The 115,343-nt window shown below is 48.7% G+C and carries 84 protein-coding genes and 2 pseudogenes (2 of these 86 running past the window's edge); 30 read left to right on the top strand and 56 right to left on the bottom strand.

What is annotated here, in order from left to right; translation table 11 throughout:
* The 10 genes from ACWHX8_RS08560 to ACWHX8_RS08515 all read right to left on the bottom strand — a co-directional run.
* Window positions 1-254, bottom strand: the 5' end (the start) of a protein-coding gene (locus tag ACWHX8_RS08560; RefSeq protein WP_447971533.1) for a toxin-activating lysine-acyltransferase. The gene continues 349 nt to the left of window position 1, outside the view; 254 of the gene's 603 nt are visible here — the first part of the coding sequence; it begins with the start codon at window positions 252-254; the stop codon falls past the left edge of the window.
* 383 nt (window positions 255-637) lie between these two features.
* A complete protein-coding gene (locus ACWHX8_RS08555) occupies window positions 638-1,117 on the bottom strand; it encodes a hypothetical protein (protein ID WP_447971532.1) in 480 nt (159 codons plus the stop codon).
* A gap of 113 nt (window positions 1,118-1,230) precedes the next feature.
* Complete coding sequence (locus ACWHX8_RS08550) at window positions 1,231-1,578, bottom strand: hypothetical protein (protein ID WP_447971531.1); 348 nt, start codon at window positions 1,576-1,578, stop codon at window positions 1,231-1,233.
* A complete protein-coding gene (locus ACWHX8_RS08545; protein ID WP_447971530.1) occupies window positions 1,517-1,801 on the bottom strand; it encodes a hypothetical protein in 285 nt (94 codons plus the stop codon). Before ACWHX8_RS08545 ends, ACWHX8_RS08550 begins: the two co-directional genes overlap by 62 nt.
* Before the next feature lie 334 nt (window positions 1,802-2,135).
* Window positions 2,136-3,119 (bottom strand): right-handed parallel beta-helix repeat-containing protein, encoded by a 984-nt coding sequence (locus ACWHX8_RS08540; protein WP_447971529.1) that lies wholly within the window; start codon window positions 3,117-3,119, stop codon window positions 2,136-2,138.
* 271 nt (window positions 3,120-3,390) lie between these two features.
* Window positions 3,391-3,756 (bottom strand): hypothetical protein, encoded by a 366-nt coding sequence (locus ACWHX8_RS08535; protein WP_447971528.1) that lies wholly within the window; start codon window positions 3,754-3,756, stop codon window positions 3,391-3,393.
* Between the two features lie 631 nt (window positions 3,757-4,387).
* Window positions 4,388-5,044, bottom strand: coding sequence for a class I SAM-dependent methyltransferase (locus ACWHX8_RS08530; RefSeq protein ID WP_447971527.1), 657 nt, complete (start codon window positions 5,042-5,044; stop codon window positions 4,388-4,390).
* A gap of 17 nt (window positions 5,045-5,061) precedes the next feature.
* A complete protein-coding gene (gene ligA, locus ACWHX8_RS08525; RefSeq protein WP_447971526.1) occupies window positions 5,062-7,101 on the bottom strand; it encodes an NAD-dependent DNA ligase LigA in 2,040 nt (679 codons plus the stop codon).
* 174 nt (window positions 7,102-7,275) lie between these two features.
* Entirely contained in the window at window positions 7,276-9,162 is a 1,887-nt protein-coding gene (locus tag ACWHX8_RS08520; protein ID WP_447971525.1) for a hypothetical protein, read from the bottom strand.
* Window positions 9,163-9,320: 158 nt separating this feature from the next.
* Window positions 9,321-10,265 carry an AAA family ATPase gene (locus tag ACWHX8_RS08515; RefSeq protein ID WP_447971891.1) on the bottom strand — a complete coding sequence of 315 codons (945 nt, stop codon included), beginning with the start codon at window positions 10,263-10,265 and terminating at the stop codon, window positions 9,321-9,323.
* A gap of 269 nt (window positions 10,266-10,534) precedes the next feature.
* Here ACWHX8_RS08515 and ACWHX8_RS08510 point away from each other — a divergent pair, with 269 nt between their 5' ends.
* From ACWHX8_RS08510 to ACWHX8_RS08460, 11 genes are all read left to right on the top strand, one after another.
* On the top strand, window positions 10,535-11,179 hold the full coding sequence (locus ACWHX8_RS08510; RefSeq protein ID WP_447971524.1) for a LysM peptidoglycan-binding domain-containing protein: 645 nt from the start codon (window positions 10,535-10,537) through the stop codon (window positions 11,177-11,179).
* Between the two features lie 378 nt (window positions 11,180-11,557).
* Window positions 11,558-13,054, top strand: a complete 1,497-nt coding sequence (gene trpE, locus ACWHX8_RS08505) for an anthranilate synthase component I (protein WP_447971523.1) — start codon at window positions 11,558-11,560, stop codon at window positions 13,052-13,054.
* A gap of 93 nt (window positions 13,055-13,147) precedes the next feature.
* The gene (locus tag ACWHX8_RS08500) at window positions 13,148-13,729 is read left to right on the top strand and encodes an anthranilate synthase component II (protein ID WP_447971522.1); all 582 of its coding nucleotides are present in this window, start codon (window positions 13,148-13,150) and stop codon (window positions 13,727-13,729) included.
* 39 nt (window positions 13,730-13,768) lie between these two features.
* The gene (trpD, locus tag ACWHX8_RS08495; RefSeq protein ID WP_447971521.1) at window positions 13,769-14,788 is read left to right on the top strand and encodes an anthranilate phosphoribosyltransferase; all 1,020 of its coding nucleotides are present in this window, start codon (window positions 13,769-13,771) and stop codon (window positions 14,786-14,788) included.
* Window positions 14,785-15,633 carry an indole-3-glycerol phosphate synthase TrpC gene (gene trpC, locus ACWHX8_RS08490; protein ID WP_447971520.1) on the top strand — a complete coding sequence of 283 codons (849 nt, stop codon included), beginning with the start codon at window positions 14,785-14,787 and terminating at the stop codon, window positions 15,631-15,633. The genes trpD and trpC overlap by 4 nt, the downstream gene beginning before the upstream one ends.
* 260 nt (window positions 15,634-15,893) lie before the next feature.
* Window positions 15,894-16,118 (top strand): type II toxin-antitoxin system HicB family antitoxin, encoded by a 225-nt coding sequence (locus ACWHX8_RS08485; protein WP_447971519.1) that lies wholly within the window; start codon window positions 15,894-15,896, stop codon window positions 16,116-16,118.
* Entirely contained in the window at window positions 16,118-16,357 is a 240-nt protein-coding gene (locus tag ACWHX8_RS08480; RefSeq protein ID WP_447971518.1) for a type II toxin-antitoxin system HicA family toxin, read from the top strand. Before ACWHX8_RS08485 ends, ACWHX8_RS08480 begins: the two co-directional genes overlap by 1 nt.
* A gap of 127 nt (window positions 16,358-16,484) precedes the next feature.
* Entirely contained in the window at window positions 16,485-17,135 is a 651-nt protein-coding gene (locus tag ACWHX8_RS08475) for a phosphoribosylanthranilate isomerase (RefSeq protein WP_447971517.1), read from the top strand.
* Window positions 17,136-17,223: 88 nt separating this feature from the next.
* Window positions 17,224-18,417 carry a tryptophan synthase subunit beta gene (trpB, locus tag ACWHX8_RS08470; protein ID WP_447971516.1) on the top strand — a complete coding sequence of 398 codons (1,194 nt, stop codon included), beginning with the start codon at window positions 17,224-17,226 and terminating at the stop codon, window positions 18,415-18,417.
* A gap of 36 nt (window positions 18,418-18,453) precedes the next feature.
* A complete protein-coding gene (gene trpA / locus ACWHX8_RS08465) occupies window positions 18,454-19,254 on the top strand; it encodes a tryptophan synthase subunit alpha (RefSeq protein WP_447971515.1) in 801 nt (266 codons plus the stop codon).
* A gap of 364 nt (window positions 19,255-19,618) precedes the next feature.
* Window positions 19,619-19,828, top strand: a complete 210-nt coding sequence (locus ACWHX8_RS08460) for a hypothetical protein (protein WP_447971514.1) — start codon at window positions 19,619-19,621, stop codon at window positions 19,826-19,828.
* 216 nt (window positions 19,829-20,044) lie between these two features.
* Here ACWHX8_RS08460 and ACWHX8_RS08455 read toward each other — a convergent pair whose 3' ends face one another.
* Window positions 20,045-20,221, bottom strand: coding sequence for a hypothetical protein (locus tag ACWHX8_RS08455; RefSeq protein ID WP_447971513.1), 177 nt, complete (start codon window positions 20,219-20,221; stop codon window positions 20,045-20,047).
* 421 nt (window positions 20,222-20,642) lie between these two features.
* Here ACWHX8_RS08455 and ACWHX8_RS08450 point away from each other — a divergent pair, with 421 nt between their 5' ends.
* The gene (locus tag ACWHX8_RS08450) at window positions 20,643-21,032 is read left to right on the top strand and encodes a hypothetical protein (protein ID WP_447971512.1); all 390 of its coding nucleotides are present in this window, start codon (window positions 20,643-20,645) and stop codon (window positions 21,030-21,032) included.
* A 52-nt stretch (window positions 21,033-21,084) separates the two neighbouring features.
* Here the strand turns inward: ACWHX8_RS08450 and ACWHX8_RS08445 are convergent, their stop codons facing one another.
* Both ACWHX8_RS08445 and ACWHX8_RS08440 read right to left on the bottom strand, forming a co-directional pair.
* Window positions 21,085-21,573: a YchJ family protein gene (locus tag ACWHX8_RS08445; protein WP_447971511.1), complete on the bottom strand. Its 489-nt coding sequence runs from the start codon at window positions 21,571-21,573 to the stop codon at window positions 21,085-21,087.
* A 107-nt stretch (window positions 21,574-21,680) separates the two neighbouring features.
* Entirely contained in the window at window positions 21,681-22,040 is a 360-nt protein-coding gene (locus ACWHX8_RS08440; protein WP_447971510.1) for a sulfite exporter TauE/SafE family protein, read from the bottom strand.
* Between the two features lie 250 nt (window positions 22,041-22,290).
* Here ACWHX8_RS08440 and ACWHX8_RS08435 point away from each other — a divergent pair, with 250 nt between their 5' ends.
* Window positions 22,291-23,916, top strand: a complete 1,626-nt coding sequence (locus tag ACWHX8_RS08435) for an Rqc2 family fibronectin-binding protein (protein WP_447971509.1) — start codon at window positions 22,291-22,293, stop codon at window positions 23,914-23,916.
* A gap of 495 nt (window positions 23,917-24,411) precedes the next feature.
* On the opposite strand, the gene ACWHX8_RS08430 is transcribed toward ACWHX8_RS08435, so the two are convergent.
* The 10 genes from ACWHX8_RS08430 to ACWHX8_RS08385 form a co-directional block, all read right to left on the bottom strand.
* Window positions 24,412-28,254, bottom strand: a complete 3,843-nt coding sequence (locus ACWHX8_RS08430; protein WP_447971508.1) for an IPT/TIG domain-containing protein — start codon at window positions 28,252-28,254, stop codon at window positions 24,412-24,414.
* Window positions 28,255-28,456: 202 nt separating this feature from the next.
* The gene (locus ACWHX8_RS08425; protein ID WP_447971507.1) at window positions 28,457-28,831 is read right to left on the bottom strand and encodes a hypothetical protein; all 375 of its coding nucleotides are present in this window, start codon (window positions 28,829-28,831) and stop codon (window positions 28,457-28,459) included.
* A 342-nt stretch (window positions 28,832-29,173) separates the two neighbouring features.
* Window positions 29,174-30,193, bottom strand: coding sequence for a TolB family protein (locus ACWHX8_RS08420; protein ID WP_447971506.1), 1,020 nt, complete (start codon window positions 30,191-30,193; stop codon window positions 29,174-29,176).
* A gap of 48 nt (window positions 30,194-30,241) precedes the next feature.
* Window positions 30,242-30,475, bottom strand: a complete 234-nt coding sequence (locus ACWHX8_RS08415; protein WP_447971890.1) for an imm11 family protein — start codon at window positions 30,473-30,475, stop codon at window positions 30,242-30,244.
* Window positions 30,475-30,762, bottom strand: coding sequence for a hypothetical protein (locus tag ACWHX8_RS08410; protein ID WP_447971505.1), 288 nt, complete (start codon window positions 30,760-30,762; stop codon window positions 30,475-30,477). Before ACWHX8_RS08410 ends, ACWHX8_RS08415 begins: the two co-directional genes overlap by 1 nt.
* A 4-nt stretch (window positions 30,763-30,766) precedes the next feature.
* Window positions 30,767-31,090 carry an AHH domain-containing protein gene (locus ACWHX8_RS08405; protein WP_447971504.1) on the bottom strand — a complete coding sequence of 108 codons (324 nt, stop codon included), beginning with the start codon at window positions 31,088-31,090 and terminating at the stop codon, window positions 30,767-30,769.
* Complete coding sequence (locus ACWHX8_RS08400; protein ID WP_447971503.1) at window positions 30,988-31,779, bottom strand: polymorphic toxin-type HINT domain-containing protein; 792 nt, start codon at window positions 31,777-31,779, stop codon at window positions 30,988-30,990. The genes ACWHX8_RS08405 and ACWHX8_RS08400 overlap by 103 nt, the downstream gene beginning before the upstream one ends.
* 139 nt (window positions 31,780-31,918) lie before the next feature.
* Window positions 31,919-32,143 carry a hypothetical protein gene (locus ACWHX8_RS08395; RefSeq protein ID WP_447971502.1) on the bottom strand — a complete coding sequence of 75 codons (225 nt, stop codon included), beginning with the start codon at window positions 32,141-32,143 and terminating at the stop codon, window positions 31,919-31,921.
* Window positions 32,144-32,911: 768 nt separating this feature from the next.
* Entirely contained in the window at window positions 32,912-35,935 is a 3,024-nt protein-coding gene (locus tag ACWHX8_RS08390; protein ID WP_447971501.1) for a hypothetical protein, read from the bottom strand.
* Between the two features lie 1,114 nt (window positions 35,936-37,049).
* The gene (locus ACWHX8_RS08385) at window positions 37,050-37,727 is read right to left on the bottom strand and encodes a hypothetical protein (RefSeq protein ID WP_447971500.1); all 678 of its coding nucleotides are present in this window, start codon (window positions 37,725-37,727) and stop codon (window positions 37,050-37,052) included.
* 1,050 nt (window positions 37,728-38,777) lie between these two features.
* Between ACWHX8_RS08385 and ACWHX8_RS08380 the strand changes: the two genes are divergently transcribed.
* Together ACWHX8_RS08380 and ACWHX8_RS08375 are read left to right on the top strand one after the other, a co-directional pair.
* Window positions 38,778-38,978, top strand: a complete 201-nt coding sequence (locus ACWHX8_RS08380; protein WP_447971499.1) for a hypothetical protein — start codon at window positions 38,778-38,780, stop codon at window positions 38,976-38,978.
* Entirely contained in the window at window positions 38,979-39,230 is a 252-nt protein-coding gene (locus ACWHX8_RS08375; protein ID WP_447971498.1) for a hypothetical protein, read from the top strand.
* 757 nt (window positions 39,231-39,987) lie between these two features.
* Here ACWHX8_RS08375 and ACWHX8_RS08370 read toward each other — a convergent pair.
* From ACWHX8_RS08370 to ACWHX8_RS08325, 10 genes are all read right to left on the bottom strand, one after another.
* Entirely contained in the window at window positions 39,988-40,779 is a 792-nt protein-coding gene (locus tag ACWHX8_RS08370; RefSeq protein ID WP_447971497.1) for an ABC transporter permease, read from the bottom strand.
* Complete coding sequence (locus ACWHX8_RS08365) at window positions 40,776-41,516, bottom strand: ABC transporter ATP-binding protein (protein ID WP_447971496.1); 741 nt, start codon at window positions 41,514-41,516, stop codon at window positions 40,776-40,778. The genes ACWHX8_RS08370 and ACWHX8_RS08365 overlap by 4 nt, the downstream gene beginning before the upstream one ends.
* Window positions 41,517-41,533: 17 nt before the next feature.
* On the bottom strand, window positions 41,534-42,241 hold the full coding sequence (locus ACWHX8_RS08360) for a cytochrome c3 family protein (RefSeq protein WP_447971495.1): 708 nt from the start codon (window positions 42,239-42,241) through the stop codon (window positions 41,534-41,536).
* Window positions 42,238-42,747: a molybdopterin-guanine dinucleotide biosynthesis protein B gene (gene mobB, locus ACWHX8_RS08355; RefSeq protein ID WP_447971494.1), complete on the bottom strand. Its 510-nt coding sequence runs from the start codon at window positions 42,745-42,747 to the stop codon at window positions 42,238-42,240. Before mobB ends, ACWHX8_RS08360 begins: the two co-directional genes overlap by 4 nt.
* 49 nt (window positions 42,748-42,796) lie before the next feature.
* On the bottom strand, window positions 42,797-44,029 hold the full coding sequence (locus ACWHX8_RS08350; protein WP_447971493.1) for a molybdopterin molybdotransferase MoeA: 1,233 nt from the start codon (window positions 44,027-44,029) through the stop codon (window positions 42,797-42,799).
* A 54-nt stretch (window positions 44,030-44,083) separates the two neighbouring features.
* Window positions 44,084-45,052 (bottom strand): Mrp/NBP35 family ATP-binding protein, encoded by a 969-nt coding sequence (locus ACWHX8_RS08345; RefSeq protein ID WP_447971492.1) that lies wholly within the window; start codon window positions 45,050-45,052, stop codon window positions 44,084-44,086.
* A 36-nt stretch (window positions 45,053-45,088) separates the two neighbouring features.
* On the bottom strand, window positions 45,089-45,574 hold the full coding sequence (locus tag ACWHX8_RS08340; protein WP_447971491.1) for a MogA/MoaB family molybdenum cofactor biosynthesis protein: 486 nt from the start codon (window positions 45,572-45,574) through the stop codon (window positions 45,089-45,091).
* 21 nt (window positions 45,575-45,595) lie between these two features.
* Window positions 45,596-46,549: a twin-arginine translocase subunit TatC gene (gene tatC, locus ACWHX8_RS08335; RefSeq protein WP_447971490.1), complete on the bottom strand. Its 954-nt coding sequence runs from the start codon at window positions 46,547-46,549 to the stop codon at window positions 45,596-45,598.
* 10 nt (window positions 46,550-46,559) lie between these two features.
* Window positions 46,560-47,966, bottom strand: a complete 1,407-nt coding sequence (locus tag ACWHX8_RS08330; RefSeq protein WP_447971489.1) for a Do family serine endopeptidase — start codon at window positions 47,964-47,966, stop codon at window positions 46,560-46,562.
* A 720-nt stretch (window positions 47,967-48,686) separates the two neighbouring features.
* A complete protein-coding gene (locus ACWHX8_RS08325; protein WP_447971488.1) occupies window positions 48,687-49,040 on the bottom strand; it encodes a flagellar basal body rod C-terminal domain-containing protein in 354 nt (117 codons plus the stop codon).
* Between the two features lie 260 nt (window positions 49,041-49,300).
* Between ACWHX8_RS08325 and ACWHX8_RS08320 the strand changes: the two genes are divergently transcribed.
* Window positions 49,301-50,257, top strand: coding sequence for an MDR/zinc-dependent alcohol dehydrogenase-like family protein (locus ACWHX8_RS08320; protein ID WP_447971487.1), 957 nt, complete (start codon window positions 49,301-49,303; stop codon window positions 50,255-50,257).
* Between the two features lie 19 nt (window positions 50,258-50,276).
* On the opposite strand, the gene ACWHX8_RS08315 is transcribed toward ACWHX8_RS08320, so the two are convergent.
* The 12 genes from ACWHX8_RS08315 to ACWHX8_RS08260 form a co-directional block, all read right to left on the bottom strand.
* The gene (locus ACWHX8_RS08315; RefSeq protein ID WP_447971486.1) at window positions 50,277-51,095 is read right to left on the bottom strand and encodes a hypothetical protein; all 819 of its coding nucleotides are present in this window, start codon (window positions 51,093-51,095) and stop codon (window positions 50,277-50,279) included.
* A 1,185-nt stretch (window positions 51,096-52,280) separates the two neighbouring features.
* Window positions 52,281-52,892, bottom strand: a complete 612-nt coding sequence (locus ACWHX8_RS08310; protein WP_447971485.1) for a Tll0287-like domain-containing protein — start codon at window positions 52,890-52,892, stop codon at window positions 52,281-52,283.
* A gap of 127 nt (window positions 52,893-53,019) precedes the next feature.
* Window positions 53,020-53,931 (bottom strand): carboxypeptidase regulatory-like domain-containing protein, encoded by a 912-nt coding sequence (locus ACWHX8_RS08305; RefSeq protein WP_447971484.1) that lies wholly within the window; start codon window positions 53,929-53,931, stop codon window positions 53,020-53,022.
* Window positions 53,932-54,066: 135 nt separating this feature from the next.
* Window positions 54,067-58,974, bottom strand: a complete 4,908-nt coding sequence (locus ACWHX8_RS08300; protein ID WP_447971483.1) for a hypothetical protein — start codon at window positions 58,972-58,974, stop codon at window positions 54,067-54,069.
* A 490-nt stretch (window positions 58,975-59,464) separates the two neighbouring features.
* Window positions 59,465-60,874 (bottom strand): sigma-54 interaction domain-containing protein, encoded by a 1,410-nt coding sequence (locus ACWHX8_RS08295; RefSeq protein WP_447971482.1) that lies wholly within the window; start codon window positions 60,872-60,874, stop codon window positions 59,465-59,467.
* Window positions 60,875-60,894: 20 nt separating this feature from the next.
* Window positions 60,895-61,065: a hypothetical protein gene (locus tag ACWHX8_RS08290; protein ID WP_447971481.1), complete on the bottom strand. Its 171-nt coding sequence runs from the start codon at window positions 61,063-61,065 to the stop codon at window positions 60,895-60,897.
* A gap of 963 nt (window positions 61,066-62,028) precedes the next feature.
* A complete protein-coding gene (locus ACWHX8_RS08285; RefSeq protein WP_447971480.1) occupies window positions 62,029-63,537 on the bottom strand; it encodes an alpha-amylase family glycosyl hydrolase in 1,509 nt (502 codons plus the stop codon).
* A gap of 261 nt (window positions 63,538-63,798) precedes the next feature.
* Window positions 63,799-64,776: a DUF1207 domain-containing protein gene (locus ACWHX8_RS08280; RefSeq protein WP_447971479.1), complete on the bottom strand. Its 978-nt coding sequence runs from the start codon at window positions 64,774-64,776 to the stop codon at window positions 63,799-63,801.
* A gap of 782 nt (window positions 64,777-65,558) precedes the next feature.
* Entirely contained in the window at window positions 65,559-66,494 is a 936-nt protein-coding gene (locus tag ACWHX8_RS08275) for a universal stress protein (protein WP_447971478.1), read from the bottom strand.
* A 550-nt stretch (window positions 66,495-67,044) separates the two neighbouring features.
* Entirely contained in the window at window positions 67,045-67,509 is a 465-nt protein-coding gene (locus ACWHX8_RS08270; protein ID WP_447971477.1) for a PH domain-containing protein, read from the bottom strand.
* Window positions 67,510-67,612: 103 nt separating this feature from the next.
* The gene (locus ACWHX8_RS08265) at window positions 67,613-67,978 is read right to left on the bottom strand and encodes an STAS/SEC14 domain-containing protein (protein WP_447971476.1); all 366 of its coding nucleotides are present in this window, start codon (window positions 67,976-67,978) and stop codon (window positions 67,613-67,615) included.
* A gap of 5 nt (window positions 67,979-67,983) precedes the next feature.
* A complete protein-coding gene (locus tag ACWHX8_RS08260) occupies window positions 67,984-68,229 on the bottom strand; it encodes a hypothetical protein (RefSeq protein ID WP_447971475.1) in 246 nt (81 codons plus the stop codon).
* Between the two features lie 1,510 nt (window positions 68,230-69,739).
* On the opposite strand from ACWHX8_RS08260, the gene ACWHX8_RS08255 reads away from it, so the two are divergent.
* Window positions 69,740-70,603: a universal stress protein gene (locus ACWHX8_RS08255; protein ID WP_447971474.1), complete on the top strand. Its 864-nt coding sequence runs from the start codon at window positions 69,740-69,742 to the stop codon at window positions 70,601-70,603.
* Window positions 70,604-71,183: 580 nt separating this feature from the next.
* Window positions 71,184-71,948 (top strand): endonuclease/exonuclease/phosphatase family protein, encoded by a 765-nt coding sequence (locus ACWHX8_RS08250; protein WP_447971473.1) that lies wholly within the window; start codon window positions 71,184-71,186, stop codon window positions 71,946-71,948.
* A 15-nt stretch (window positions 71,949-71,963) separates the two neighbouring features.
* On the opposite strand, the gene ACWHX8_RS08245 is transcribed toward ACWHX8_RS08250, so the two are convergent.
* The gene (locus ACWHX8_RS08245; RefSeq protein WP_447971472.1) at window positions 71,964-72,641 is read right to left on the bottom strand and encodes a protein-L-isoaspartate(D-aspartate) O-methyltransferase; all 678 of its coding nucleotides are present in this window, start codon (window positions 72,639-72,641) and stop codon (window positions 71,964-71,966) included.
* A gap of 288 nt (window positions 72,642-72,929) precedes the next feature.
* On the opposite strand from ACWHX8_RS08245, the gene ACWHX8_RS08240 reads away from it, so the two are divergent.
* A complete protein-coding gene (locus ACWHX8_RS08240) occupies window positions 72,930-73,895 on the top strand; it encodes a DnaJ C-terminal domain-containing protein (RefSeq protein ID WP_447971471.1) in 966 nt (321 codons plus the stop codon).
* Complete coding sequence (locus ACWHX8_RS08235) at window positions 73,888-74,214, top strand: chaperone modulator CbpM (protein WP_447971470.1); 327 nt, start codon at window positions 73,888-73,890, stop codon at window positions 74,212-74,214. The genes ACWHX8_RS08240 and ACWHX8_RS08235 overlap by 8 nt, the downstream gene beginning before the upstream one ends.
* Before the next feature lie 155 nt (window positions 74,215-74,369).
* On the opposite strand, the gene ACWHX8_RS08230 is transcribed toward ACWHX8_RS08235, so the two are convergent.
* From ACWHX8_RS08230 to ACWHX8_RS08220, 3 genes and pseudogenes are all read right to left on the bottom strand, one after another.
* Window positions 74,370-74,720, bottom strand: a complete 351-nt coding sequence (locus ACWHX8_RS08230) for a transposase (RefSeq protein WP_447971889.1) — start codon at window positions 74,718-74,720, stop codon at window positions 74,370-74,372.
* Window positions 74,680-74,913, bottom strand: a pseudogene (locus ACWHX8_RS08225) (transposase); the annotation flags it as partial. The gene ACWHX8_RS08230 and the pseudogene ACWHX8_RS08225, both read right to left, overlap by 41 nt.
* 156 nt (window positions 74,914-75,069) lie before the next feature.
* Window positions 75,070-75,708: a CBS domain-containing protein gene (locus tag ACWHX8_RS08220; RefSeq protein ID WP_447971469.1), complete on the bottom strand. Its 639-nt coding sequence runs from the start codon at window positions 75,706-75,708 to the stop codon at window positions 75,070-75,072.
* A gap of 217 nt (window positions 75,709-75,925) precedes the next feature.
* On the opposite strand from ACWHX8_RS08220, the gene ACWHX8_RS08215 reads away from it, so the two are divergent.
* Complete coding sequence (locus ACWHX8_RS08215; protein ID WP_447971468.1) at window positions 75,926-76,810, top strand: cation diffusion facilitator family transporter; 885 nt, start codon at window positions 75,926-75,928, stop codon at window positions 76,808-76,810.
* Between the two features lie 85 nt (window positions 76,811-76,895).
* Here the strand turns inward: ACWHX8_RS08215 and ACWHX8_RS08210 are convergent, their stop codons facing one another.
* Together ACWHX8_RS08210 and ACWHX8_RS08205 are read right to left on the bottom strand one after the other, a co-directional pair.
* Window positions 76,896-78,032: a two-component system sensor histidine kinase NtrB gene (locus ACWHX8_RS08210; protein ID WP_447971467.1), complete on the bottom strand. Its 1,137-nt coding sequence runs from the start codon at window positions 78,030-78,032 to the stop codon at window positions 76,896-76,898.
* Entirely contained in the window at window positions 78,010-79,428 is a 1,419-nt protein-coding gene (locus ACWHX8_RS08205) for a sigma-54-dependent transcriptional regulator (protein WP_447971466.1), read from the bottom strand. The genes ACWHX8_RS08210 and ACWHX8_RS08205 overlap by 23 nt, the downstream gene beginning before the upstream one ends.
* A 394-nt stretch (window positions 79,429-79,822) precedes the next feature.
* Here ACWHX8_RS08205 and ACWHX8_RS08200 point away from each other — a divergent pair, with 394 nt between their 5' ends.
* From ACWHX8_RS08200 to ACWHX8_RS08160, 9 genes and pseudogenes are all read left to right on the top strand, one after another.
* Window positions 79,823-79,996, top strand: coding sequence for a hypothetical protein (locus ACWHX8_RS08200; protein ID WP_447971465.1), 174 nt, complete (start codon window positions 79,823-79,825; stop codon window positions 79,994-79,996).
* Window positions 79,997-80,403: 407 nt separating this feature from the next.
* A complete protein-coding gene (locus ACWHX8_RS08195; RefSeq protein WP_447971464.1) occupies window positions 80,404-80,688 on the top strand; it encodes a universal stress protein in 285 nt (94 codons plus the stop codon).
* Window positions 80,689-80,854: 166 nt separating this feature from the next.
* A pseudogene (locus ACWHX8_RS08190) lies at window positions 80,855-81,294 on the top strand (phosphoketolase family protein); the annotation flags it as partial.
* Between the two features lie 56 nt (window positions 81,295-81,350).
* Complete coding sequence (locus ACWHX8_RS08185; protein WP_447971463.1) at window positions 81,351-81,797, top strand: hypothetical protein; 447 nt, start codon at window positions 81,351-81,353, stop codon at window positions 81,795-81,797.
* Between the two features lie 121 nt (window positions 81,798-81,918).
* Complete coding sequence (locus ACWHX8_RS08180) at window positions 81,919-83,094, top strand: efflux RND transporter periplasmic adaptor subunit (protein ID WP_447971462.1); 1,176 nt, start codon at window positions 81,919-81,921, stop codon at window positions 83,092-83,094.
* Window positions 83,095-83,121: 27 nt separating this feature from the next.
* Window positions 83,122-86,238 carry an efflux RND transporter permease subunit gene (locus tag ACWHX8_RS08175; RefSeq protein WP_447971461.1) on the top strand — a complete coding sequence of 1,039 codons (3,117 nt, stop codon included), beginning with the start codon at window positions 83,122-83,124 and terminating at the stop codon, window positions 86,236-86,238.
* 34 nt (window positions 86,239-86,272) lie between these two features.
* Window positions 86,273-87,535, top strand: a complete 1,263-nt coding sequence (locus ACWHX8_RS08170) for a TolC family protein (protein WP_447971460.1) — start codon at window positions 86,273-86,275, stop codon at window positions 87,533-87,535.
* A 419-nt stretch (window positions 87,536-87,954) separates the two neighbouring features.
* The gene (locus tag ACWHX8_RS08165; RefSeq protein ID WP_447971459.1) at window positions 87,955-88,188 is read left to right on the top strand and encodes a DUF3955 domain-containing protein; all 234 of its coding nucleotides are present in this window, start codon (window positions 87,955-87,957) and stop codon (window positions 88,186-88,188) included.
* Window positions 88,189-88,643: 455 nt separating this feature from the next.
* A complete protein-coding gene (locus tag ACWHX8_RS08160) occupies window positions 88,644-90,689 on the top strand; it encodes a S1 family peptidase (protein WP_447971458.1) in 2,046 nt (681 codons plus the stop codon).
* Window positions 90,690-90,695: 6 nt separating this feature from the next.
* Here the strand turns inward: ACWHX8_RS08160 and ACWHX8_RS08155 are convergent, their stop codons facing one another.
* The 5 genes from ACWHX8_RS08155 to ACWHX8_RS08135 all read right to left on the bottom strand — a co-directional run.
* On the bottom strand, window positions 90,696-90,866 hold the full coding sequence (locus tag ACWHX8_RS08155; protein ID WP_447971457.1) for a 4'-phosphopantetheinyl transferase superfamily protein: 171 nt from the start codon (window positions 90,864-90,866) through the stop codon (window positions 90,696-90,698).
* 12 nt (window positions 90,867-90,878) lie between these two features.
* The gene (locus tag ACWHX8_RS08150; protein ID WP_447971456.1) at window positions 90,879-91,346 is read right to left on the bottom strand and encodes a 4'-phosphopantetheinyl transferase family protein; all 468 of its coding nucleotides are present in this window, start codon (window positions 91,344-91,346) and stop codon (window positions 90,879-90,881) included.
* 279 nt (window positions 91,347-91,625) lie between these two features.
* On the bottom strand, window positions 91,626-99,137 hold the full coding sequence (locus ACWHX8_RS08145) for an amino acid adenylation domain-containing protein (protein ID WP_447971455.1): 7,512 nt from the start codon (window positions 99,135-99,137) through the stop codon (window positions 91,626-91,628).
* Window positions 99,138-99,198: 61 nt separating this feature from the next.
* Entirely contained in the window at window positions 99,199-108,999 is a 9,801-nt protein-coding gene (locus tag ACWHX8_RS08140) for an amino acid adenylation domain-containing protein (protein ID WP_447971454.1), read from the bottom strand.
* An 8-nt stretch (window positions 109,000-109,007) separates the two neighbouring features.
* A protein-coding gene (locus ACWHX8_RS08135; protein WP_447971453.1) for an amino acid adenylation domain-containing protein crosses the window boundary here: on the bottom strand, window positions 109,008-115,343 show its 3' portion. 4,551 nt of this gene lie beyond the right edge of the window; only the last 6,336 of its 10,887 coding nucleotides appear in the window; its start codon lies off the right edge, out of view; the stop codon is at window positions 109,008-109,010.

Below are 115,343 nucleotides of genomic sequence, written 5' to 3'. Positions count from 1 at the left end.
GCGGGAATGACCAACCATTCCAGATCCGCCAAGCTCATATGCTTATAAAGAGGTGACCGACTCAACAGCGCCACGATCTCGCCGAAGGCCAGAGCCGTCTTATTCACGCGGGCCTGCACATCACTGGATGTCGGCTGAGCCTTCGTCGAGGTATTGGACTTCATCATCTTATCTGTGGAGTCGTTCATGTTTGTCGGGCTCTCTGTCATCTGGGGTTCGACCTGCGGTTCATGTTGTTGGGTTGCAATGCTCATGGGGTTCTCCTCGTAAAAGAAAGTGAAAGGTTCAATGATCAATGAACGAGCGTGACGGACCATCCGTCGCGCCTCCGAGCATCATCCAGGATCTTGAAGCCCTTACACCATTCCTCATTTGAAGGGGAGGCCCAGAAAAAGAAACGCCCCCAACGGCACGAAACCATCAGCAGTCGTATAAACTGCAAGGAATCAGTACAAACCGACATCCTTCGCAATTACCATTCCACGGCAAGTCCATCGACTTCACTTGCTTTCTAAGAGCCTAACATGCCTCCCTCATTGTGAAAATCCACCACACCCAATCAGCAACACCTCGCCGCCTCACGTCTCGTTATCACTTCGCACAATATGCACAAATATCAATTATCATGTCTGACCCCTTAATCGTAACAATCGTAACCGCGCCCACCACCTAGCGAATGACCGGTTAAGGTGGCGGATCCAGTCAGTGGATCACTGTCCTGGGTTTCCGTCACGGCCTGATAGAACTCGGCTGCAAGTTTCGCCTGTTCCGTACTTGAATCCCCTACTCCCGTGCTATATCCATTCCAAAGATCCGATCCTCCATCATCAGAATCGCTATACCAATCTTGGACCCACTCTGGAAGTAACAAGTTATCCGTGCCGCGATAGGAAATAATGGTCTCCGACAGGCCAGTCTCCGGATTAGTCCACTCATACGCCACGGCGTAGAAGCCGGCGTTCACTTCAGAGCTATTTACATTCGAGTTCGATCGCCCTGAAATTGTCGCTGTGCCAATTTGTGTTCCAATTTCGTCGCTCAGGCCTTCTATGCCAGCATTGTAACCACGGTTATAAGAATCCATTGATAAAATAGCGAGAAATAAATCTTTGGTCATGTGCAGTCTCCTATCCTAAAAGAACCTGTACCTAAATTATTTGAAAGCTCATTATCCATAATTGCAACACTAGTGCTCCCATTCAGCCGTGCTCTTTTTTTCCGTAAAGTGCACTACCACCCCAACACCTGTTCAATCTCCCCCTCCGTCACCGGCTCATCGGTAATTTCCAGCGTAATGCGTTTGAGTGTGACACCCGGGCCAAACATTGCGGTCAAATCATCCGACTCCACTTTCTTCACTGTCGTTGGATCATGAATATCCGTGAAGGTAACGAGTAGGGGGTAATATTCCGGAAGCACCTCTCGCTTCAGTCGTAAGCTGGATAAGGCGGCAAAAAGTTCTGGACTTCCCTTTGGCAACAGGTCACGAAACACATTAATCCCAATATTGCCGAGATCACTCCCATGTTTCCCACCATTCAATAAGGCAAACAGATAGCGCGCCCGGTAAGGCCACATACGCCGCCTCCCCGCGGCTGCCTTTTTGAAGAGGCGACCCCAATTGGCTAGTAATGGGATCACTTCGCATCACCCCGACCGACCCCACACTTGACCCCGTGTACAGCTGGCCATCGACCTCCACTTCGATGGTCATCTTCTGATGCCAGGTGTACGACGTAAGAGAGCAATAGGCCAGAATACCGGCAAGCAATAGGCCCATGACAATCAAAGCCCGCTTCATCGAGCCCACCTCGCAAGACTGGATATCTTCATTCCATCAACTCGTACATGCATCGATTTGTATGACCAACTAGCTCCGACAAACTCTTGCCTCAGTCCTTCCCTGACCACCATGAGTCTATCCCTCCTGGTTCTTCATTTTCTCCTCATGGCAGGGCTCACGGTCGACTTCAGCACAGAAAAACGACCTTCTTCATGACTTTAAATTCACTCACTCTTAGTTTTTTATTCTATGGTACAGAGCACCCCCTTACTTTGAAGTAAGGGCCTGATTCCTAATCTTCAATGAATTAACCGGTTGACCAAAAACTAACATTCACTTTTCAATGTTCCGGTCAGAGACATGTTGGCTGACTAAACCGTTTAGGTAGAGTTTTATGGGAATTCTTGTCATGTTGCATTTGCTGCATCCATTCCTTGAGGGTCAAATGAATAAAATTGCCCTCCCTTCCTAGCCCAAATATTTTATTCGTCGTTCGCGCATGCCAAACATTATCATTAGAATAGAGAGTGTCGAAAAAATGGGACCAATTGGGAAGAGTGAAGAGTGATTTGTTGTGACTGAACATAACATTTCCGATCATCGTCCAATCTTGAGTACGTACATCAAGTTTTTGCCTTGATTCCCAGTTGATCATGCTTCGGACTTTTGATCCAGTAATCTGTATCGGATACTCTTTATTATTCGCAAACACATTATTTCGTAACATAATGCGTCGCCCAGTATTGACCTGAAACCCATGTCGTTTATTGTTACACATCCTACTATTTTCAATTCTTATGGGGCCTGGACTTGCTTCAATTTTGAGTCCATCCGTTAAATTCGCACATAGACAAGCCCTATTAATGATAATGTCACTATTGTCTGTATCGAGCCACAACCCACGCGTCATATTGTTTGATGCGATAATGTTATTGTAGGTGGCCTCGTGTATATGCAAGTGTTTAATTCCTCCTGCATCCCATCGAAGAAAATTGCCTTTCACTCCTCGCCAATTATTAAACCTAATCGAGTCATGTTCGGACAATAAGGATTTTATCCATATGCCCTTCCACCCAATACCACCATTATGGTGCATGATATTTCGACGCGTGGTGACATTCCGAACTCGAGAGAATCCTAATCCTGCCCAATTATTCAACACGAAGCGATTATCTTCAATGAGAATATTTTGGGAACCAGAAATGTGCACGGCTCCATGTTGAGCAATTGCGGAAGCACTATGTTGAAATTGCAACCCTTGTATTACAAAATTCTTAAGTCGAGACACTCTGACTAGTTGCGCCCGCGTGGCGACTTCGATAATCGATTTACCCATGATCGTTCCCTGCGGGGTGATATATATACAGTTTTCGTCTTCTCTGAGACATAAAACCTATTGGGGCGCAAATCTGACAACGTGAGAACTTGTTCTAAACGTTTCCCATTAATAAGAATCATTTCTTTTCGTTGAATGATCGGGTTAATAGGAAGTCGCTCATGCCATATGCTTGGCAACGGTTGCAGCCCCCACGTATATGGCCACGAATGTGTATAAATATTGTTGGACGTCTTCTTCCAGTTGCGCCAAATATCAGACCCTGAGATGATCACCTTATGCGTTGCGTTTTCAGTGCACGCATAATAATTGGTGGTCCACTTTTCTGTTGAGGGAGCCCAATTTCAACTGTTTCACGATAGATACCTGGGTAAATGAGAACTACCGTACTGACTCCTTTATGACGATTGAGCATCGCTAATCGCACGGCTCTGGAAATCGTCAGTAACGGCGAAGTATTCTTTAACCCCGAATTCTTATTGTTCGCGTTGGGATGACGGTTATTCACGTGAATTGTTTGATCAGCGCTCACATGACTTAACCAATTGGGTGCTCCTGGAGCCGCGAACGAGGCTTGAGATTGAAGCAAGACCAACATGATGCCAAGGACACCAACGATCAAATTTTTCGCGAACATGATATTTGTCAAATGGTCGTGAGGGTCCTGTGCAGGGCAAGTGCCTGCTTGGACACGTGACGGCATATGACGACTTGAAGTCTCCGTCATCAAAATTGGCGCCCCCAAAGTTCATCAATGAAGTTCTCGCCAATACATGTGGGAAATCGCGTCTTGAAATCATGTGTTAGTCTCCTTGGTTGAGGTGGCGCTGCCTCACTCCGCTGTGACAGCTACGTGATACCAATGATGCTTCAGTGAAAAACTTCAAGATAGGAGAAAGAGAAAGTACCGTCTCCGATGGATAACATGGGGGATGACAAGAAGGTTCTACTGTTGGTTAGACATTAACCAAAAGAGCAGAATGAAATTTCACGAGTCGCAATCAGGGATTTTTTAAAAAAATTGAATACGCGAAGAGAATGTTTTCGCAGGGTTGTGAACACAGATATTTGCTACTCACATTACTTAACTTATTAATTCTCCCACTATTTCTACTTAAGTCACGAAGTATTTTCCTATGGTGATTGGTCAAATATCCTACCCATGGGCTCAACCGATTTTGAGAAATAGCAATGAATGTTATAAAAATGGAAAATATTGGAACCCAAACTACGAAAAAGACAAAACCTTACAAGAGAGGCTTAGATTGCTACTTCTTAACCAGGTAGATATCAAAGCGGTGTTTCCTGGTTTTAATTGACGTATGCGGTGTCATCTTTGCTAGAAAACCGGCGTAGGCGGGACGTTTAACGACTACTCGTTGTAGGGCAACTGATAAGGCCATGCTCAATAACTCATCGGCATCTTCATCCGGTCCCGCGATTTCTTGGAGCATTCTCATGTCTTTTTTTACGAGTGCTGATTTTTCTCTCTGCGGAAACATCGGGTCGAGATAAATGACTTCGGGGTCAAACGGGACATGCAACAGGGCTGTCCGACTATCCCCGCACGTGAGTGAAAGTTTCTCTGTGATCAATGTGCCAATCTTTTCATCATGCATCGCACGACGCAACGCATCGTCAAGCCATCCGGCAACGACCTTGGACCGTTCGATCATATGCACCTGACAACCCAGCGTTGCCAACACAAAGGCGTCACGGCCTAATCCCGCTGTGGCATCCACAATATTTGGTCGATGCCCCTTCTTCAGCCCTACAGCTCGACTAATCGCTTCCCCGCCGGCATGTCCATACTTTCGACGATAGGCCGTCTTCCCGGACACAAAATCGATGACAATCGGTGTAATCGCTGGATCAGCTTGATCAATCAAAGCCAATTGCTCTCCTTGCATATGCAGGCAATACATAGACAAAAAACGTGTGGTTACGACTGACTGCCAAGGAGTTTCACAAAATCAGACTCCTCCAACACCGTCACGCGTAGGGCTTGAGCCTTGTCGAGTTTCGAGCCTGGCTCCGTTCCTGCCACAAGATAATCAGTAAGCTTACTCACACTCCCCGTGACGCGTCCACCAAGCGATTCGATTTCCTGCTTGGCTTGTTGTCGAGAGAAACCCTGAAGCGTTCCAGTCAGCACAAAGACTTTTCCTGCAAGGGGTTGATTGCTTGCGAGAGGAGAGGTCTCCAGAACTTCAACGGTAACGCCTAAGTCTTTCATCCGCTCCAATACGATGAGATTTCGGGATTCCTGAAAGAAACTTTCCACACTCGACGCAATCTCTGGACCAATTTCATGTATCTGTTCAAGGTCTTCTTTTTTTGCCTCTCGTAGCTTTTCCAACGCTCCAAAATGCTTGGCTAACACTTGGGCAATGTGAGCGCCAACATTCCGAATACCCAGACCAAAGATGAATCGTGGCAAAGGCGCCTGTTTGCTCTGTTCGATGCCTTCCAATAATTGTGAGGCGGACTTCTCGGCAAACCCTTCTAACGATAAGAGTTGGTCTTTGGTCAATGTGTAAAAATCCGATAGGTCTTGAACAACACCTTCATCGACTAACTGCGCCACCGTCTTTTTTCCGAGTCCGTCGATGTTGAGAGCTCCCTTAGACACATACAGTTCGAGTGAGCCTTTTAATTGCGCCGGGCAAACGGTTTGCCCAGTGCAATAGAGAATGGGGCCTTCTTGAATCGTGTGGGAACCGCACACAGGACAGGTTGCTGGAGGATTAAAGGGGGCTGAACGAATTTCCCCAGGAACGTCGACTCGTGCGACCACATCGGGAATCACATCCCCTGCCCGTTCAACCTTGACGGTGTCGCCGGGGCGAATGTCTTTACGCGCGACTTCATCAATATTATGAAGTGACGCTCGACTGACTGTGACACCGCCAATGTCAATAGGGTTCAACATGGCAATCGGCGTGAGGGCTCCCGTTCGTCCAACCGAAACCATGATTTGATGGACTTTTGTGATTTCCTTCCGTGGAGGAAATTTAAAGGCCACCGCCCAACGCGGACTTCGTGATTTTTCTCCAAGCGCCTGTTGCCAGTCATAGCGATCGACTTTCACGACAATCCCATCGATTTCAAACGGTAACTGATCCCGTTGGGATTCCATGTCCGTATGAAAGGCAATGACATCATCAATGGAACGACACCGCTGTCGATGGGCGGGAATAGGCAAACCCCACTCCCCGATCATTGAGACAGCGTCCCAATGCGTGGACGGACGTTCACCACCTCCCAGTTTCAGGTCGTAACACGTGAGAGTGAGTGGCCGACTGGCCGTAAGCCGAGAATCTAACTGTCGCAGTGAACCTGCGGCAGCATTTCGCGGATTGGCAAACGGTTCTTCACCCGCTTCTGTCAGACGTTGGTTGAGTAGATGAAAGTCCGTGAGCGGGATATACACTTCACTGCGAATCACCAGTCGTTGCGGAACAGTTGTCGCATTGAGTAATTGCAGGGGAAGTGAACGAATCGTTCGCAAATTTACCGTAATATTTTCTCCGATCCGTCCATCACCACGTGTCGAACCGCGAATAAAGGTTCCAGAGTCATACACCAGCTCGACCGAAAGACCATCATATTTAGGCTCGACAGTATAGTCGATGGTATCGACATCCAGTTCACGACGAACCCGTTGATCAAACGTTCGAACATCCTCAACCTTCACATGGGAGTCAAGGCTGAGCATGGGATATTCATGTTGAACTTTCTGGAACTTATCAAGAGGTGCGCCTCCGACTCGTTGAGTCGGGGAATCAGGGGTGACCAGGTCAGGAAACTGCGATTCAAGATCGTGCAGTTCTCTGAAGAGCTGATCGTAAACTGAATCAGAAACCTCCGGTTGGTCTTTCAGATAATACAAACGATCGTGATGTTGAATCTCTTCACGAAGTTCATGCAGTCGAGAAAGGACGTGTGGGGGAACCTCTTTGGGACTGTTTGAGAGCGTCACAGTGTTCTCATTGATGTAGTGAAGTTCGAACAGATACGTTCTAACAAAGAATGTTCATGTATCTCCCCTACCCCTCTCCTTATAAATGGGAGGATCGTGAAAGATCGAAGGTCAGAAGATTTCAGAATAGTATATTACGTCAAGAAAGCCCAGCAACTCCTCTGCTTGGGATAATTACTCGCGGATAAATTGAGAGGCGTAACTACGAATATCATGGCCGTTCAGGACATGAAATCGACGTAACCGATTGACCGTCTGACCTGAAAAGCGGCTTAAAGGAATGGGTATCAATTTTCGTCCAAATTTCCTTGCGATGTGACGCCATCTAGCTTTCGGCGGAACTGGCGAAACAACTGCGACATAGGGCTCTTGCGAATGACGACAGGCTCCGGCAAGCAGTCGTTCTTCCAACGTTCGCGTAAAGTCGAGTTGCCGGTCCGTCCAAATATCTGGGATCGGCCTGGGAGGAAATAAAAACATGGTCCCACCATATTGGGACTGCCCGATTCCTGGGCCAACCATATTGTCTAAGAATGGTGTTGCAAAAAAGCACAGCGTCGATTCTTCTGCATGTTCCGCGTACCACGTCGCCTGCCAGGTAAACTTTTCAGTATCAGCCGGAATTTCAAAGAGAAACACGATCACTTCAAGTGTCCCACGGGAGGGCGGAATATCTTTCACATAAATTTCGAGATTCCGTGATGTCGAGGTCATGGAATGTCGTAGTGTTTCACGCACATCAATGCCGTCGCGCAGCGACGTCGTGAACTTTTCCGCTTTCGCCAACTCGGCCCCCAAAAGAGATTTGGCTTGCTGACGCACATGCGCGGAAAACGATTCAATTTTATCGTCTTCCGGTGGCCAGGAACATTGACCAAACGGATTCCATTGAAAGGCCCAATTGCGTTTCTTCTGTTTGGGCGGTGCCGGTCGCAACGACAGGGATTTCCATTCGAGTAGTTCCCCGGCTAAACGGTTTTTCACCTTCGCCACCGTTCCATCTGGAAACTGCACTTCTCCGAGTCCTGCAGAAACCAACGACTGGCTCCACGAAGGCGCGACACCTTCTTGAAATCGATACTGCTTAGCAGTATCCAAAAGCGTGAGAGCAAACTCATCACCAGCCAATTGCTTGGCTGCCAGGACTAAGGTGTACAGGTCAGGAGTCAAGCGACGATGCAAGAGAGAGAGATTTCTGACGTATTGTAGATACATCTGCAATAACTGCGGCGTGACCCAATTCGACTCTTGCGTACTGTTGGCATGCCAGGTACTGAGCCAATGGGACCGTGTTTCCAACAGCAGCTCTTTGATGCCATCGATTGACAGATGCATGTCAGACCTGGCTTCCTGCCGACGCGTTTCATACAACTCCGTGACAAACGGTAGTTCGCCCAATACAAAATAGAGCGACTCAGCCTGCACCGAACAGGACTCCGGTCTTCCGTGCAGTGTGTCAGGCGTTTCATAGGCTGCACGATTTTGGTAGGCGGTTCGGATCCAGGGCCAATCATCCAACGAACAGAGGCACAGAACCGATTCATAATACAATTCTAACTCATGGAGGCGAAATGCCATCCACGCAATACGTTGCCAAGGTTGACTCCCCACCACAGGCACGGGAAGGGAGGGCAGCATAGCCGCTCCATACGAAGCCAAGGAAACGTGTTTGAGCGCATAGGGATCAGCGGTGAGATACGCGGAGGGCTCATAGATTGACACCTCACGGTCAATATAGGCCCGGGGAATACCTTCGTTGAGCGCCACACGGATCCCCATGATCACGGCTTGACACGGATCGATGGGGATAGAGGAATACGTCACGTGATCTTGGATCTCTGGAAGAAGGACAAGTTGGATGTGTGGCAGATGTGTAATGGCTGTTTCCACCGACTCCTCTACGGATGGTGGGAGAGGAATGGCGAGACAATCCACCTGTTTGCTCAGGAGGTATTCCCGAACTTCTTGAGCCACATCACCGCTACCATGACGAATCGGCAACAGCCTAATGCGCGGCGATAAGTGAAAGACAGCTTCGACCTTGTCTGTATCTAGACGCATAATCAATGTGTCATGAAGGCAGATACGAGCTAGTAAGCTGAAACGTGGCTCGTTGCTCGTCCTTCGTTGCTCGTTTAAGAAAAAACGTGAAGCGTGAAGCAAAAAACTAGAAACGAGTTGCGAACGACGAGAGACGCTTTACGAAAGACGGATTCTTCTTACGAATCAGGATGGAGAGGATGACCCTCATCAAAGAAAAAATCGCCTAACCCCCTGGGCGTCGGCTCATTGCCAATGGCGCGGCTTCGGTGACGGGCCAGCGAATCCAAGTCTAAGGCTTCCTGCCCCAGTACTTTAGTGAGCGCTTCGGTCCACGCCTCGTCTTGCCCGAGTGGGTGCGAGGAATCTTGCGCTAATCGCTTCAACGCAAATTGCACCATATGAATCCCATCACGAACCGAAAACTCTAAATCAAGTTCATGGGCTTTTTGCAAAAAGTCAACGGTGAGACTCAGGATTTCAGCAGGAGCAAACGGGAGATGGTATTGCAAAATAGCGAGTTCATGATCGCGTGCCGGAAATTCCACCTTTAAGGTCGGTTGCAACCGCGAGAGGATATAATCTGGAATCTCATAGGTGGAGGCATCTTCATTCATCGTGATGCAACATCGAAAATTGTCATGCGCCTTAATTTGAATACCCGCAATCATGGATTCCACACTCCGGCGATAATCAAGCAACGGAGCGAGAGACGCCCAACTTTTTTCATTCATGCGGTTGCCTTCATCTAAGAGACAGACACTTCCGGTCAGCATGGCCGTAACCAGGGGAGAGGCTTGATAAGCGATAGCGCCCCCTTCTGAAATCACGGGAGAGACCAGAAGATCTTCCGGCCTCGTATCGGCCGTACATTGAAAAATATACAGCTCCTGTTTCTTTTCTTTAGCCGCGGACATGGCCAGGGTAGTTTTCCCCACGCCAGGCTGCCCGGTAATGCGTGGAGATAACGGCAGGTCGCGTGGATCAACGACCAACCAACAGGCCAAGAGTTGTTGCAACAATTCACGATCCCCGATCCATTCCTGATTAAGTGGAATCGGTTGAGCTAATCGAAGCGAAACATGGTCAACGACCTGTGTCCGAGATGTAGGAGAGGGATTCATCATGAGCTGTGGCGCAACAGGAAAGTACGAGATGAAGATCGGTAGTGACAAGCAAAATTAGCATAGGAAATTTCTATGGGTCAAACGTCTTCGTTCAGGCCCTGTTGCTCGAACATTTTTAGGTCGTGTATGTTTGACATTACTTACAACCCACACTATTCTTTTATGTGAGTGCCTTCGTTCAGGCTTCGACTATCACTACGACAGGACATGACTAAGGTCTTTGAATCAGGACTCAAGACCATGGCTTCAACATTGGAGGAATGTGCATGATGATATCACCTGTGATCTGTGAAACACTACGCTCTCGCATGTCTGGCACCGTGAAACAGACACTGCACATCATAGGTAGCGTGATGGTCTTTGGCGGGCTGTTGAGTGGATGCGTCAGCAGCGAAAAATATGAAGCGGAAAAAGCCCGAGCCCTCAATTTTCAACGGCTCCTGGCTCAGGAAGAAAAACGAACCGGTGAAGTCAACGAAAAATATCAAGAAGTCCAACGAGAACTGACGTCCTTAGAATCACAAAACCGCGACCTGACAGCTGAACTTGATGCCGCGCGTGATCAGTTTACCAGTACGCAAGATGAGTTAACCCGACTACGGGATGGAAAAATTGACGACGTCAAATCTGACGATCTCACACTCTCCGAGCCTTCCATTTCAGAATTCGGCCTTGAAGATATTGAATTTAAAGATTCCGACTTTGCCGATATTGGAGGCGATTTAAGCGAAGACTCCATGGCCACCTCCATGATGGATGGGACAACGCAATCACATACCGTTGCGAAGGGTGAAACCTTATTTAGTATTTCACGCCAACATGGGGTCAGCGTGAACGACCTCAAAGACTGGAATAACCTCCCAGGAAACTTGATCACCCCAGGACAAAAACTTATCGTCAGCCGACCCTAAGGCCAACCCTCTAAGGATAGTCCTGCCCCTTACGTCGTCCTGGATGCCTACGAACATCTTCTAGCCCCTGTTGAAGGTCATCTTGACCTCACTGGGGCTTTCTCTTTTCTTCTGTCCAACCATTGCAGCCGACACGTCTATTCATGGGTCTGTTGAAAAAAGCCGCCAGCGGCGTTCTCGCCATTTTGCCGTGCTCACGTATAACCAGTACGCTCCGCGCGTCAAAATGGCTGTGGCCTTGCTGGACGGACTTTTTTGAACCGACCCGAGGCTTCTGGCATCCAACACATGCTCGAGGAATATTGCAGCTCGATATCAGCATTACTCAACACTCTCATTCATTGATTTTAAATCAAATCGTGTGCTACCGTCTGATCGATGAAAAAACCTTATTATTCAGTAGGTTTTGAAGAGTTTTGCGAACTCGCCAATCAAGGAAACTTGATTCCGCTGTATCGTGAAATTTTCGCTGATTACGAAACTCCTGTCTCAGCATTTTCTAAAATCAATACTGGCTCCACAGCCTATTTATTTGAAAGTATCGAAGGTGGTGAAAACTGGGCACGTTATTCATTCCTTGGCAATCAGGCGAAGCTTGTCATGTGGGAACACAACGACGAAATGATCATCAAGGAGGGAAAGCGCATCACTCGCCTGCCAATCGGAAGCAACCCGCTTGAGCACATTGAACGGTTATTAGCCCCCTATCAACCGGTTGCCGTCCCAGGCCTCCCTCGATTTCTTGGAGGCGCGGTTGGATACCTTGGCTATGATGTGGTGCGTTCCTTTGAACCAATTCCTGAAGTCCCCAAGGACGACACGCGCCTGCCAAAGCTGGCGTTTTTACTCACCGACACCCTCGTTATTTTTGATAATATTGCTCACACGATCAAAGTCGTTGCAAACGCCCACATTACCAATCACACGAAAACGGCACTCAAACAATCCTATATCGAGGCCAAACATCGGATCGATCACATGATCGACCGGCTCAAGAAACGTGCGCCACGTTCCAAGCCGCAGGGTCGACGCACTCCCTTGCGATTTCAGTCCAATATGAGTCGCGAGCATTTTGAAAAAATGGTGATTCGGACCAAAGAATACATTCAAGCTGGAGATATTGTGCAAGGAGTTATTTCTCAACGATGGCAGACCACCATCAAATCCAATCCCTTGGAAATTTACCGTGCCCTACGCGTGATTAATCCGTCACCCTATATGTTTTATTTACGCATTGCGGGGGTTGAACTCGTTGGGTCGTCACCTGAGGTCCTAGTCCGATGTGAAGATGAGCAAGTCGTGGTGCGTCCCATTGCGGGAACTCGACGTCGCGGGACAACCAAGGAACACGATCAGGCACTTGCAGCCGAACTGCTTGCCGATGCCAAAGAGCTTGCCGAACATATTATGCTCGTCGACCTCGGGCGGAACGATGTGGGGCGGATTGCTCAGACCGGCTCCATAGTCGTTGACCCATTTAAAACGGTAGAACGCTATTCCCATGTGATGCATATTGTTTCGCAGGTCACCGGAAAACTGGCGCCATCCAATTCCGCATACGATGTCATGAAGGCCTGCTTCCCGGCAGGAACCGTTTCGGGCGCACCAAAAATCAGAGCCATGCAAATCATTGAAGAATTAGAACCTACGCGACGTGGCCCCTACGCCGGCGCCGTCGGGTATTTTGGATTCTCTGGGAATATGGACACCTGCATTAACATTCGAACGGTAGTCATTAAAGATCAACAGGCATATATCCAAGCTGGCGCCGGCATTGTGGCTGACTCTGACCCAGCCAGCGAGTATGAAGAAACATGCAATAAAGCCGGAGCAATGATGCGCGGGATCGAAATGGCGGAGCAAGGACTCGATTAAGAACGTAAAGAGGACGGCGTAAGGAAATATGAAAATACAGAGACATCTTTCACGACGCTTCACGTTTCACGTCTGACGATTCACGGAATTCATATGTTACTTGTCATCGACAATTATGATTCTTTTACCTATAACGTCGTCCAATATCTTGGAGAGTTGGGCGCGGACGTTCACGTCTATCGAAACGACAAGATTTCAATTCCAGAAATTGAACGATTCGCCCCTGAACGGCTGTTGATTTCTCCCGGGCCATGTACACCCAACGAAGCCGGCATTTCGGTTGAAGTCGTTCGACATTTCGCAGGACGACTTCCCCTGCTTGGTGTCTGCCTTGGACACCAGTCACTGGCCTATGCATTTGGTGGTGAAATTATCCGTGCCGAACGATTAATGCATGGTAAGACTTCGAAGATTCATCATGATGGGAAAACGCTGTTTCACGGACTCCCCAATCCGTTTGAAGCCACACGCTATCATTCATTAATTGTGAATCGTCACACATTGCCCGACGGCTTCGAAGTCTCTGCAGAGACCGTCGAAGGCGAAATCATGGGGATTCGCCATAAAGATACGGAGGCCGAAGGGGTACAGTTTCACCCCGAATCCATTCTGACGACATCTGGCAAAGATCTTTTTCAGAATTTTCTTCGTATGACGGTACCCATAAAAAAATAGGAACACGAAACCCTCTGAAGTGAACACGAAAGTACGCCCATGATTAAAGATGCCATAGCCAAGCTGGCGGAAGGGACAGACCTTTCCGAAAAGGAATCCACAGAGGTGATGCTGCAGATTATGCAGGGAGAGGCGTCGGACGCACAGATTGCGGCCTACCTGATGGGCATGCGAACCAAAGGGGAATCCGTCGAGGAAATTAGTGGGTCCGTGCAAGCCATGCGGAGTCTGGCGTCGCGAGTGCCTACCGCAGACCCGATGACTGTTGATACCTGTGGAACCGGTGGCGATGGTGCGCACACGTTTAATATTTCGACGGCTGCAGCATTTGTGGTTGCCGGTGGTGAGATGACCGTCGCCAAACATGGGAATCGCTCGGTCTCATCACGATCAGGAAGCGCCGACGTGCTCCAGGCTTTGGGAGTGGCCATTGACCTTCCAAGCGAACGCGTGAGTGAATGCATCAACGATGTCGGAATCGGCTTCCTCTTTGCCCCGCTGTATCACGGAGCGATGAAGCACTGTGCGAAGCCGCGAGCAGAACTGGGTATTCGCACACTCATGAATATCTTGGGCCCCTTATCCAATCCTGCAAATGCCTCTATTCAAATATTGGGTGTCTACGACAAGACCTTGACGGAAAAGCTTGCCCAAGTCCTGATACGGCTAGGCACACAGCACTGCTTCGTCTTACATGGACTCGATGGCCTGGATGAGATTACCTTAACCGACCAAACCTATATCTCGGAAGGGAAAGCCGGCCGAGTCTCAAGTTACACCATTAGTCCAATAGATTTTGACCTCTCCGTCGTGAAAAGCCAGGAACTCGCTGGAGGCACACCAGAAGACAATGCGACCATTATTCAACAAATCCTACGCGGACGAAAAGGGCCGAAACGGGACATTGTCTTGCTCAATGCCGCCCCCGCATTTGTCGCCTGCGGGAAAGCCAAAACGTTGAACGAAGGCTTCCAACAAGCGACAACCGTACTTGAAAGCGGAGCGGCCTATGAAAAGTTAGAAAAACTCATTCAGTACACACAACAACATGCGCCATGATCCTTGATCGAATTCTTGACCATAAAAAAGCCGAGTTGCGCCACAAACAGAGTCGTGGCTATATCACTGAACTCAAGGGACGGATCGCCGATCGTTCCACGCCCATGGGGTTCATCGATGCCCTTGAAGCTGGCATGACAGATGACGCTCCGGCGTTGATTGCCGAAATCAAAAAGGCCTCACCCAGCCAAGGTCTGATGCGTCCTGAGTTTCAACACAGGTTTGATCCCGTTGACATTGCCAAAACGTACCAAAGAGCTGGAGCGTCAGCCTTGTCGGTCCTCACCGATCAAGAATATTTTCAGGGATCCTTAGAGTATCTCGCGTCCGTCAACGATGCGGTGACTCTCCCAACCTTAAACAAAGAGTTCATGCTTGAGGACATTCAATTCTATGAGGCTCGAGCCTATGGTGCCGATTGCGTGCTGCTTATCGTTGCGGCCCTGGATCGCATTCAGTTGCAAGACCTCTACAGTATTGCTCAAGGAATGGACTTAGACGTCCTCATCGAAACACATGATGAACGCGAACTGGATACGGTCCTTGAACGCATACCCGAGGCAAGACTGATTGGGATCAACAACCGTAATCTGAAGACGTTTTCGACAGACCTTGGCGTGACGGAACGCCTAGCCAAGCGTATTCCCGTGGACAAACTGATTGTCAGTGAAAGTGGCATTCACACACGTGACCATGTCATCAAAATCAAAGATGCCGGCGCCAAGGCTATGTTAATCGGAGAGTCACTCATTCGAGCCAATGACATAGAAGGGAAAATCTCCACGCTTCTTAATCGAACTGCAACTACGTCAGAATCCCTTGATTCACCTGTACGCTGGGTCTAATCGACAAGGATAGAAAAATGATCAATGAACGAAAACACGATGACGTAGGGATTGAAGCCGAATGACAAATACATTCAGCGCCGAGCATAAAAACCTCCTGTTTTATTATCATATTTATCAAAACCGGAATGCAGTGTACACTGAGTCTTACTTGAAGGTCTGTCGTTGACTACGGTATGGGGAATAGAAAAAGCAGAAAGACATCCTCTGTCTTATTCATGTTTTCATGAGTAAAGTACAGAGACAAGGAGAACATCCTCATGAAACAATTCAAAATTTTAGTGGAAAAACACCCTGATGGGTATGTGGCGTATCCGCTTGGCCTTAAAGGAGTGGTAGTTGGTCAGGGAGACAGTTATGAAGAAGCCTTAGCAGACGTAAAATCTGCCATTCGCTTCCATATCGACACCTTTGGAATGGACGTCCTAGAGATAGACCCTCCTGTGCTTGACGTATTTGTTGCGGAGACAGGTGTGGCCATCTAATGGCTAAATTTCCTGTAGACGCTCAAAAAAGAAGAGTGATAAAAGCTTTAGAACGATTAGGATTTCGTCTTGTGCGGGAACAAGAGCATATTGCCCTGGTACGAACCAATAATGATGGCTCCCAAACGCCTCTCACGTTGCCAAATCATTCTCACATAAAAAGCTCGACATTGAGGACTATTTGTACGCAAGCAGGGATTCCAAGAGACGATTTCTTAAAGGCCTTCGAGAATTCTTGAAAACCGTTGATGAATCCTGTTGAAATGAGTCAATTTGGAAACATGTGTTGCACGTTTACGTTACATAGATCACGTGCTTGCTCAACTCGTTTCACTCCAAACAAACCAAAAGACTCGCCTGCTAGACATGACTTTCACCAATAGTAATTCCTCCATCAAAATAAAAATTTGCGGCATTACCAATGCCGAAGACGCGCAGGTTGCGGTCGACGCCGGCGCCGATGCGTTGGGATTTATTTTCTATGCACAAAGCCCGCGTTTCGTAGAGATTCAAACAGTCAAATCCATCGTCGATCAACTACCACCATTCGTCTTGCCCATTGGGGTATTTGTGAACGAAGAGCAGACAATGGTTCAAAATATTATGGATGCATGCGGACTGGCACTGGCTCAACTCCATGGCGATGAAACCCCGGTATATTGTGAAACCCTGGGGCATCCAGTACTAAAGGGTATTCGATTACGTGATCGCAGTAGCTTCTTAGCACTTGCTGAATATAAAGGTCGTGCAGGGGTGAGAGGCTTTCTGCTGGATGCCTTCTCAGAAACCGCATATGGAGGAACGGGCTCAGTGGCTGACTGGGACTTGGCGGCTGAAGCGGCCAAGGCAGCTCCCATACTCTTGGCGGGGGGATTGTCTCCTGAAAATGTCCAGGACGCGATTCAAAAAGTTCACCCGTATGGAATCGATGTCAGTAGCGGCGTCGAAGCCAGTCCAGGGAAAAAAGACCATGCCAAGGTTCACGCCTTCATGAAAGCCGCTCACCTTGTCTCCTAACCAGGTCCCTCGTTATACTCTTGACCGGAACAAATTAAGTATTTACGAGATACGCTTCACGAACGACGAGATACGTTTGTAATTTATTATGACTATGATCCCTGACGCGCACGGACGCTTTGGCAAATATGGGGGACGGTATGTCCCTGAGACACTCATGCCGGCCATCCTGGAGCTAGAGCAGGCCTACAACAAAGTTCGAAAGGATCGTGAGTTTCAAAAAGAATTTCAAGACTATCTGAAGCAATATGTTGGACGCCCGACTCCACTCTACTTTGCTAAACGGCTCACCAAAACTCTCGGTGGAGCCAAAATCTATTTAAAGCGAGAAGATCTCTGTCATACCGGTGCTCATAAAATCAATAACACCGTCGGACAAGTGTTATTGACACGCCGAATGAAGAAGCAACGCGTGATTGCGGAAACCGGTGCCGGGCAACACGGCGTAGCCGTCGCCACCGTCTCCGCCATGTTTGGATTGGATGCTGAAATTTACATGGGAACCGAGGACATGGAACGGCAAGCCTTGAATGTCTTCCGTATGCGCTTGCTGGGGGCAAAGGTCACCGGAGTCGATTCGGGAAGCCGCACGTTAAAAGATGCGATTAATGAAGCCATGCGCGATTGGACAACCAATATTAAAACCACACATTATCTTCTCGGCTCGGTATTGGGTGCTCACCCTTACCCGATGATGATTCGAGATTTTCAATCTGTGATCGGTCGTGAAGCGCGCAAACAAATCCTCGCAGCAGAAGGCAAATTACCGAATTCGTTAGTTGCATGTGTGGGTGGTGGCAGTAATAGCATTGGATTGTTTTATCCATTCCTCAAAGATACCAAAGTTCAGATGGTGGGGGTGGAAGCCGGGGGAACAGGATTGGCGAGCGGAAAACATGCAGCTCGGTTCTCTGGTGGAAAACCTGGAGTCTTACATGGCACGATGACCTATCTACTTCAAGATCGGCATGGGCAAGTCAATCTCACGCATTCAGTGTCTGCAGGGTTAGACTATCCAGCTGTAGGCCCGGAACACAGCATGTATCATGATACTGGTCGGATTCACTACACCTCGGCATCGGATAAGGAAGCCCTGGCCGCCTTTGACCTGCTGTCACAAGAAGAAGGCATTATCCCGGCACTCGAAAGCGCTCATGCCGTGGCTGAAGTCATAAAATTGGCTCCAACGATGAAAAAGAGTCAAATTCTTGTCATGAATTTATCAGGAAGAGGCGACAAAGACGTGCAGCAAATTGCCCACATGCGTGGCATTCCTCTGTAAATCATTTCTTTGCGGTTTTAAACGAGATACGCACTTATGAGTAATCGCATACAAGAGATATTTGACCGTCTTGGCAATCAAGGGCAAACGGCCCTCATCCCATATATTATGGCGGGAGACCCTTCCTTGCCTATCACGGCATCACTGGTTCTGGAACTTGAAAATGCTGGAGCGGACCTCATTGAACTGGGCGTTCCGTTTTCCGATCCTATTGCGGATGGTCCCGTGATACAGAAAGCCGCAGAACGGGCATTACAGTCTGGCACCACACTCACTGGCATCCTCTCAATGGTCAGAACTCTTCGAACCAAAAGCCAGATGCCATTAATTTTAATGATGTACTACAACACCATTATGGCTATGGGCGAAGAAGAGTTTTGCAAACAGGCCGCTCAGGCTGGAATTGATGGGGTTATTGTTCCAGATATGCCGCCAGAAGAATCTGACGCGTTATGTATGGCATCGATAAAAGCCGGAGGACCAGTGGTCATTTTCCTCTTAGCGCCAACCAGTACCACGTCTCGACAAACCGAAGTGATCAAGCGTACCAAAGGTTTCATTTATTATGTGTCGATTACGGGGATTACCGGATCGAAACTCAGTGACATGAAGAGTGTGAAAGCGAATGTGCGAAACATTCAGAAAACATCTCGTACACCGGTGGCCGTGGGGTTCGGCATTTCAACACCAAAGCAAGCCAGGGAAGTCTCGGAATTTGCTAATGGCGTGATTATTGGGAGTGCGCTGGTGCAACATGTCAGTGAATACCAGAAAAATCCAGATCCGCTGAAAGTTATTCGTAATTTTGTTCGAAGCCTAAAGCGCGGCATTCAATGAAGTATCAAGAACATATGCCCACGCACATACTATAGCGAAACCAAATAACTTCCAACCGAATGTACATCATGTACACAGCGCAACAACACACGTCGTACAGACGGAAGTAAATTGGAACGGCTATAGCACAACCATAGATTCTGCCCCCTCCTCCAATCAAGAAATCATACCCTGCCTAAATTTGCCTAGAGAAATACGAATTTTCCTAGTTCTGCTCATTTTCAAGACCTACTGGCTTCCTAAACAGTTGTTTTCCAATAAATCGGAGCTTGAGATATTCCTCACCATACCTGGCATTGCTTTTGTATATATTTGTACCTATCGCAAACATCATCTGGATATGACCGTAACCGAAGGAGCGACCTTGTCTATATATGACTCAGAATATTTAGACCCTGAAGATGAAGACAAAGCCGTCGAGATCAGACTGGATGACGTGGTGTATCGAAACGATGATGATAGTCCGGCGGTGGTACTTTCAATTAAACGAACCTGCTCACTCAGCGGGGAAACAAAAGTTGGCCATGTAACGCTTGGCCACGAAAACACCCTTCGCCTCTACCTAGAAAACTAGACCCGCTATAAGAGAATCTGCTACCCGCACACTCGACGAAAAATTAGCATTTTACTTTAAGTTTAATATTACCTCCATAAGTTCCTTGACTTTGAGAGTGGAACTCATCTCATCTCAACTTCCATTCTTACAGTAAAATCTAATGCAATACATTAACTTCAGGTGGAAGCAAATTCATCTGCGACTACGCTTCGAACGAACCATTGAGTATGAGGATTACTTGGGTGAGACTGAGGTCGGAGAAGCATGCGTCCGAAGACATGCTTCACACTGTGAAATGCCAAGCGTCTCGGAGATATAAAACACCGAAAAATGCTCAACTCCACACACATCGCAGACAACCGGAGTAGCGCGTGTGGCAGGTGGAATCCAACGAGCAGGACGATAGTTCATAATACGAAAGGTACCTCCTTTTAGATTACAGTACCTTTCGGTTCGTAACAGGAAATTATTAAGCCTGAAGTTACGTTTCTCAAACAGAAATATTGCACTCTATAGCGAAACCAAATAACTTCCAACCGAATGGACATCATGTACACAGCGCAAAAACACACGTCGTACAGACGGAAGTAAATTGGAACGGCTATAGAACACGAGAAACTCGGAATCCTTGATATGACATACGTATAATAGAGAAAAGATTTTCTATCCCATAATGGAAGCAAACATTTTATAGCCGATTCAGTGAACTTCCGTACGCTTTAAGCGTATGATACGCGTTGAAAGTCTACACTGTTCAACTGGAACGTATTTGGATTCGCTATAATACTTAAGATTTGAGCTTCGAGCGCTGGCTGAAGCTAAGGAGGACACCATGTTCGGGCCAATCACCATCCCATTCGGGTCAAAAATGCTCATGAATACCGTCAAGCTGAAACCTGGGGTGACCTTTGAGCAAGTAGAACTCGCCGTCGGAGAAATGTGTATGGTCGTCAAAGAAACCTATGGTGGCGAGAAAGGGGGATTTCTTGCGGGACAAGTCTTTAAATTTTCCGGGTTCGTGTCAGAAAAAGGTTCTCTGGATGCCAAACATGATGCAGACGATCATTATGCCATTGTGACGTACTGGCGATCATTCGAAGAGCATGAACAATCCCATGCCGATGAAGTCTTCAATAAAACATTTTCAGCACTTGCCTCGATGTGCTCCGAGACAAAAGAACTTGGCTACGAAATGCTCTGGCAAGGTGAGGCAAAGGCCTAACGGCTGGCGTCGCTCATGAATTGTCTCTGGCAAACAACCAGATGAACCGACGCTAGTTACTTCCACAGCATTTCTTATATTTCTTTTGGCTCCCGCACGGACAAGGGTCATTGCGTCCGATTTTCGGCTCACTACGCACAAATGTCTGGTTGGTTGGATCAACGGCATCAGTAAAAAACCACGCACCGTTTCGCTTGGTGAACTGACTCAGTTCATGATGATGTTGAGGCCCCTCATCCGTTTCAAATGTCGCTTGAAATAGAACCGTCCCACGTTCATCATTTACCCCACCCTGTTGGGTTTCAATAATCTCCAACCCAACCCACTTCGTCGACTCTGCCCATTCGCGACTGGCTTGGATATCGATATCACTTTTCGTTTCTGGATCATGCGTCTTTTCAATAAAGTCCATCCTAACCTGCGTGTACGCCGTATAACGGGCTCGCATGAGTTGTTCCGCCGTTTCGGCTTGGCGTTGCCCATCGATAATTGGCTCACAGCATTGGGGAAATGTCTTTTCACTTTGACACGGACACTGCATACTTCTCTCCTTTTTGTCATCACTACACCAGTCAAAAAATCGTTCGTCCAGTCAACAACCGACCAAATCGGTTAGAACGTTCTTCCGCGCGCTCCGTTTTTTGATAATTATGTCTTCACAAATAGATAGACACTCAGCATCATGAGCATCATAGCAAATATGTTCTTGAATTGGTCAGTGGACACGTGCTCAAGGAGCTGTGTCCCAATCTGTGCACCGACAAGGCCTCCCACACCCAAGAGCAACCCGACTTTATAATCCACATGTGCCAGTTTGTTTTGCGCCACGAGCGCAGAGAGCGAAATCATCAAAATACCAAGAAATGACGTACCCACGGCTTTTTGTGCGGTAAACCCTAGAAACAACAAAAGGGGAACCATTAAAAACCCTCCGCCTAACCCTGTCAATGAGGCCCCCAAACCGACAACGACCCCACCTATCACAATCACCACTGACGGTATCTCCACAGTGAAGTTCCTTTCTTACACATAAACATGATGGGCAACGCGAACCACTCCCTCTACACACACGCTCATCATAGTATGCATTTCTCATTTGAATGGATAGACACACGATAACCCTGAGGCTTACATTACCCGACGCAACCACCAACCTAAAACATAATATGTCTCACAGCTGGCTCTCAGCACTGCCAGAGACCATGGAAATAGACGTGACTCCCATTGATCTCTGATAGTGGCCTTGTTATGACAATGTATGGCGCTTTCTCTATCAGACTGTAAAGCCGTTACAGAAGAATGCAAGCAGGCCCTTGAGGGTGGGCTGATTCAGAAGATTCATCAGCCGCAGCCATTTATCCTGACATTCGACATTCGAAGACCTGGTGAGTCATGGACGTTACTCATATCGGTTGAGCCAGGGCTCGCTCGCCTACATATCACCGCCAACAAATCGAAGAACCCTCCCACTCCTCTCCAATTTTGTCAATATATTCGTTCGCATCTCGACGGTGGTCGAATTGAATCTATAGAGCAAGAACCTGGTGATCGAATTGTGTATATCAACATCGTAAAAACATCGGCCAAGTATGTCCTGGTCGTTGCACTCACGGGGAATCAGTCGAATGTCTTTGTCTTAAATGAAGAGCGAATCATTATACGATCATTGAAGCCATCGAGAATGGAAACTGGGCAGCCGTATGTTCCACCGCCTGTCCCTACACACAACACGTTGCCGACGCCTGACCGTTCACCCTCTTTGAGAACAAACCCCGTACAGGGAGAGGAAATAGAAGTCGAAAAACTTTCACGGCAGAATCTTCCATCACAAGCCCTTCCATATAAAGGAGAGGATGTTAAGGATAGGTTCCCGATGTCAGCTGAATTGGAGAAGCGATATCACGAACAGCAGGAATCTCAAAAACGATTAGAGTGGTTCAAGTCTCGAACAACACATATTCGAAAGTCCTTAAAGCAAGCAACACGTCGATGTCAGACGCTGGAGGCCGATTTAGCCAAGGCTGAGAAGTATCGTGAATATCAACGGTATGGGGAATTACTGAAAAGTCAATTGCATACGCTGAAACCACGGCAATCAGTCATCGAGGTGGTGGATTATTATGACCCAGCATTGCCAACGCTTTCACTTCCCCTTAATGAACTCAAAGATCCAGTGTGGAACATGGAAGACTACTTTCGGAAATATCGAAAGTATTTATCCGCTCAGGAACACCTTCGGCCACGATTAGAACAAACACGAGAAAAGATTGAATCATTAAAAGAGGAAATGGGAAAATTGGAAAAAGAAGAATTGGATGAGTTAATTGAGGTGCCGGCAAGCGGAAGCTCTCAGACCACGACGGAAACTCACCCCCACACCCGGCCCTCTCCCCCAAGGAGCAAAGACAAGGCGCTACATCAGAGAGCAAGCCTAAGCATTCCTGAGAGGCTTGATGGATTGCCTAACAAGGCGCAAAAGGGAAAGGCTAGTCCACAAACAAAACACTATCGAACGTTTGAATCCGTTGATGGGCTAGCGATTTTGGTTGGAAAAAGTGCACTCGACAACGACTACTTGACGCTTAAAGTCGCCCGACCCGATGACTTGTGGCTACATGCGAGAGGCTGCCCAGGCTCACACGTCGTTGTACGATTAGAGAAAGCCACTGACGTACCGCATGAGACCTTACGTGACGCAGCCACACTGGCTTTGTTCTATAGTGACCTGAAGAAAAGCGGAAAGGGTGAAGTCATTTATACTCTGAAAAAGTTTGTAAAAAAGTCCAAAGGACTCAAAGCCGGTGCAGTCCATGTGACCAGAGAGAAAAGTGTATGGATTGAGTTAAAAAAAGATCGCCTGGATCGCTTGAAGGGAGGCATTTAAAAAGACAACGGGATTTCTGTCTCCATGGAAATACGGTTGTATCCTATTGTGTGATTGTCAAAATACTATCTGACAGTTGGCAGCAGATTTAATTGAGATATCATTCCAAAGTGGGCACTCCATAGATTTTGAAAATCATATCGACAACAGTTTGGATCGACCAGAATTCATCATTCACCACAAGCACTAAACCCAAAATTGTTAACAGCGACCTTCATAACTTCTTAGTTTATTCGTCAAGGAAAAACACAAGGGTACACCAATACAAAATAAGTCTCGTTGAAAAGTAAGACGTCTCAGCAAAGTTTTGAGTTTCCGATGTTTGTAAGGAAGTGCAGTGATGAGAAAACTCCCCTTTTCTCATAACTGAAGAGGTATCATGAAGCTGAATGAAAAATGTGTTATTGCAAGACGCAACCCCCAACACCAACATTAGAGAAAACAAATTGTTTAATCAAAGACTTGGCCCCATCACCATAAATTTAAATGTATTTTTCAAATAATCGTTATGTTTAATTTTGCTACTGAATTTCCGCCAAATGATTTGGCTTTAAACGTTAATGTAAATTCCCCCTTCCCTGGATTATCTACCCAGATGTCCCTCCCCTTTCCAACTTCCTTGTTATTAATCAACCAGACACAATTTTCCTCCTCATCAGGTTGATTATTAGATAACCATTTCACAGATCCCCATAGATGCAACGGTGTGTTTCTTGATATAGGTTCATCTGGCTTTGGATATAAAATACCCACAATAGGTGGCTTTTCCTTAATCAGTAGGGCATTGGTTGTCTTGTTTATACTAAAATAACCATCATGCGCCACCAATTGAAACCGCACTTTTCCCGGAGGTAAGTGAGAGGTATCGATTTCCGTTTTATGGCCCTTAATTCCAATGGCCAAGGCATTCCAGGTTTTCCCATGATCGTATGAATATCGGACCCAATGATCCATAGCGACTCTTCTATCGATGTTGGATTGCCATTGCAACGAAAGAATGTCGTTCTTATTGAGTTTAGCAGCAAGTTTAGATATCGCCGGTTTTCTTTTGGGCCTTTCTAATTGCCAAATCAATTCTTGATTAATCACAATTTGCAATCTTCTGTCATTCTGGGCATCTCTCAAAAAGGAAGTAAAATAGAATGGTGGATCGATCTTCTTTACCTGTTGGCAATCACAATCGTAGCTCGAAACACTAAACAATGTGAATAAGTGATTTCGGTCAATGATATTGCCCTCCTTGTCTATTGACTCCCATACATATCCGGTCTTTACACCTTCGATATATGGTGCTCTTGATGCCACTCGTGTCAAACTCAAGATGGAGACGGTTTGATCTTCTCGCAGCAGGCCGGTGCTGAAAATCAACGGTAGTAGCCTATCTTCCTCTTCTATTGTATTGCCCATTCTTAAAGTTGCCCCAGTGCTAAACCCGCTAGGAATAGTTACGGGATTTAGGCCTGCTGCATTGGTCAAAAACTGGTGGGTGAAAACAGATATCCATGCCGGGTTACAATAACTCATAAAATCTTTTGCTGTAGCAGGATTAAGTATGTTTTGACTATTTATATTAAACCCAAATGCACCGATACTGGCATCCGTAAAAGTTTGTACACCTCCCGCATTGTTCACTACACCATTGTCGTATGGATTATATCTGGGGTAGTTGTTGTTCGGTATACCTACTGCCCCGCATGGTGCATGAGGCAGCCCTACCTGATGTCCAACTTCATGGGCTAAGGTTAACCCACCTCCTGTTAATCCGGCAGGATTGCCACCAGCGCAACCGACATTGCTGTGACTTCTTGGGATTTGAGGAGTTACAAAGCCGTAATAGACCCATCCGGCTTGGTTGCCATCTGCATTTCTACTGTTTTGTACCAGAGCGAGTATGGGACCCCAATTGGGATCACATCCTCCCGGAGGCACGCGGCCATTAAGGGGTGCAGAAGCATTACGGGTATTAATCAATCGGATGTTAGGATTTCCGGAAACGGGATAGGTAGTCATAGTGAACGTGGTATCTGCTGTAATGGCTCCAATATTCGGAGCAGCAAAATTAACATTGGAACCCACAATAATGGTCCCGGTGCCGTCGAGATTCGGGCCGTTATATCCAATGGCTATGGCCGCTAATTGCAGCGTCTGTTGCAAATTTACATTGACTGTAACTGAATCAGACGCTTGATTGTTTCCACAAAAAGCAAATGGAGAACGAGCATTGACAGTCAATCGCAAAAGACCGGTCATCCATGCGGCTGGTACATTGAAATTCAGGCTTGCATTAAGATTTCCCCTTTCATTAGCGTAGGAAACAAAGGAGTCTTGAGCTGTAATGGTATTGGTGGAGGGTATGGAACCAACAGAAATCCAGATGCCCTCAACCCTTCTTTCAATCCTAAGAATGCCACTCACTTGCGGAAGATTGCCCGATTCAAACAACGGGCTTTGCCCGCTACGTACATACACGCGTACCCACGCCGCTTTATTCGCGACAAACTGCAGACTATTATTAGCACCTATCGGGATATTAGTGGGGGGAGCTGCAGATGTATTCTGAATAGAAGTGAGATGTGCTACTCCATTATAAAATTGAATGCCTTGGGTTACCTCTATCCCATCAACCGTAAGATCGTATGCCCGTTGTACCTTGAAATTGACCGACCTGGTGTCGTTGCCGCAAGATCCTAAAACTTCCAATGTGGCAGTCATGCTCGTTGTTCGACTGTAGTTGGGTGTTGTGAATGTTTCCACTCCGGATTCGGATGAAAGAACTTCATTGGTAATTGCTAGGCCTCTTTCATCCATTATCTTCAGTCGAACCGAGGTTGCATTGCATGCATACCATGCCACACCAAATTCCCGGTTAGGTTCTAAACAGTCCTGTCCATTTAACCCTGTAATTCTCAAATATTTGACAGTCGTCTTCCCACCCTTGAAATGAACCGGGGTGAAGAGGGCAGGTCGGAATAAGTCAAATACCATATCGCAAGCGATGATGGTTGCTCCAGGCACAGAAAGATAGATAGGACCACAAATAGCTTGTGCAGGTACCCTAACTCTGATTTCCGTACTGTTCCACAATTCAGGAATAACAAAAATTGTGCCTTCTTCGGTTTCAAAAACTACCCGACCCGTTCTTCCTTCAAAAACAAAATCAGTCCCCTGAATCGTAATGATATCTCCTGGACAAGCTCTTTCGGGGCTAATACTAGTGATCGAATAATATTGAACCCCTCTCAAGGCTCGAACCAGTTCTGCTGTACAAGCCCATCTTTCTAAATCTTCTGGATTATCAGGTAGCGGAAACGGTCTAGGTTGAGGATTCGGTGGCCAAGGAAAAGGATCTGGTTCTGGATTAGGCCACGGACCTATCGGCCCACGTGGAGGACCGTCATCAGGGCCCCATGTATCGCCGAAGTACTTCATGGTTCTCAAGAAATACCGGCGGTCCTCTTCCTTCCCTAAGAATACATTTTGAGCACTTTGATAAAGTCTGTTTACTCTCTTAAGTCCGCTAATTTGTCTATTAATGATTCCAAGATTTCTATGCAGAGTAACCGGATTGTCATCCGAAACTAGGATGGCAGCAGCTAATAGCATTACCGTATTTTCTCTTGGAATGATACTTTTAAAATTACTAGTCAGACTCTTGGCGTGAATTTCTCGAATCAACTCTTCTAAAAATTTACCTGACATTAGAAGTTTGGCTTGTTCTTCGGATACAAGTGGAAGTTCATTTTGGTCGTTGGGTTGTTTCCAAATATAAAAATTTTCCAACAACTGTTTAAATCGAATGACGTCTTTCGGATTCCCTTTGATGACTTCTTGTGCTGAGTTGATAATGTCAGCGAATTCGTGGATGGGAGGCAAAGGACAAAAGAAGCTAGCTCTAAGCGCTTGGAGGCTTGCTCTATCGTGCGGATCTGTGACGTATTCAAAAGCTCTCTCAAGAGTTCCAAATACTGTCTCAGGAATGACGCCTCTATTCTTACCCTCAATACTCCGGGGAAGACGTGCTATCTTTAACCTATTGCTTTTGATCGGCACATTCATATGTAGTTTTTTACCTGGATCACATGTAAAATCTTCGCTTCGATAAAGTATTTGTTCATCTAGGTCTTTGATTAGAATGAATGCTTGTAATGAGCCTTTACATAAATGGTCATGGCTTGAGTCTGCTATCAACTGAAAGGAATAATCTCCATTGGCATTGGTGATAGTTGTCCCCAAACAATAATTCTTTGAAAGATTTCTATCGATAATTTCAACTGTTAAGCCGTGAATTCCAGAATTTTTAATAGCAGTGGTGATTCTTCCGTAAATTACGAATGCCATAGTGGCGCTCCTTGCTCGTTGTCTAATGGCGTTGGTGCGGGACTGGTGCAAATAGCAGATAACAGGTAATTCTCAATTTCCAATTCATTGACCTTCAATACGTACCTTTGAGAATTCACTTCACAATGAATATTTACATCTCTGCCTTTTTACTTACACTCAACACCGGTATAACCTCTTATCCACCATAGCGGTCATTGTGTTACAGGTGTGGAATACTCGTAATCGGTGTATTGCCACCCACTTGACCCCTTTCGGTAGGAAAGTCGGACAAAGAGGGTACTGCCAAAGTTAGCAGCAACGTGGCCCTTGCATTAAGATCAGTTATTTCTCCGCTGTCAAAGAGGTCATGTCCTCCTCTATACGACCCAACCTTGAGTCGATATGTATTCCACCCTCCAATTCCTGAAGTCCACTTAAAGTTAATGACCTGGTTGCGAACGGTTGATCCAGGAACGGGATGCGTAAGATTGGGTTTGAGTGATGTAAAAAGAGGAAACCGATCGCGGACAAAGACATCGATGTCTCCATTCGTGTCCTGCGGCACGAGGTTCGAGGCCGCCGAGCTAAAAGCCACGAAGCGCCCATCCGCACTGAGGGCAGGATGACCAAAAATAGGGCATTACCCTCCTGATTGACGCTATTAACACTGACTCGGGTCGTGCTCCCTGTCTGACGGTCATGAAGGAAAATATCGTCAGCTCCATTGGTGTCCTGCGGGACAAGGTTGGAGGCCGCCGAGCTAAAGGCCACGAGGCGCCCATCCGCGCTGAGGGCAGATACAATGCTACTACGAGCATTGCCTTCTTGGCCCGCGCTATTGACACTGACTCGGGTGGTGGTCGCCATGCGGCGGTCATGGACGAAGACATCAGTGGTCTCATTGGTGTCCTGTGGCACGAGATTCGAAGCTGCCGAGCTAAAGGCCACGAAGCGCCCATCCGCACTGATCGCAAGTGCACCATGATCCGAGGCACTGCCCTCCTGGCCGGCGCTGTTGACGCTGACGCGTGGTGGTCCCCGCCTGGCGGTCGTGAACGAAGACATCAGTGGTCTCATTGGTATCATAGGGTACGAGGTTGGAGGCCCGAGAGGCAAAGGCCACGAGGCGCCCATCCGCGCTAATGTCAGGGCTACTAATACTACGGGCGTTGCCCTCCTGGCCGGCGCTATTGACGCTGACCCGCGTGGTGGTCCCCGTCTGACGGTCGTGGACGAAGATATCGTTGACCGCGTTGGTGTCCTGCGGGACGAGGTTAGAGGCTTGAGAGGCAAAGGCCACGAAGCGTCCATCCGCGCTGAGGGCCGGTGCAGTACTACCGGCGTTGCCTTCTTGGCCGGCGCTATTGACGCTGACCCGCGTGGTGGTCCCCGCCTGACGGTCGTGGGCGAAGATATCGTTGACCGCGTTGGTGTCCTGCGGGACGAGGTTAGAGGCTTGAGAGGCAAAGGCCACGAAGCGTCCATCCGCACTGAGGGCCGGTGTAGAATCACCACCAGCATTGCCTTCTTGGCCGGCGCTATTGACGCTGACCCGCGTGGTGGTCTTCGCCTGACGGTCGTGGGCAAAGATATCGTTGACCGCGTTGGTGTCCTGCGGGACGAGGTTAGAGGCCCGAGAGGCAAAGGCTACGAAGCGCCCATCCGCGCTGAGGGCAGGTCCAATACCACTACTGGCGTTACCTTCCTGGCCCGCGCCATTGACACTGACTCGGGTGGTTTCTCCCACGTCAACAGATATGGGAGGAGGGGAGAGAGGAGGCCCAATATTTGGTACTTTCTCATCGACTCGCAAATCCTGCCCCATAGTCAGCTGAGCCGAATGGCTTAGAACTCCAAGCAATACACTTCCAGACAAGAGGACGAGCCATAATCTGTGACACATCTCCGAAAAACAATGGCGATTACTGTTAGGAATGATATGGTACTTAGAGTTCATAAGTTCCCCAAACTCAATTACACTAAACGACTGAATGTAAATCTAGGCCTATTGCACCAATAGCTTCAAGTTGCTTTTTATATGCTCGTTTATAATTATAGCCGTTTCAAATTTGGCCAATCTAAAAATAGCCACATCTACGATTTTATTAGCATCTAGTCGAAGTTTCATGAAGGCACGATATTCACCAGCCTTGTCTGGTCTGACTGGGTCATTTTGTTCAAACTTCTGGAACTCAGATTTATTTTCATCCACACAATCAACACTCTTCTTAATCACCATCACATAGTAATGAGTAGCACACTTTTTTTCAGTATATTTACCGGAAGAAAGGCTAACTCTTGATAGATACTCAATTTATCTTTTACCTTTTGACTCACAATCGGTACTCCATAAACCTCGGAAAGGGTGATATCCATTTCCTCTCCATCTTGATATACCTCCATATCTAAGATGATATTTATTTCTGGTGCAGAGTTTTTAAGCTGCCAATTATCCACTTCTAAAATATCGCCCAGATACCATCTATTAGGATAATGGACATCGTCTTTTAATCGGTAAAATTTCATAACATTATTGTTTTGTTAACCAACGATTTACTTTGCTGCCGAGAGTTGTAGCTTCTGTTGCTATACGGTCTAGAGTTCTTTCGACCGCAGCTCTATATGCCGAAGAATTTGGCTTTAATCCTGAAGTTGCAGACGATAGCTCATCGTAGACATAACTATGATATTCTTCCGGGTGAGGGCCCTTATGACCCGGAACCGCTACTTTATTAATGGCATCATCTAAGTCTATACCAGCCTTTTTAAATATTGGTTCAAACTTGGGAGTCCAAGGCCCCCTAGCTTCTGAAATACAATTTTGTTTGTACAGATATGGTGAACTGGAACGCAATTATGCGTTACCAGACGATTTATGCCAACCCCAAAGGTCTCGAATCCGGAAACCGTGAAGTTAAAGGATTCCTGGACGTCTGGACCTCGACGAATTTTCCTTATTTTCACTCCCTGTCCGTCGAGCGTGGCAAGGTTGAGCCCAGCGTGGAGGTGACGTGTTTCAATCCATCCTTGTCCTTCTACAAAAAAGGGATGCTCGGGAGTGACGGTGAGTATCTCTTCCCCTTTCGCTCCTTGAACGCTGAGCTCAAACGTCGGCTGCGGCCCATTATGATGCACCTGTAAAACCGGTTTCAGTTCTACGTGATCATTTTGTGCGTCAAATGAGACGATCAAGTCCCCTTCGTTAACCGTCTCGATGGCTGCAGGTCCTGTCTCGGTATGGATCACGGTGCCCGCAGCGAAGCAGCGCTTACAGCTCTTCATTTTCTTGAGCCGCTTGAAAGCCCGCTTCCCGTACTTGCTGCCAACCTTGACGAGTTTCCCACCGGCCTTTCCGAGCACGACACCTGCCAACGCGCCAGCCCCAGCCACCACTAAATCATCCGTTGAAGTATTGGGATCCATCACCATATTAACGGTGGAAATGACGTCATTGGCGGTGTCGTATGCGCTCCACACCCGGTAGGCGATGATCGCGGCCGGAATCAAAAAGGCCAGCTCGCCTTCCTGGTCGCGGTAATTCAACGGATTATTTAAGTTGTTGACATAGAGATTGGCTCCTTGCGGCAGATAGGGATGTCGAGCCCTGGCGGATCAGGCCGGTTAAATCGACCAGTGGCGGTATTGACGAGGCGCCAACTGTTGTTGAGATAGGGAGCGGCATCTACATCCTGTAGATAGGAGGCAGGAAGTCGGGTGTCGGCAGTTGCGTGGTGGCCGGATCTGGGCCGAATTTCCCTTCCGAACGGCGAAAACTCCCGATAGACCGGGTGAACGCCTCATCGGCGTCCAGACTAACAGCCTCGAAGTCTCGCCAGTCACGAATATGATACGAAAGAGAGCTGACCCCTGCCGTATGCTCAACCGTGGCGAGGTGAGATTCATCCATATAAACGTATTCGTATCGCCTAGTGCTGGGTACAACTCGGCCTTTGATATCCCGGAAATGCGAATCATAAAACCAGCGGTCGTGCACTTCCTCATACAACAAACGCCCGTGTTCGTCGTGCAAATAATAATGGGTCTCGTGACCCGACACCATGCGCGCAAGATTGCCTTCCCCGTCATATAAATATTGTCGACTGATAAAACCGTTGTGGTCTAACACCGTTTCGACGTGATCTTCATAGGAATACACGAAGTGGGTGTCGTGGTCTTTGATGATCCGTCCTTGGTTATCGTAGGTAACATTGGGGTTCGTCAGACGGTTGGCATCATCGTAATTTCCAAAGGTCTCAGCCGAGAAATTAATACTTCCCTAGGGGGATTCGTCTTTACCTCCATGTTATTTGCATAAATATATTCGGGCACGCCTGTGATGTTGATTGCGCCCTCCCGCTTGGTTAAATTCCCTTTCTCGTCGAAGACATATGTCACTTCCCCGGACCCAGGCCCGTTGCGAGTGTATAAGTATCCAACTGGCTCCGACCATCGTATGAAGCAAAATATGCCGCTATCATGCCCGCATCTTGCCGGATGAAAGCGTTCACAAGTGAATCAGCGGTATAGGCGACTGGTGATCTAATGGCATATAGGATGTCATCGATCTGGTCACAATTGGAGGAGATACAGCGGCGAGCTCGATGGCTCGCAAGTCGGCCCCGATCGTCGTAACCCCAATTCAGATCGATGGATCCATGAGGAGTTGACGCGTGACCTACCTCTCCCCAGCTCCCCCAGCCACGGAGACACGTGTGAACTGACCTGGCTGATTGTCCACATACCCGTAAAGGTGCAGAGTTCCATTCATTGGTGACCCGGCAGAATTAAATGGAGAATAATCTACTAGTGGGAGCGAATCTGTCGCACCAGGAAGTTGGAGAGTGATCTTCTTGGCATCGCCCAAGGCGTTGTGAGTGGTGCGTATTATACTTCCATCCCGGATCCAGCCTTCCAAACTGGTATCGGCATTGGGAAACTGGAGCACGGCCGGCTCGCCGGCCAAGTTAAAGAGACGGCGGACCGTCAACACCACTGCATCATCAGTGCGAACGGCCACATTGGGGCATGCTTTGCCAATGCAGGGAGCGTAAGTTTCTTCGACGTTCAGGTTTTTATTGGAAGGGATTTGATCCCATCCGTCTCGAATCACTGGCCAGGCCACCGGATTGTTGAAGGCAATGAGACCCCAGACACCAAAAGGTGAAATTTCAGGCCGTAGGCAATTAGCATCGTGGCACTTGACCGCGCGAACCCTCCAACAATACAGCGTATCGGGTTGCGTGTCCCACACGAAGTTGGCATTCTTCTGGCCAATGTGGTTTTGTAAGTTCATCCCCATAAAACGATGGTCTGGAGGAGCTTGGGTCCACTGGTCATGTGTTACGATCACTCCAAGCTTACATTCTTCCTGCGCTTGACCCCATGCATAGGTAGGAGAAAGCGAAGTGGCATTTTTGACCTCCCGCACCTCCAACTCATACCGGTTGGCTTCTTCTACATTCGTGAAGGCCATCGGAGTTTTGTGGAATTTGTCTACCGGATTGGGGGCCTGAGGAAACACTTCTCCCCCCTGCCACGGGGAAGGCGCATCTAGGCCGCGTGGTATCTCGAGTGTGAGATCTTTGGCTCTGCCAGCAGCATCAAATTCCGCGTAGTGTCGCCGAACCGGCAAATCGTTGCTGAAGCCCCCACTTGAATCAATAGCGGTGGCAAACTGATTGCCCCAGCTTTCGACTAAGGTCGGTTGAGTTGTAGCGGGGTCATATTGAATCGTCCGCAAAATTTTTCCGTTCTGGCTACAGGGCGTGTCGCTAACCTGAAAGGTTGCGGGTGAATTGTTTCCGAAGAAAACTTTGCGGGTTTCAGTGATTTGACCAAGGCCATTGATCCTGTGACAATGCGAGTAACCGAGCCCCTCAAAACGAGTCCAGTCTTTAAATCCCCGACCATCGTAGTGGTGCACTACTTTTCCAATTTCCGGTCGGTCCTCACTGACCAAACGGCCTAATAAGTCGAATGTCTCGTGGATGATATAGGGGAATCCGTTGGATTCAATCTTGGAATGCCAGAGACCACCATCGTAATTCCATTTATAGTCTTGATTGATGGGATCAGACCCATCCCGTTGATACCCACGCAGGAGAGGCCGTCCGGACCAAGAGTCTTCATTGACAAGAGTGACCCCTTCTTTCTTAATAGTCTCGCTCTGCTTGGCAGCGGAAAAGCTTCGAATGATTTCAGTGATCAGAGAGTTGTTAGGCCCGACTTCCTTCACCAAACGACCTGCGACGTCATACGATAACGTCAGAGGACCGCGGATTGGGTCTGTATACTTCTTGGGGCGTCCGGCATAGTCGAATTGGTTCCACTGCTTGATGCTTGTGACGTCCCTTTCTACCAAATCTTTTTGTTCGACTTTCCGACCTAATCGATCAAAAGTGATTTTTCTCCAACCGTTAGCAAAGGGAGCCGGAATCGGTCGCCGTTGGGCTATCCTCTGGTTCTGGCGAAGAGAATTGGTTGCCAAAGGTCCCTCCCCCTCCCCCGGCGAAGAATCAGCGTTGTCGACTGTGAAATCACCGGAGCCTCTCGATGGGGAGCCTGTACCGCCAGTGCCAAGTGTTGCGGTGCCACCACTTTCATCAGTACATCTCCCGCCGCGACCTATGCAAATGAAATTTGCCGTACATTCGGATTTAGATATCGAACAATAGTTGATGTGTATCGGTTCTTTGTTAAGCGTTGCCAGCTTGGTAAGTCGCCAGTCGCTGTCCCACTCGTGGAGTGTTGTCACGCCATGCCGTGTTTCCCAGCCATAAGTTCCATTTGGCTGAATATCGAGACGCTGCATAGTTGAGCCACCAGGATATTGCACCGCTGAAACAATGCCATATTGATAGTCGTAGGTAAGGATAGCGCCGGCGCGTGTGGCTGTTGCAATCGCACCTCTTTTTCCAACGCCGTTATGGTGGGTAAATGTGAACGCATCATAGGCTGAAGTTGTGTAATAAAGGTTCTGCTTATCAACGAGATGACTGGCATTACCCGACTTGTACAGAAGTTCCATTTTGGAGATGAGACTATCTCCTTCCTCCACCTGGCGCAGGATGGGCAATCCTAATACCAGTCGATCATTAGAGATAACATTCCGAAACGATTGGGTGATGGTAAGCCCATTACTTTGTTCGATACTTTCAGGTTGAAGAAAATTATACTGCCGCAGATCTAAAGTTAAAATATAAGGCGGGGACGATGATGAGTCGATTTTCGTCCTCGTTGTGACGCGGTAAAGGGTCGGCTTAGTACCCTTTGGGCAATAAAAATTCAACGCTTGATTCGAAATAGTAAGCGGGAGGCCGTGAGCGTTAGTATCTACAATATATCGGGATTGACTTTCTTCAAGACGGTTCCACATTTCAAGACCGACCATATTGATATCAGGGCAATACGACTCGCCATAAGTGTGAAAGCGTAACCCCCGGAAGGCCTGGTTTTGGTTCCCCACCCAGTGGTTGATAATGACCTCAAACTCTTTGGGGTTATCCTTATAGCTATAAGTTTTGGCAACCTCGAAGGAGTAATTGTCCACTCCGCCGGTGTTATAAAATAGGCCTGTGACGGTCTGTACATACGCCCGACGGGGATACCCGGTTCCAACTCGAAAGTCTTTTTTGGTAATTAATGCCGACCCCGCCGCCCAGTGGTGTCTTGACCCCCGTAACCAGTCCGAATCGTTCAACAACAGGCATCGAGGGTGTTCCTTGGGTCATTATTTTGTCGTAAGAAAATTCTGTCTTCCGACCTGCGGGGGTAGTCACCGCATCCAAGAAATGATAGGTGTTGGCGATGGTGCTGACGGTGTAATCCATGACGTCAACATTGCCAAAGCGGAGTTTGTGCAGATAGCGGTAGACTGATCCATCTGGCTTTGCGTAGACAAACTCTATCCTTCGCTGCTCATCATCCTCAATCCATTGAATGATCGGATGTTCCAAATACTCTTGCTCATAGAGATCATAGGTAATCTTCCAGGTATTTCCACTGAGATCCTCAATGGTTGTCGCAACGAAGCGGTCACAGGCATTGACTCCAATGCCACCGACATCAACAGATCCCAGACACTTCATGGAGGCACCAGGGAGTCTGTTGAGCTGTTGAAACGTGAGCTTCAGCCCATTGGGGCGATGCACGATAATGCTGTCTGGATTAGACTCATAAAGAACACTAAGTGACTTGGAGACATAAGAATCTCCGCCGGTCGCCACCACATTCTTTAGCTGGCTTATCTCTTTGGAATCTTGGGAGCTTGCATCGTTGAGGTAGAAGAATTCACGGGTTCCATCGCCGTTGACCAGTTCATAATTGAGGCTTTGGGTTTGAGAATTAAGATCGGGCCAGATGACCCCATAATGAAATGTCCACCCCAGACCAAGTGGGCTACGCCGGCGTTGAAATTTTAGGAGAGGTATAGGGATTTGGGGGTCGTGGTACAGGAGTCGGTCGCTATGGTATGTCCGGGTGACATAAAGCCCAAACCCACCAATGGAGGGCACCGAAATATCGGTAGCTTGGATCACCAAATTGCCGCCATAAGGAGTAACACTAATCCGGTCGTTTCCAGCAAGCAGACTGACATCAGTCGGGGGTTTGGCTTCCTCATGCATGGGGAGGATGCAGCCGACGCCATAGGTATTGGGATCGATGTAGGTATTGCAGGATGCCCTGGCGTTCAAGGGTGCAGAGACCTCCACCATGAAAAGGATCGGAACCAACAGAAACAAGAAGCGAGAAATGGGCGCCTTTAAGAAGGTCAATCCAATTCGCATGTATTTCCCCTCAAGTATGGCCAACAGTTAGGGACAGACATTGGCGGTGAGAAGCGAACTACCTCGTCGCTGCGCGCGGTTTGGGAGTAAATTCAAAAGGTCGAGCTCTCCACGGCTTTTGGGACCACAATCGACATTTATCTTATACGCCATCGACGAACGGCAGTTACCCAGAACCTGGATAACGCGTAGTTCTTCTGTGGTGACGAGTGGGCGAGCCAAAGGCACTCGCGGTGCAGTACCATGGCCGATGACTTTGTTCGAAGCATCAAAAATCACAATCGCTGCTCCAGGGGTATTCTTTACGACCACAACTTCTTCATCCCCGGGCACCGGACGCCGAATCTCGGGTGCCCCAAGCTCACTGCATGGCAGCACCTCCACCAGTGCCCCATCTTTTGGGGAAGAGAGGTTGCAGGCTTCATAGGTTTGCTGGACCCGAAGATTTTCGCCAGCCACTAGCGCCCGGTTGGCTCTAAGACCACGGGATTCAGAAACCGTACCTCCGCTCGCGATGAGCTGATCTTGAGTGTCGTACACCAAAACTTTGGCGCCGTTCATAAGACCATTGACTTCGATGATGTTCTGGTCTTCGAAGACTTTGCCTATCTCGGGTTCCGGTGGACCGTCAGGCATTTGAGGAAGGTCGATGACTTCGTAATTGTGGCCTGCTTGCCGGGAGTAAGCGGTTTCGCCACAGAACATGTAATAGCCAACAATCGTGCTCTCAGTTCGAAATGCGGGCCCATCCCTTCGCTAGCGTGCCCAGCCACTTGTAAGTTCTTAAACAGAGTGTACTCAGGGTCGGATGGCGGATGGACGGTAGCCCATACCTCCGACGACCCAGGAATGATGTTCGATACGCCTACCCGAATGCCGCAGTTGAAAAACGGTTCCCAGTACACTCGGGGTACGGGAAGACCGTCAGGAAACGTCGTGGAAACATCAAGCGCATGGTTGTCGGGTGAACTCGATTCGCGGTCCCATGCACTCTTGTCTGCCCCGAGGATTTGTCGAGCCCGAGCGGTATCCTGGATGGTTTCGAAAGGGCCAGGCAGCTGGAAGTGTCATTGAGCACCCGAACGTAACCAGCTCCATTTACAGCGAGGAATGTAATGTATACCCCTGATTGCATTGGCACCAACTGGAGGTTGTTGCGAGTACGCCAGTAGTATTTATCACCCTCTCGCTCGATAACAACTTTGTACTCGGACGCTTGGGACTTTGTTATTTCATAAGTCGCTACCGCTTGCTCTGTGACTTCGATCTTCTTGTGCGGATACCCTTCGAAGACCACTTCACCTGCTGAAGCGGAGAAGCTAAATATGAAAGAAACACAGACGACGATTACTTTGAGCATAGTTTTTCCTTTGGGTCTCATCTTACATTAGTACAATTAAATTCCTACTTTTCATGAGATTTTAGCTCTTTTCTCATAATTGCTTGCTGTTAGTTCTGCACCCATTTGGGGAATCCATCTTTGGCAAAAGCTATCGTAAAGATTCGGGAATATTTGTCAAGAATGTATTCTAGTAGCACACATCAGGAACCAAAAGAGGATCTTCCCCTCCAGATTCTGCCAGCAAAAGAGAACTCACCACTTGAGCCTCACAGTTCCGAAAATTTTCTAATATTGGATGTTTTTCCGAGTCTAGTCTTGTCCTTCACGTGGTCGCACGGTAAAATTCCACTGTATCCTAGAAGTCACACCATGCCCTTTCTTAAGGACAACATATTGCTCATGAGGTCATCACCATGGCACGAGTAGAAGAAATCCAATCAGCCATTGACTCTCTACCCCCCAAGGAATACACACGCCTCCGAGAGTGGTTCGCAAATAAGGACTGGGAACAATGGGATCAAGAACTTGAAGCTGATACTACAGGTGGAAGATTAGACTTTCTCAAAAATGAAGCGAAAATAGAAAATGCTCAAGGGCGACTTCAAGACCTCTAAATGCACAAAGCCACCACTCGGTTCTGGAAGTGTTTCGCCACACTTTCAAACGAAATGCAACAGTTAGCGCGGAAGAATTTTGCTTTACTTAAAGACAATCCCCTCCATCCTTCCCTCCACTTTAAGAAAGTTGGAACGTTTTGGTCGGCTCGAGTTGGACTCACACATCGAGCCTTGGCCGTGGAGGATGGTGCAGATTTCATTTGGGTTTGGATTGGCACTCATGACGAGTACGAACGCTTGATTCAGTAGATCTACATCTTCTTATCCTTACCAATACTCTTCCATTTCGCCAAGGGCAATATAGCGAAGCACTTTTTTCGTTGTCCCTCATGCTGCACGTATCCCACTTTCCCCGGCACCCGAGGGTGTCGCATACAACGTTCCTTCTCTTCTAGTGAAAGCTTGGATACGCTGTGTAAGAGCTGAATCACGTTCTGCGGCACGTAAAGCAATGATGCTTATCCAGCGCACGGAAATGCAAATTAAGGAGCAATGCGGCACGTTATCCAAGCCTGCATTCAACTTCGACAGCAACTCAAGAAGATTCATACGAGGTGATTTTGTGGGAAGCCGTCAGGAGCATTCTCTTTTTTGAACTGCATATTGGCGTCGTTATGAGACCGTCTGAGGTCGTCCACGAGCTCAGGCTCGCCTCACCCCCAATCCTTAGCAGTCCATTGGAAATGGGGTTACCTCTTGACTTAACACTTCATTTCACTCTGAGCTTTTGGCTCTTTTCTCATCACTGCCAATTGAACCACCAGCTTGTTCCATCTTTGACAGCACTCATCGTAAAGTTTTCGTCTTATTTGTCAAGGAGAGTGTTGAGGAAAAGAGAAACAACGAGGTGACTAGAAAATTGCTGAGGATTTCAAAGCTTGTGATGGAAGTGACGTGATGAAATTTCCCTCAAATACTACAATGTCTGCTTAGGAGATGAAGGCCAGATCTGACCCTGTCCATACGATCAGATCTGAGTTAGACGCCTACGATCCAAAGATTCTGCCTATTCCCCGACCCGCACCAGCATGCCGCGCTCTTTACAAATATTAAAGGTGTGATAAAACCAGGAAACCATGACGAGGAGGAAAAAGGCATTGAGGCCTGTGGCCCACATGAGATGCGTGGCTGGAAATTCTCCATCTAACAACACCTGACGCATGCCTTCGAACACATGAGATGGTGGAACCATCCAGGCAACATGCTGAAGAATCTTCGGCAACACCTCCATCGGATAAAACACACAGGAGATAGGTTGAAAGAGGAACACCATACCCCAGGCCAGGACTTCGGCTTGTTGGCCGAACCGCATGATAATTGACGTCGTGAGCACGCCAATGATCCACCCTGAAAGGAGTAGATTAAAGATAAACGGAATCAATGCCATACCAATGGCAAAAATATCGTACGAGTATACGAACAAGGCAAAGAGCATCATCAGAGACCCAACGGCTGCCACTTTGAGAATACTCATGACCATCGTCGCAACCAGATACTCACCAACCGTGAGTGGACTGGCAAACAAATTCATGAGATTCCTGGCCCACATTTCTTCAAGGAATGACAGGGCAATGCCTTGCTGCGCACGAAACAGGACATCCCACAAAATCAATGCGCCAAGAAAGAACGTCACAGCGCCATGCAGTTCATTGCCTTGCTTCGCTAAATAGATGGTAATAAATCCCCAGACGACTAAGTCTAAAAATGGCCAATAGAAAATTTCCAACAAACGCGCGACACTTCGTTGATATAAATACAAATGGCGGGACAGCAGTCCGCCAATACGACCCACGTTCATTGCGATGCTCTACCTTCCCTGGCCAGCTTTAAAAACACATCCTCAAGATCTTTTTGTCCAAAGCGCGACACAATATCTTGCGCGGTTCCTTCTGCCACAATTTTTCCCCGTTGCAAAAAGATAATACGGTCGGACATTTCTTCCATTTCCCTCATATTGTGCGAGGTATAGAGAATGCTTAAGTTTTCCGAACGACGGTATTCCTTGAGAAAGGCTTTGATCTTGTGCGTGATGTCAGGATCAAGGCTTGCGGTGGGTTCATCTAACAAGAGTAGTTTGGGTTCCGTCAAGATCGCCTTCGCCAATGTCAGTCTGGACATTTGCCCTGATGACAACTTTCGCGTGAGCTTGTCTTGAATCTCTTGCATATCAAGTTGCTTGATGATGGCGTCGATTTTTTGAGGAATGTCCTTCACCCCATAGAGCCTGGCAATCACCTTGAGATTTTCTTTCACCGTGAGCGAAAACGGCATTGAGATATAGGTTGATGAAAAATTGACGTCCCGCAAAATGGCTTCCCGATGCGAGGCGAGATCCATTCCAAATATACGAATGGAACCGGAAGTTGGCGTAATCAAGCCTAGGAGCATATGAATAGTCGTCGTTTTCCCAGCTCCATTTGGGCCAAGGACTCCTAAAATTTCCCCTGGTTGAATTTCAAATGAAATATTGTCCACCGCGCAAAAATCACCGAACCGCTTCGTCAGATTGCGCACGTCAACAATAGGCTGAGACATGGTCGTTGGATATGAAGTTAAAAAAGAAAATCGCCGATTTTATCTGGCAGATGACAGGTTTCACACTTTTTACTGAGGATTCGTCCCTCATGGGTTGTTTGATTGTCGTGACATCGAACGCAATCGGCCATGGTGGTCTTCCAAAGGTGGGAATCTTTGGGATAATCGGGTTCATGCCGCTGATCATCGAGTTTAACATGACCTCGAGGGATCACCATATCATACCCTTTAATGGGTGTTCCGTGAACTACCCGTGAATGACAGGTCGTACAGCCTTCCCCTTCACCACGTTCTTCGAAGGCTTCCATGTGCTTACGATGACTCATGATCAGACCAACGGCTTTCACCCGTTTGGGTAAATCGCGGGTTGACACTTCCGAGACCCGGAGAATCGCACGATGGCAACTAAGGCAAACGTCAGAGAACACATGTGATTGTAAATTATGTGGCTCGGTCGGCGTTCCAAAGAATGTAATGGCCACATCTTCTAATCCTGCCCACACTTTATCTTCTAAAAATCCTTGAAGACCTGGCCGTACATGACAGGCCACGCAAGTGACATCTTTATGCGTCGACATCATCCATGTATCATACGCCGGCTTGATGGTATGACAGCTCGCACAAAACGTTGGAGCGTTGGTAAGGGGAATGGCCACGGCACTCCCTAGAATAATCACACCCACAAGGGCCGCGATGATGCTAAGGGCTTTGCCGGTAGAAGTCATGTATATGATGAACGATGAGGAAAGTGCTTAATGACGATTTCAGCAAGTTGTTTAATATTATCACGATCAATACACGGCACAGGCGGATTGGCAATGGGTTTCATCGAGACAATCGCGAGTAATCCATCCGGTGACACTGACACTTCATCCAGGGCTTCGCGAACGACGACGACTTTGGGATAGCCCTCGCTTTTCCACCCTTCGGCAATAATGAGATCGATCTCGGAGTTCACGAATCGGTCACGCACCTCTTCAATTTTCATTTCTTCTGGAACATCCGCAAACATGGCCATGCTGCCTTTTGACAGTACAATGACCGTGCTGGCCCCTGCACGTTTATGGCGCCAACTATCTTTCCCTTCGGTATCAAGTTCGAATCCATGACCAGCATGCTTGATCGTTGACACACGATAACCCGCTTGGGTCAATTCAGGAATTAATCGTTCAACTAAGGTCGTCTTCCCGCTATTGGAGCGTCCGACGAAACTCAGGATAGGAGGAGCCATATATCACGACGCTTTCATAAAAAAGTTATCGATCTACAGTGCGTGCCGATTAAAAATTTCGACTCAATAATTGCACGGAAACCGTATCACCTGGATGTAGCTGCTCCACATCTTCCGGGACATCGATCAGACCATTGGCCTTGACCATGGAAGTCAAAAGACCGGAACCTTGTCCTCCGGTAGTCCGCACCGTCAAGACACCATCTTCCTGCTTGAGCACTCCACGTAAAAAATGACGGCGGTCCGTATGTTTTGAAAATGATTCCTGAAAAACGGCTTTGACGACGGGGCGCGTGAATGATCGATGTCCGCTCATCTTCAAAATCGCAAGCCGAACCAGCTGATCAAACGTCACCATCGACGACACGGGATTCCCAGGTAATCCAAAGGCAAGACTGCGTTGAATTTTCCCAAACGCCACCGGTTGCCCTGGACGAATGGCGAGTTTCCAGAAATTCATTTCCCCGCCTAATTCAGCAAACACCGGTTTCGTAAAATCATAGTCACCCATCGACACACCACCGGACAAGACAATGATGTCACACGTAAGACCCTGATAAATTTTCTCTTTCAGTGAGTCAGGATGATCATTGGCGATGCCCAAAAGCACGGGAATACCTCCAGCTTCCTGGACGGCTGCAGCAATCCCATAACTGTTGGAATTCACAATTTTACTTTCATCGAATCGTTCGTCAAGGTCAGCGAGTTCATCACCAGTCGATAAAATGGCTACGCGCGGTCGTTGGTAGACGGAAACGAACGATTTGGCCAGAATCGCGAGCATGCCGATTTCGCCAGGTCGCAATGGCGTCCCCTTAGCAATAATGCATTCCCCTTGCTTCACATCTTCGCCTTGAGGCCGGATATGAACACCTTGCCCGCTTTCCGATTTCATGATACGGACAACATCATCTCCTAACGGTTCCGTAAACTCGACACGGACCACCGTATCGGCACCTGCTGGCATTGGCGCACCAGTCATAATACGGATCGCTTCTCCCCGTCCAACCGTCTTTTGCGGCATATTTCCAGCCGGCACATCTTCGATGATTTTCAGCTCAGGAATTTTGGTGATTGCAAAGTCCTGCTTGATGTCTTCCCAACGAACCGCAAAACCATCCATGGCGGAATTGTTCCATGGTGGGTTGTCACGGGGGGCAATGATGTCTTCCCCTAAGACACGTCCAAGGGACTCCAACAACCCGACCTTTTCACACCCGAGAGGCGCCGCGGAATCCAAGACGGTTTGTTGAGCTTTTTCAAGAAGCGTTAGTCCATTCATACTGTAGTTCTCACGACCGTTCTCCCATGTTCGGTTCATTCATCATCGATACGCTCACTTTTTCTTCACGAACGGGGCTGGGCGCGCCGTTGGCTGAACCAGCGTCCCCTTGCGTTTACAAAAATCATCGACCTGATTCGCAATACCATGAATGGCATCAGCCGTCGGAAGATCGGAATGAAAAAGGGCGTAGGGTTCACCAAGATCACTTTGCGTGACTAAATCAGGATCCAACGGTACACGCCCTAAAAATGGCACGTTCATATCATGGGCTGATGCTTCTCCCCCACCCTTTCGAAAGACTTCAATCTCTTTATGACAATGCGGGCAATCCAGACCGCTCATATTTTCGACGATTCCAATAATCGGAATTTCACTGTCTCTGGCAAACGTGACTGACTTGCGAGCATCCAGCAGTGCCACTTCTTGAGGAGTCGACACGATGACGCATCCGCTCACATCACCAATCAAATCAATGGTCGTCACCGACTCATTGCCGGTTCCCGGCGGCAAATCAATCAACAAGAAGTTGAGATCCTGCCATTCCACCCCACCTAATAATTGATTGATAAATTCATATTTATACGCATCGCGCCAGATAATAGGATCGTCAGAGTTTTGCAGCAAAAAGGACATCGAAGCAATTTTCAAATTGTAGACTTGATGCGGAATGATCCCGCCACCGGAACTGATCTTCAGCTTCTCGCCTTCGGCCCCTACCATTTTGGGAATGTTGGGACCATGGATGTCCATATCACAGACTCCAACTTCATAGCCCTTCAGGGCTAAACTGATTGCCAGATTGGTAGTCATGGTGCTTTTTCCCACACCACCCTTGTTACTCATAACGAGAATCTTATAATCAATGCGTTCCATCCGCTTGGCGACTAACCAACGACTATGTCCTTCTTTATCTTTTTGGCACGTCTCGGTTTCATCGCAGATGGCACAGGCCCACATGTAGGTACACACGTCTCCACTATCCGGCGTTGAAGGTTGAACCATCTTTAACTCTGTTGACATGAAAGGCCTCCACTCTATGAGGAAATGAACAATAATTTATCGCGACATCAAACTCTCCCCCGAGAGTTTCCCTATGGTGTGATCAAGAATCGGCAGAAGCACTGCTAAATTTTCTCGAGCACCGCGCGCGCTTCCTGGAAGATTGACAATGAGCGTCCGACCACGAATCCCGGCTATCCCCCGTGATAACATGGCCGTTCGAATTTTCTTTAAACTTTCAGCCCGCATAGCTTCACCGATACCAGGGATTTCTTTTTCAATCACCTCTTTGGTGGCCTCCGGCGTCCAATCCGTAGGACGAATGCCTGTGCCTCCGACCGTCAACACCATGTCCACCTGTTCGGTATCACACAATGCTTGCAGCGAATCATGTATCACCTCCCGCTGGTCAGGAATGATTCGATAGTGACTCACCTCAAAGTCTTGTTCTTTGAGAAGTCCTTCTAATTCATGACGACCGGCGTCGGCTTGCCGACCTTCAACAATTTTACTACTCACCACTAAAACTGCGACGCGTGCCAAGTAGAGACTCCTTCAAGAAGGTTATCGCGGTCCTGACTCCGGCACATTGACATACTCGTCATCAGCCCCTCCAACACCTCCAGCAGCTTGCGCAGCAGGCTTCATTCGAACAGGTGACATCCCAGTCGATGGCGCTCCCGACGATTCGGGTTCCTCTTGAGGTTTCTTTTTCCCAAATATCCGCGCACTGATAATACCCACTTCGTAAAAGAAGTACATCGGCAAAGCCATGATGCACTGGTTAAATGGATCTGGCGTCGGCGTCAAGATCGCAGCGAATAAGAATGATCCTAAAAACGCCCACTTACGATATTTCTTCAAGAGTGGGGCATCAACCCACCCAAGTTTCGCCATCAAGGTCAAGACTAACGGCACTTCGAAAATCAAGCCGAAGACCATCATAAACCACAGGGTAAATCCGACGTAATTTGCAATAGAAATTTGTGCGATAAAGCCTGCGTTTAATCCATAGGAAATAAGGAAATGCAACGCAAAGGGCAAGACAATAAAAAACGCGAAGGCGAGGCCTAAATAAAATGCCACCCAACTAATGGCAATAAATGGCCCCGTGAACCGGCGTTCCTGCACATGAAGCCCTGGGACAACAAACTGCCACGTTTCCCAGAGAATTTGTGGGGTGGCCAACACCAGCGCAAATAAGGCCGCCACCTTGATGTTTTGAAAAAGTGCTTCCGCAGGCGAAAGAAACACAAAGGGAACCTTGGGAAGATCCGAGGGAATCCACTCCAATGATCCAGGAATAAAATAGTTTTGCAGCGGTACGCGAATCCAATTGACCAAGGTGTCGGCATAGAAAAATGTCACAATAAAAATGCCGGCCATAACAATCACGGTACGAGTCAAACGCCACTGCAGTTCATGGAGGTGCTCCATGATCGGCATTTTCTTATCTTCGAGTGGCTTGAAGACCTTTTCTTCAAGCCACTCAAACATTTGCGATCGCTTCTTTTCCATATTCCGGAAACTACTTTGGGTTTACGGCGACGAATAAATTATTGCCACGCCGGTTTAACAATAGAACCACCAGCTCTTCTTTAGCAATTTTTGAAACAATCTGCTGATAATCATCGATGGTCGTGATCGTTTCACGACTCACCTCTTGGATAAGATCACCTTCCTGAATGCCAGCGGCTTCGGCTTCACTCCCCGGTGCCACTTTACTCACCAGGATACCTGTCACTTCTTCAGGGATTTTTAACTCATTTCGTTTCGCTGCCGTTAAGGCTTGAACCGAAATTCCTGCCAGCACATTATCTGGCGGGGCAACAGACGATGGCATGTCCGCCGGTCCGCCTGAAGCCAGCATTTGATCGGAAGGCCGTTCACCCAACTCAATACTCAATGTTGTTTCTTTTCCGTCACGTAAGACGATAATCTCTTTTTTCTTACCAACTTTCGTCCGTGCAACCACATTGCGCAAATGATTCACGTCACGAATGACTTTTCCACCATATTTCAAAATCACGTCTCCACGCTTCAGACCAGCTTTGGCAGAGGGGCCATTTTCATGGACTTCGCTAATTAAGACGCCACCCTGTTGATCTTCTGGTAATTGAAACGATTGGGCTAAGGAAGGCGTCATTTCTTGAATGGCTACCCCCATCCATCCTCGGACCACTTTCCCTGACTCAATGAGGCTCTGCGCAATATCCTGAGCAATACTGACGGCGATGGCAAACCCAACGCCTTCAGAGCCGCCAGTTCGAGAAAAAATGGCGGTATTTATGCCAATAAGCTCGCCTTTCATGTTGACCAATGCTCCACCAGAGTTTCCTGGATTAATCGCCGCATCGGTTTGAATGAAATCTTCGTATTCCGTAATTCCTACACTCCCACGGCCTAAGGCACTGATGATTCCAAAAGAAACCGAAGACTTCAGCCCAAAGGGACTCCCTAACGCTAATACCACATCACCCACCCTGAGGTTATCGTAGGTACCCCACGGCATCGCGGTTAAGTCGGCCACGTCCGCTTTAATTTTGATCACAGCTAAATCCGTTTTCGGATCGGTTCCAACCGTCGTGGCAGGAAACTCACGTCCATCATGCAACGTCACGGTAATCTTTGTGGCATCTTCCACCACATGATTATTCGTAATAATAAATCCTGTCGTATCAATTATGACCCCAGATCCCGCACTCATACCTGGAGGGCCCTGTGGGCCAGGAGGTCCAGGTTGCGGTCGTCCCCCACCTGGAGGTCCACCAGGAGGCCCACCAAACGGCCCAGGAGGTAACGATCGCTCAGGCCCTCCACCACCGTTTGTGACCGATACATTGACGACTGAAGGACCGATTTTCTCCACAATTTCGGCGAACCCTTCAATAAATGCGCCGGGAACCACAGCGTAAGCCATAGAGGGAAGAGACACACAAAGAATACACCACAAGGTAATCATTCCCATATGTTTTGCCGCCCGAGCACGGGAACTAGCCAATAAGGGCGCAAAAACGTTCGAAAGGCGGCACCTCGTGAGTCTTTTCATAGTGAAATTCTCCCCTGTCGCTAAATGGTGACTGGTAATTAATTTTCTGAAGATCGTGCCGACACACTCAGACGTCCGGCGATTATCACATCGGTCCACACTCAAGACTATCCATGTGAAAACACTAGATTCTACACTAATTGTTTCATGACGTTCAAAGTTTTCCCTCGATTATTCAAAGAGATATTTACTTACCTAAAAATACTTAAGAACCACGCCAAAAACCAGACAAGAGAAATTCTTCTATGCAAGCTGGTAAACCCCTGTCTAGGAGAGGTGATTCTGTGAGAAAAACGGTTAAGAATGCGTCTGCCTGCGCCCGATCACATAGCGAGACTAGAGTTGATGACTGCACGAGCAAGGCCACATGTCCAGTGCATCATGATGTTTTAGCGAAAAGCGGAGAATTGCATGAACGAAGAATATCGCATGGGCAATGAAGGAATTGGGGATATCGACAAAGACGAGACGGGAATAAAGGTAAAGACGGACCGAGATATGACTAGAGGGATTTTGTCAAATTGGAACAGACACTTTTCATGAGTCGGTAGACAAGAAAAATAATCACAATGACACGCAGGGCTTCCGTTCTGTCACATCTTGGTTCTATTCAAGAATGTCTAAAAGACTTCCCAAGGTTTGCTCTTGCGTGGCAATGGCGCTGAGATTGGCTTCAAACGACTGCCGGCTTATCAGCACATTAACCAATTCTTCTGCAAGATCCACATTGGAAAGTTCTTGCTCAATCAGCCCCTCCTCAGATTCTCGGAGCGCAAGCGGTCCAGGGGTATCCACCTGATCAAGTGTCACAATAACGCCGCCTGAGGAAGCCTCTTCAGCAATCACCCGCGATTTTTTAAATTCTGCGGTATTCGCATTGGCGATATTATTCGCCGCAGCATTCAGTTTGGCTTGCGAGGCCGCAAGGCCTGAAAGCGAATAGGTGAGGCCGACTGACATCAGTGTGGAGTCCCTCTCGTGACTAGAGAACTATTCATGTCATGCGGGTGCAACCGTTCCGCACCGCGCCCAATCACATACCCATCGCCGCTTTCTTGAAATACTTGAGACCTGACCTACGTGGAACAACAAAGATCCATACTGTATTGTCAGGCAGCAGAAGCCTCATTCGATACGGTTCAATTGTAGACATTGCCGTTTCCAATCGTTACTGTCAGTTGTACCTGAAGTGTCGTTGGGTTTTTCGAGTGTACAATCCCATGCAAGCCTTAGTTTTTGAAGATCGTTTACGTCTAGACACAGAAGTCGCCATACCTGAACCCTGTTCTGGTGAAGCGCTCATTCGTGTCCACCAAGCCGGCATTTGTAGTACGGACCTTGAACTCTGCAAAGGCTATATGGGCTATGCCGGAATCATTGGCCATGAGTTTGTGGGGTTTGTGGAACACGCCGCGGACCGAGCCGATCTACAAGGCCAACGCGTCGCAGGAGAAATCAATGCCGCCTGTCATGCCTGCGAAACCTGTCATGCCGGACACCCAACCCATTGCCCGCATCGCACCGTCTTAGGCATTAGCGCACGTGATGGAAGCTTCGCAGAATTTCTCCGCTTACCCTATGAAAACCTTTTCCCCCTACCCGACCAATTAACCGACGATCAAGCCGTCTTTATTGAGCCTCTAGCCGCAGCCTGTGAAATTACCCAACAGGTTGAAATTCGCCCGAATGATCGAGTGATCGTCATTGGTGACGGCAAGCTCGGATTGCTGTGCGTGCAGGTATTGCGTTTAACGGGTTGTTCGGTGACTCTGCTGGGACATCATGCAGAAAGAAATGAGTGGCTCAGTCATACCGGAATTCACGTCGAGTCTCAGCCACACGAAGTGACGGCTGGAGCTGACATCGTAGTCGAGGCAACGGGTACTCCCGAGGGATTTGCCCTCGCGAGTGCCCTGATTCGCCCCAGAGGAACCATTGTTCTAAAGTCGACCTATCATGGAAATCTCACGTGTGACATGGCGAAAATTGTTATCGATGAAATCTCCGTGATCGGCTCTCGGTGTGGGCCATTTGCGCCCGCTATTCGCCTGCTCACACAGGGACTTATTCAAATTGCTCCCATGATTCATGATCACTACTCCCTACAGGATGGACTCGCCGCTATGGAACGCGCAGGTTCCAAAGGCACACTCAAAGTCATGCTCTGTATGGAGTAAATGGAACGTGCCGTGACGATTAGAAGGCAATGCCGACATAGCCGCCAACTGTTCCAAAATTATTCGTCGTATTGGTTTCGCCCGCTGCCAGATGAAACCGCCCATCAACTCCAATGTGGAACGCTCGCCACACACGATACTGCGCTCCAACAGCAAACTGTGCCCCAATATCTAATACCGTGACATCGCCTGACGGTGGACTAATCACATGAAAGTCTAACCCGATTGGGATAATCCAGGGTCGAAACCGGCTGTCTTCCATAAACATGACTTTGGGAGAGACGGACACCGTCAGTTGCGAGAGCTCGATTTTCGTCGGTGATATTCCTGTTCCCGCCAAAACGTTTGTTGCACTCCTGACGCGCTTGGAATGCCATCGTTTATATTCGACGCCAATTTCTCCTAAGACCCATGTTTTAGACATCATCCCAAAAACATTTTTTGACAAAACGAGGTCGAGTCCCGCACCAAGATAATAGCCCTTGTTACCATCGTTACGTCCCGTTGAGCCTGCAACATCGGTAAACACTTCGCTACCGCGGTCGCTCGTGGCCCAGGACCTACCACCTCGAAAGAACACCATGTTCCCGGAATCGTCATTTCCCCCAGGTGACTGACGGCTCTCCAGCTTCTCCAAACGCTGATCTACGGTTGAGACATCCAACGTTCTGCTCTGGTCCGTTTGCTTCCGTAATTCCTCCAACTGCCGCTCGAGACGCTGCAAACGATCATCGACAGTTTGACCTTCAGCAAAACTGATCATTGGATATGCCAAAAATCCGCAAACCAATATAAGGCCAAGACATTTTGACAACCGACACTTCTCCATCTTTCTCATGCAACCTCCTTTTGTGTCCCCCGATGCCTGGCTCTAGGCAACTCGCGTTCATTCCATGAATAAAAAAAGGGGGACTCATGGGATAACAACGATATCGAGACAATTATGGTGTTATTACCAATTTTCCTTCCTTGCTTCAGCATGAACCTGAACGTTTCATATTCCGGGTACTTCTCGGTCCTTTTTTTACATTCCTTTACATTTCCTGTAGTGAGACCAGGAATGTAGCAACAAAATAAGTAGTTATTTGTATAGAATATGTCTATTTTGACAAGGAGACTTATCTGGAGATAACGAGGAAGCCTGTACTCGGCTCTCTGGATGTGAGGATGAGTGGATTAAGAAATATTCAGAAACTGAGAGGAGAACGATTTGAAGAAGACCACGCCTGGGTGACAAGGAACTCACGACGACATTGAGGGAAGACGCACGCATTCCTGTGCAAATACAAAAACACGAAGAGGAGAAGGAAAGGGGTTAACACGAACTGTGAGTGAGATGATTTAGAGGAAGAACGCTCGATAACCTCGCCTGAACATCTAACAGAAATCCAGAGATCTGCCTTGTACGAAAGGTATGAATGGAGCCATGACGCTGAACACATCTCAACGTGTTAGGTGTCAGCGAAGAGACCTGAGAATCCACATCCTCAGACCTCCTCACATCTCTCTATAACCGTTTCAGTTATGCCGAATCCGTTACACGTCAACCAACTGAATGCTGATTGCCCCTTCGTTCGTGAACCGTCAATCACCTGTAGGTCATCCAGTCGGACAGAACCTTCCTCATGTTTACCTTGTACCGCGCTGAGCTATAGCCGATTCCATGAACTTCGATGCTTTGAAGTCCTTATAGCCGTTCCAATTTACTTCCGTCTGTACGACGTGTGTTTTTGCGCTGTGTACATGATGTACATTCGGCTGGAAGTTATGTGGTTTCGCTATAATTCCGCAGGGAAAGTCAGCGCGGCTCAACTAGACTTGGACACCTATAATCCAGAGGGCAGTTGGATTATTGAGTGATGATGGCACATGTATGTGAGGACCACGAGGTCTTGCATGTATCGTGGTCAAGCATACTGATATGAGGATTCGCTATAGTCCCCGCTTTCCCTCGATCCACAAAGACTCAACGACACAACCGACGAAACCGTCATGTTCACTCAAAACCTTTATGACCGCACCTTTAGGGTACGTCTAGCTTCTCCGACTCAAGAGGAAACGAAATAATAATACCGCCCATCACCTCACCAAACTTGTGATCGCGTTTTGGACTGAGGATGTGTGCGTTATGACAATTCGCACAGGCTTTCGAAACGGCTTTATCAGCATAAATGGCTTTAAAATACTTCTTCTCGCCTCGTGTAATCACCCCCGTGTATGGTTGACTCGGATCCTTCACCACAGCTTCGAGCCCCGTTGTTTCAAATTTTGTTGTCGGGCCGTTTTTCTCGTAAATCGGCCATAGGCTTGCAAGCCGAAACTGCAAGCCAAACCCTTGTTCCTTGACCTCAATCCCTGACAACAAAAGCATTTGCGCCGGCAGTGGGAGCGTATTCCGCTTCTTCCAACCTTCCGAGGCCATCACCGTTCCCGTATCTTGCATACGGGAAACCACATGTGTGGCATACAAGGTTCTATCGGCTTGGATCACCGCATGAAGATAATCAGCAACCAACCTGGGGGGAACACCTGCAGATACCCCGCTATCTTGTGCATGCGACTGTGGAACAGCACTCACGAAGACTAACGGGAGAAGAAAAACAATCATACGACGTATGAATTGATAGTGGGTCATGGCCTACACTCCTTTCATCGAGACAGTACGTTCACAGTGAAAGATGTTGCCAACAATACTTGCCACACTCATCAGCCGAATATGTCACCCTGCTCCACGCAGGTCAGTGTCGTTCCTTTCTGATTGTTCACTGTTGCAATTCAACGGAAGGCACAATTTTAGAGTCACCTAATAATTCCATCCCGAACCGTGTATTCTCATGTGCCTCATTGGCATATAAACGCCCTGTCGGAGCCTTGAAATCTACGGAGATCTCTGTGGTGTCATCGGACTTGATGGTCACGGACATTTCTTTCTGGACCACCGGATGCCAGAGGACAACGTTATATGTGCCGGGTGGAATATTGTCGATACGAAACTTTCCAGCTTGATCGCTGACGGCAAAATACGGAGAATCCATGGACACGCCCCAACTTTCCATATACGGATGGAAACCGCATTGCATGGCAAAAATATTTCGGCCTCGCTTCATTTTAATCTTCGGACTGACCGTACGCCCAGCACGATTCTTCACTTTTTTCCCAGCCATCAAATCTTGTTTCTTTAATTTTGGACTTACCGGCAGCGGAAGATTGAACAGCACACGAGCTCCCATTTTTGACGTTTCGTATGCTTGAATATCATGCATCACAGGATCCATATTCACAACCTTCACTTTCTGCCGATCACGAACGACGGTAATGTATGGAGCAAACTTGCAATCAATGGCTTCAATGTGAGGAGGCGTGTAATCAAACTTTTTCCCTTTTTTGATTCCTTCTAGGTAAATCACCACATTTTCAAATTTCCCTTCCTCCCCTATCTGAAATGGCTGAAGCAATCGCCACCCCTTTCCATTCGATATCCGACCGCAATAGGCAGGATCTGGAAAACTCACAAGATTATACCCTTTAGGATTTGGGAGTTCTCCCTGCAATGTAATAACGCCAGACAGCGCTCCCCCATCTTCAATTTGAATTTCCTCATACTTTGCCGACGCGAACTGGGTCCATAATCCTAGACTTACAATGAATACGAAACTCAACACCACCGATCTCATTACGCCCTCCTTCCTGACAGGATCCCTAAATCATTCCTCAATATCCATGGAAGCATACTACCAGAATTGTCGTCAAAAAAACGGGGAGCCGTCATGGCTCCCCGCCTCTAAGATCGGAATTATAGTAAATTCAGATCATTTGAACGATGCTGGAGTTGGGATACGCGACTCAGGATTATTAACCTCAGCCACTTTTTTCGCAGAAACCTCCGCATTCAGTGGAAGAACACCTTGATCATTAGCAGGAAGTACTCGCAAGTATCCCCATTGACCTGATTGCGAGTACGGTAACCGCCCATTACTCCATACATAATCGCCTGGCATCTCCCAATTGCCCCCAGCCGATGGTAAGTACACATCCAAGCCTTCTGAACCAGAAAACTCAACAGTACTAATCATGTCAGCCCCTGGGAGAAAGGGTTCAATCGGCCATTCATGTTTTTCAACGGTAAACATGCCGTTCTGTTCACTACTCGCAGCAAATACGTGGATACGAACTTTATCTCCTGCGTGAGCGAGAATCAGGGGCGTTGCAGGATCTTGTGGATCATCGACTTCGCATGGTTGAAACATTTTGCCTAATGTACAGCCAGCCTCTTCCCGGTACAAATAGGGTTCGGCTCGGTAGTTAACGCCGGTTAATCCAGCCACGTTCTGAACATACGGCATGAAACTCGTGCCGATAATATTATCTTCGTCTTGAAAATAGAGCGCCACATCACGATAATTCTCTCGGCGTTCATTCCCTTGGATGGTTCGATCCACAATGACATCCGCATTCCAACTATTCTTGAGAGAAATATCTTCGCCGGTTTTTGGGTCACGGTACGTGGAGCCCTGCGGTCCAATAATGATACCGCCAAATAACCCATTGCGAGGATTCATCGACACATTTCCCCAGTCCCATACCAACGTCTGTCCTTCTCCATTAAACGGATCGGCATAGTAGGTATAGACTCGAGACTGTCCAGGAGCCACGGTTTGATCCCCTGGATTATTTCCAAGATTCACCCCTTGTGAATCTTTGGGGTCAAAGGCTAAGCCGAACGCCGAGAATGACGCCTTGCCTTTTTTCAATTTATTCGTCAGCTTTACGGTGATGCAATCACCGACGTTTGCTCGTAAGGTCAACGGCATCGGTTGAGCATCTCCAGATACCTTTTGCACTTCATCTTCAAGGACGTAGATCTTGGCTTCGGGATTTCGCAACTCAATCTTTCGTTCAAAATCCACTTCAATGGATTCCTCCACATTGGGATTGAAACTCATCCCCGGGTGGTCAATCGCCACGACATTAAAGTTTTTCACTGGGGCATCTTTGGGACAAACCGGAAGCCGCTTTGGCATTCCTTCAGCGCCATACGCCTTATTGGGCAATGGTTGGAGGTCCGCCACAGGTTCATCCAACACTCGCATGATCCCCCAGGCACCTTCCGAAAACTTCGAACTTCGACCGTTAAAGAACATGTAATCGCCTGCCTGATGCCGAGGTCCCCCCGCTTCGGCGAGCACGAGGTCATACCGTTCTGCAATCCCGATATGCAAGGAATTCTTGCGATTGGCCTCCTGAGCATATCGCTCAGACCAGAACGTATGTCCCGACACGGTAAAGACATTACTTTCATTCATGGTTACATCTAACAAACGGAAGACGACGGCATCGCCTAAATATGCGCGAACCATCGCCGTACTTGGATCACCGTGGACCACACTGCTAAAAATCTTTGATGAATCCGGATTGTTCGCCAATCGTTGGGCAAATGGTTCAGCCCGGAAATTCAACGCCCCACCGGTGGTATGAGTCCCACCATTTAAAAATGGCATCGGGGTCATTTTAATTTTGTCATTTGGAGGCATAATAAATGAGACAGTCCGACCGGCCTCCAATGCCACATCAACCGGTTGACCGGGGGGATTCCCAGCCGTCACGATATTCACCGTATGTGGAACCGTGTCCATAATATGCACCATGAGTTCACGAAAACTTCCGGCCACATCATGCCCTACACGTTCCGTCGCATGAATATCCGCCACTGGACCTGTCCTGATTGGCTCCCCAGTTTTGGGGTCATGCCAGGTCGAACCAAAGGGTTCAGCAATCATGGTCCCCACGGCCCCATGCGGCCACGTTGTTCCCCCGAAGGCATGGTCATGCCAAAACACACTTCCGACATCGGCATCCACCCAGAACCGTTGACGCACATATTCAACCGTCACGATATCGCCCACCGGATGACTATGTTGCAATGCCCGGGCGAAGGTTAAGGTGTCGCCAGTAATGTTGGTAATGCGCTTCACCTCCTGACCTTTGACGTTATCAGCTCCAACAAGAATCGGAATACCAACATGATATTGTTTCGCATTCGTCACATGGAGCGTCTTATCTCCTTTCTTCGAGACTTTTGTGACTTTCGCATTCATCGGAATTGGCAACCCTTTTTTCGAAGGTTTTTCGAATTGGGTAAAGGGCCGCATGGACTGCTCATAGGAAAATCCAGAAATCACGCCATCAGAGGCCTGATTGTCAAACTGGAAGAAATGGAAGTGCGTATTAATTTTGGACGACTGAAAATTTGTAATGTCATCGTCCAACCATTCACTCGTTAATGTCCAATCAATACAGTCATAGACATTCGCGCGCACAACCAATGGGAATTTCTTATCGTTATTGGCTCGAACGTCAGCTTCTTCTTCGTGGACCACATATAAGAGCCCATTTGGATCGACAATCGCTGGCTCCTTCCCCTGTGCCGCCGATAACTCAATCGGCAGTTTAATAAAATGCACATTGTAATCTTGAGAGCCTGCTCGATCGGGACACAAACTCCAATTCCCGTTTTCTCCGGCTTTGGCCGGACCAACTGACCGTGTACCATCGTCGTTGAGCCGAATCATTTCCAACCAAGGGGCTGGATTATGATCATTTGAAAATGGAGCGCGTTTCCCAAAGTGCGGCGTCAACCATGGCCACGCCACTTTCCCTGTCATTGGCTCAAACCAAATGGTTCGCCGCTCTCCCGGCGTATATCCCTGCCACTCAGGATGATATTTCGGGTTCTCACTCAACGTCGGCTCTTTCTCACTCATGGCCTTGCTGCCGTCCCACACCCAATCCAACACCGTGGCATCATAGGCCTTCAGTTGACCAAGCTCATCATCTTTATGCCCTGGTCTGCCTTGATTACTCAGCTGCATTTCAACCCAGTCCTTAATATTGACCACTGCAGGTTTGGCTTTCCAGTCACTCTTTCCTGATCCGACGATTTTAAATGTTGAACCAAACCAGTTCACCGTTTTGCCCACCAATTGATCTGACGGCACAGGCTTGTGAATCCGATCAAGACGATCTGGTAATTCGCGTAGGGGCGGCATCACATCATTTTGGAAACCTGGAACCTGCAGGGTGTTATACACTCTCCAGTACCCCCACATGCCAGCGACATAATGATGCGCGACATGGCAGTGAAATAAAAAGTCTCCCGCCAACCATTGACACAAGCCTGAACCACATTCGGTTTCCAAATCCAAGGCTTCCGAAGGCCCAATAACTTCAACATCGACTCGGTCTGACTTGGTTCGAACGATCGGATATTTCACTGGACCGTTCTGTCCTGTGCTCCACACCGGCATTTGCGTCGCACGTGGGCTGCGTTGCCAACGAATGGAACCACCATGGGGATGATGGGAATGAAACACTTCTGATCCCCCGTGCACGATACGGAACTTCGCTGGATCACCCAGGTAACTCCGGGGAATCGTCGGTGCCGCATCTCCAAAGGTGTACGAGCTGTAGGCCATGGACTCATCTTCGAAACCAAAATGTTCATGCTGTACATGCATGTTGTTAATGCCGAACGGCTCGCTACGATAGTTCAACGCCCGTGCCCCCGGACGATAGGCATCGGTTAGCGGATCACGTTGAGGCAGAAAATCACCATGCTTATTCACTGGCCGAAACGCCTCGTCTCCCACTTCGTGATAAATCAGCACGAACTCTCGAAAACTGGGACCAGTTCCATTTTCAATCATGACTTGCCACCCACTCCTCGCTTTCGTGGCCGGACCTGTCCCGACTGGCTCCCAATATTTCGATCCTCGCGGTTCCACGACAAAAACCCCAAACAATCCCATGACGGTTAACTCACGATCGTTACTAAACGTATGGAATTGCTTTCCGCCTTCTTGAGTATCTGGATGGATATACCATTCCATGTCAATCGATTCACCTTCTGCACCTTCTTCTGCATCCTCATCAGCACCAGAAGCAACGGAATCGAGATTTGTCGTAGTGGCCGGTTGCCCCGTTTTACTCATCACCATATCTGAGCCATTGATGTGAAGACTGACGTCCTCTCCAAATTCTAGTTTGTTTCGCAGGGTAATCTTGACGCAGTCCCCCTGATTACCACGAATCACCAGTGGCTGAATCCATTGATCCTGAATGCCATTGTTGACCGCACCAGGGTTACTGTGCCCTTCGGATTCTCGTGCCTCTGCATTCTTGGCTTCTTCTTCTCGTATTTTCTCAATGTCTTCCGTGAGGGCATACATGTACCCAGGATAATAATCCAGCCATTGATTCAACGAGATCTCTACATTGATCGCTGAGATGTCATATTTTTTCACTGGTGCCGTCGTCGGACATCGCCCCCCTTTATTAGAGACGGGCTCTTGCCCCGTCGTGGAGGCGAGAAGACCATTGGCTGGTCCAGCACCATATTGATGCATCATCGACATGGAATTATACGCACCAGTATTTTCTTTCTCGTGACCCATTTCCTTCTGCATCTGTTCCATGAGTCGTTGATGCTGAAGCTCCACTAACGCCGCACGCTCAGCTCGACCTTCCACAGAATTTTCGACAATCGTCTGTCCCTTTAATCGCTCGGCCCATCCTTTTCGATCCTGGCTCATCGTCACGGAATGGATGCTCGCAGATGGATCTTCAGCCACTCCCATCGACGGAGAACCCAAGAGAAGAAATCCTCCTAACGCTCCGAGCCACCACCTTGCACGTAATGCCTGACTAGTACGCGTAAACATTCAACGGCCTCCTTATTAAGATAAATACATTCCGACAAATATTCATGTGTGACACACAACCGACATGTGCTTGCCTCTCTTTAGCGTCTCTCGTACGCCTTGTAGGCTCATCCAAAATTCTTGTTGTATTGAATGAAAGTTGCGTCGGTGAAGGGGTTCTGAAAAGAACAGTTGGGCACTCCGGAGGCCGGTCCATCACACCCAGATCCTTCACCGACACTAGCCCTACAGAGCAACCTTAATGCCACTATTTACTAAGAGCAGCAATCCACCTATAGGACGCACTAAAGACAGGACATGTAGCTGCTAATCCTTACTACATTTTCGTTTTTTTGCTTTGTATAAAAATCCATGAATTTACACCACTTCAAGAAAAGATAATAAAATGACAAGGAAAAACAATAGCTTAAGGTGTCTAGAAAATTAGGCGCAGAATGCAGTGTTTTGTGGAAAAATGGGGCAGAAGGGCGGAAGGAAATAGAACTGATTATTACTGAATGTCGTAGGCTTTGAGTTTATTGTAAAGACTCGCTCGGCTTATATGAAGCTTTCGGGCAGCGTGAGTTTTATCTCCTTGAGTCTCTTGCAGTGCTTTGAGGATTTCATGCTTTTCGACCACCTGGCGAGCCGCCTTACTGATAGAAGGAAGATCTGAAGATTCATCAACATATGACGGTGCGCCAACAATATCCCGAATAGTCAGTTCGGAATCGTGCGTGATCACAACGGCGCGTTCGATCACATTCTCTAATTCCCGCACATTACCAGGCCAATCACGGCTGACGAGTGCTTTCATTGTCCTGGATGGAATCGATAGCTGAGCTTTCCTATTATTTTCGCAAGATTGCACAAAGAAATGATTCACAAGAAGAGGAATATCCTCTCGACGGTCTCGAAGAGCAGGAACTGACAACGGAAGCACCGCAAGCCGATAATAGAGATCCAAACGAAATGTGTGTTCTTTGACAAGATACATCAGGTCCTTGTTGCTTGCTGAAATAACTCGAACATTGACTTTGATGCTACGATTGCTTCCAACTGGTCTGATTTCTCCCTCTTGTAACACGCGAAGAAGTTTCGCTTGAAATGTTGGAGTGGTATCGGCAATTTCATCTAAAAAAATGGTGCCGCCTTCAGCTTCTTCAAATAACCCTTTTCGATCTCCAACAGCTCCGGTAAATGCACCTTTGACATGGCCAAACAGTTCGCTTTCCAATAATGTTTCTGGCAACGAACTACATTCTACGACAACAAATGGATGATCGCGACGAGGACTGAGCGTATGGATTGTCTTGGCGACTAACTCTTTTCCAGTACCACTTTCACCTTGAATTAATACGGTAGATTCGGATTGCGCAACTAATCTCACCATTTCAAGGAGTTGCTGCATCGGAGTGCTCTGTCCAATCAAGGTAGTACGTGACTTACTTTCTTTTGGTAAGGAGGGATCATCACCAAACAATGGAGAACCAGGCTTTCCTCTCCTCACCATCGTGTCTTCTGGGACATGGCCCATCATGACAACACAGGCAATATCTCCTTCAGTACATGTGACAGGAAACGATGTGGGGAATGGGCATGAAGGGTCATCATGGTGGACAACTGACGTTCCTTTTTGCATCTGAGGATGTATTGGCGCTTGCGAAACAATATTCTCTGCTGGACAAATCGCACAGCGTTCTTGCGTAGCCACATCAGAATCTGCACATTGACTCGCGGAGTCACCTAAGAGAGGACAGTTTGCTGCAACGGAGACTACCGATGAATTTGAATAGACTAATTTCAAAGTCGGATCAAAGATCGCGACTGGCTCCGAAAGATGATCGGCAAGAAGTACAAGTGCTTGAAGTCTGGAACATAAATTAGGATCCGTATCTGTCTCTGGTAACGATCCGGCCATGTGTACATTTCCTTTCATGTTCATTGAATGTTCCAATACACCGTGTGTTGACAGGTCTGAGACGTGACCATTGGGCACAGTTGTTGAAGCGCAGCTTTGAGGTCGTTCACTCGAACAGGTTTCTCAAGATAGACAGAGACGGCCACAATTTTTTGCGTATTAAGTTGACAAATCACATCATGTCCATCCATAGACTCGATAACCTGTCACCCGTTTTCACTTAATACATCCACGAACAAGCTTCTCATTGCTGAATCGTCATCAACAACGAGTATCGTACAGGCACCCGATTCTCTCAATTTCGTCTCCAATTTACAATTTCCATCTTCAGTAGATATGTGACGAAATGTTCCATGCCCCATCATCTGGAAGCAAGCGTAATTGATATGAGCAAGGTAGATGCCAACTGGCTAAAGATGCATGCTCTTCATTTTTTGAGAAATTTCAATTTGGCGTTGAGGCAAAACGCTACAGGCAGTAATTTCCAGGAGTACTCAATGCAACAGTCAGTGATGGAGTCATACTCTTCAAAGTCTAATTTTTCTATATTTCTCAGACTGCCGACCCACCACACCCGAGTGGGGAACTTCTTGAAGAATCCTTTCATCCCCACGTCCCAAGGGAAAACATTAAAGACCTGCGAGGCCTCGAGTTCCTAAAACAACAAGATCAATGTGCTCTCGTTATGGAAACGCAAGAATTTCTTTCCCAGAACGACCTTCTTTCAGCACGCGATGAATATTCAATCGAGGATCGACAAACTTGTCTGTATTTTTTCTACATGTCTTCGGGGTCGATCGCTTTGTGGTAAAGAGTGGTCAGGCTCTTTTCAACTTCTCGTGAGCGCCCAATTCGTATGGCTTCATAACCACGTTTCACATGTACGAAAAACAATGCAGAATTCAGTAAAAAGCGAATGCCTGACAAGAACCGAATGACAGCTTTCGAGCACGTGAGCAGTCGACTCCTCGTAACACTTTCCTATTCTTGGCTTCCTCCTGTAACCAACCACGACCTTGCTGATATCTTACGAAAGAACAGTCAATAACCTTTAACATGATTGCAATCAGAGGACTGAGACAGTAGCGTTCATTATCAAACATCAACGTGACATTTTATTTACTGGCCAGGAAGCACAAAAGTTCATGAGCCTCCTACGTAGAGGCTGAAAAAATATGTGCGCCAAAAGGCTCCAGACTAATATACAATCCCTGACGAACGATGTCTTGATAGTTAGATATGTACGTTTGGCCAGACAGGTGGTCACGATAGGTAAAGAGTGAAGGAAGATCGTTGTCAGTTTCAGAATTATCAAGGAAATGCAGAAATCCTTGAGATCTAATTGATCCTAAATTGACGACAACTATCTTGTGGGCCGAGCGAGACACCCATTCATATCCAAGAAGATTTTCAAAAGTGGAATCACCTACCGATTGGATCATCAGGAGTCGCCACTGACCTTCGTGAAAGACCTCCTCATTCGTCATTCGAAGTAAGTGACCATACACCTCCATCGTTTCGTGATCGAGCAGTTCCTCTTTCATTCGTGCGAGTTGAACCGGCAGCCGAATTCGTTGCCCCTCAAGCTGGCCTTGGTGATACAAACGCATGCCAGGTAATGTCGCGATGAGTGTCGAAACGGCAAGAAGACGAATATTGCCAAACGTCGACGCACTCCTGGGTTCATCATGATTTTCTAAGAATCGAACCAGATGGCTCTGATAGCTCCCATCAGCTTTGAGATGGGCAACAATCTCACCTGGAGACGAATGGCACAGTCGATCGTACAGTCTCTTGTCATAAGTGAAATGGAATCCCAGCTGTTGTAAGTCCCATTCACGATCCCAATACACTTCAGCCATCCAGATAAAATCAGCCACCGCAGTGACGGCTTCTGTCCAGAATTCGATAGCAGGAGTGCCTTCTATTTCTAGACAATCACTCCATGTCTTCTGAAACACTTCATTCAGCATCAGCATAGCCATGTCACATCGAACTCCATCGCAGTGCTGCGCGATAGTTTTCAGTTCTTCAATTAAGGCCGTGCGAGTGGCTTCGTAGAAATAATTCAACTGAGCCGTATCTGTCCAAGCCGGGAAATAGGGATCTTTTCCATGAGCGAGATTCAGAGTCCTCCCGTTAACACGTATTGTAAAGAAATCGTCTGGAGAGGCCTCAAGGGTTTTTGCGGTTCCTTGGATGTAGTATTCCGGATGCAAACGGACCCATTCATGATCCACAGCCGTATGGTTCGGCACAAAGTCCAGAATCAACTGCATGCCTCGTTGATGCAGTTTCTCTAAGACATAATCAAGTTGATCCCACGTACCAAGTTCTGGGTCGGGGCGGTACGCACGGATGGCATATGGAGATCCGACAACATCATTGACTGTCCAGCCTGGTAAGGCTTTCTCATATTCTTTCTGTAACCCTGGGTCACGTCGTGCAATGGACTGACTATGAGGACTTCGTTCCCAAATCCCCATCAACCAAATACAATCAAATCCTTTACCTTGAAGGTTATCCCATTCTTGATCAGGCACATCGCCAAGACGAATGAGTCGGTTCTCTTTTCGAGAAAGCGCCTTCAACCAAACCCAGGTATTGATTTCATAGAGATGAGGGTGGGGACGGCATGAGGGATGGACGGCACGGGGATTCATGGGGCTACCGGTACCAAAGGATGCCAGAAACTTCTAATGGGATGAACACAGAGGGATGGAAAGGGACAATGCGGGGAGTATAGTGATCAACGAGTCGAGACCCTGGCACTTCAGCTTTGAATCGATACGTATTCACCATTCCAGGAATCGCTTCTGTTTGCTTGAAGATGATTCGAACAGAACTTCATCGTCAGCATACAATTTCACGCTGCTCCAGCTTGGCTCTCTCTCCTCAATACACCTAAGCATCACAGAATTTCGTCATATCTCAATGTAGAAACCTATGCCATAGGTCTCGATCTTCTGATCAAAGAATTGTCCGAAAGGATTATGGCCGCGATAGTAACTCAGAAGAAGCCGATACCGGCGGGTACTGCCTATGCGCGACCACTCTAGACCACCTAAAATACTCATATTCACATTCCAGCCGAATTCTTCGACTGACTGGAAATCGGCCCCCAATACCGGCGCAAAGTAAATCCTTTCCATGAGCCGACCCAACATGGGCGAAGCTTCTGGAGTATCCCGTAATTCCAGACCCCAATGGACTAGGCCTCGATCAAGTGCCGGAGACCGACGGACGAGATAGCTTCCCCCTCCATACACCCTCCACCAGTGTGAATCGAATGAGACAATGGCATCCACGGCTTCAAAACCAAGGTTCACCCTCTTGAAGTCAGGATTTCTCAATAGGAACTCATCTCCGACATGACTGCTTTGATGATACACTCGCACTCGTGTGGAAAATGGTCCTCGACGCCACGTAAGAGGAAAACCAACCTGAAAATCAGAATTGATGAGATCGGTTGAGTTTGCATCCAAGTTGAACTGCGAGAAGATCGCACCAAAGAGGTTGAACTGAAGTCCGTCACAGTTTGTTTCATGTCGATGGCCCCATAACCCAAACGTACCCCCAGCGGTAATGAAGCCAACATTCAAAGACTCACCGCCCCCCTTAAATCGCACTCGTTGATAGGCTCCGAAAAACCTTGGTTCCTTCGGAGCGGCCAGAAGAGGACGGAAGACGTCGTCATCTGGCAAGCCCACGCTATGAAATTCATCGCTCTCTGAAGTCCTCACATCGTCGGACGTGTCAGCATAGCGACAATCAACGTGTCGTGCAGACGTTGATGAGAACCATTCTCCTTCTTTGGCCCATCCAACACCCGGAAGAAGAGTGATGAGGACAACAAAGGCACACCCCGAACTACACTTCTGCAATGTGTTTCTCTTACTCATATATTTGGTTGTGCTCATTTGAAACAAGCACTCCTCACTCTCATCTCATCACACATTGTAATCAGTGAGCCAAAGATCTCACAAAGGCAAGCACATTCTTGATTTCCTCATCAGTCAGTGCAAACCTCCACATTCCCATAGCTGTACCTTGAATACCCTCGTGAACGCCTTGCCACAACGCCGCATCTGATCTTTTTGAATTTCTATCATGACATTTCCAGAATACTTCAGAATAAGAGTACCTTCCCTCTTTCTGAATCTTTCATTCTAAGAAAGATGCAAGTAATACATTTCTGAATTCCTCTTGAAGTCTGACAGTCTTACTCATTTCTAAGGTTCCTTCCTTTTTATATTAAATCCCTTATATCATGTTCACACTGCTATAGATCCTGGAAAGGGAATCTCCCAAATACATCTATTGAAAATATTTGAGCTATGATAGCAAATCCAGATATACATCAGTCTGCTTGGACACGGGCGTTGAGTGACCCGGTTGCAACGGCACTGTATTTGAGGGAGACTATGCCTGATTAAGGTGATGACATCTTAAAGCAATAGGATAACCAGAGCAGAGGTGTCAAAAAACACTGAGCAAAGCTATTGGAGGTTAAAGCTTCACGAACCCACAGTAAACAGCGAGTTTCCACATAACCCGATTCGAGCGATAGAGAATAGGAGAACCTTCAATACTGAATAGCTTACTGTTTTGAACAGATGAGAGACATTGGTCTCGCTTCTTCAAATTCCCCAAAAGTCTTTCTTTCCATGATTTCCTGGATTCACTACTTGCTTGGGCGTCGTATGACCGCCACTGAACATCCGGCACGGTGGACAATCTTATTCGACACACTGCCCAAGAACATCTGCTTGATCCCCGATAAGCCACGCGAACCCACCACAATGAGATCCGCCCGCATATTCCGAGCAGATTTAAGAATTTCAGCCGCCGCATTGCCATACACTAACTGTTCATCAATATGAAGATTATGGGAAGATAGTGCCTTTCGAGTATCTGTAAGCAATTTCGCCCCTTCTCGGCCTCGTGCCTTAAAGAGTTCTTCGGCTAACTTGGAAAATTCCTCTTCATCTTTTCTGGTCATCTTCAAAGACAGTTCGGTTTCGTACACCTGTTTTTGAATGACATGAAGTACAGTGACTTGCGAGGAAGACGGTAATTCCACGGCATTCACAAAGTCGATGGCTGCCTGCGCATCGGGAGACCCATCCGTTGCCAAAAGAAGTTTTATTGTACGATCATGTAGTTTCTTTCGAGGTACATTGCGTGCAATTAATACGGAACATGGTGCCTCCTGGAGCACCCATTGACTCACACTGCCGAGTAAAAACCCTGTCAGTTTGGAATAGTTTCGTGTGCCAAGGACCACCAGGTCGATACCTTTCGCTCGAATGAGCTTCAATATTTCCTCTCCAGGAAATCCCATTTTTACAAGAGATCGAAAACGCACGCTCTGGTGTTTTAATGTATTCTCGATCTTCTCCAGGAATTGATTCGTCTGCACAAGCTCTTCCTTTTGAACATCTTGCACATGCTTTGAAAGTTTTAAAATTCGTTCCTTCGCCAGACCCGTGATCTTTTGAGGAATGGCATGCACATGAAGAAGAAAAAGATTGGATCCTTTTGGAAGCATTAACTTGCCAAGTATCCGAATGGCGCTTAATGAAACACGTGTTTTTTCCAAAGCCAATAAGACCTTCATCTACATGCTCCTTTCGAGCATTGAATTGCTAGCGCATTCATATGCTTCATCCATTTTGAAATCATTGAGTTGCAGTCAATTGTTACGGTATGACAGATTGTTTTTATAGATGACCCTCTAATATATTATTTTCATATCCAGCTTACAGGAGTTCCTTACTATCAGTCCAAATCGGTGCACGTTTTTTTCAACACAGGCAATCTCTCCTTCCGTACAGGTGACAAGCAACGATATAAGGAATGGCCATAAAGGATCATAACAATCGGGAAACCAATAGAAATAGAAAATTTTCAATCTGAAAAATAGTGGCTCTTTGAACACACGAGCAGTTTATCTACAGCGCCTACTTTCAATGACAGTGGGAAAGGCAACAGTTTGAAGAAAGTTTCCATTAGTGTTCAAGAGGCGAATTCCAAATGGATTTATAGCGAAACCAAATAACTTCCAACCGAATGTACATCATGTACACAGCGCAACAACACACGTCGTACAGACGGAAGTCAATTGGAACGGCTATAACTACTGATTAGGATTTGAAGAAAAATCGTGTTTATGGCAAATCTTGGGTATCCGAATGCCGGGTTGGTAACAACGCCCTCATTTTCGCTTCGACAACATCGGGATCTTGCACCCCACGCAGCTTCAGCTCTTTCCCTGTCTCGGTGGATTGAATAACCAGGGTTCCAATTCCCCAAAGTCTGGCAATGGGCCCTTGCACAATATCGATATCTTTGATCATTTCAAGTCTGATAGAAGCAATTTCTTGTTTGGTATACCCGTTTTTGATACTCACACACGTCGGAGTCACGACATAATATGCCCAACGACGTATAAGAGCGACGACCAGAAGCAAGACAACGGCTCCTGCAATCCATATCTGCCACCCAGGCAAACCAAGGCGAAGGAACAACATTCCTCGAAATGCTGTTAAAATCGCAAAAAAATAGAGCCAGCTAAATTGTCCCCAAGAAGGAAACGCCTGCCAGATAATTCGATTGTGTAATGTCTTTGGCATTGTTCAAGGGAAATAAGATCTCTAAAAAGAATGAGTGGTCAAGAAGGAGGAAGTTCGGATGGACATATGAATTGGAATTCTGACTCCAATGTGACTCCACCTATTACAGTGCTTGACTCTTCACCCACCGCCAGGCTTCATCGATTTGCTCCTGTTGAAAGTACCGCAACTCGGTTTTTACAAGATGATTGAAGATCTTCGTATACCAATCCAACCAGCGTTGATCGCCAACAATGGCTATTCGTCGAAAATCGTGCAAATGATGAATACTGAATGTAAAATCTTCCCAGAAGGCCTCAATTTCAATTCCAGTGAATTGAGTCATGTCACAGAGTAGGCTCAATGGTCCAGATTCACAAATACGATTTTCAAAATATGGAATTAACACTCCATAATCGTCTTTCGTCAATTTGCCATCGACTTTGATGCCCACGGTATGACTAGAGGTTTCATCTAAGACTCGATACATTCTTCTTATTCCCAATCAATATCGGAGCCCTTCTTTTTCTTTTTATCCAATCGAGGATTCGACAGTGACGATACGTTAGAGCCATGAGCGACACCTATAAGTGGAGTCGTTATGGGATGATCATCTGCATTCGCACAACCATATTGAGCAAACGCGGTATGAAGCCAATACGGTCCTGAATGGTCAATCACGACTAATGCCGAATACCATCCGTCGATGAGGATCTCATTGGGATATTTCTGTCCTGGCATTTGGATTCCCCAGTGCCGCGAACACTGACAGTTTATTGAAAATTTCTCAGGTTACTATGTGTAAGCTGGCGTCGACTATTAATGTGTAGTCTCATGAATATTACTCAGTAATTTGACAACATTCACCATGCTCTCTACCTCTAATCAATTTCCATATCACTCACCATATCATGCCATCCTCTGCCGCCATACCTGCCGCCTGACTTCATTCCTCCACGATGTCCCATGCCTCCCCTACCAGCCCCTCAGCGAAACTTCGTTCATACTGCATCACCAAGCAGATTATTCAATGGCAACAAGGAGAACATTAAATGCCTCAACGATGTGCATCGGACCAGAATCGTTGGTAATAAAAAGTTGCAAGTTACCAATGAGTCCAAGACGGTCAAATAGGTGCAGACACCGCAACCTCCATCCACCTGGGTGTTTCGTGTTGAAACATAAGCAAGAGTGGAGCCAGACGAATATTTTCCTTCCAGCGCACCATATTTTGGGGATTCACAACATTCACTTCAACAAGTAATTTAATGACATTTCTATTTCTAGTTCCAGGGATCTATAGACGAGCTGTGAGACTTTTTGGGCATACGCTACAAACAGGGTTGTTGCAAATGTCAGCAGATGTAATTCACTTAAAACAGGTTAGGATATGTTTTGTGAGCCATTGATAGACGTTTTAGTTCTAGACGCTTTCTTTCACGTTACACTGCAAGTTAACGATTTACACATTACGTGAACAATCTGGCCCCTCGTGTTTAGCCAGAATATCGGTGGTGACTATAAATCTATAAAAGTTAAGAAATTTTCAATATCGTTTTATCGGCATCGAAATTGCTCAGATCCATACATGTTTTTACGTTCTATTTACACAATTTCAAAAACCTATGAGGAGTACCGTATGGGACGAGTCATGGTTGTCGATGATGAAGCGGATGCGAGAAAAGTCGCGAGAATGAGTTTAGAAAAAGCTGGGTATCAAGTAATTGAAGCAGAGAGCTGAGGAGACCATTACCTTTCTCCGCCGTTAGAATGATTATATTCTTCAATCCGCAGGCGAGAGAATCTTTGGGCTAGACCTTGAAGGCCGCCATACATTTGTAAATCCCGCTGCCGCGACCATGCCAGTTTTAGGATTTCCTGGATGGAAGTGGAAGCAAATCAGTGAAGTGCTAATCCCTCCAACGACATTTGATGATAAGTATCGAACAGAAAAAAACCTCGTGAGATTTTGGGCAAGGTAGGACCAGGGGCCGCCCAAGGAAGTAGAATTCTTGCCGTTGTGTCCGAGTACTTTTTGGAAAACCCTCAAAAGTGGTTCACGACGCGGCAATTCTCTCTGTCCATGCGGAAGTGAGAAGAACTATTAAGACTGCTGCGCAGAAGACACCGCATGTGGGAGAATGGAATGACGACCTGCATACGACAATCAACAATTGAACGAATTATATGCAACGGATCAACATCCTCAACAAATGCATATCACATTGGCCGATGATATGAGGGGTATTCTATGCGAGTGCTATTAGCAGTTGATGGTTCTGAACATTCCAAGCAAGCCAGCGAAGTCATTCGTGATTTAGCCTCAGTGAAGAATCTCACGATTCTTCATGTGATCGACTTGCCTCGATTGAGCTACCCGACGCTTGGGCCAGAGATTGCCAAAGATCTTGCAATAACGGTTGAACAAGCCATGCGGAACGAAGCGGAACAGGTGTTAAAACACACCATGACATCTCTTTCCACTCATGCCCTCCCCGTGGACAGACGGCTTGAAGAAGGAACTCCTGCTGAAAGAATTCTCGCTCTAGCTCAGCAAATTAAGGCTGATCTCATCATCCTTGGGGCCCGTGGTGTAGGTCAGCTCAAAGAATTAGTATTAGGAAGCGTGTCGCATCGAGTCCTCACATATGCCCCTTGTCCGGTTTTACTGGTCAAAGCTCCCATAACAGAAATAAAAACAGTTCTTCTCCCTCTCCAGGACCTTGATGACGTGCAACGAGTGAAGCCCTTCCTTTCTAAGCATCCCTTTCCTGAAGGGACAGCCATCACTGCGTTCACAGTTGTTTCGATTCCACGGTCTTTCTTACGAGCTGGAGTTTCAGCTTCGGAATCGAAAATTCAACGCGCTCTTGAAAGTACCGAAACATTTCTTGACGATGCAGTGAACTTGTTACATAGCTCTCACTACTCTGTGACAGGGATTGTTGGAATGGGCGAACCAGCAGCAACGATTCTCGATCAGGAATCCGAGACGAAGCCGGACCTTATCATGATGGGAGTCAATCATCCGTCAGCAGTCAGCCAGTTTTTAGTAGGAAGCGTATCACACACTATTCTTCACCACTCCACGTGTTCAGTGTTGTTAATTCGATAACGAAATAATTAGCATCAACTGCTCAATTTTCTAGTAGTATCTGTATCATTTTTCAATCTGCTCGCTGGCTATCACAGACATCATGTCGCCTCCTCCTTGTTATATCATCAATGGAACCAAGATGAATTCCGTCCTCGAATAAATCATACATTTCCCAGGACTAGACATTGATATAAAATACTCTTGAGAATGGACATTTAGGAATTGGGGAAATCCCTAGTTTCTTGAATAGTTTTCCAGAAGGCCAGAAATATTGAAAAGCAAGTGAAATATCCATATACGAATGCTACATAGTGATTAATTATTGAGAATAGAATACCTCATTCACGTCATTAGAACGTTGACAACGGCACTCTACGAGCTGGTGCTCCATGTCGACAGTACCCGTGTTTCGAGTTGTTCCTTCATTGACCACACAGAGCAGGTACCGCTATGACTATAATAATAGGTGTCCTAAGTTACTACGATCGCTGCGTTTATCTAGGGGTGCTGAATTGGCCGCCGACTTTGAACCTGTTCTCACTAGAGGCATTTAGTAATCATATGTCGACAAATCGACGGGACAAACGAGTGAGGACGTGTGACGATCCGCAAATTTGACCAAAATCCTCACGGCGAATCGTCGGTCGAATTCCGAGTTGTCACGTATAACGTGCATCGGTGTCGAGGGTTAGACCGTCGTGTGTTACCTCGACGAATCGCAGAGGTCTTACGACCACTGCAAGCAGATGTGATTGCTCTCCAGGAAGTTCTGGGAGCTGGGCCGAAAGGCTACGGACATGACCAGGAGCTTGGCGCCGCACTTGGGATGGGATGGGCCATGGGAGTCACACGCTTGGTGCGGAGCCGTTTATATGGCAACGTCATCATGAGCCGATTTCCAATCGACAATCACACCCAATACGACCTCACATGGAAAAGACGGAAGGCCCGAGGCTGTCAACGCGTCGATATTCTCATCGGAGGTCATGCGTTTCACATTTACAACGTTCACCTTGGGGTCGGATTACGAGAGCGCCACTATCAAGCCAAGCAGCTGGGCACATTCATTGGCCAGGACAACATCCGTGGGCCAAAGGTGGTACTAGGCGATTTTAACGAGTGGGGACGTGGCTTTGCGACGATTGAGCTGACGCGAGTCTTGAAAAGCCTGGATCTGCGTGCCTTTGCGAAACGACGTCGAACCTATCCTGGCGTGTTTCCTGTTCTTCATTTAGACCATCTATTTTACGATGGTCGTGTAGAAATCCTTCACGTAGAGATCCCTCGAACACGAAAGTCTTTGATAGCTTCAGACCACCTTCCGCTGGTCGCAGACCTACGAATTCAATTTCCGGTCGGTTAAGTGTACACAACATATCTATCGACCCTCCCTGGCTTGTCCAGTCATCGGTACGAATGATACGGCGAGGAGTTCTGTTCGGGTATAGCCTTCCTGGGTGCGATGGATCAACACGAGACTTTGTGGATCACTGCCAACTGGAAGCACAAGTCGTCCGCCAATCTCCAGTTGCTCCAGGAGGGATTGTGGAACATGATCAGGAGCGGCTGTCAGGATGATAGCCTTAAACGGTGCTTCCTCAGGCCAGCCTTGATATCCATCACCGACTTTAACTGTGACAGTGTTACAACCCAGATCCTTCAAAATACGTTCTGCGCGTTGGGCCAATGGTTCGACAATTTCAATACTAAAGACCTGGGATACGACATGTGCTAACACCGCTGTTTGGTAGCCAGATCCTGTGCCGATTTCTAAGACTCGATTTTCCGGCTGAAGTTGTAAGGCTTCAGTCATGAATGCAACAATGAACGGCTGCGAAATCGTTTGCTTGTAACCAATAGATAGCGGATAGTCTCCGTACGCTTCTGCGCCATTGTTCTCCAACACGAAGCGATGTCGCGGCACATGACGCATAGTCGCGATAACCGCTGAATCTTTCACTCCTCGTGCAACAATTTGCTGATCAACCATTTTGTCGCGTTCAAACTGCCTACTTGCCTGATCATCGCCAAAGGCGCTTTCATGACAGCCCATCATCAGAATTCCTAACTGAGCATGGATTAAGAATAAGGAGCGATGAATTTCCCGAACACATTACGAATTTCCAAGACACAACACACATGGTATCGTATTTATCTTTCATTCTAAGGAGTAGTATTAAAAAAGCAAACAAGTATCTTTTTGAAAATTGTCTGTATCAGCAAGGTAGCAATGAAGCGCTAGAGCAGTTGATTGCATAATTCCGCATGATTCGATATTCACGAGATGTTTTTTGTATGATATATCTTTACACACAGAGCCATTCACCGAAAGAATTAGCAACCAATGACTACCACACCACGCGATTACTACGGCATCCTCGGCATCGAAAAAACCACCTCCGCTGAAGACCTCAAAAAAGCGTATCGTCGTTTAGCCAGAAAATATCATCCTGATCTCCATCCTGGTGAAAAAAAAGCTGAAATGGAAAAAAAGTTTAAGGAGTTAAATGAGGCGTATGAGGTGTTACGTGATGAAGGCACACGTAAAAAATATGACCAATATGGAGCCCAATGGAAAGATGCCGAAGCTCAGCAGCGTGCCCAAGAGCACGCTGGGAGTCGGAAGGCATATGGCTCTTGGGATCCCTCCAGTTCTCAGCAGGAAGGAACAGACTTTAGTGAAGCATTTGAACACTTCTTTCGCCAACAAGCACAGAATGAAGGAAGCACATTTCGTGGATTTGCCATGCCAGGAGCCGACCTTGAAACGACGGTCCAACTGCCTCTCCGTGAATTTCTTTCGGGAGCCACAAGGCGATTGGAATTTACAAACGCCACAGGGAAGCCGCATATCATTGACATTCGCATCCCCAAAGGCGTGAAAGATGGCGAACGCCTGCGGGTGAGAGGAAAAGGCGCGCCTGGTCGAGGTGGAGGACCTCCAGGCGATTTATACCTACATATTCACGCATTACCGCATCCGGTCTTTCAACGACAAGGCATGAACCTCCTTGTAACCCTTCCCGTATGGCCGTGGGAGGCCGCATTGGGAACGGACGTTGAAGTCCCCACGCTACAAGGACCAGTTCGCCTCACCATCCCACCCCTTAGCCAATCCAAGCAGAAAATGCGCTTACGTGGCAAAGGCTTACCCTCTCGAAAAGGGCAATATGGTGATCAATTTGTTGTCCTTGAGATCGTACTTCCCCATGAACTAAGCACACGTGAACACGAACTGTACGAACAACTCAAAACCCTCGAACATCCCGACCCTCGAGCTCATCTCATGCAGGAGGCCACTCATGCCTGAAAAACCCAACCAACAGATCGATCAGGTCATTGCCGAGCTTTTTGAGCCAGACTGGTATCGACGAGATGAACTCTGCGCACAATTGGGGATAGGCCAGGAACTGTTAGAAGTCTGTCTTCGTTGGGAAATTGTGCATGTTTCCACGACTGACCAAGACGGACAAGAATTATTTGAAGCTCAAGCCTTCGCTCGACTCTCACGAGGCCTTCGTCTTCATCGAGACCTGGGCATTAACTGGGCTGGTGTAGCTGTAGCTCTGGAGTTATTAGACCGAATCGAAGATCTCGAGCAAAACCTCCTTTACTCAAGAGATCTATAAGATGAAACACATCTACTTCTTACGCAACAGAACACACACACATGTCAATTGAACCACGCTCATAGCCTGCACGACCATGCAAGAACCCAATCTTCACAAGAAAGATAAGAGAGTATGATAACGACCAGAGTTGTGGCGACGCCTTAGATCGCTCGTCAATCACGGGCGAAGGGGCGGCGTTCTTGCCAAACAACACATCGTAGGGATTGCCAAACTTTATGGACCAGGCACACGTACACCTGGGTGTGCGGAAAGACCGTTGCGAAGGCTTCTTCTGCAGGTTCGTCAACCAACCCACACAGGCGACACAGCAATCTTGAGCACCCTGTTGTCGGAATTTGGGAAAGACACAAACTAAAACTTCGCCCCTTCGGTTTCATTGACCCAGATATCCCGAGCAGTTCCTTTTCACCAAGCAAATTCACCCCGAGCGCCACAGAACCCGCTGTAATCTTGCCGGCCCCTTCATACCGGGACTTCACACACAAACACGCAAAGGAAAGAATGGGGAGAGCGTTTCCAGGTGGCGAACCGTACGTCCTCGGTGATAACTGAAATCAACGTGGGCGAGACCTCGGCCCCATACAACTCTTCGAGATGACTTTGAAGCTCCCGCGCCGTCAGGCCATGTGCATAGAAGACCAACGCCTTGTCGTTCACCCCCACCAAGCGCCGGTGACGTTTGTTGGCGACTGTTGGCTCAGACGTCCCCGCTCAACCCAGGGGGACCGCCAATACTACCGGGCCTTGATCCGTCTGGATCATCTTCGGACTGCTTCCATTGCATATGTTCCTCTCGTGCGCTTTGAACGAGCATGAGGCGAATACCCGAGAGGATAAGGCATGCGCGTCTTATCAAATCCATAATTCAAGCGGGGCGTTATTAACGACCGTTCGAAGAATGTCACTTCGGGTGAGAATACCAACCAAGTCGCCTTGCTCCGTCACAATCGGCATGGCCCCAATTCGTTCTTTAAAGAGAATGCTGGCTATTGCTCGAATTTCTGTCTCTGGACCAGCCGACAACACGTTACGCGTCATAATCTGCTGAATAGGTTTTTGATGAGGATTGTCTCCAGCTTGCTCTGATGATGAGACAACCTCAATTGTGGCACGAAATAAATCTCGATCCGAAAAAATCCCAACAAGATGTCCTTGTGACGAAAGCACTGGCATATGACGAAAACGTTGACTTTGAATGATGCTCCACGCATCAGAAAGTTTTGCCGTTGGAGAAAGCGTGACAACCGGGAAACTCATGATTTGTTTGGCAAGAATTGCTGGTTTTCGACTATCCAGAGGTAAGTCAGATTGCTGATAGGTTTCAGCCACGCGAGAGCTATCTGTCTGAGGAGATTGCGGGTTTGAATTTTGTACCTGTGCGGTCATCTTTTGGATGGAAGAAGACCTTTGGATCCTCTCGACTCTTCCACGACGAATACTTCCTGGCGTATATGGGACCTTTATTCCACCATCTTGCCAAACAACAAACATACCAAGCCTTTCGGTGATACGTCTCTGTTAACTGCTCCTGTTGTGAGTCTTCTCGATTATTTAATATTGTACATGAGAACACATCTTCAGTCCCACCGATAATGTTGTTCATTCCAACAACGAGAATTGGTAATGTGGAGTTGCGAAACGTCACTCAAAATGTCATGCCACTTCTTCAACATGACTAAACTGATGAGCACGGATTCCTCCACACTCCATGTCCAGAACATCTTCACAGACGAGCAGACTTCAAGCCGTACAGTTTGTTCTATGGGTCATCCTCATCCTCAATCTTTTGGTCGCTCTCGCGAAACTGAGTTATGGATTGATCACTGCCTCCTTAGGGATGCAAGCTGATGGGTTTCATTCCCTATTTGATGGAGTGTCAAATGTGATCGGACTGACTGGTCTGTGGTTAGCCTCGAAACCTCCTGATGAAGATCATCCCTATGGACATAAAAAGTTTGAAGTCCTTGCGACTGCTGGAATTGGAGGGATGCTGATGGGTACTTGCATATACTTGTTATGGAACAGCATTCATGCCTTACAGCAAGACGCATCCCCTCAAGTCACGGAACTGAGTTTTGGAGTGATGAGCACAACTATGATCATTAATCTGGGAGTGACACGGTGGGAACAACAGAGAGGGAAAGAATTAAAGAGTGAAATTTTGATCGCGGACTCCTACCATACGGCGAGTGATGTTCTCATCTCGTTTTCAGTACTCATTGGTTTGGTAGCCATTCGATTGGGATATCCTATGGTTGATCCTCTTGTCGCCATATTTGTTGCTGTCATCATTGCATGGACGGCGATTAAGGTGTTCAAAGAAGCGACAGACTCCCTTGTCGATAAAGTTCGCCTAGATCCGGATAGGGTTTATACTGTGGTCATGAAAATTCCTGGAATACTCGATTGTCATAAGATTCGAACACGGGGCCTTTCCAGCCATATCTTTGTCGATCTTTCGATCCATGTCCAACCAGATCTCTCCATTCAGTTAGCCCATGAGCTAGCGAATGAGGTAGAAAGCACCATTAAGAAACAATTCCAAAATGTTGAAGACGTCATCGTGCACGTTGAACCGGAAGGACATACATGAATCACGTTCGTCCCTCGTACTTCTTCTGTGAAGAACGAGAGCTTCCTATGATTTAGAGAGAAATGAGGAGATATATCCACGTGATTTATAGTTTGCAAATCGGCAGGAAAATATGAAATGCGGTCCCTTTTCCGAGTTCACTTTCGACTTGAATCACTCCATCATGCTCCTGAATAATCCCATGTACGACAGTCAGCCCTAGGCCAGTACCTTCTCCAACTGGTTTGGTTGTAAAAAACGGATCAAAGAGTTTTACGACATTTTCCTCAGCAATGCCTTTGCCCGTATCAGAGATCGTCACACACACCTGACGATCGAGTGGTTGAATGATTGCAGAAATCATCCCTCCATCAGGCATTGCATAACACGCATTCATGACTAAATTTAAAAACACTTGACTCAGTTGATCTGAGTCAGCAAATACCTCCCGAGTCTGACCTTTGACTTTCACCTGAATATTTTGACCAGCTAACCGCTCATGGGTTACATCAAATACATTCTCAATAACGCATTTCAAGTCGGTTACCCGTCGTTCCATAGGACGTTTTCTGGCAAAACTTAGAAGTTGATTCATAATTTTCGTAATACGCTCAACTTGAGTCACAATCGAAAACAACCCCTTCTTGATCAGATCATCCGATGTCTTGCGCATCAAATACTCAGCACGACTTAAGATGACATTCATTGGCGTACCAATTTCATGTGCCATCCCAGAAGCTAATGTTCCCAATTCAGCCATTCGCTCCGTTTTCCTCCGATCAGAAATATCTCGTAGAATAACGGTGAACAAACGTTTTCCATCGACCGACACCTGCGAGATCGAGGCTTCGATCGGAAATTCCTCACCATTTGCTCGAAGCCCAGAGATGGATCCCAACGCTCCCATACGTCGATTCGTAACGCAGGTATCACCAAATGTCTGAATATGTGCATGATGTGCGGATCGATACCGCATAGGAATAAATCTCTCGAGAGAAGTACCAATGACATCGTGAGCAGAACATTGAAACATGCCTTCAGCCGCAGCATTGAATATGACAATGTGTTGCTGTTCATCAACCGTGATAATGGCATCCATGGCAGAATGGATTATTCCAGCAAGTTGAAGTTCAATCGCTTCCAACCCGTCGGGTCCATCTGCACGTATATGCTGTACGACAGGAAGCTCTGTCAGTTCATCTGTTATTGGGGACATCGGGTTATGATGACAATCGGACTTCATTGGTCTTTCCCTTGCGTGACACCCTGGGGTTCGCGTTATCATCCATATCACTAAGCTTTCGATAGAGAGTTTTTCGATCAATGCCTAGCACTTGTGCAGTTTGATATTTATTGCCGCCCATTTTCTCTAGAATTCGTCGAATATATGCTTGCTCCAATACTTCTAATGGAAGCATGCGATCGACAGCATCTTCAACCATTTGCCCCTCACCTCGCACCTCTCGAATGACTGGCGGCAAGTCTTCCAGGGTGATTTTTTCTCCTTGGCAGAGAGTGGCGGCCCGCTCAATGATATTTTCAAGCTCTCGAACGTTACCTGGCCATTGGTAATCCAATAGACGAGCGAAAGCCGCTTCGACCACTTCATGGATGTTCTTTTGCCGTCCAGCAATACTTTTCTCAAGCAACCCTTGAACGAGTAATGGAATATCTTCCTTACGTTCACGGAGCGGGGGTAAACGAATTTCAATCACATTTAACCGATAGTACAAATCTTCACGAAAGTTTTTGGCTTTCACTTCTTCTTCTAATTTTACATTCGTGGCAGCAATAATACGGACGTCGATCGGACTCGAACGCGTCGCACCCACTCGTCGAATTTCCCGTTCCTGCACGGCTCGTAACAATTTAGCTTGAAGCATCATCGGCATTTCACTAATTTCATCTAAAAAGAGCGTTCCGCCTTGTGCTTCTTCGAACAGACCTCGTTTATCCGATTTGGCGTCTGTAAATGCGCCTCTGACATGACCGAATAATTCACTTTCAAGCAAATGCTCTGGAATAGCCGCACAATTCACCGGAACGAAGGAAGCTGGCTGACGTTGGCTATTAAAATGAATGGCCTTGGCCACAAGCTCTTTTCCTGTTCCACTTTCGCCCGTAATTAATATATTCGTTTGTGAGTCGGCCACGCGACGAATGAGGTCAAACACGTCACACATAGGCTTACTTTTCCCAAGAATTTGATCAAACGAAAATTCGCGGCGAACTTGCTTTCGTAAACGCTCAACTTCACGGCGCAAAAGCGCTTCGCGCATGGCCTTATCAACCGTCACCAACAGCTCGTCAGTCTTAATCGGCTTGGTGAGGTAATCAAAAGCTCCTTTCCTCATGGCATCAACGGCTGTTTCAACCGTCCCGAACGCCGTCATCATAATAAGGTTACATTCTTGATGTTTCTTTGTGACTTCGTGAAGGAGCTCTTGACCATCCATCCCTTTCATTCGAAGATCAGTCAACACAATGGAGAATGATTGGCTGGCAAGTTTTTGCAAGGCATCCTGACCATCTTGAGCCGTTTCAACTTGATAAGATTGATCGAACAAAATATCACGAAGTACATTTCGCATCTCTGGATCGTCATCAACAATGAGAATACTATTTCTGTCCTGAGTCATAACTCACCTAAAATAAAATGTCCTAAAAATTTCAACTCTATCGGTTTTCCATATAGAAATAGCTCTCTTTTTAGATTCTTATTCTTTCACTTTTACATTTCGTAGCAAATATCACCAATAATGCCCACTTCAACTGTAGCAAAATAGGGCAAATCCTTCACCCTGCCTGTCGTAAGAGAATGTCTATTCCCAAAAAGGAGATGAGAGTCAAAAATTTCCATCCATGGGTTTTTCCACCATACTGTTAATTAGATAGACTTTCACCATCCTCCGTCTCTCACTCTGTATCCATGGGTAATGACCGCCATGGCATTGCTTTTGCTCAGCTATAATCCATAGTCCCAAACGCAATTTGACCTTATATCCTGAGAAAAAAATACAAAGGAATCATAAGATGAAATTGCTTGTTGCTGTAGATGGTTCAACACAGTCAATGAACGCAGTTCATGCTCTTGCACATTTCAAGCCTCCGGAAGAATTAACCCTCGTGCATGCACTGACGCTGCCAGAGTTAGACCACCCTATGATTACATCTGAAGTGCGTGATCACCTGCGTGATGACATTTAAAAGAAATTGGGTGAAGAAGGAAATACCCTGCTTTCCGAAATGGTTCAGGAGTTACCCTTGGATTTTGAGCCGGCACAGCCAATTCATCAAATAGGATCCCCGGCTCACTCAGGTCATATTAGAAACCGCACAGTCGGCTTTGACTGACGTGATGCTATTGGGGGCCAGAGGTTTAGGAACAGTGAAGGAACTCATCTTAGGAAGTGTTCTCACCGCACGGTACTCCACGCGTCTTGTTCGACCTTTATTCTCAAAAGATCTATGCCCTCTTTACGGAAAATCCTCTTGCCTATTGAGGGAAAGGAAGATGCGCAAATCGCATTTAATTTTTTGGCAAGAAAACCCTTTCCGAGCCTGTGGAGATTCAACTCATGCTGGTATGGCCACAATCGCAGATGCCTTGACCTATGACCTTAGGTCAAAACAAACAGCTGGAAGAACAGGCGATTTTTCATAGACAAGAACTGCTCGACTCTCTCACCGTGAAGCTGGGAACCATAGGGTATCCAGCCACAACTCATGTTGGATTAGGAGATCCTTCATACACCATCATAGAACAACAACCTGCGAACAAGACCGACATGGTTATGATGGGATCTCATGGTCGACGAGGTATTTCTCGCTTCTTGCTTGGAAGCGTGTCCCACAGCGTACTTCATCAGGCAGACTGCACAGTATTAATCCTGCGCTAAACTTCTCTTCATCTATCGCATTTCAGTATCCTGAACGCATACTTCACGGCCTGACACACCATCCTCCACCGTTGCACAATTTCGCCATCTCCTATCAAGTCGAGAATCAAATTAGCATGCGCATGCGTTGATCATGTGGTGTTCTGCACCATTGGCTTTAAGGTCCAATGTGGTGAACCTCATGAAACTTCAACCACCACATGGACTCTTAGACAAAGAGTTTGACACGCTCTTTACGACTGATAAGCCGATCATGTTTGCTTTCCACGGATATCCCTGGTTGATTCATCGTCTCACCTATCGACGAACAAACCACCAGAACCTCCATGTGCGAGGATATAAGGAAGAAGGAACCACAACGACACCATTTGACATGGTCGTGCTGAATGACCTTGATCGCTTCCATCTTGTGGCTGACGTGATCGACCGAGTTCCCAAGCTTGGCTATCTTGCCGCATACGCAAAGCAAGCGATTCGTGATAAGAAATTGACCATAAAAGACATATTTACCAATATGGTGATGATATGACAGAAATTCGCATTGGACATGCCCCATGGTTAAATGATGGTAATAACCAATATGAGATGGTAAGATCACGACACTAAGACTTCACAACTCTGCATCTTGACAAATGACGACACCCATTCAAATGATGAGAAACATGAGCCACATATGGTTAATGCTGTGGCTTATGGCCTTCCCACTCATTCACATCCACCCAGAAGCCGACCATGCGCATGGAAACCAAACCCACGAACATGGAGGGCTGTTCCATTCTGTGCTCTCCCAGGATCTTGCATGCGAATTTCATCATCATTCCACCCATGACTTCTCAGCACCGGAAGGCACGAAAAACATTCACCATTGTGATCATGCTCAGACCCATCAGCTCAATCATGATGAAATAGGATTTTCGATCCTGAGTGCTTCTTCTCATGATTCTTTGACTACAACTGATCAGCCATTAGCCTTTCTTCCAGTCGTACATGAGTCTTCATCTGCCGTATCCGCGACACTTTCATTACAGCTCTCATCGGAACGTGCACCACCCATTCGACTCATACATTCTCACAACTCTATCCGCCCTCCCCCGATCTACTCGGCGTAATACCGCCACCCTTCAATGACCGGACACTGTGCATCGCATACATGCGTGCCTTTCACTGTGTCACGCCTTCTTCATTTATCACGAGGTCGTGTTATTCATGAGTCACTGGCAGAGTATCTCTATGAAAATACTTTGGCTATTCACCGTGCTTCTTTTTCTCGGTTGCTCTGAGCCCACTAATTCAGACATCTCCTCAGACACCGTGACGGCAGACCACGATAGGACTCCGGCAACTCCAACAACTTCAGAAGCCAGCATTCATCTCGACGATGTGTCACCAAAGGCGAAAGAACGCATTCGTACGGAAGAAGCCATCGAACGACTCACTCCCCATGTGGTGACTGCTCCGGGGAACGTGACGTTAGACTTGAATCTTGTCGCGAAAGTCTCTTCACTCATCCCCGGCCAGGTGGAAACACTCACCGGCAAACTTGGACAACACGTGCTCAAAGAGCAACCGTTAGTCGCCATTGAAAGTTTAGTCTTGGATGAACTGGTTCAAGAATATCTCGTCGCCAAAGCGAAACGAGATGTCGCGAAAAAAAACTTCACTCGTACGAAACAATTAGTGAAAGAACATATTGTCTCCCAACGCCGTGTCCTCGAAGATCATGGCACCGCGATCGAAACACAAGCCGTCTTTCAGCACGTACGAGAAAAATTATTGAATATGGGACTCACACCTAAGGAATTACACGAGCTTGAACATGGCAGTCATCTGGAAGGTCATAAGTATATTCTTCGTGCTCCACTTGGCGGCACGATCACCCATCAGCAAGTCGTGATAGGACAAGGAGTGTCGGTGGGAGAAGAATTATTTGAAATTGTTGATACCAGTCGGGTTTGGGTTTTCGCCAATCTCCCAATCGAACAAGCGCGTCGGTTTTCAGAAGGTGATCAGGGCACAGTCGTTCCACGTGGAGGGGAGCCTATCACGGCCCAATTGGCTTACATCTCACCGGTGGCAGAGGAAGCCACAAGAACCGTACGGGTCCGATTTGATGTCGACAATCAGCAGGGACGATTAAAACCCAATGAATATGTCGACGTGCAATTATTGGATGAACAACTTCCGGTCTTGTCCATTCCTGATACGGCAGTCACCATGGTGAAAGGCAAACGCGGAGTCTTCGTTCAAAAAGAAACAGGATACAACTTTGTGTTGATTGAACTTGGGCAAGAAGGGGGAGGCCTTGTGGAAATTACACAAGGCATTCAATTGGGTGACCAAGTTGTGACTCAAGGCGTGTTTGACTTAAAAAATGCATTACTTCAAGGATCGATCGAAGGGCATTAAACGAGACTCTGCCCTTCGTACACCCATATGGAACGGTTACTGACGCTATCGCTAAATTATCGCTTCTTCACGCTCATCGCGTTACTCCTCGTTACAGGAACAGGCTTCTGGTCATTGAACAAACTGACGATTGATGCCGTTCCTGATCTGACTCCCGTGCAAGTGCAAATCCTCACCCGTTCACCGGCGCTCGGCCCACTCGAAGTGGAGCAGTTCATTACATTTCCAATTGAAACCTCGCTGAGCGGTCTCCCAGGATTGAAAGAAATTCGATCAGTCTCACGATATGGGTTATCTGCCGTCACGGCAATTTTTGAAGAAGACTTAGATCCTTTCTTTGTTCGTCAGCTCGTCAACGAGCGTCTAGCTGAGGCGTCTGAAGATATACCGTCTCTCTATGGAAAACCCATGATGGGACCTCTGACGACGGGTTTGGGCGAAGTCTATCAATTTACTCTGCGCGGCGAGTCATACAGCCCCATGGCTCTTCGAACACTCCTGGAATGGGACATTGCCAGACGACTTCAGGCCGTGCCAGGTGTCGTTGAAGTCAATATCTGGGGAGGCGAAACCAAACAGTTCCAAGTCATGGTTGATCCAGGAAAACTCCTGGCCTTCAAGCTCTCACTTCAACAGGTCTTTCACGCACTTGAACAGAATAATGCTCTGGCTGGTGGTGGCTACATTGAGCATGAACGTGAACTCTACCTGATTACCGGTGAGGCGATGGCGACCACGACGGACGAGCTTGGACAAATCGTGATTGACCATGGTCCAGACGGGGTCCCGATATTGGTGAAGGATATTGGCGAAGTCAAAGAAGGGGCCGCCTTACGTATCGGAGCTGCAACTCGGATGGGCGAAGGTGAAACTGTCATCGGCATGGTGCAAATGCTTGCTGGCGCTAATGCTCAACAGGTGGTCACCAAGGTAAAAGAAAAAGTTCAAGACATTCAATCCACACTCCCACCTGGCATTGTGATTGACCCCTATTACGACCGAACACTGTTTGTAGAGAAAGTCATACGAACAGTGCGAAATAATCTTCTAGAAGGAGGCTTGTTGGTCATCGCCATCTTGTTTTTGTTTCTGGGGGATCTTCGCGCCGGCCTTATTGTTGCCACGGCTATCCCGCTTTCCATGCTCATGGCGGTCACAGGCATGTATCAGGCTGGACTCTCGGGTAACCTCATGAGCTTAGGCGCCATTGACTTTGGTCTCCTTGTCGATGGAGCAGTCGTCATGATTGATAACATTTTGCGAAAACTCGGGACGCGAGAACCTCGTTCTCCTGAAGAAAAACTTACGACGATTCACGCAGCAGCTAAAGAAGTCTTACGTCCTGTCGTTTTTGCCATCGGTATTATTATTTTGGTGTACATTCCCATTCTCAGTCTTTTGGGTATAGAGGGAAAAATGTTTCGCCCAATGGCGATCACGGTCATTTTTGCTCTCATCGGATCGTTATTTTTTGCCGTAGCTGGTGTTCCAGTTTTGGCGTATTGGTTTGCTCGGGGGAAATCCGATCATGAAGAGACCTGGCTTATTCGTCGACTCCGTGCCATCTATCAACCGTGCCTACAATTTTCGCTTATGCGACCAATTTGGGTGGTTCTTCCCGCGCTTGCACTCTTTATGCTCAGTCTATTCATTGGATCACGGTTGGGCATTGAATTTCTTCCACAATTAGAAGAAGGAGATCTGGCCATACAAGTCTGGCGATTACCCAGCATTTCGATGAGCGAATCCGTCGAAACCGCTCTTGCTGTGGAACGCGCCTTGCGAGAGTTTCCTGAGGTCCAACAAGTTGTCAGTAGGACGGGAAGCCCTGAAGTGGCGACTGATGTCATGGGCATTGAGTTGTCAGATGTCTTTGTCGTACTGGCCCCGCCCTCATCATGGACCTCAGCCTCAACGAAAGAAGGTCTCATTTCACAAATGGAGACGGCGATTGAAACAGCGGTGCCCGGTGTGGGGTTGGGATTCACACAACCTATAGAAATGCGTTTTAACGAATTGATTGCCGGGACTCGGTCAGACTTGGCTGTAAAAATTTTTGGCGAGGACATGCAGGAACTACGGAATCAGGGTGAACGAGTCGCACACGCACTCGAACAAGTGTCAGGAGCCCAAGATATTAAGGTGGAACAGGTAACAGGCGTCCCAAGGATTCGCGTGATCGTGGATCGTGAACAGATTGGACGATATGGACTGAACGCAAAAGATGTGTTGACGATTGTCGAATCAGCTCGCGTCGGACAAACTGTTGGTACCGTGTTTCAAGGACAGCGCCGATTTGACTTGATCGTACGACTCTCAGATGACGCATCTGCCGGTCCTGCCGCGCTTGGAACCATTCTCCTTCCTACCGCTCATGGAGAACTCGTACCGCTTTCACGGGTGGCTTCCATTCGTGTCGATGAGGGTCTGGCACAAATCAGTCGTGAAAATGTGCAGCGGCGACTTGTCGTCGAAGCCAACATTCGAGGCCGAGACCTCGGATCTTTCGTCAGCGAAGCCAAAGAAATTGTCAACAAGACGGTCAAGCTTCCAGCCGGTTACTACATCGAATGGGGCGGACAATTCCAACACTTGCAAGAAGCCTCAAACCGCCTAGCGATTGTGATTCCCATCACGTTACTGTTGATCATCGCGGTCTTATCGGTCATATTCGGCACCACGCGACCAACCTTCTTAATTTTCTTAAATGTTCCACTCGCATTATCTGGGGGGCTACTTGCCTTATGGTTTCGTGGGCTTCCTCTCAGTATTTCTGCGATGATTGGATGCATCGCACTATTTGGAATCGCGGTGTTAAATGGAGTCGTCCTTATCAGTCGAATTCAAGCATTACAAATAGAAGGGTTTTCCACTCACGAAGCCATCATTCAGGGAGCCATGGATAGACTTCGACCGGTACTGATGACGGCGCTCGTGGCGAGTCTTGGGTTTTTGCCCATGGCCATCGCGACCAGCATGGGAGCCGAAGTACAACGCCCCCTTGCTACAGTCGTCATTGGCGGCTTGATCACCTCAACCACTTTGACCTTATTGGTCATTCCATCTTTATACGGCATGATGGGTCGTCATACCCGGTCAGCAGACACTTCACGCAACCTAAATACCGTGGTCACCGAATCATAAAGGCCAGATTCGCGAGAAAACAAGGAGAGACGATATGCTTGTGATAAACATTCTTCTCATACTCTTCATCATGAGTGGATTGCAAACGGTGGCAGCAGAAGATCACGTTGAGAGGTCCAGTCCAACTACCAAGACCTATCATCTTCAAGAGATTCTCTCCATTGCCTTGGAACGCAATCCACGTATCGAAGAAGAGCATGGAATTGTTGAACAAAAACAAGGGAACACACTGTCGGCATCAGCGTATTCCAATCCTACGATTGTCGTGCATAGTGGTAGAGGCTCTTTACGGGACCCCTCTATGAACACCACCATTACGGAGCGGTACGTCACACTCAGTCAACCATTGGAATGGCCAGGCACACGCATTGCTCAACAACAAGCTGCTCAAGCAAGCGTCAAGAGTGCGCAAGCGGGGTTAGAAGATGCCAAACTGAACGTTATCGCACACACAAAAAAAGTGTTCTTTGATTTATTGCTCTCGCAACAAGAAACCGCGCTCATCACACAAAATGTCCAAGCCATGAAAAAGTTGGAAGCCGCTGTGCACGCTCGAGTCAAGGCTGGAGAATCACCACCGTTCGAGGTCATCAAGACTAATGTTGAAACCTTAAAAATTCACAAAGAATTGCTTCGGACGGAAGGGGCAGAACGGTCTGCAAAAGCCACACTGAATAGTTTAACTGCCGGAGGGTTAGGTGACGAGTTCACGATACAGGGAAAGTTTCTCTCTTCAGCAGGCGACCTCGATTTCACGAAGTTTTCAGAACAAACAATCTCGACTCATCCGAAATTGGTGAAAGGGCAAGAACGCGTCAAAGAAGCTGAAAAACGGCATCGACGAGAACTTCATGCGCGAGTGCCAAACATCACACTCAGTGGAAGTTATCAACGGGATGTAGGACGAGAAGCCTTTGTTGGAGGCATTTCAATTCCGATTCCTTTATGGAATCAACGTCAAGGAGAGATTGCCAAGGCAAAAGGCGTTATGCGACAAGAAGAGGCGATTCTTCTTCGAACACGCACAAGTCTGCACCAAGGCATTATTCAAGAAACTCAAAAGTCCAATATTGCGTCGGCTCAAATTTCAACATATGAAAACGGACTTCTCAAACAAGCACGAGAAGCCTTGCGAATTGCGCAAGTCAGTTTTAAATACGGAGAGGCGAGCTTACTAGAAGTCTTAGATGCTCAACGCGTGTTTAGAGAAACACAACTCGACTACATGCGAGTCAAACATGAACTATCAGTTGCCCTGACGGCACTCGAACAGTTAACAGGAAAACTTAACGAGTAAGGAATAATGGCCAATCCAATGAATAGCAGAAAATGCCTGAGCACGATGCTTCAACAGGTCAATAGTCTTATGGACCATCGTTCCTTACTTGAAGCTCTTGTTCAACATAGAGATGAGTTTACAGGTGTCCTAGGACACGATCGCGGTACACGCCATGGCTCATTGCCAGTTCACCCCCTACCGAGACTCGCTCAGAAAACTGAAGCTAGGATCTTAGGTGTCCTAGGACACGATCGTGGTACACGCCATGCCTCGTTGCCAGTTCACCCCTTACCGAGACTCGCTCGACAAACTGAAGCTAGGATTATAGGTGTCCTAGCTTTGCAGAACTTGTCCCGCCAAGCAGGTAGCCGATATTGAAGCCTTAGCTCACTCAATACATGAACATCTACTCAAGAGAGTCAAAAGTGTCCTGGCTGATGATATTTATCGGATTTGCCATTCTCGGAATGATGTCCCTGACGGCATTCCATCTCATTGGCAGCACAATTGATGTTAAGGGATTTTTGCACGAACCGTTTGCTCTGCGGCCTCTCGGGTATGCACTACTTGTCATTGGTGAAATTGGCACATTGGGTAATTTCATCACAAACGACAAACTTAAGAACCGAAGCCATACCAAGAATCACAACGTGAAAAATCAAGGATACTGACAACGGTATTCTGAACAGTTTTTTATTTTTTGTGTCTACACGGTAGACCATTCAGACCACGACATCACATAGAATAGAGCTTGTAAGTGAACAACGACGTGTATGTCATATCATCAACTCCCCTCCTCTTAACGACGGCCCAGATCGCAAGTCAGGTACTCAAAAAACAGCCACCAATGATGCTTCATGTTACAACCTGCCCTTCCCCTTCGTAGCTTCGACAAAAAACGTATCTCACTAGAACTGCCTCATATTTTTCACTATTCATTCATTAATTCTTGACACGGGATGAACCAATATCCCTAAGGAAGATCAGGGCTATGTTTTTACTGTCGGATCAGTGTATTTCCTTAATATTCTTACTAAATAATTACCGTTGTTAAGGTCAGACCACAGAACACCGATAAATACTAAGAGGAGAGTTCTCTGACAACCCTGACGATAGGTTCTGAGATATGACATATCATCGACAAGCCATGGATTTCTCTATAACGCCCACCGCCTTGAGCCTCTTGCTTTTCTCAGTCCTTCTGCTTTGTCCGGTCATGGCACGAGCAGATAATAATATGACCTTTCTCGATAAGAAGATTATTAAGAATTTGAGATTTAGTGTGTATGAAGTGGTCGTGCCAAAAATTGAAAGTCCCAAAATACAATATGCACGCGACCTCCCGTTCCATAAACTACGTTATAAGGAACGAGAAGAAAAATACTTCAGCATCGGCACAGCCTTTTTCATTAATGACAAGGAATTAATGACCGCAGCACACGTCCTCAACCTGAAGCACTTTTCACTCTTAACCAATTTTCATATCCGTGACTCAGATGGTCGAGTGTATAAAATTGGTCACATCAAACAATTCTCTTCCATTCGGGACATGGTGGTGTTTGAACTTGAGCAGTACCCTGAAAATATTTTGTCACTAGACGTGTCCAAAGATGTTGAGATCGGCGACACGGTCTTTTCCGTCGGAAACGCGCAAGGAGAAGGTCTCTCCTTTCGAGCTGGCCAAGTTGCGTCTTTTACAACAGAACCTGAATACGGAAAATGGAAAGACATACGATTCACCTCTCCAGCCTCGCCAGGGAATAGTGGAGGCCCCTTGCTCAATGTCGACGGAGAAGTGGTCGGATTAATTATCCAAAAAAATGCGAGTGAAAATTATAATGTTGCCGTCCCGATGACAGAAGTCGACAACCTCACAAATACCGCTGACTTCTATATACGAAATATCTCGATGAACCTAAACGGAAGTCAAAATACCTATTCCATGGATTGGTCCGAACACCTTCCATTGCCGAGTGACATCGACACGCTATCACGGAAGGCACAAGCTTCCTTAAATGCGTTATACGAAAACCTTTCATCGAAGGTATCTCAAAAATATGAAAATGAGTATTTCCCAAAGGGAAAACGATTTCGTGCCTACCTGAGAAACCAAGTCAATGTGAGGCAATTCGGCGTCTTAAAATCTGATGCAGATTTCAACATGTGGAGACTGAGTAGTTACTCAAAGCAAACCATACCCATATCGGCTGACCAGAAAATCACATTAAGCAAGAGTGATCTTTCAACCCTACAGGTCAAAATAGAAAAACCTCACACTCTCTCGTTGAAAGATTTTTTGGCAAGCCCCAAGTTGGTCATGGATAATTTACTGAAAGCCTTACCCCTAACTCGCGATTTCGATGTCGAAAAGGTCAGAATCGTCAGTCTTGGAGCTCCAGAGAAAACGGAAATTTGGGAAGATCACTTGGGAAGACCGTGGATCTCTTCAGTCTGGTTTAGACCGTACAGTAATTCTTTTGTCTACAGCCACTGCTTGGCCTACCCCAAAGGCGTGATTTGCAATGTGGACATTAAAAAATCTTGGCATTTAAGTACTGGCTACGTGAGCCTTATGAAAAAGAATTTAAATGAAGTGGCGGTCGGCTATGAAGGCGGACTTGAGGACTGGGTCGAATACGTATCGCTGAGTCGGACCTATCTCCCAGCAACCTTCAAGACCAGTCGCATTCACCTACAGAACAAGACGCTAGACATTGAGCTGGATGACTTCTCGCTTCATTTTCATAGCCAGGCAATAAATGAAAAAACGAATCTGCATTTTCATTTCGGGTATTCAAACAAGAATCTCCTCGAAGAGGAACTCTTGTTATTTGAGTTAATCCCGAAAAAAGGTGTGAATGCGCATTATCGAATTCAAAAGTATTTCTCACCAAGTAAGTTCAGCTCTGACACATACCTCTCTCAATGGGATGATATAACAGCAAGGACTGGAGATTTTTCTGGAACAGTCGTCAATGACAATAAGCATCAGGTCATACGAAAAGTCGTTCCAGGTGGACAAGCAGAGATTGCCTCGGTAGACGGTGATACCTTTATACGAGAAACCGTTATTGGGTGTTTCTCTAAATTGTCAGAAGACCATCCACTTGCTCAATGCGACGAATTTATGGAGGGGATCAGCTTTAAGACACACATGCACAACAACAGTTGACCCTCATCATGGCCAAACCATCTCTGAAGAAAACGGATCATCAATCAGGAACGGTTTCTGTGAGAACCCCGGCCCCCTCACATCCACGTGCTTGAGAGAATCATTCAGTCCGATCTCTTTTGCTTTGAAAAAGGCCTCCTTGCGTGTCCAGCAGGTAAAGAATGCCTCACGGCGCAAGGTTTCGAGAATTTAAGCCAAGAGGGTGATCTCACACGGACTACAAGCCATGGACGCGATGTCTTCACACTCGATGTTGCCACAGACCCATTCAACATCGATCCCAACATCTCGACCTAACCTCACCGCGAGCAAGGCATAATCCTCACTATGAGACAAGTTAGAGCGCAGATCCGAAGCATCATCCTGCATGGCAAGGCTCGGCTTGCCAAATTTTCCGTACGAGAACCGAACGTGCTCCGGACCGCAAGCAAGATATTTCGCCAGGATAGACCGACGTGCCCCATGAGCCATAATAAAACGAACTCTGTGTAGAGGTGAGAAAAACCGCTGAGCCCGCGAAACTTCATCGCCAGCCTGCACTCGCTCCCAATCACCGGTTAACGCTCCACCTTCCGCTTGAAGGAATATTAGCCAAACATGAACCTCCTGAACCAGTGAAAACCCGCTCTCGTGACATTGAGGCCAAGTCTGCTTCACATGCAAATGTTGCTGAACCACAATCGTCCACAGCGTTTAGTTTTTGCTCTAGAACATCCCAACTTTCAACGGGGACATTCCACTTTTCCCTCGCCCTCATTCTAATGGGGAAGAAGATGAGGGAGTTCATAATCAAAAATTGCACGACTATACTTCCAGCAAAATTATTCTTATGTATCGAACGCATAGTTCCTTACGACACTCACAGGACAATGTTGTCGCTTGGTTAGAATGGAGGCCATACCCTTACGGCTATACTCTACTATCGATAGCTACAGCTCAACTCCCGGCCTCACTTACATTCATCAATGAAGAATCTGATCTTAACGAATGAAGTCTTTTCAAAGTCTCAGCAATCCGTTGATGTACAATCGGACTTTCAACGACATCTTTGTGAGTGCCTTCAATGGTTTCAGTTTTAACTTCTCCTGTCGTATACAGAGTCCAATCAATAGGTGCCTTTCCAAATTTCTTGACGGTCTCGCTTGCCCACCAGACATGAATTGGGGTCTGAACCTTGTTTCGCTGGTATTCATGCATGAGACAAGCCGCATCTTTCCGTAACGCATGAACAAATTGGAAGATTTGAATGGAGACATCAGATTCGGTCTTAGAAAGAATGCCTCGCTCTTTTGCCCACTGAACAGTCAACTCAATTTGCGACCCTACGTCCGGTTGTTGCTGGAGGCTCTCTTGAAAATGCACCCGCTCCACTTCAGGCAACACTGCATACTTTTGCTTCCCAGCAATATCTAAATACGCAAGTAATTCATCTACAGTGATGAGATTCTCGTTTAGATGTGTTTCAACTGTCATCTGTGTGTCTAAAATTCCAAGAAACGCAATCGATTGACCTTGTTCTTCCAAAACATGCGCCACGGCTAATGCAATCAGACCACCATTAGACCATCCGATTACGTTATACGGTCCTTCAGGTTGTCGCTCTTGTATAAGCCGGACATGCTCCCTTGCGATGTTCTCAACCGCTACCTCTTGCCGAGATAACGAAAACATCTGATTTAACGTGATACCGTACACTGGCTGCTCCACACCCAAAGATTTTGCGAGGGGTTGATAAGCCAGCACATGCGTACCAGTTGGATCAAGGCAATATAAAGGAGGACAAGTCCCATCTGATTGGAACGTAATCAACGAAGACGAGGTATCACACAACTCATTGGTGAAAACCTCAGCAAGACTGGCCACAGTAGGGGTCTTGAAAAACGTCTGTAAAGATAACGAATATCCTGTCATTTTCTGAATGCATGTACTTGCTTGAACCGCCAGCAGCGAATGCCCACCGAGGTCAAAGAAGTTGTCATGGATTCCCACTCGCTCAACATTTAAAAGGTCGGCCCAAATGCCGGCCAGCAGTTCTTCTGTTGGTGTTCGCGGAGCCACATACTGCCCAGCAATGTCTCCACTCACATCTGGGACGGGTAAGGCCTGCCGATCCACCTTCCCATTCGACGTCCGCGGTAAGGCCGTTAACTCCACAAACACCGATGGCACCATATACACCGGCAACCGCTCCTGACACCACTGTCGCCACACTGCCGATGTTGGTCCCACCTCACCTTCGTGCACACTATAGTAGGCCTCCAACCGTGGGCCTCCTGGCCCCTCCTCCTGTATGACCACAACCGCCTCACGCACGCTCGGCTCCCGTAACAGATGCGCTTCGATCTCGCCCAATTCAATCCGATACCCCCGCACCTTCACTTGATGATCCCGGCGACCGACAAACTCCAGAGTCCCATCCGGCCGATATCGTCCCAGGTCCCCCGTCGAGTATAATCGCTCTCCGCCCTCTGGACTAAAGGGATTGGGCAGAAACGTCCCAGCCGTTTGTGCCGGTTCATGCAGATACCCGCGCCCCACGCCTACCCCCGCCACGCACACTTCGCCCACGACGCCCACGGGGACTACCTGTCGATCCGGTGACAGCACATATAGGCACAGATTCGGCACCGGCCGTCCGATTGGGACCGCTCCTTCATCGGCTGCGGACAGCTCCGTGAACGCATGCATCGCTACATCATCCGCACACTCCGCCGGCCCATACGCATTGCATAAGGGAATCGTCGGATACTGACGAAACCATTGCCGACACACCTCAGTCAGGAGGGCTTCACCCGTTGGCAACACCCAACGTAAATTGGCAAAAGTCGGCCGAGGCTTTCCGCTCCGCTCTCCCACCTCGAGCACCCCTTGCAACATCGCCGGGACGGGTTCCCAAATCGTCATCCCCGCACCATCGAGTGCCCCGACCAGCGCCTCCAGATCATGCGCCACCACATCGGGGATGATATGCGCCTGCCCCCCACACAACAGCGGGGTCACCAGCTGCCAGACTGAAATATCAAATGCCTGGGAAGCTGTTTGGGCGAGTCGGTCCCTGGCCGTCATCGTCAACAGGTGGATCTTGCTCAACAGATGATTCATCAAGCCCGCGTGTGTCACCATGGCCCCTTTCGGCACCCCTGTCGAGCCCGACGTATAGAGCACATAGGCTAACTGCTCGGGAAGCCAGCGTGGCCAACTGTCGGTCATGTCCTCTGATCGTGTACGAATCGCCTCCATTGTCAAGAGCCCGGGCAGTGGTCCTGCTACCAACTCCCCCCCAGCTGCCCGTACGCGTCTCGCCAAGGCCTCAGTCGTCAACACGATTGCGGTTCGACTCTGGGTGATGATCTGCAAAAGCCGAGGGTCCGGATACGTCGGATCCAGCGGTAAATACGCTCCCCCGGCCTTCCACACTCCCAAGAGCATCGCCAGTAAGTTCGTATCGCGGTTATGTAAGACCCCGACAAGGCGTTCCGGGCCCACCCCTTCCGCCACCAACACCTGTGCTACCTGATTGGCCTGGGCATTCAGCGCCGCATAGGTCACGCACTCCTCACCACAGACCACGGCCACGGCCTCTGGCGTTTGCGTCACTTGGGCCTCAAACACCTCCACCACATTCTGCGCCTTCTCACCCCACACCTGCTCGGTCGCGTTCCAGTCTGTGAGTAATTGTGCCCTCTCACCGTCTGGTACCACGTCAATGAGTTTCACTGGCGTCTCTGGGGCCGACTCTAACGCCTCAACCAGATTCCCTAAGCCCGTCTGCATATACTCACAGAGCCGATGAGCTTGTCCCGGAATAGCCACTTGTGCTGTGAGCGTCAAACTTTTTCCGTCATCATCCACATCTAAACTCACTGCATAGTGCGTTCGGGCTGTTCCACCGAGTACGTCGAGTCCTTCCCCCTCCCCTTGGATTTCGTGGTCCACCAAGGACTTGTCTGTGCGTGCACGGGGCTGATTATGTCGATAATTCAAGAGGGTAGTGAATAACGGCACTTGTGCATCCACCCCACTGCAACGTTGCGCCAGAGCCAAGGACGCATGTTCATGCTGCAATAGTTGCGTTACACATTCGTGCGTCTTTCGAACGCTTTGCGCCACACTCTGTTCATCCACGCTCACTCGAACCGGCAACGTATTCATGAATAACCCCGGCATCCGCTCAACGCCTCCCGATGCATGCATTCGCCCTAACAAGACGGTGCCAAACACCACATCCGCTTGTCCGGTTATCCGTGCCAGCACTTGAGCCCAAGCCAGATGCAATAGGCTCGCAGCACTCACTCCTAAACGACGAGCACATTGACGCACGCGTTGAGCCAACCTGACAGCAACAGACTGTTGCACAGCCTCAAGCTCCCACGCATCTCCTTGTAAACTCTGTAGGCCAAATGGAGCCGTAGGAACGACCACATCCCCCAACATCTTCGTAAAGAAGGCTTCCTCCCCTGCCACATCCCTCCCTTGCCGCGCTGTCGCCACAAAATTTCTGAACGGTACTGGGGGTTGGAGACGATCCTGTTCTCCCTGTTGAATCATCTGAATCTCTTCCGTCAGCAGGGCCATCGTCACGTGATCCCCGATCAGGTGATGCCAGAAGAGCTGGAGCTGCCATTGTCCGTTACTCGCGTTCCGTGCGCTCCACACCCGCAGCAATGGCGCTTGCCGTATATCGAATCGGTAATGGCGCGGGCCCTCATCACCACACAATTGTTCCGCCAGCACCGCTTCATCTGCTCCCAAATGAGTTTCTTCAACAAGCACAGGCGCTTCACGCCAGACAACTTGAACTGGCTCTGTAAGCCCCTCCCACCAGATCGCAGTTCGCAAAATGTCATGCCGCGCAATGACGGCTTTCAACGCGCTGAGAAATCCATCCATCCGTTCACGCGTATCAAACCCAAGTAGGGTTGACAGCACATAGGGGTCATTATCCGGACTCAAGAGATGATGAAAGAACAGCCCTTCTTGTAATGGTGCCAAGGGGTAGATATCTTGGACATTGCGCGCTCCGCCTGGAACAGCTTGTACGATAAGCGCAATTTGGTCTGGTGTTAACGTGACTAACGGCAGCATCGCAGGTGTGATGCTGTCACTATCGGCTGGAATACCATTGGGAGGGACCACGATTTGCTCATCACTCGACGGCACGGCGGCGGCCAATTGAGCCACCGTGGGCCATTCAAAGAGCTGTTTGGGCGTCAACTTCAGCCCCTGTCGGTGGGCGCGGGCAATCACTTGTAGCGTGAGAATTGAATCTCCGCCCAATTCAAAGAAGTTGTCGTGGATGCCGATCGGTTCTCGCCGCAAGACTTCGGTCCAAATCTTGACTAACGTGGCTTCTGCGGAATTCGAGGGACCAGCATACGTCGTCGCTTCTTCGTCGCTCGCGTCGGAATCCGGTAATGCCGTGCGATCCACCTTCCCATTCGGCGTCAGCGGAAACGCATCGAGACGCAAGATGGCGCTTGGCACCATATAGTCGGGCAACCGTTGCGCCAGCTGTTGCCGAACCTCCTGAACATCGATCTTTGCTCCAGGTGCCCCTACCACATACGCCACCAGTTGCGAGCCGCCCGTCGCATGCTCTCGTACAACCACGACAGCATCCGTCACGCCAGCCTCACCTCGCAACTGCGCTTCGATTTCGCCCAGCTCAATCCGAAAACCCCGCACCTTCACTTGGTTGTCCACTCGGCCCAAAAACTCGATTGTGCCATCGGCCAAATAGCGTGCTCGATCACCCGTCCTGTATAAACGTCCACCTCGTTGTTGGCTGAACGGATCCGGCAGAAATCGTGCCGCCGTCAGTGCCGGACGCTCAAGATACCCACGCGCCACCCCCTGACCACCGATATACAACTCCCCTGGAATTCCGATCGGTGTCGGTTCAAACGTGTGATCCAGAATGTACGCCTGCGTATTGGCCAGCGGCCGGCCTATCGGCACTCGCGCCCGCTTATCGTCATCTGTCGTCACGGGATGCGTCAGTACGCCGACGGTCGTCTCGGTGGGGCCATAATGGTTTATGATCGTGCAGGAAGGATTCAGGGCCCGGATTCGCTCGAGTAACGATGGCGGAACCGCCTCGCCGCCCAGGATCAAACACTGTCGGGGTAGCACTTGTTCTGGTTGCGTGGCCTCCAAGAGGCCAAGTAGATGGCTGGGCGTGACTTTTAACACATCGATCGCATGGGTCTGCATATATTCCGCCATCGCATTGGGATCAAACCCTCGCTCTGTCGAGAGGACGTGTAGCGGGCGACCTGAACAGAGCGCTCCAAAGATTGCGGTATGACCGAGATCGGCTGCGACCGTCGAAAGCATGGCGGAACTAGCGTCAACCGACAACGGCACTCGCACCCACAGACCATGAAGATAATTCACCAACTGACGATGTTCGACCCCGACGCCCTTCGGTTGTCCCGTCGAGCCCGAGGTATAGATCACGTACGCCAGATTATCCGGTCGCACCGCGCTGTCAACTGGCTGCTCCGACAAGGCCAAGATCTCGGGCCACTCGCGATCCAGGCAGACGCAGGAAAGCCCGGTATCGGCAAATACGGCACTCCATTGGGTCTGGGTCAACACAATATGCGCTCGACTGTCGCGCAACAGGTACTGGAGACGCTCCTGTGGGAGTGTGGGGACAAGCGGCACATACGCTCCGCCTGCCTTCAGCACTGCCAGCAGCCCCACAATCAGATCCAAGGACCGTTCCAGACAGAGCCCCACTCGCACGTCCGGCCCCACACCAAGGGTCTGCAGATAATGCGCCAATTGATTCGCGCGAGCCTCTACCTCGCGATATGTCAGGGCCTTGTCTTCATATTGAACCGCTAACACGTCAGGCTGCTTCTGCACTTGCGACTGAACGAGTTCATGGATACACAGATCGCGGGGATAATCAACTTGCGTGTTATTCGACTCCACAAGAAGCTGGTGTCGTTCCGCCTTACTCCTCATCGCCAACTCAGAGATCCGAGCCTCCGGGTATGCCACAGCCGCTTCCAACAGGCTATGGTAATGCTTCAACAACTGTGCAACGGTGGATGGTTCAAACAACTCCTTGGCATATTCAAGCTGACAGTGTATGTGCTTATGTTCCTCCTCTTCTCCAATTCTCAATGTCAAATCAAAATGGACTAGGCGGCCCTCAACCTCAAACGGTTCTAGCGCAACACCCACAATTTGCAAGTCCTCTTTTGGGACATTCTCCAGAACAAAAAACACTTGAAATAATGGATTAACGTTCAATTCTCGAGGCACTTCCAACAACTCCATTAGTTTTTCAAATGGCAAATCTTGATGAGCCAACGCCCCTGAGACAACATCACGAACCCGACTCAGCAATTCAAAAAAACTCAGGTCTCCGCTCAGGTTCGTACGCATGACGAGCGTATTCACGAGAAATCCAATCAACCGTTCGGTTTCCGGACGCGACCGATTCGCAATGGAGGTACCTACACAAATGTCGTCATGACCGCTGTAGCGACTCAGCATGAGTTGATATACCGCGAGCATCAGCATGTAGAGCGTGACACCTGAGCAACGGCATAAGGCATAGATCTGATTTGATAGAGCTTCAGAAAGCGTCAAGCTTTCTGCCGCGCCTTCGAATGACCGAACAGAAGAAGGCGTTCGGTCAAAGGGCACCATGACAGGAAGTATAGGGTTCTGTAACTGTTTCTTCCAATAGGTCCACTGAGCCTCACACTCTAGACTTTGCAACCACTCTCTTTGCCAACACGAATAGTCAACATACTGAATCGGTAAACTCACCAACGAAGAAGGTTTCCCTTGAACAAACTCCGCGTATAGAGTACTCAGCTCACTGGTAATCAAAGCCACTGACCAAGCATCAAAGACCAGATGATGGATGGTGGCCATCAAGATATGCTCGGTCTCCTGATAACGGACTAATTGGGCTCGTACGACTGGTTCGTGTTGTAAATTAAACGATGTTGACGCTTGGGTCTTGGCAAGATCCTTCAGGAGTTCTTCCCTATCTGAACCATTATATTGATTTACATCCATTAGAGGCAGGGTAATGGGAGAAAATGCTCGAATGAGTTGATGGCCATGGCCGTCCACACTAACAATATTAGTCCGCAACACTTCATGACGACGAACAATTTCATTGACGCTCCGTTCAAGCGCATTGAGGTTAAGTCGCCCAAAAAACCGAATGCCAAAAAAGAGATTGTAGCGAGAACTTTCAGATTCGAGCTGGTCCAGGACCCAGAGCCGCTCTTGCGAAAAAGAGAGCGGAAAAGATTCGGAGGTTCGTGGGCGTGGTGCGATAGGCAAGGCCCAGAAATTAATGCCTTTGGTTTTTAGAGCCTGTTCAAACACCGTGCGTTTATCCGCAGGCAACGCCACCATCCGTTTGGAGATAGCAAAAAAGTCAGATTCTTTAACCGATGGTTTGCTACTCATTATGGTTCATCCCTAAATAAAGAGTATTTTCTAAGACAAACAACTCTTACATGGACGCACATTATTCGAGAGCATCAAGCAATTCCGTCATCCATTCTGCATCACTTTTAGTCAACGTTTTTTCTGCGCTTTCGATGACGACACTCAATTCAGAGACGGTTGCCGCCATAAAAATATCCTTGATGTCAAGTTTCACATTACCTTCATCCCTCAAACAGGAAACCATTCTCACCGCCAGCAGCGAATGCCCACCCAGGTCAAAGAAATTGTCATGGATGCCCACTCGCTCAACTTTTAAAAGGTCGGCCCAGATGCCCGCCAGCAGTTCTTCTGTTGGTGTCCGCGGAGCCACATACTGTCCAGCAACGTCTCCACTCACATCCGGGACGAGTAAGGCCTGCCGATCCACCTTGCCATTTGGGGTTCGGGGCAAGGCCGTTAACTCCACAAACACCGATGGCACCATATACACCGGCAACCGCTCCTGACACCACTGTCGCCACACTGCCGATGTTGGCCCCACCTTGCCTTCGTGCACACTATAGTAGGCCACCAACCGTGGACCTCCCGGCCCCTCCTCCTGTATGACCACAACTGCCTCACGCACGCTCGGCTCCCGTAATAGATGCGCTTCGATCTCGCCCAGCTCAATCCGATACCCTCGAAGCTTCACTTGATGATCAACCCGCCCCAGGCATTCAAGCATTCCATCGGGCCGATACCGTGCCACATCGCCCGTCCGATACAACCGCTCCCCACCCCGCGAACTGAATGGATTCGGCACAAATCGCTCTGCTGTCAGCTCAGGACGGTGCCAATACCCGCGCGCCAGGCCTACGCCCCCGATATACAACTCTCCCGACACCCCGATCGGCACCGGCTGGAACGAAGCATCCAGCACATACGTCTGCGTATTCGCGATTGGTTGACCTATGGAAATCCCCTCGCCAGGTTCTGTCACAGACGTCATCGTCGACCACACTGTCGTCTCCGTCGGGCCATACAGGTTCCACACCGGGCCGCTCCGTTTGATCAAGTCTGAGGCTAATTCGGCCGTCAGGGCTTCGCCTCCGCATAGGGTACGTAATCCAACTGTGCCGTCCCATCCCGCGTCTATCAACATCTGCCACGTCGATGGCGTCGCCTGCATCATCGTCACCTGGCTCGCATGGATTTTGTCGCGTAGCTGCAGGCCATCGTGTGTCATCGCTGTATCCGCGAGAATCACCCGCGCACCCACTATCAACGGCAATAGAAGTTCGAGGAGAGAAATATCGAATGAGAGAGACGTCACAGCCAACAAACGATCAGACGCGGTCGGCTCCAGTTGCTCCCGCATCGCGGCTAAAAAGTTCAGCGCATTGGCCTGCGAGATCATGACACCCTTCGGCTGCCCGGTCGACCCCGACGTATAGATTACATAGGCGGTGTGCCCGGCATGATGTTCAAGCCCGAGAGACTGACTCATGTGCTCTCCAACCTCATCAGACACACACACGCCATCTTGGTCGAGATACACCATTTGGGCGTCAGCTTGAGGCAAGACTTGACCTAACGACGGCTGGGTCAGAACGACAGCTGGATGAGCATCGTGAAGAATATAGGCGAGCCGCGCTTGTGGGTAGGAAGGATCCAACGGAACATACCCGCCACCGGCTTTCCACACGCCCAACACCCCCACCACCATCGCCACTGACCGCTCTAGGCAGATGCCTACGAGGGTTTCTGGGCCCACACCCTTGGCCTTTAACGCATACGCCACCACATTTGCTCGGTTATTAAGCTCCGCATACGTTACAGGTTGATCCTCACAGACCACTGCCACGGCGTCCGGCGTCCGTACCACCTGGGCCTCAAACAACTCCACTACATTCTGCGTCTTCTCATCCCACACCTGCTCTGTCGCGTTCCAGGCGGTGAGAAGTTGCTCCATTTCCTTGTGGGTCAGCAAAGGCACTAGGGCAACCCGCTGCTCCGGGTCCGCCATCATCGCGTGCAACACCTGTTCGTAATGCACGAGCAGCCGTGTCATCGTGCTCGCTTCAAACAGATCCGTATTGTATTCCAAGGTACTCACCAGCCCCTGTTCCGTATCACGCAGCGACAGACTCAGATCAAATTTCGCTGTCGTCTGTTCAACCTCTAAGGCAGTTATCTCTAGCCCCGGAATCTCGAGTTCCACCTCCGGTGCATTCTGCAAGTCAAACATCACTTGAAATATCGGCGAATGACTCAGGGTGCGTACCGGCTGAAGCGTTTCCACTACCTGCTCAAACGGCACGTCTTGATGGGCATAGGCCCCCAGGCAGGCGTCGCGGACTCGTGTCAACAACTCCCGTACGGTTTCGATTCCCGTAACCTCTATGCGCATTGCCAGCGTATTCACGAAAAACCCGATCAAGTTTTCAATTTCTTCCCGCGTGCGATTGGCGATGGGTGTTCCCACAATCAGATCCGTCTGCCCCGTATACCGCGCCAGCACCAGATAAAACCCCGTCAGCAGCGTCATGAACAGCGTCGTACCTTCGCGTCGACTCAAACTCTTGAGTTGTTCCGATAGCGTTATGGGGATATCCGCCGTGACCACCGCACCCCGCGAGCTTTGCAGCATCGGTCGGGGGTGATCCGTTGGCAAAGCTAAAACCGGTAAGCGCCCGCCCAATCGATCCTCCCAATACGCCATCTGCCGGGCCAACACGTCGCCCGTCAACCACTGTCGTTGCCACTGCGCATAATCCGCATACTGAAGGGAGAGTTCCGGCAACGGTGAAGGTTGGCCATCACAATATGCGGCATATATAGTGGTGAGCTCACGAACCAACAGATGCGTCGACCACCCGTCCGATATACTATGATGGAGCGTTAGCAGCAACACATGCTCCTCCGCGCGTAATTGAAGTAGTGTCACGCGCACCAACTGCCCTTCGCTCAAATTAAACCCGGACGACGCTTCCGTGATCGCCAAGCGCTGCGCTTCCTCCTCTCGCTCGGCGTCCGATAACTGACGCAAGTCCATAATAGAGAAGGATAGCGTCTGCCCTGGGGCGATCACTTGCCGTGGCTCGCCATTCATCAAGGGCATGGTGGTCCGCAAGACCTCATGGCGTCGAGCCAACTCTTGGAAGCTCTGTTCCAAGGCAGTGATATTGAGGGTCCCTGTTAGTCGCAAGGCCACGGGAATGTTGTAGGAGGGATCATCCGGTGCCAGTTGCCATAATACCCACAATCGTTCTTGCGCGAACGATAATGGCATGGGACCTTCGCGGGGAATCGGGCGTAAAGGTAGACCTATCGCCCCTGATGCCTCCTGTTGCGCCGTCTCCACAGCCTCGTCCAACGCCGCCACGGTTGGGAATTCAAAGAGCGTTCGTAATGGCACCTCTACTCCACACACCGTTCGCAGCCGCGCCATCACTTGTGTGGCCAGTAGCGAATGCCCACCGAGGTCAAAGAAATTGTCATGGATGCCAATCCGCTCAACTTTCAAAAGGTCGGCCCAGATGCCCGCCAGCAGTTCTTCTGTTGGTGTTCGTGGCGCCATATATTGCTGGGTGATTTGGTACGTGCGATCCGGGTCCGGCAGCGCCTGCCGATCCACCTTGCCATTTGGGGTAAGGGGTAGTGTGTCAAGCTCTACCCACTGCCGGGGCACCATGTACTCTGGGAGACGCATGGTCAACGCATCTTTCATTGCTTGCAAATCGAAGGGAACGTCTGCCGCCGGCACCACATAGCCAATCAACTCCTTCCCTCCCATGTGCCCGTCTCGCGCCACGACAACTACCTCGTGAATCCCCTCCTGCTGCCGGAGTTGCGCTTCGATCTCGCCCAGCTCAATCCGATACCCTCGGAGCTTCACTTGATGATCAACCCGCCCCAGACACTCAAGCATTCCATCTGGCCGATACCGCGCCACATCGCCCGTCCGATACAACCGCTCCCCACCCTGCGGACTGAATGGATTCGGGACAAAGCGCTCAGCTGTCAGCTCAGAACGGTGCCAATACCCGCGCGCCAGGCCTACCCCCCCGATATACAACTCTCCCGACACCCCGATCGGCACCGGCTGGAACGAGGCATCCAGCACATACGTCTGCGTATTCGCGATTGGTCGGCCAATGGAAATCCTCTCGCCGGGTTCTGTCACAGACGTCATCGTCGACCACACCGTCGTCTCCGTCGGGCCATAGAGATTCCACAGCCGAACCTCCCGCATTACCAATTCCTCTACTAATTTCGTCGACAGTGATTCGCCACCACACAAGACTTTGAGCCCTGACTGCCCCTTCCAGCCCACGTCCAACAACATCCGCCATGTGGCTGGCGTCGCTTGCATCATGGTCACGCCCCCCTGATTCAGCATGTCGAGCAATCGCAACCCATCATGAGCAGTCTCCGTATCCGCCAGTACCACTTGCCCCCCAACTCTTAGAGGTAAAAAAAGTTCCAATAACGAGATATCAAAGGAGAGAGAAGTCACGGCCAACAGGCGATCCTTCCTGGTTAGCTGAAATTGTCCCTCCATTGCGGCCAAGAAGTTGAGAGCACTACGATGTGAAATCATGACCCCTTTTGGTCGACCAGTTGACCCAGAGGTATAGATCATATACGCCATTTGTAGGGATTCGCGGTAAGATCTGACAGGAAAGCGAGCATTTTCTGTATAGATTTCAGTAGAAAAAACGCTACTATTATCTATGCATAACACCTGAGCTTGACAAGGAGGTAACATGTGGTGAACAGCCAGTTGAGTAAGAACCACAGCCGGTTGTGCATCATCGAGGATTAAGGCGAGCCGCGCTTGCGGGTATGAAAGGTCCAATGGCAAGTACACCCCCCCGGCTTTCCATACACCCAATAAGGCTACGATCATCTCTACTGACCGTTCCATACAGATTCCCACCAACACCTCAAGATCTACTCCGAACGCGTTTAGGTTTTGCGCTACCTGATTGGCTTGGGCATTCAGTTCCGCATAGGTCACGCACTCCTCACCACAGACCACGGCCACGGCCTCTGGCGTTTGCGTCACTTGGGCCTCAAACACCTCCACCACATTCTGCGCCTTCTCACCCCACACCTGCTCGGTCGCGTTCCAGTCTGTGAGTAATTGTGCCCTCTCACCGTCTGGTACCACGTCAATGAGTTTCACTGGCGTCTCTGGGGCCGACTCTAACGCCTCAACCAGATTCCCTAAGCCCGTCTGCATATACTCACAGAGCCGATGAGCTTGTCCCGGAATAGCCACTTGTGCTGTGAGCGTCAAACTTTTTCCGTCATCATCCACATCTAAACTCACTGCATAGTGCGTTCGGGCTGTTCCACCGAGTACGTCGAGTCCTTCCCCCTCCCCTTGGATTTCGTGGTCCACCAAGGACTTGTCTGTGCGTGCACGGGGCTGATTATGTCGATAATTCAAGAGGGTAGTGAATAACGGCACTTGTGCATCCACCCCACTGCAACGTTGCGCCAGAGCCAAGGACGCATGTTCATGCTGCAATAGTTGCGTTACACATTCGTGCGTCTTTCGAACGCTTTGCGCCACACTCTGTTCATCCACGCTCACTCGAACCGGCAACGTATTCATGAATAACCCCGGCATCCGCTCAACGCCTCCCGATGCATGCATTCGCCCTAACAAGACGGTGCCAAACACCACATCCGCTTGTCCGGTTATCCGTGCCAGCACTTGAGCCCAAGCCAGATGCAATAGGCTCGCAGCACTCACTCCTAAACGACGAGCACATTGACGCACGCGTTGAGCCAACCTGACAGCAACAGACTGTTGCACAGCCTCAAGCTCCCACGCATCTCCTTGTAAACTCTGTAGGCCAAATGGAGCCGTAGGAACGACCACATCCCCCAACATCTTCGTAAAGAAGGCTTCCTCCCCTGCCACATCCCTCCCTTGCCGCGCTGTCGCCACAAAATTTCTGAACGGTACTGGGGGTTGGAGACGATCCTGTTCTCCCTGTTGAATCATCTGAATCTCTTCCGTCAGCAGGGCCATCGTCACGTGATCCCCGATCAGGTGATGCCAGAAGAGCTGGAGCTGCCATTGTCCGTTACTCGCGTTCCGTGCGCTCCACACCCGCAGCAATGGCGCTTGCCGTATATCGAATCGGTAATGGCGCGGGCCCTCATCACCACACAATTGTTCCGCCAGCACCGCTTCATCTGCTCCCAAATGAGTTTCTTCAACAAGCACAGGCGCTTCACGCCAGACAACTTGAACTGGCTCTGTAAGCCCCTCCCACCAGATCGCAGTTCGCAAAATGTCATGCCGCGCAATGACGGCTTTCAACGCGCTGAGAAATCCATCCATCCGTTCACGCGTATCAAACCCAAGTAGGGTTGACAGCACATAGGGGTCATTATCCGGACTCAAGAGATGATGAAAGAACAGCCCTTCTTGTAATGGTGCCAAGGGGTAGATATCTTGGACATTGCGCGCTCCGCCTGGAACAGCTTGTACGATAAGCGCAATTTGGTCTGGTGTTAACGTGACTAACGGCAGCATCGCAGGTGTGATGCTGTCACTATCGGCTGGAATACCATTGGGAGGGACCACGATTTGCTCATCACTCGACGGCACGGCGGCGGCCAATTGAGCCACCGTGGGCCATTCAAAGAGCTGTTTGGGCGTCAACTTCAGCCCCTGTCGGTGGGCGCGGGCAATCACTTGTAGCGTGAGAATTGAATCTCCGCCCAATTCAAAGAAGTTGTCGTGGATGCCGATCGGTTCTCGCCGCAAGACTTCGGTCCAAATCTTGACTAACGTGGCTTCTGCGGAATTCGAGGGACCAGCATACGTCGTCGCTTCTTCGTCGCTCGCGTCGGAATCCGGTAATGCCGTGCGATCCACCTTCCCATTCGGCGTCAGCGGAAACGCATCGAGACGCAAGATGGCGCTTGGCACCATATAGTCGGGCAACCGTTGCGCCAGCTGTTGCCGAACCTCCTGAACATCGATCTTTGCTCCAGGTGCCCCTACCACATACGCCACCAGTTGCGAGCCGCCCGTCGCATGCTCTCGTACAACCACGACAGCATCCGTCACGCCAGCCTCACCTCGCAACTGCGCTTCGATTTCGCCCAGCTCAATCCGAAAACCCCGCACCTTCACTTGGTTGTCCACTCGGCCCAAAAACTCGATTGTGCCATCGGCCAAATAGCGTGCTCGATCACCCGTCCTGTATAAACGTCCACCTCGTTGTTGGCTGAACGGATCCGGCAGAAATCGTGCCGCCGTCAGTGCCGGACGCTCAAGATACCCACGCGCCACCCCCTGACCACCGATATACAACTCCCCTGGAATTCCGATCGGTGTCGGTTCAAACGTGTGATCCAGAATGTACGCCTGCGTATTGGCCAGCGGCCGGCCTATCGGCACTCGCGCCCGCTTATCGTCATCTGTCGTCACGGGATGCGTCAGTACGCCGACGGTCGTCTCGGTGGGGCCATAATGGTTTATGATCGTGCAGGAAGGATTCAGGGCCCGGATTCGCTCGAGTAACGATGGCGGAACCGCCTCGCCGCCCAGGATCAAACACTGTCGGGGTAGCACTTGTTCTGGTTGCGTGGCCTCCAAGAGGCCAAGTAGATGGCTGGGCGTGACTTTTAACACATCGATCGCATGGGTCTGCATATATTCCGCCATCGCATTGGGATCAAACCCTCGCTCTGTCGAGAGGACGTGTAGCGGGCGACCTGAACAGAGCGCTCCAAAGATTGCGGTATGACCGAGATCGGCTGCGACCGTCGAAAGCATGGCGGAACTAGCGTCAACCGACAACGGCACTCGCACCCACAGACCATGAAGATAATTCACCAACTGACGATGTTCGACCCCGACGCCCTTCGGTTGTCCCGTCGAGCCCGAGGTATAGATCACGTACGCCAGATTATCCGGTCGCACCGCGCTGTCAACTGGCTGCTCCGACAAGGCCAAGATCTCGGGCCACTCGCGATCCAGGCAGACGCAGGAAAGCCCGGTATCGGCAAATACGGCACTCCATTGGGTCTGGGTCAACACAATATGCGCTCGACTGTCGCGCAACAGGTACTGGAGACGCTCCTGTGGGAGTGTGGGGACAAGCGGCACATACGCTCCGCCTGCCTTCAGCACTGCCAGCAGCCCCACAATCAGATCCAAGGACCGTTCCAGACAGAGCCCCACTCGCACATCCGGCCCCACACCAAGGGTCTGCAGATAATGCGCCAATTGATTCGCGCGAGCCTCTACCTCGCGATATGTCAGGGCCTTGTCTTCATAGACAACTGCCATGGATTCAGAATGGTGACACACGGCATCTTCGAATAACTGATGAACACTGCCCTCTTGAAGCAGCGGACGATGTGTGTCATTCCATCTTCCCACAATCTGTTCACGTTCTGATCCCGGCAGCAATGAAAAGCCAGACAGGCGGGAAGCAGGCTGGGTCACGACGGCCTCTAGCAACGAACGATAATGCCCAAGTAGTCTTATGATGGTTGAGTATTCGAATAGATCGGCGTCATATTCAAACCCACACTGGATTGTTTGTCGTTCTTTGGATTCCCGAATACGTAGGGATAAATCAAAGCGAGCCGTGTAGATGCTCTCCTCACAGGTCTCAAGCTCCACACCAGGCAAACTCCATCCACTGTGATCTGAAAGGTTTTCTAAGACAAAGAACACGCGAAACAGAGATGCATGAGTCCCTTGACGATTTCCTCCCGTATACTGCAGTAGATTTTCAAACGGTATATCCTGATTGGTATAGGCGGCTGACGTCACCTGCTTCACCCGCTCAAGAAATTCAAGGAACGGTGGATCACCGGAGAGATCATTTCGCAGAACCAACGTGTTGACAAAGAAGCCTACCAACCGTTCAATTTCCGGACGCGACCGATTCGCAATGGAAGTACCTACACTGATATCGTCGTAGCCGCTGTACCGGTGAAGCAAAATATTGAAGACAGCCAACATCAGCATATACAACGTCACATTGTGTTGATGACACAATGCATAGAGCTGTTGCGTCATAGCTTCAGATAACACAAGAATTTCTATTTTCCCTCTTCCTCCTTGTTGAACGGGACGTACACAGTCTACAGGAAGAGAGAAGACAGGCGGAAAATCAGCAAGATGTGTTTCCCAATACTTTTGCTGAATCTTGAACTCTTCGCTCTCGATCCAGTCGTGTTGCCAAATGGCCACATCAGTGTACTGAACCGGCAAGTCAGGCAAAGACACCGTACGATTTTGGGCAAACGCGGTATACACCTCGCGAAGTTCCTCAAGCAACAGTCCAACCGACCACGCATCAAAAACGATGTGGTGTACTGTAAACATCACCGTATGATCATCGTGTCCGCATTGCACAATGCGCACTCGAAAGAGTGGAGGTCTGGCAAGATCGAATGGAGTAGACATCTCCACTTTCTCAATTTCATGGAGTCGCATCTCTTGAAGAGACGTCGAACACGACGACAAATCTGTCACATCAAACGAAGGTAGTCGAATTTCCTCGACAACCTGTTTTCCTTCACCTTCAACGCTGACAAACGCTGTTCGTAACACTTCATGCCGATGCACAATTTCTTCGAACGATCGTGCAAGAATACGAAGATCCAACTGACCTCGAAAACGAAGTCTTGAAAAAAGATGATAAAACGGTCGACCTGGATCGAGCTGTTCAAGAAACCACAGACGTTGTTGAGCAGGGGAAAGAGGTAGAAACTCCGAAGTCTTTCGTTGTGGAACAATCGGTAACATCCGCCAATCCAAACCCTTTTCACGTAGGGCTTTTTGAAAGACTTTTCGTTTCTCACTGGATAACGTTGCCAAACCTTTTGCAATTTCTAGTGTCTCTTTCATCAGATCCCCTATGTTTCGACTAGTTCGTCTAACATCCCTTTCATCCATTGCACATCATTTTGCGTCAACGCCTTCTCACTCGAATCGATCTCTTTCGCTAACTGCGATACTGTCGGTGACGCGAATAGACACGCGAGCTCAAGCTTAACCTGACAAGTACTCTGGATAGCTGAAAGAAGTCTCACTGCTAACAAGGAATGCCCGCCCAATTCAAAGAAGTTGTCATGAACACCCACTCGCTCCAGTACCAACACCTCTGCCCAGATGCTAGCGAGCACCTCCTCGGTTGGCGTTCGTGGTGCCACGTAAGACTCCTTTGCCGGACCGCTGGCTTCTGGAATCGGCAACGCATGACGATCGACCTTGCCATTCAGCGTGAGTGGCACTTGCTCCAGCATTACCCAGTTTGCAGGCACCATGTATCCGGGTAACTGTTTCGCTAATGCATCTTTCGTCATGCTCACGTCCCATGTGCTCCCCGTTATGGGCACCACATAACCTACTAACTCCATGCCCCCTGCCTGCCCCGCGCGAGCAACAACAACAGCTTGCAGTATTCCTTCCTGCCGGCTCAACTGCGCTTCGATCTCGCCCAGCTCAATCCGATACCCTCGAAGCTTCACTTGATGATCAACCCGCCCCAGGCATTCAAGCATTCCATCGGGCCGATACCGTGCCACATCGCCCGTCCGATACAACCGCTCCCCACCCCGCGAACTGAATGGATTCGGCACAAATCGCTCTGCTGTCAGCTCAGGACGGTGCCAATACCCGCGCGCCAGGCCTACGCCCCCGATATACAACTCTCCCGACACCCCGATCGGCACCGGCTGGAACGAAGCATCCAGCACATACGTCTGCGTATTCGCGATTGGTTGACCTATGGAAATCCCCTCGCCAGGTTCTGTCACAGACGTCATCGTCGACCACACTGTCGTCTCCGTCGGGCCATACAGGTTCCACACCGGGCCGCTCCGTTTGATCAAGTCTGAGGCTAATTCGGCCGTCAGGGCTTCGCCTCCGCATAGGGTACGTAATCCAACTGTGCCGTCCCATCCCGCGTCTATCAACATCTGCCACGTCGATGGCGTCGCCTGCATCATCGTCACCTGGCTCGCATGGATTTTGTCGCGTAGCTGCAGGCCATCGTGTGTCATCGCTGTATCCGCGAGAATCACCCGCGCACCCACTATCAACGGCAATAGAAGTTCGAGGAGAGAAATATCGAATGAGAGAGACGTCACAGCCAACAAACGATCAGACGCGGTCGGCTCCAGTTGCTCCCGCATCGCGGCTAAAAAGTTCAGCGCATTGGCCTGCGAGATCATGACACCCTTCGGCTGCCCGGTCGACCCCGACGTATAGATTACATAGGCGGTGTGCCCGGCATGATGTTCAAGCCCGAGAGACTGACTCATGTGCTCTCCAACCTCATCAGACACACACACGCCATCTTGGTCGAGATACACCATTTGGGCGTCAGCTTGAGGCAAGACTTGACCTAACGACGGCTGGGTCAGAACGACAGCTGGATGAGCATCGTGAAGAATATAGGCGAGCCGCGCTTGTGGGTAGGAAGGATCCAACGGAACATACCCGCCACCGGCTTTCCACACGCCCAACACCCCCACCACCATCGCCACTGACCGCTCTAGGCAGATGCCTACGAGGGTTTCTGGGCCCACACCCTTGGCCTTTAACGCATACGCCACCACATTTGCTCGGTTATTAAGCTCCGCATACGTTACAGGTTGATCCTCACAGACCACTGCCACGGCGTCCGGCGTCCGTACCACCTGGGCCTCAAACAACTCCACTACATTCTGCGTCTTCTCATCCCACACCTGCTCTGTCGCGTTCCAGGCGGTGATGAGACACTGGGCTTCAGTTTCTGTCAGCATGCCTACATCACCCAAACATTGGGTTGGTTCACTAGCGATTGTTTCTAATATCAACCGATAATGTTGGAGGATTTGTGTCATGGTCCTGTCATCAAAACGTCCTCGGTCATACGACACGTTTACCTGAAAAGGCGGACCTGGACTCACATCAAGCGTCAGAGGATAATGCGTTTGACTATTGATCTTGACCTCACTCAGCGTTAAGGTCTGCCCCGCCCCCTCAAACCCCTGTCCCATCGGATAATTTTCGAAGAGTAGCAAACTTTCGAATAAAGGTTGTCCGTACTTGACATCACTCCACCGCTGAATATGGAACAGCGAAGCATACTCGTACTCTCGCATTTCGAAATTTTTGGTGAACAATGCGCGAAGCCATTCCGACACCGAAAGCGTGGGGTCGAGTTTGACACGAAGGGGAAGCGTGTTAAGAAATAACCCGATCATGGATTCCACGTTCGGCAGTTCCGGAGGACGACCGGACACCGTAACTCCGAATACGACGTCATTGCCTCCACTATACCGGCTCAACAGCAACGCCCAAGCGCCTTGCATGACGGTATTGAGGGTAACCTGCGATTGAGTGGCCACGGCCGATAAGCCTGAAGTCATGGCTTCAGAAAAACACAAGGACAGCTCCCCATAGTCAGCAGAAGTTTCCTGCTGTGCCGCACTCTCACTGGGAGCAAAACCTAAGGGCGTCGGTGCGAGAAATCCCTGAAGATTTGATTGCCAATAGCGCTCTGCCGCAGCTAGATCTTGCGTCTTCTGCCAGGCAATATAGTTGCGGTAAGCCGGTCCTGGCGCATAGACAGATTGTCCTCCCTGTTGAAGCGCCGTATAGCGAGCAAAAAACTCTTCGAAAATCAGGGACACACACCATCCGTCCAGCAGAATATGATGATGCGTCCACACAAAGCGATAGCTAGCATCGGATGTCCGAAAGAGAGCGAGGCGAATCAATGGGGCGCAGGAAAGGTCGAATCCACGTTGCCGGTCTGCGGCCAGGTAGTCGGTGAGCTGACCCTGCTGCTTATCCCCTGTAAGCGCTCGCCAATCTTCATGAAGAATCAAAAGAGGAACCTGGGTGTGAACAATCTGAATCGGGTCTTGGAGGTCCTCCCACATAAATGAGGTTCGGAGAGCCGGATGCCGATGTAGCGTGTCTTGCATGGCTTGTTCAAACAGTTCAACATCAACATTGCCTTCTAAGGTGCAACAGAGTTGTTCAAGGTAAACCCCGGTCTGCGGAGTATAGAGGCTGTGAAACAGCAGGCCTTGTTGTAACGGAGAAAGGACATAGACATCTTCGACATCGTGTTGCTCGGACACGACCTGATCGATCGTGGGTTGATCCAGTCCGCTGAGGGGAATATCCGAAGGCGTGAAACCGCCGATCTCAGGCGTGAGGCAATGCTGAACCAAGGCGATCAAATTCCGCTGAAACTGCTGTCCCAATTGCTCAATCGTCACCCGATCATACCGCTCACGGCTTGCCGTCCACGAGACATGCAGCCGATTACCCAAGACATCACAATTCACGTCTAGTTCATACGGAAGCTCTGCTTGCGGATCACGATCCAATCCAGCAGCATCGATTGACGGCACGAATGGCGAATGCTCCGGCAAGACATGATCCATTTGCCCAAGATAGTTGAATCGCACTTGAGCCGCTGGATATGCCTTGAGCCGTTCCCGAACATCTTGTTGTGTGGTACGGCAAGGAAGATACCGCAGCATACCATAGCCCAAGCCGCCATGAGGAATCTGCCGAAGTTGCTCCTTGATCGTTTTCAGTATTTCTTCGATCGGCCCAGTTGCGGACACGTTCAACAACACGGGATACACGCCGGCAAACCATCCAACCGTCCGGGACAGGTCTAACTCCGGGAAAAGATCTTCGCGCCAATGACCTTCAAGGTCGATCAAGACAGAATCATGGCCACTCCACTGGGAGAGGGTCTGAGTGAGAGCGGTAACGAGAATATCGTTTATCCGAGTTCGATACGCCGCATGCACACCATGAATAAGAGAGTGAGTCTCGTTCTCATCAAACCAAAAATGAAGTATTTCTGCAGTGACTTCTTTTCGGCTTCCCGTCGGATGATCGACGGGAAGCGGCCGCACATCACACCGGACATCATCCAACCAATAGGCCGCTTCCTGCTCTAGGGCTCCGCGTTCAACGTACTCGTACAGCCGCGCACTCCAACTGGCATACGATGAGGTTAGCGCCGGCAACTCAATGGGATTCCCCGAAGCAACCTGTTCATAGGCCACATGAAAATCTTCCATCAGCACCCGCCAAGAAATCCCGTCCGTCACTAAGTGGTGGATCACGAACAACAAACGATCCGGCTGGAGCCCACCCATCACAAACAACACCACACGTAGGACGGGGCCATGGGTTAGATCCAGACTGGCTTCCCATCGTGTAACTTCCTCTTCGACTCGCGTAGCTTGTTGGTCTTTCGTAAACGTGGACAGATCCACGAGATGAAAGATCGGCTGATCCACTGGCTCACCATACCATTGTCGCCATTCTCCTCCATCCTTCTCAAACCGCAGACGGAGCGCAAGATGACAGGCAACCCAAGACTGTACGGCTTGTTCTATGATGGCAGGATCGAGCGGACGCTTGAGATCCAACAACAGCGACTGATTCCAGTGATGCGGATTGGGCACATCTTGTTCGAAAAACCAGTACTGAATAGGGCTCAGTAACACCTCTCCTTCTACAGGGTCCTGGTGTATCGACTCATCACTGGCAATGGAATCTGCCACTATTGCGAGTTCGGCGATCGTCTGATTCTGAAAGAGTTGACGCGGCGATACCTTGACGCCATGCTGTCTGATGCGAGAAATAACTTGAATGCTCAGAATGGAATCTCCGCCCAGTACAAAGAAATTGTCGTGAAGGCCGATTCGTTCGACGCCCAACACCTCACTCCATATCGAGGCCAGCAATTGCTCCATCTTGGTGCTGGGTGCTTCGTAGCCGTGACGGCTCTCTCCGCTCAGATCCGGTGCCGGCAACGCTCGACGATTGATCTTGCCATTCGGTGTCAAGGGGAAGGCATCGAGCACAACGTATGTCGTGGGAACCATGTATTCCGGCAGGCGAGTTTTCAGAAACGCACTAAGTGCAGTCGTGTCGATGGCTTCATCCGTCACAACATAGCCGAGTAACCGCTTGTGATCATGCCGGTCCTCGTGCACCGTCACCAGAGCCTGTTTGACTGCCGGACATTCGGCCAATCGGGCCTCAATCTCTTCCAGTTCGATGCGATAACCTCGAATCTTGACTTGATGATCCGTCCGACCCCAAAACTCGATGGTCCCATTCGAACGCCAACGGCCCATATCCCCGGTCCTGTAGAGTCGTTCCCCTGATGCCGTCGCGAACGGATTCGGTACAAATCGTTCGGCCGTCAACTCCGGACGATTCCAATACCCTCGCGCTAACCCTTCGCCGCCGATGTACAGCTCTCCAGGCACACCGATCGGCACGAGACACATGGCCGGATCGAGCAGGTAGATGACGGTGTTGTCAATGGCCCTGCCTATAGGAATGGGGCCGTCAGCATTGCTCACCAATTGCCTGGCCGACCAAACGGTCGTTTCAGTGGGACCATACAGATTCCAAAGCTTAACACTATGCGGCAGAAGCTGAGTTGCCAAATCCGAAGAGAGCGATTCCCCTCCACACAGCACGGTTATTGGCTGCGGACGCTCCAATGCGTCCCATCCAGCATTCAACAACATACGCCAGGTCGCGGGCGTCGCCTGCATGATCGTCACGTCAGAACCTTCGAAACGCTCCAACAATTGCAGGCCATCCTGAGCGATCCCCCTATCGACCAACGACACGGTCGCACCCACGATGAGCGGGAGAAACAACTCGAGCAGCGCAATGTCAAACGAGAGAGATGTGACCGCGAGAAAGGTATCATGCTTCGTCAAGGTCAATTGATTCTGCATGGCCCAGAGGAAGTGGGATGCGCTGGCATGTGAGATCATCACCCCCTTGGGTCTTCCCGTAGACCCAGAGGTATAGATCACATACGCCACATTCTGAGGAATGACGCCATGAACCGTTCGACCCTCCATCGATTGAGAAGCCTGGGTCGATTCGGCATCAAGATCGAGGATTGATGCGTAAACATCGGGCAATTGTGAGCGCAAGGCCTCTTGCGTCAGCAACACCGCCACATCCGCATCCTCAAGCATGAAAGCGATTCGCTCCTGGGGATACGTTGGATCAATCGGCAGGTAGGCCCCACCCGCCTTGAGTATGGCCAACATTCCGATCACCATGACTGCAGACCGTTCAACACACAGTCCCACAAAGACATCTGGGCCGACGCCCATATCCCGTAGCGTCTTCGCCACACAATCCGCTCGTGCGTTGAGTTCCTCGTACGTCAGCTCTTGCTGGCCATCCAC

This window comes from Nitrospira sp. M1 (assembly GCF_965152605.1).
This window is presented reverse-complemented; position numbering and strand designations above follow the sequence as displayed.

Excerpts from the sequence above, each read along its gene's own strand:
- ACWHX8_RS08295 (WP_447971482.1), bottom strand. The coding sequence starts at position 60,874 with ATGGCCGGATCGTTACCAGAGACAGATACGGATCCTAATTTATGTTCC.
- ACWHX8_RS08160 (WP_447971458.1), top strand. The coding sequence starts at position 88,644 with ATGACATATCATCGACAAGCCATGGATTTCTCTATAACGCCCACCGCC.
- ACWHX8_RS08240 (WP_447971471.1), top strand. The coding sequence starts at position 72,930 with ATGACTACCACACCACGCGATTACTACGGCATCCTCGGCATCGAAAAA.
- ACWHX8_RS08215 (WP_447971468.1), top strand. The coding sequence starts at position 75,926 with ATGTCCAGAACATCTTCACAGACGAGCAGACTTCAAGCCGTACAGTTT.
- trpB (WP_447971516.1), top strand. The coding sequence starts at position 17,224 with ATGACTATGATCCCTGACGCGCACGGACGCTTTGGCAAATATGGGGGA.
- ACWHX8_RS08445 (WP_447971511.1), bottom strand. The coding sequence starts at position 21,573 with ATGCAGTGTCCGTGTCAAAGTGAAAAGACATTTCCCCAATGCTGTGAG.
- ACWHX8_RS08300 (WP_447971483.1), bottom strand. The coding sequence starts at position 58,974 with ATGTTTACGCGTACTAGTCAGGCATTACGTGCAAGGTGGTGGCTCGGA.
- ACWHX8_RS08185 (WP_447971463.1), top strand. The coding sequence starts at position 81,351 with ATGAGCCACATATGGTTAATGCTGTGGCTTATGGCCTTCCCACTCATT.
- ACWHX8_RS08485 (WP_447971519.1), top strand. The coding sequence starts at position 15,894 with ATGAAACAATTCAAAATTTTAGTGGAAAAACACCCTGATGGGTATGTG.
- ACWHX8_RS08305 (WP_447971484.1), bottom strand. The coding sequence starts at position 53,931 with ATGAGATCGGTGGTGTTGAGTTTCGTATTCATTGTAAGTCTAGGATTA.
- trpD (WP_447971521.1), top strand. The coding sequence starts at position 13,769 with ATGATTAAAGATGCCATAGCCAAGCTGGCGGAAGGGACAGACCTTTCC.
- ACWHX8_RS08310 (WP_447971485.1), bottom strand. The coding sequence starts at position 52,892 with ATGACCCACTATCAATTCATACGTCGTATGATTGTTTTTCTTCTCCCG.
- ACWHX8_RS08315 (WP_447971486.1), bottom strand. The coding sequence starts at position 51,095 with ATGAGAAAGATGGAGAAGTGTCGGTTGTCAAAATGTCTTGGCCTTATA.
- ACWHX8_RS08275 (WP_447971478.1), bottom strand. The coding sequence starts at position 66,494 with ATGAAGGTCTTATTGGCTTTGGAAAAAACACGTGTTTCATTAAGCGCC.
- ACWHX8_RS08280 (WP_447971479.1), bottom strand. The coding sequence starts at position 64,776 with ATGAGTAAGAGAAACACATTGCAGAAGTGTAGTTCGGGGTGTGCCTTT.
- ACWHX8_RS08435 (WP_447971509.1), top strand. The coding sequence starts at position 22,291 with ATGGCGCTTTCTCTATCAGACTGTAAAGCCGTTACAGAAGAATGCAAG.
- ACWHX8_RS08415 (WP_447971890.1), bottom strand. The coding sequence starts at position 30,475 with ATGGTGATTAAGAAGAGTGTTGATTGTGTGGATGAAAATAAATCTGAG.
- trpA (WP_447971515.1), top strand. The coding sequence starts at position 18,454 with ATGAGTAATCGCATACAAGAGATATTTGACCGTCTTGGCAATCAAGGG.
- ACWHX8_RS08360 (WP_447971495.1), bottom strand. The coding sequence starts at position 42,241 with ATGACTTCTACCGGCAAAGCCCTTAGCATCATCGCGGCCCTTGTGGGT.
- ACWHX8_RS08370 (WP_447971497.1), bottom strand. The coding sequence starts at position 40,779 with ATGAACGTGGGTCGTATTGGCGGACTGCTGTCCCGCCATTTGTATTTA.
- ACWHX8_RS08175 (WP_447971461.1), top strand. The coding sequence starts at position 83,122 with ATGGAACGGTTACTGACGCTATCGCTAAATTATCGCTTCTTCACGCTC.
- ACWHX8_RS08550 (WP_447971531.1), bottom strand. The coding sequence starts at position 1,578 with ATGTGGCCTTACCGGGCGCGCTATCTGTTTGCCTTATTGAATGGTGGG.
- ACWHX8_RS08430 (WP_447971508.1), bottom strand. The coding sequence starts at position 28,254 with ATGGCATTCGTAATTTACGGAAGAATCACCACTGCTATTAAAAATTCT.
- ACWHX8_RS08245 (WP_447971472.1), bottom strand. The coding sequence starts at position 72,641 with ATGATGGGCTGTCATGAAAGCGCCTTTGGCGATGATCAGGCAAGTAGG.
- ACWHX8_RS08420 (WP_447971506.1), bottom strand. The coding sequence starts at position 30,193 with ATGAACTCTAAGTACCATATCATTCCTAACAGTAATCGCCATTGTTTT.
- ACWHX8_RS08365 (WP_447971496.1), bottom strand. The coding sequence starts at position 41,516 with ATGTCTCAGCCTATTGTTGACGTGCGCAATCTGACGAAGCGGTTCGGT.
- ACWHX8_RS08520 (WP_447971525.1), bottom strand. The coding sequence starts at position 9,162 with ATGCGTCTAGATACAGACAAGGTCGAAGCTGTCTTTCACTTATCGCCG.
- ACWHX8_RS08350 (WP_447971493.1), bottom strand. The coding sequence starts at position 44,029 with ATGAATGGACTAACGCTTCTTGAAAAAGCTCAACAAACCGTCTTGGAT.
- ACWHX8_RS08345 (WP_447971492.1), bottom strand. The coding sequence starts at position 45,052 with ATGTCAACAGAGTTAAAGATGGTTCAACCTTCAACGCCGGATAGTGGA.
- ACWHX8_RS08515 (WP_447971891.1), bottom strand. The coding sequence starts at position 10,265 with ATGAATCCCTCTCCTACATCTCGGACACAGGTCGTTGACCATGTTTCG.
- ACWHX8_RS08450 (WP_447971512.1), top strand. The coding sequence starts at position 20,643 with ATGTTCGGGCCAATCACCATCCCATTCGGGTCAAAAATGCTCATGAAT.
- ACWHX8_RS08170 (WP_447971460.1), top strand. The coding sequence starts at position 86,273 with ATGCTTGTGATAAACATTCTTCTCATACTCTTCATCATGAGTGGATTG.
- ACWHX8_RS08205 (WP_447971466.1), bottom strand. The coding sequence starts at position 79,428 with ATGACTCAGGACAGAAATAGTATTCTCATTGTTGATGACGATCCAGAG.
- ACWHX8_RS08255 (WP_447971474.1), top strand. The coding sequence starts at position 69,740 with ATGCGAGTGCTATTAGCAGTTGATGGTTCTGAACATTCCAAGCAAGCC.
- trpC (WP_447971520.1), top strand. The coding sequence starts at position 14,785 with ATGATCCTTGATCGAATTCTTGACCATAAAAAAGCCGAGTTGCGCCAC.
- ACWHX8_RS08385 (WP_447971500.1), bottom strand. The coding sequence starts at position 37,727 with ATGTTCTGTGGCGAAACCGCTTACTCCCGGCAAGCAGGCCACAATTAC.
- ACWHX8_RS08535 (WP_447971528.1), bottom strand. The coding sequence starts at position 3,756 with ATGTTCGCGAAAAATTTGATCGTTGGTGTCCTTGGCATCATGTTGGTC.
- ACWHX8_RS08260 (WP_447971475.1), bottom strand. The coding sequence starts at position 68,229 with ATGCCAGGACAGAAATATCCCAATGAGATCCTCATCGACGGATGGTAT.
- ACWHX8_RS08270 (WP_447971477.1), bottom strand. The coding sequence starts at position 67,509 with ATGCCAAAGACATTACACAATCGAATTATCTGGCAGGCGTTTCCTTCT.
- ACWHX8_RS08325 (WP_447971488.1), bottom strand. The coding sequence starts at position 49,040 with ATGTCAGTCGGCCTCACCTATTCGCTTTCAGGCCTTGCGGCCTCGCAA.
- ACWHX8_RS08200 (WP_447971465.1), top strand. The coding sequence starts at position 79,823 with ATGAAATTGCTTGTTGCTGTAGATGGTTCAACACAGTCAATGAACGCA.
- tatC (WP_447971490.1), bottom strand. The coding sequence starts at position 46,549 with ATGGAAAAGAAGCGATCGCAAATGTTTGAGTGGCTTGAAGAAAAGGTC.
- trpE (WP_447971523.1), top strand. The coding sequence starts at position 11,558 with ATGAAAAAACCTTATTATTCAGTAGGTTTTGAAGAGTTTTGCGAACTC.
- ACWHX8_RS08290 (WP_447971481.1), bottom strand. The coding sequence starts at position 61,065 with ATGGATGGACATGATGTGATTTGTCAACTTAATACGCAAAAAATTGTG.
- ACWHX8_RS08220 (WP_447971469.1), bottom strand. The coding sequence starts at position 75,708 with ATGTTTGTTGTTTGGCAAGATGGTGGAATAAAGGTCCCATATACGCCA.
- ACWHX8_RS08545 (WP_447971530.1), bottom strand. The coding sequence starts at position 1,801 with ATGAAGCGGGCTTTGATTGTCATGGGCCTATTGCTTGCCGGTATTCTG.
- ACWHX8_RS08165 (WP_447971459.1), top strand. The coding sequence starts at position 87,955 with ATGATATTTATCGGATTTGCCATTCTCGGAATGATGTCCCTGACGGCA.
- ACWHX8_RS08235 (WP_447971470.1), top strand. The coding sequence starts at position 73,888 with ATGCCTGAAAAACCCAACCAACAGATCGATCAGGTCATTGCCGAGCTT.
- ACWHX8_RS08195 (WP_447971464.1), top strand. The coding sequence starts at position 80,404 with ATGACCTTAGGTCAAAACAAACAGCTGGAAGAACAGGCGATTTTTCAT.
- ACWHX8_RS08395 (WP_447971502.1), bottom strand. The coding sequence starts at position 32,143 with ATGGATGAATCTCACCTCGCCACGGTTGAGCATACGGCAGGGGTCAGC.
- ACWHX8_RS08555 (WP_447971532.1), bottom strand. The coding sequence starts at position 1,117 with ATGACCAAAGATTTATTTCTCGCTATTTTATCAATGGATTCTTATAAC.
- ACWHX8_RS08540 (WP_447971529.1), bottom strand. The coding sequence starts at position 3,119 with ATGGGTAAATCGATTATCGAAGTCGCCACGCGGGCGCAACTAGTCAGA.
- ACWHX8_RS08500 (WP_447971522.1), top strand. The coding sequence starts at position 13,148 with ATGTTACTTGTCATCGACAATTATGATTCTTTTACCTATAACGTCGTC.
- ACWHX8_RS08475 (WP_447971517.1), top strand. The coding sequence starts at position 16,485 with ATGACTTTCACCAATAGTAATTCCTCCATCAAAATAAAAATTTGCGGC.
- ACWHX8_RS08180 (WP_447971462.1), top strand. The coding sequence starts at position 81,919 with ATGAAAATACTTTGGCTATTCACCGTGCTTCTTTTTCTCGGTTGCTCT.
- ACWHX8_RS08375 (WP_447971498.1), top strand. The coding sequence starts at position 38,979 with ATGCACAAAGCCACCACTCGGTTCTGGAAGTGTTTCGCCACACTTTCA.
- mobB (WP_447971494.1), bottom strand. The coding sequence starts at position 42,747 with ATGGCTCCTCCTATCCTGAGTTTCGTCGGACGCTCCAATAGCGGGAAG.
- ACWHX8_RS08455 (WP_447971513.1), bottom strand. The coding sequence starts at position 20,221 with ATGAACTATCGTCCTGCTCGTTGGATTCCACCTGCCACACGCGCTACT.
- ACWHX8_RS08530 (WP_447971527.1), bottom strand. The coding sequence starts at position 5,044 with ATGTATTGCCTGCATATGCAAGGAGAGCAATTGGCTTTGATTGATCAA.
- ACWHX8_RS08510 (WP_447971524.1), top strand. The coding sequence starts at position 10,535 with ATGATGATATCACCTGTGATCTGTGAAACACTACGCTCTCGCATGTCT.
- ACWHX8_RS08285 (WP_447971480.1), bottom strand. The coding sequence starts at position 63,537 with ATGAATCCCCGTGCCGTCCATCCCTCATGCCGTCCCCACCCTCATCTC.
- ACWHX8_RS08480 (WP_447971518.1), top strand. The coding sequence starts at position 16,118 with ATGGCTAAATTTCCTGTAGACGCTCAAAAAAGAAGAGTGATAAAAGCT.
- ACWHX8_RS08265 (WP_447971476.1), bottom strand. The coding sequence starts at position 67,978 with ATGTATCGAGTCTTAGATGAAACCTCTAGTCATACCGTGGGCATCAAA.
- ACWHX8_RS08380 (WP_447971499.1), top strand. The coding sequence starts at position 38,778 with ATGGCACGAGTAGAAGAAATCCAATCAGCCATTGACTCTCTACCCCCC.
- ACWHX8_RS08210 (WP_447971467.1), bottom strand. The coding sequence starts at position 78,032 with ATGAAGTCCGATTGTCATCATAACCCGATGTCCCCAATAACAGATGAA.
- ACWHX8_RS08145 (WP_447971455.1), bottom strand. The coding sequence starts at position 99,137 with ATGAGTAGCAAACCATCGGTTAAAGAATCTGACTTTTTTGCTATCTCC.
- ACWHX8_RS08320 (WP_447971487.1), top strand. The coding sequence starts at position 49,301 with ATGCAAGCCTTAGTTTTTGAAGATCGTTTACGTCTAGACACAGAAGTC.
- ACWHX8_RS08140 (WP_447971454.1), bottom strand. The coding sequence starts at position 108,999 with ATGAAAGAGACACTAGAAATTGCAAAAGGTTTGGCAACGTTATCCAGT.
- ACWHX8_RS08410 (WP_447971505.1), bottom strand. The coding sequence starts at position 30,762 with ATGAAATTTTACCGATTAAAAGACGATGTCCATTATCCTAATAGATGG.